At 68.4% G+C, this 110396-nt stretch carries 117 protein-coding genes and 1 pseudogene (2 of these 118 cut by a window edge); 77 read left to right on the plus strand and 41 right to left on the minus strand.

Annotation, left to right across the window (positions count from 1 at the left end; translation table 11 throughout):
• From AC5Y7V_RS02470 to AC5Y7V_RS02485, 4 genes are all read left to right on the plus strand, one after another.
• Positions 1 to 512, plus strand: the final stretch of a protein-coding gene (locus tag AC5Y7V_RS02470; protein ID WP_499878455.1) for a S1C family serine protease. The gene continues 538 nt to the left of window position 1, outside the view; only the last 512 of its 1050 coding nucleotides appear in the window; its start codon lies off the left edge, out of view; it ends in the stop codon at positions 510 to 512.
• Between the two features lie 120 nt (positions 513 to 632).
• Positions 633 to 2405, plus strand: a complete 1773-nt coding sequence (gene treS, locus AC5Y7V_RS02475; RefSeq protein ID WP_499878456.1) for a maltose alpha-D-glucosyltransferase — start codon at positions 633 to 635, stop codon at positions 2403 to 2405.
• On the plus strand, positions 2402 to 3745 hold the full coding sequence (locus tag AC5Y7V_RS02480; RefSeq protein WP_499878457.1) for a maltokinase N-terminal cap-like domain-containing protein: 1344 nt from the start codon (positions 2402 to 2404) through the stop codon (positions 3743 to 3745). Before treS ends, AC5Y7V_RS02480 begins: the two co-directional genes overlap by 4 nt.
• Positions 3746 to 3777: 32 nt before the next feature.
• Positions 3778 to 4500, plus strand: coding sequence for a YoaK family protein (locus AC5Y7V_RS02485; RefSeq protein WP_499878458.1), 723 nt, complete (start codon positions 3778 to 3780; stop codon positions 4498 to 4500).
• Between the two features lie 36 nt (positions 4501 to 4536).
• Here AC5Y7V_RS02485 and ag85C read toward each other — a convergent pair whose 3' ends face one another.
• From ag85C to AC5Y7V_RS02515, 6 genes are all read right to left on the minus strand, one after another.
• Positions 4537 to 5559, minus strand: a complete 1023-nt coding sequence (gene ag85C, locus AC5Y7V_RS02490) for a diacylglycerol acyltransferase/mycolyltransferase Ag85C (protein ID WP_499878459.1) — start codon at positions 5557 to 5559, stop codon at positions 4537 to 4539.
• Between the two features lie 211 nt (positions 5560 to 5770).
• A complete protein-coding gene (locus AC5Y7V_RS02495; RefSeq protein WP_499878460.1) occupies positions 5771 to 6598 on the minus strand; it encodes an ABC transporter permease in 828 nt (275 codons plus the stop codon).
• Positions 6588 to 7409, minus strand: a complete 822-nt coding sequence (locus tag AC5Y7V_RS02500) for an ATP-binding cassette domain-containing protein (RefSeq protein ID WP_499878461.1) — start codon at positions 7407 to 7409, stop codon at positions 6588 to 6590. Before AC5Y7V_RS02500 ends, AC5Y7V_RS02495 begins: the two co-directional genes overlap by 11 nt.
• Positions 7406 to 7867, minus strand: coding sequence for a MarR family winged helix-turn-helix transcriptional regulator (locus tag AC5Y7V_RS02505; protein WP_499878462.1), 462 nt, complete (start codon positions 7865 to 7867; stop codon positions 7406 to 7408). Before AC5Y7V_RS02505 ends, AC5Y7V_RS02500 begins: the two co-directional genes overlap by 4 nt.
• Before the next feature lie 56 nt (positions 7868 to 7923).
• Positions 7924 to 8421: a metallophosphoesterase family protein gene (locus tag AC5Y7V_RS02510; protein WP_499878463.1), complete on the minus strand. Its 498-nt coding sequence runs from the start codon at positions 8419 to 8421 to the stop codon at positions 7924 to 7926.
• Between the two features lie 14 nt (positions 8422 to 8435).
• Positions 8436 to 8615, minus strand: a complete 180-nt coding sequence (locus tag AC5Y7V_RS02515) for a hypothetical protein (RefSeq protein ID WP_499878464.1) — start codon at positions 8613 to 8615, stop codon at positions 8436 to 8438.
• A 94-nt stretch (positions 8616 to 8709) separates the two neighbouring features.
• Here AC5Y7V_RS02515 and AC5Y7V_RS02520 point away from each other — a divergent pair, with 94 nt between their 5' ends.
• Positions 8710 to 9165, plus strand: a complete 456-nt coding sequence (locus AC5Y7V_RS02520; protein WP_499878465.1) for a MaoC family dehydratase — start codon at positions 8710 to 8712, stop codon at positions 9163 to 9165.
• A 68-nt stretch (positions 9166 to 9233) separates the two neighbouring features.
• Here the strand turns inward: AC5Y7V_RS02520 and AC5Y7V_RS02525 are convergent, their stop codons facing one another.
• Complete coding sequence (locus AC5Y7V_RS02525) at positions 9234 to 10529, minus strand: acyl-CoA dehydrogenase family protein (protein WP_499878466.1); 1296 nt, start codon at positions 10527 to 10529, stop codon at positions 9234 to 9236.
• 80 nt (positions 10530 to 10609) lie between these two features.
• On the minus strand, positions 10610 to 11308 hold the full coding sequence (locus AC5Y7V_RS02530) for a GAF and ANTAR domain-containing protein (protein WP_499878467.1): 699 nt from the start codon (positions 11306 to 11308) through the stop codon (positions 10610 to 10612).
• A 122-nt stretch (positions 11309 to 11430) separates the two neighbouring features.
• Between AC5Y7V_RS02530 and AC5Y7V_RS02535 the strand changes: the two genes are divergently transcribed.
• Positions 11431 to 12036, plus strand: coding sequence for a GNAT family N-acetyltransferase (locus AC5Y7V_RS02535; protein WP_499878468.1), 606 nt, complete (start codon positions 11431 to 11433; stop codon positions 12034 to 12036).
• Between the two features lie 8 nt (positions 12037 to 12044).
• On the opposite strand, the gene AC5Y7V_RS02540 is transcribed toward AC5Y7V_RS02535, so the two are convergent.
• Positions 12045 to 12407: a DUF732 domain-containing protein gene (locus AC5Y7V_RS02540; RefSeq protein WP_499878469.1), complete on the minus strand. Its 363-nt coding sequence runs from the start codon at positions 12405 to 12407 to the stop codon at positions 12045 to 12047.
• Positions 12408 to 12526: 119 nt separating this feature from the next.
• Between AC5Y7V_RS02540 and AC5Y7V_RS02545 the strand changes: the two genes are divergently transcribed.
• The gene (locus AC5Y7V_RS02545) at positions 12527 to 12862 is read left to right on the plus strand and encodes a hypothetical protein (RefSeq protein WP_499878470.1); all 336 of its coding nucleotides are present in this window, start codon (positions 12527 to 12529) and stop codon (positions 12860 to 12862) included.
• Positions 12863 to 12904: 42 nt separating this feature from the next.
• Here the strand turns inward: AC5Y7V_RS02545 and AC5Y7V_RS02550 are convergent, their stop codons facing one another.
• Positions 12905 to 13579, minus strand: coding sequence for a TetR family transcriptional regulator (locus AC5Y7V_RS02550; protein ID WP_499878471.1), 675 nt, complete (start codon positions 13577 to 13579; stop codon positions 12905 to 12907).
• A gap of 70 nt (positions 13580 to 13649) precedes the next feature.
• Between AC5Y7V_RS02550 and AC5Y7V_RS02555 the strand changes: the two genes are divergently transcribed.
• The 4 genes from AC5Y7V_RS02555 to AC5Y7V_RS02570 are packed head-to-tail and all read left to right on the plus strand — an operon-like array spanning position 13650 to position 17505.
• Entirely contained in the window at positions 13650 to 14744 is a 1095-nt protein-coding gene (locus AC5Y7V_RS02555; RefSeq protein WP_499878472.1) for a ferredoxin reductase, read from the plus strand.
• 34 nt (positions 14745 to 14778) lie between these two features.
• Positions 14779 to 15885: a fatty acid desaturase family protein gene (locus AC5Y7V_RS02560; RefSeq protein WP_499878473.1), complete on the plus strand. Its 1107-nt coding sequence runs from the start codon at positions 14779 to 14781 to the stop codon at positions 15883 to 15885.
• Between the two features lie 55 nt (positions 15886 to 15940).
• The gene (locus AC5Y7V_RS02565; protein WP_499878474.1) at positions 15941 to 16465 is read left to right on the plus strand and encodes an SRPBCC family protein; all 525 of its coding nucleotides are present in this window, start codon (positions 15941 to 15943) and stop codon (positions 16463 to 16465) included.
• The gene (locus AC5Y7V_RS02570) at positions 16465 to 17505 is read left to right on the plus strand and encodes an LLM class flavin-dependent oxidoreductase (protein WP_499878475.1); all 1041 of its coding nucleotides are present in this window, start codon (positions 16465 to 16467) and stop codon (positions 17503 to 17505) included. Before AC5Y7V_RS02565 ends, AC5Y7V_RS02570 begins: the two co-directional genes overlap by 1 nt.
• Here the strand turns inward: AC5Y7V_RS02570 and AC5Y7V_RS02575 are convergent.
• Both AC5Y7V_RS02575 and AC5Y7V_RS02580 read right to left on the minus strand, forming a co-directional pair.
• The gene (locus AC5Y7V_RS02575; RefSeq protein ID WP_499878476.1) at positions 17502 to 18605 is read right to left on the minus strand and encodes a DUF1214 domain-containing protein; all 1104 of its coding nucleotides are present in this window, start codon (positions 18603 to 18605) and stop codon (positions 17502 to 17504) included. The two genes, AC5Y7V_RS02570 and AC5Y7V_RS02575, sit on opposite strands and share 4 nt — an antisense overlap.
• Positions 18602 to 19177 (minus strand): TetR/AcrR family transcriptional regulator, encoded by a 576-nt coding sequence (locus AC5Y7V_RS02580; RefSeq protein ID WP_499878477.1) that lies wholly within the window; start codon positions 19175 to 19177, stop codon positions 18602 to 18604. The genes AC5Y7V_RS02575 and AC5Y7V_RS02580 overlap by 4 nt, the downstream gene beginning before the upstream one ends.
• A 28-nt stretch (positions 19178 to 19205) precedes the next feature.
• Between AC5Y7V_RS02580 and AC5Y7V_RS02585 the strand changes: the two genes are divergently transcribed.
• Both AC5Y7V_RS02585 and AC5Y7V_RS02590 read left to right on the plus strand, forming a co-directional pair.
• Positions 19206 to 20450, plus strand: coding sequence for a sulfotransferase family protein (locus AC5Y7V_RS02585; RefSeq protein WP_499878478.1), 1245 nt, complete (start codon positions 19206 to 19208; stop codon positions 20448 to 20450).
• 27 nt (positions 20451 to 20477) lie between these two features.
• Positions 20478 to 21368, plus strand: a complete 891-nt coding sequence (locus tag AC5Y7V_RS02590; protein ID WP_499878479.1) for an alpha/beta fold hydrolase — start codon at positions 20478 to 20480, stop codon at positions 21366 to 21368.
• A 12-nt stretch (positions 21369 to 21380) separates the two neighbouring features.
• On the opposite strand, the gene AC5Y7V_RS02595 is transcribed toward AC5Y7V_RS02590, so the two are convergent.
• The gene (locus AC5Y7V_RS02595; RefSeq protein WP_067157920.1) at positions 21381 to 21593 is read right to left on the minus strand and encodes a TOBE domain-containing protein; all 213 of its coding nucleotides are present in this window, start codon (positions 21591 to 21593) and stop codon (positions 21381 to 21383) included.
• Between the two features lie 33 nt (positions 21594 to 21626).
• Positions 21627 to 22211, minus strand: coding sequence for a TetR/AcrR family transcriptional regulator (locus tag AC5Y7V_RS02600; protein WP_499878903.1), 585 nt, complete (start codon positions 22209 to 22211; stop codon positions 21627 to 21629).
• A gap of 152 nt (positions 22212 to 22363) precedes the next feature.
• On the opposite strand from AC5Y7V_RS02600, the gene AC5Y7V_RS02605 reads away from it, so the two are divergent.
• Positions 22364 to 23698, plus strand: coding sequence for a cytochrome P450 (locus AC5Y7V_RS02605; protein WP_499878480.1), 1335 nt, complete (start codon positions 22364 to 22366; stop codon positions 23696 to 23698).
• Between the two features lie 15 nt (positions 23699 to 23713).
• On the opposite strand, the gene msrA is transcribed toward AC5Y7V_RS02605, so the two are convergent.
• Positions 23714 to 24229, minus strand: coding sequence for a peptide-methionine (S)-S-oxide reductase MsrA (msrA, locus tag AC5Y7V_RS02610; RefSeq protein WP_499878481.1), 516 nt, complete (start codon positions 24227 to 24229; stop codon positions 23714 to 23716).
• 163 nt (positions 24230 to 24392) lie between these two features.
• Between msrA and AC5Y7V_RS02615 the strand changes: the two genes are divergently transcribed.
• The 3 genes from AC5Y7V_RS02615 to AC5Y7V_RS02625 all read left to right on the plus strand — a co-directional run bounded on the left by AC5Y7V_RS02615 (position 24393) and on the right by AC5Y7V_RS02625 (position 26660).
• A complete protein-coding gene (locus AC5Y7V_RS02615; protein ID WP_499878482.1) occupies positions 24393 to 24899 on the plus strand; it encodes a nuclear transport factor 2 family protein in 507 nt (168 codons plus the stop codon).
• Positions 24896 to 25936 (plus strand): NAD-dependent epimerase/dehydratase family protein, encoded by a 1041-nt coding sequence (locus AC5Y7V_RS02620; protein ID WP_499878483.1) that lies wholly within the window; start codon positions 24896 to 24898, stop codon positions 25934 to 25936. Before AC5Y7V_RS02615 ends, AC5Y7V_RS02620 begins: the two co-directional genes overlap by 4 nt.
• Positions 25937 to 26279: 343 nt before the next feature.
• Positions 26280 to 26660, plus strand: coding sequence for a DUF427 domain-containing protein (locus AC5Y7V_RS02625; RefSeq protein WP_499878484.1), 381 nt, complete (start codon positions 26280 to 26282; stop codon positions 26658 to 26660).
• Here AC5Y7V_RS02625 and AC5Y7V_RS02630 read toward each other — a convergent pair.
• The gene (locus AC5Y7V_RS02630) at positions 26654 to 27055 is read right to left on the minus strand and encodes a nuclear transport factor 2 family protein (protein ID WP_499878485.1); all 402 of its coding nucleotides are present in this window, start codon (positions 27053 to 27055) and stop codon (positions 26654 to 26656) included. The two genes, AC5Y7V_RS02625 and AC5Y7V_RS02630, sit on opposite strands and share 7 nt — an antisense overlap.
• Positions 27056 to 27114: 59 nt before the next feature.
• Between AC5Y7V_RS02630 and AC5Y7V_RS02635 the strand changes: the two genes are divergently transcribed.
• Together AC5Y7V_RS02635 and AC5Y7V_RS02640 are read left to right on the plus strand one after the other, a co-directional pair.
• Positions 27115 to 28026 carry a DNA-3-methyladenine glycosylase family protein gene (locus AC5Y7V_RS02635; RefSeq protein ID WP_499878486.1) on the plus strand — a complete coding sequence of 304 codons (912 nt, stop codon included), beginning with the start codon at positions 27115 to 27117 and terminating at the stop codon, positions 28024 to 28026.
• An 83-nt stretch (positions 28027 to 28109) separates the two neighbouring features.
• The gene (locus AC5Y7V_RS02640; RefSeq protein ID WP_499878487.1) at positions 28110 to 28658 is read left to right on the plus strand and encodes a Dps family protein; all 549 of its coding nucleotides are present in this window, start codon (positions 28110 to 28112) and stop codon (positions 28656 to 28658) included.
• Here the strand turns inward: AC5Y7V_RS02640 and AC5Y7V_RS02645 are convergent.
• Positions 28655 to 30067, minus strand: a complete 1413-nt coding sequence (locus tag AC5Y7V_RS02645) for a chloride channel protein (RefSeq protein WP_499878488.1) — start codon at positions 30065 to 30067, stop codon at positions 28655 to 28657. The genes AC5Y7V_RS02640 and AC5Y7V_RS02645 overlap by 4 nt on opposite strands.
• 114 nt (positions 30068 to 30181) lie before the next feature.
• Here AC5Y7V_RS02645 and AC5Y7V_RS02650 point away from each other — a divergent pair, with 114 nt between their 5' ends.
• The 7 genes from AC5Y7V_RS02650 (at position 30182) to AC5Y7V_RS02680 (ending at position 37240) form a co-directional block, all read left to right on the plus strand.
• On the plus strand, positions 30182 to 31144 hold the full coding sequence (locus AC5Y7V_RS02650) for a pirin family protein (protein WP_499878489.1): 963 nt from the start codon (positions 30182 to 30184) through the stop codon (positions 31142 to 31144).
• Between the two features lie 2 nt (positions 31145 to 31146).
• Positions 31147 to 31782: a TetR/AcrR family transcriptional regulator gene (locus AC5Y7V_RS02655; RefSeq protein ID WP_499878490.1), complete on the plus strand. Its 636-nt coding sequence runs from the start codon at positions 31147 to 31149 to the stop codon at positions 31780 to 31782.
• A 71-nt stretch (positions 31783 to 31853) separates the two neighbouring features.
• Positions 31854 to 32795 carry a class I SAM-dependent methyltransferase gene (locus AC5Y7V_RS02660; RefSeq protein WP_499878491.1) on the plus strand — a complete coding sequence of 314 codons (942 nt, stop codon included), beginning with the start codon at positions 31854 to 31856 and terminating at the stop codon, positions 32793 to 32795.
• A 19-nt stretch (positions 32796 to 32814) separates the two neighbouring features.
• Positions 32815 to 33756 (plus strand): class I SAM-dependent methyltransferase, encoded by a 942-nt coding sequence (locus AC5Y7V_RS02665; protein ID WP_499878492.1) that lies wholly within the window; start codon positions 32815 to 32817, stop codon positions 33754 to 33756.
• 168 nt (positions 33757 to 33924) lie between these two features.
• The gene (locus AC5Y7V_RS02670; RefSeq protein ID WP_499878493.1) at positions 33925 to 35355 is read left to right on the plus strand and encodes an aldehyde dehydrogenase family protein; all 1431 of its coding nucleotides are present in this window, start codon (positions 33925 to 33927) and stop codon (positions 35353 to 35355) included.
• Positions 35356 to 35406: 51 nt separating this feature from the next.
• Positions 35407 to 36267 carry an SDR family oxidoreductase gene (locus AC5Y7V_RS02675; protein ID WP_499878494.1) on the plus strand — a complete coding sequence of 287 codons (861 nt, stop codon included), beginning with the start codon at positions 35407 to 35409 and terminating at the stop codon, positions 36265 to 36267.
• A gap of 4 nt (positions 36268 to 36271) precedes the next feature.
• The gene (locus AC5Y7V_RS02680; RefSeq protein ID WP_499878495.1) at positions 36272 to 37240 is read left to right on the plus strand and encodes an NADPH:quinone oxidoreductase family protein; all 969 of its coding nucleotides are present in this window, start codon (positions 36272 to 36274) and stop codon (positions 37238 to 37240) included.
• A gap of 14 nt (positions 37241 to 37254) precedes the next feature.
• Here the strand turns inward: AC5Y7V_RS02680 and AC5Y7V_RS02685 are convergent, their stop codons facing one another.
• The 5 genes from AC5Y7V_RS02685 to AC5Y7V_RS02705 form a co-directional block, all read right to left on the minus strand.
• Positions 37255 to 38973, minus strand: coding sequence for a PE-PPE domain-containing protein (locus AC5Y7V_RS02685; protein WP_499878496.1), 1719 nt, complete (start codon positions 38971 to 38973; stop codon positions 37255 to 37257).
• 241 nt (positions 38974 to 39214) lie between these two features.
• Entirely contained in the window at positions 39215 to 40909 is a 1695-nt protein-coding gene (locus AC5Y7V_RS02690; protein WP_499878497.1) for a PE-PPE domain-containing protein, read from the minus strand.
• Between the two features lie 157 nt (positions 40910 to 41066).
• Complete coding sequence (locus AC5Y7V_RS02695; RefSeq protein WP_499878498.1) at positions 41067 to 42728, minus strand: PE family protein; 1662 nt, start codon at positions 42726 to 42728, stop codon at positions 41067 to 41069.
• A 109-nt stretch (positions 42729 to 42837) separates the two neighbouring features.
• Positions 42838 to 43668, minus strand: a complete 831-nt coding sequence (locus tag AC5Y7V_RS02700) for a tyrosine-protein phosphatase (protein ID WP_499878499.1) — start codon at positions 43666 to 43668, stop codon at positions 42838 to 42840.
• A complete protein-coding gene (locus AC5Y7V_RS02705; protein ID WP_499878904.1) occupies positions 43661 to 44881 on the minus strand; it encodes an acyl-CoA dehydrogenase family protein in 1221 nt (406 codons plus the stop codon). The genes AC5Y7V_RS02700 and AC5Y7V_RS02705 overlap by 8 nt, the downstream gene beginning before the upstream one ends.
• Positions 44882 to 44990: 109 nt before the next feature.
• On the opposite strand from AC5Y7V_RS02705, the gene AC5Y7V_RS02710 reads away from it, so the two are divergent.
• From AC5Y7V_RS02710 to AC5Y7V_RS02725, 4 genes are read left to right on the plus strand one after another with little or no spacing between them, the layout of a single operon-like run.
• Positions 44991 to 45452, plus strand: a complete 462-nt coding sequence (locus AC5Y7V_RS02710) for a nuclear transport factor 2 family protein (RefSeq protein WP_499878500.1) — start codon at positions 44991 to 44993, stop codon at positions 45450 to 45452.
• Positions 45453 to 45507: 55 nt separating this feature from the next.
• Complete coding sequence (locus AC5Y7V_RS02715; protein WP_499878501.1) at positions 45508 to 46596, plus strand: Re/Si-specific NAD(P)(+) transhydrogenase subunit alpha; 1089 nt, start codon at positions 45508 to 45510, stop codon at positions 46594 to 46596.
• Positions 46597 to 46923 carry an NAD(P) transhydrogenase subunit alpha part 2 gene (locus AC5Y7V_RS02720; RefSeq protein WP_066933457.1) on the plus strand — a complete coding sequence of 109 codons (327 nt, stop codon included), beginning with the start codon at positions 46597 to 46599 and terminating at the stop codon, positions 46921 to 46923. It abuts the gene before it with no gap.
• On the plus strand, positions 46920 to 48344 hold the full coding sequence (locus AC5Y7V_RS02725; RefSeq protein ID WP_499878502.1) for an NAD(P)(+) transhydrogenase (Re/Si-specific) subunit beta: 1425 nt from the start codon (positions 46920 to 46922) through the stop codon (positions 48342 to 48344). Before AC5Y7V_RS02720 ends, AC5Y7V_RS02725 begins: the two co-directional genes overlap by 4 nt.
• 60 nt (positions 48345 to 48404) lie before the next feature.
• Here AC5Y7V_RS02725 and AC5Y7V_RS02730 read toward each other — a convergent pair whose 3' ends face one another.
• A complete protein-coding gene (locus AC5Y7V_RS02730; protein ID WP_499878503.1) occupies positions 48405 to 48530 on the minus strand; it encodes a hypothetical protein in 126 nt (41 codons plus the stop codon).
• Between the two features lie 161 nt (positions 48531 to 48691).
• On the opposite strand from AC5Y7V_RS02730, the gene AC5Y7V_RS02735 reads away from it, so the two are divergent.
• Complete coding sequence (locus AC5Y7V_RS02735; RefSeq protein ID WP_499878504.1) at positions 48692 to 49315, plus strand: TetR/AcrR family transcriptional regulator; 624 nt, start codon at positions 48692 to 48694, stop codon at positions 49313 to 49315.
• 7 nt (positions 49316 to 49322) lie between these two features.
• On the opposite strand, the gene AC5Y7V_RS02740 is transcribed toward AC5Y7V_RS02735, so the two are convergent.
• On the minus strand, positions 49323 to 50774 hold the full coding sequence (locus AC5Y7V_RS02740; RefSeq protein WP_499878505.1) for a PE family protein: 1452 nt from the start codon (positions 50772 to 50774) through the stop codon (positions 49323 to 49325).
• Positions 50775 to 50896: 122 nt separating this feature from the next.
• A pseudogene (locus tag AC5Y7V_RS02745) lies at positions 50897 to 51811 on the minus strand (alpha/beta hydrolase); the annotation flags it as partial.
• Between the two features lie 74 nt (positions 51812 to 51885).
• Here AC5Y7V_RS02745 and AC5Y7V_RS02750 point away from each other — a divergent pair.
• From AC5Y7V_RS02750 to AC5Y7V_RS02770, 5 genes are all read left to right on the plus strand, one after another.
• Positions 51886 to 52986 carry an NAD(P)H-dependent amine dehydrogenase family protein gene (locus tag AC5Y7V_RS02750; protein WP_499878506.1) on the plus strand — a complete coding sequence of 367 codons (1101 nt, stop codon included), beginning with the start codon at positions 51886 to 51888 and terminating at the stop codon, positions 52984 to 52986.
• Positions 52987 to 53004: 18 nt separating this feature from the next.
• The gene (locus tag AC5Y7V_RS02755; protein WP_499878507.1) at positions 53005 to 53745 is read left to right on the plus strand and encodes a glucose 1-dehydrogenase; all 741 of its coding nucleotides are present in this window, start codon (positions 53005 to 53007) and stop codon (positions 53743 to 53745) included.
• 90 nt (positions 53746 to 53835) lie between these two features.
• Positions 53836 to 54174: a WhiB family transcriptional regulator gene (locus AC5Y7V_RS02760; RefSeq protein WP_499878508.1), complete on the plus strand. Its 339-nt coding sequence runs from the start codon at positions 53836 to 53838 to the stop codon at positions 54172 to 54174.
• A gap of 58 nt (positions 54175 to 54232) precedes the next feature.
• A complete protein-coding gene (locus AC5Y7V_RS02765) occupies positions 54233 to 55573 on the plus strand; it encodes an FAD-binding oxidoreductase (protein WP_499878509.1) in 1341 nt (446 codons plus the stop codon).
• 34 nt (positions 55574 to 55607) lie between these two features.
• Positions 55608 to 55958: a PNPOx family protein gene (locus tag AC5Y7V_RS02770; protein WP_499878905.1), complete on the plus strand. Its 351-nt coding sequence runs from the start codon at positions 55608 to 55610 to the stop codon at positions 55956 to 55958.
• Here AC5Y7V_RS02770 and AC5Y7V_RS02775 read toward each other — a convergent pair whose 3' ends face one another.
• From AC5Y7V_RS02775 to AC5Y7V_RS02790, 4 genes are read right to left on the minus strand one after another with little or no spacing between them, the layout of a single operon-like run.
• On the minus strand, positions 55959 to 56498 hold the full coding sequence (locus tag AC5Y7V_RS02775; RefSeq protein WP_499878510.1) for a TetR/AcrR family transcriptional regulator: 540 nt from the start codon (positions 56496 to 56498) through the stop codon (positions 55959 to 55961).
• A gap of 31 nt (positions 56499 to 56529) precedes the next feature.
• Positions 56530 to 57363, minus strand: coding sequence for a thioesterase family protein (locus AC5Y7V_RS02780; RefSeq protein WP_499878511.1), 834 nt, complete (start codon positions 57361 to 57363; stop codon positions 56530 to 56532).
• Positions 57364 to 57380: 17 nt separating this feature from the next.
• Positions 57381 to 58208, minus strand: coding sequence for an SMP-30/gluconolactonase/LRE family protein (locus AC5Y7V_RS02785; RefSeq protein WP_499878512.1), 828 nt, complete (start codon positions 58206 to 58208; stop codon positions 57381 to 57383).
• 33 nt (positions 58209 to 58241) lie between these two features.
• On the minus strand, positions 58242 to 58733 hold the full coding sequence (locus AC5Y7V_RS02790; RefSeq protein WP_499878513.1) for an SRPBCC family protein: 492 nt from the start codon (positions 58731 to 58733) through the stop codon (positions 58242 to 58244).
• Between the two features lie 97 nt (positions 58734 to 58830).
• On the opposite strand from AC5Y7V_RS02790, the gene AC5Y7V_RS02795 reads away from it, so the two are divergent.
• From AC5Y7V_RS02795 to AC5Y7V_RS02805, 3 genes are read left to right on the plus strand one after another with little or no spacing between them, the layout of a single operon-like run.
• Positions 58831 to 59715, plus strand: coding sequence for an acyl-CoA thioesterase (locus tag AC5Y7V_RS02795; protein ID WP_499878514.1), 885 nt, complete (start codon positions 58831 to 58833; stop codon positions 59713 to 59715).
• A 5-nt stretch (positions 59716 to 59720) separates the two neighbouring features.
• Complete coding sequence (locus tag AC5Y7V_RS02800) at positions 59721 to 60641, plus strand: LLM class F420-dependent oxidoreductase (protein ID WP_499878515.1); 921 nt, start codon at positions 59721 to 59723, stop codon at positions 60639 to 60641.
• Complete coding sequence (locus AC5Y7V_RS02805) at positions 60642 to 61793, plus strand: acyl-CoA dehydrogenase family protein (protein WP_499878516.1); 1152 nt, start codon at positions 60642 to 60644, stop codon at positions 61791 to 61793. It abuts the gene before it with no gap.
• Here AC5Y7V_RS02805 and AC5Y7V_RS02810 read toward each other — a convergent pair.
• Positions 61777 to 62451, minus strand: coding sequence for a DUF427 domain-containing protein (locus tag AC5Y7V_RS02810; RefSeq protein WP_499878517.1), 675 nt, complete (start codon positions 62449 to 62451; stop codon positions 61777 to 61779). The two genes, AC5Y7V_RS02805 and AC5Y7V_RS02810, sit on opposite strands and share 17 nt — an antisense overlap.
• 99 nt (positions 62452 to 62550) lie before the next feature.
• Here AC5Y7V_RS02810 and AC5Y7V_RS02815 point away from each other — a divergent pair, with 99 nt between their 5' ends.
• From AC5Y7V_RS02815 to AC5Y7V_RS02890, 16 genes are all read left to right on the plus strand, one after another.
• Positions 62551 to 63681, plus strand: coding sequence for an oxidoreductase (locus AC5Y7V_RS02815; RefSeq protein ID WP_499878518.1), 1131 nt, complete (start codon positions 62551 to 62553; stop codon positions 63679 to 63681).
• 118 nt (positions 63682 to 63799) lie between these two features.
• A complete protein-coding gene (locus AC5Y7V_RS02820; RefSeq protein ID WP_499878519.1) occupies positions 63800 to 64936 on the plus strand; it encodes a PE family protein in 1137 nt (378 codons plus the stop codon).
• A gap of 36 nt (positions 64937 to 64972) precedes the next feature.
• On the plus strand, positions 64973 to 66139 hold the full coding sequence (locus tag AC5Y7V_RS02825) for a CaiB/BaiF CoA transferase family protein (RefSeq protein WP_499878520.1): 1167 nt from the start codon (positions 64973 to 64975) through the stop codon (positions 66137 to 66139).
• 72 nt (positions 66140 to 66211) lie between these two features.
• Positions 66212 to 66763, plus strand: coding sequence for a hypothetical protein (locus tag AC5Y7V_RS02830; RefSeq protein ID WP_499878521.1), 552 nt, complete (start codon positions 66212 to 66214; stop codon positions 66761 to 66763).
• Positions 66763 to 67467 (plus strand): NIPSNAP family protein, encoded by a 705-nt coding sequence (locus AC5Y7V_RS02835; RefSeq protein ID WP_499878522.1) that lies wholly within the window; start codon positions 66763 to 66765, stop codon positions 67465 to 67467. The genes AC5Y7V_RS02830 and AC5Y7V_RS02835 overlap by 1 nt, the downstream gene beginning before the upstream one ends.
• Positions 67464 to 68672: a cytochrome P450 gene (locus tag AC5Y7V_RS02840; protein ID WP_499878523.1), complete on the plus strand. Its 1209-nt coding sequence runs from the start codon at positions 67464 to 67466 to the stop codon at positions 68670 to 68672. Before AC5Y7V_RS02835 ends, AC5Y7V_RS02840 begins: the two co-directional genes overlap by 4 nt.
• 1 nt (position 68673) lies before the next feature.
• The gene (locus AC5Y7V_RS02845) at positions 68674 to 69642 is read left to right on the plus strand and encodes a zinc-binding dehydrogenase (RefSeq protein ID WP_499878524.1); all 969 of its coding nucleotides are present in this window, start codon (positions 68674 to 68676) and stop codon (positions 69640 to 69642) included.
• The gene (locus tag AC5Y7V_RS02850) at positions 69639 to 70376 is read left to right on the plus strand and encodes an HpcH/HpaI aldolase family protein (RefSeq protein ID WP_499878525.1); all 738 of its coding nucleotides are present in this window, start codon (positions 69639 to 69641) and stop codon (positions 70374 to 70376) included. Before AC5Y7V_RS02845 ends, AC5Y7V_RS02850 begins: the two co-directional genes overlap by 4 nt.
• Complete coding sequence (locus tag AC5Y7V_RS02855; protein WP_499878526.1) at positions 70373 to 70765, plus strand: nuclear transport factor 2 family protein; 393 nt, start codon at positions 70373 to 70375, stop codon at positions 70763 to 70765. The genes AC5Y7V_RS02850 and AC5Y7V_RS02855 overlap by 4 nt, the downstream gene beginning before the upstream one ends.
• Entirely contained in the window at positions 70762 to 71490 is a 729-nt protein-coding gene (locus AC5Y7V_RS02860) for an SDR family NAD(P)-dependent oxidoreductase (RefSeq protein ID WP_499878527.1), read from the plus strand. Before AC5Y7V_RS02855 ends, AC5Y7V_RS02860 begins: the two co-directional genes overlap by 4 nt.
• Positions 71472 to 72947 carry a flavin-containing monooxygenase gene (locus AC5Y7V_RS02865; RefSeq protein WP_499878528.1) on the plus strand — a complete coding sequence of 492 codons (1476 nt, stop codon included), beginning with the start codon at positions 71472 to 71474 and terminating at the stop codon, positions 72945 to 72947. Before AC5Y7V_RS02860 ends, AC5Y7V_RS02865 begins: the two co-directional genes overlap by 19 nt.
• Positions 72944 to 73891: an alpha/beta hydrolase gene (locus tag AC5Y7V_RS02870; protein WP_499878529.1), complete on the plus strand. Its 948-nt coding sequence runs from the start codon at positions 72944 to 72946 to the stop codon at positions 73889 to 73891. The genes AC5Y7V_RS02865 and AC5Y7V_RS02870 overlap by 4 nt, the downstream gene beginning before the upstream one ends.
• 30 nt (positions 73892 to 73921) lie before the next feature.
• Complete coding sequence (locus AC5Y7V_RS02875) at positions 73922 to 75115, plus strand: enolase C-terminal domain-like protein (RefSeq protein ID WP_499878530.1); 1194 nt, start codon at positions 73922 to 73924, stop codon at positions 75113 to 75115.
• A 7-nt stretch (positions 75116 to 75122) separates the two neighbouring features.
• Positions 75123 to 76430, plus strand: coding sequence for a hydroxyacid-oxoacid transhydrogenase (locus AC5Y7V_RS02880; RefSeq protein ID WP_499878531.1), 1308 nt, complete (start codon positions 75123 to 75125; stop codon positions 76428 to 76430).
• Positions 76431 to 76433: 3 nt separating this feature from the next.
• The gene (locus AC5Y7V_RS02885) at positions 76434 to 76886 is read left to right on the plus strand and encodes an acyl-CoA thioesterase (RefSeq protein ID WP_499878532.1); all 453 of its coding nucleotides are present in this window, start codon (positions 76434 to 76436) and stop codon (positions 76884 to 76886) included.
• 29 nt (positions 76887 to 76915) lie between these two features.
• Complete coding sequence (locus tag AC5Y7V_RS02890) at positions 76916 to 77353, plus strand: SRPBCC family protein (protein WP_499878533.1); 438 nt, start codon at positions 76916 to 76918, stop codon at positions 77351 to 77353.
• 12 nt (positions 77354 to 77365) lie between these two features.
• Here AC5Y7V_RS02890 and AC5Y7V_RS02895 read toward each other — a convergent pair whose 3' ends face one another.
• Positions 77366 to 78058 carry a GntR family transcriptional regulator gene (locus AC5Y7V_RS02895; protein ID WP_499878534.1) on the minus strand — a complete coding sequence of 231 codons (693 nt, stop codon included), beginning with the start codon at positions 78056 to 78058 and terminating at the stop codon, positions 77366 to 77368.
• A 138-nt stretch (positions 78059 to 78196) separates the two neighbouring features.
• Between AC5Y7V_RS02895 and fadD5 the strand changes: the two genes are divergently transcribed.
• The 14 genes from fadD5 to AC5Y7V_RS02965 all read left to right on the plus strand — a co-directional run bounded on the left by fadD5 (position 78197) and on the right by AC5Y7V_RS02965 (position 93709).
• Entirely contained in the window at positions 78197 to 79837 is a 1641-nt protein-coding gene (gene fadD5, locus AC5Y7V_RS02900) for a fatty-acid--CoA ligase FadD5 (protein ID WP_499878535.1), read from the plus strand.
• A gap of 248 nt (positions 79838 to 80085) precedes the next feature.
• Positions 80086 to 80892, plus strand: a complete 807-nt coding sequence (locus AC5Y7V_RS02905; RefSeq protein ID WP_499878536.1) for an MlaE family ABC transporter permease — start codon at positions 80086 to 80088, stop codon at positions 80890 to 80892.
• A gap of 1 nt (position 80893) precedes the next feature.
• Positions 80894 to 81763 carry an MlaE family ABC transporter permease gene (locus tag AC5Y7V_RS02910; RefSeq protein ID WP_499878537.1) on the plus strand — a complete coding sequence of 290 codons (870 nt, stop codon included), beginning with the start codon at positions 80894 to 80896 and terminating at the stop codon, positions 81761 to 81763.
• A 2-nt stretch (positions 81764 to 81765) separates the two neighbouring features.
• Positions 81766 to 83097, plus strand: coding sequence for an MCE family protein (locus AC5Y7V_RS02915; RefSeq protein ID WP_499878538.1), 1332 nt, complete (start codon positions 81766 to 81768; stop codon positions 83095 to 83097).
• Positions 83094 to 84134: a virulence factor Mce family protein gene (locus AC5Y7V_RS02920; RefSeq protein ID WP_499878539.1), complete on the plus strand. Its 1041-nt coding sequence runs from the start codon at positions 83094 to 83096 to the stop codon at positions 84132 to 84134. The genes AC5Y7V_RS02915 and AC5Y7V_RS02920 overlap by 4 nt, the downstream gene beginning before the upstream one ends.
• A complete protein-coding gene (locus AC5Y7V_RS02925; protein ID WP_499878540.1) occupies positions 84131 to 85720 on the plus strand; it encodes a virulence factor Mce family protein in 1590 nt (529 codons plus the stop codon). The genes AC5Y7V_RS02920 and AC5Y7V_RS02925 overlap by 4 nt, the downstream gene beginning before the upstream one ends.
• Positions 85717 to 87327, plus strand: coding sequence for a virulence factor Mce family protein (locus AC5Y7V_RS02930; protein WP_499878541.1), 1611 nt, complete (start codon positions 85717 to 85719; stop codon positions 87325 to 87327). The genes AC5Y7V_RS02925 and AC5Y7V_RS02930 overlap by 4 nt, the downstream gene beginning before the upstream one ends.
• Positions 87324 to 88493, plus strand: a complete 1170-nt coding sequence (locus AC5Y7V_RS02935; RefSeq protein WP_499878542.1) for a virulence factor Mce family protein — start codon at positions 87324 to 87326, stop codon at positions 88491 to 88493. Before AC5Y7V_RS02930 ends, AC5Y7V_RS02935 begins: the two co-directional genes overlap by 4 nt.
• A complete protein-coding gene (locus AC5Y7V_RS02940) occupies positions 88487 to 90037 on the plus strand; it encodes a virulence factor Mce family protein (protein WP_499878543.1) in 1551 nt (516 codons plus the stop codon). The genes AC5Y7V_RS02935 and AC5Y7V_RS02940 overlap by 7 nt, the downstream gene beginning before the upstream one ends.
• Positions 90007 to 90801 (plus strand): Rv1363c family protein, encoded by a 795-nt coding sequence (locus tag AC5Y7V_RS02945; protein WP_499878544.1) that lies wholly within the window; start codon positions 90007 to 90009, stop codon positions 90799 to 90801. Before AC5Y7V_RS02940 ends, AC5Y7V_RS02945 begins: the two co-directional genes overlap by 31 nt.
• A complete protein-coding gene (locus tag AC5Y7V_RS02950; RefSeq protein ID WP_499878545.1) occupies positions 90798 to 91772 on the plus strand; it encodes an RDD family protein in 975 nt (324 codons plus the stop codon). The genes AC5Y7V_RS02945 and AC5Y7V_RS02950 overlap by 4 nt, the downstream gene beginning before the upstream one ends.
• Positions 91769 to 92323, plus strand: a complete 555-nt coding sequence (locus AC5Y7V_RS02955; protein WP_499878546.1) for an Rv1363c family protein — start codon at positions 91769 to 91771, stop codon at positions 92321 to 92323. Before AC5Y7V_RS02950 ends, AC5Y7V_RS02955 begins: the two co-directional genes overlap by 4 nt.
• Positions 92290 to 93006: an Mce protein gene (locus AC5Y7V_RS02960; RefSeq protein ID WP_499878547.1), complete on the plus strand. Its 717-nt coding sequence runs from the start codon at positions 92290 to 92292 to the stop codon at positions 93004 to 93006. The genes AC5Y7V_RS02955 and AC5Y7V_RS02960 overlap by 34 nt, the downstream gene beginning before the upstream one ends.
• Before the next feature lie 19 nt (positions 93007 to 93025).
• On the plus strand, positions 93026 to 93709 hold the full coding sequence (locus tag AC5Y7V_RS02965) for a YoaK family protein (protein ID WP_499878548.1): 684 nt from the start codon (positions 93026 to 93028) through the stop codon (positions 93707 to 93709).
• A 53-nt stretch (positions 93710 to 93762) separates the two neighbouring features.
• Here the strand turns inward: AC5Y7V_RS02965 and AC5Y7V_RS02970 are convergent, their stop codons facing one another.
• The 4 genes from AC5Y7V_RS02970 to AC5Y7V_RS02985 all read right to left on the minus strand — a co-directional run bounded on the left by AC5Y7V_RS02970 (position 93763) and on the right by AC5Y7V_RS02985 (position 98011).
• A complete protein-coding gene (locus AC5Y7V_RS02970) occupies positions 93763 to 94872 on the minus strand; it encodes a phosphodiester glycosidase family protein (RefSeq protein ID WP_499878906.1) in 1110 nt (369 codons plus the stop codon).
• A gap of 79 nt (positions 94873 to 94951) precedes the next feature.
• Positions 94952 to 96367: a YhgE/Pip domain-containing protein gene (locus AC5Y7V_RS02975; RefSeq protein ID WP_499878549.1), complete on the minus strand. Its 1416-nt coding sequence runs from the start codon at positions 96365 to 96367 to the stop codon at positions 94952 to 94954.
• Positions 96368 to 96403: 36 nt separating this feature from the next.
• A complete protein-coding gene (locus AC5Y7V_RS02980; protein WP_499878550.1) occupies positions 96404 to 97129 on the minus strand; it encodes a pirin family protein in 726 nt (241 codons plus the stop codon).
• A gap of 69 nt (positions 97130 to 97198) precedes the next feature.
• Positions 97199 to 98011: a MarR family transcriptional regulator gene (locus tag AC5Y7V_RS02985; RefSeq protein WP_499878907.1), complete on the minus strand. Its 813-nt coding sequence runs from the start codon at positions 98009 to 98011 to the stop codon at positions 97199 to 97201.
• 105 nt (positions 98012 to 98116) lie between these two features.
• Here AC5Y7V_RS02985 and AC5Y7V_RS02990 point away from each other — a divergent pair, with 105 nt between their 5' ends.
• Positions 98117 to 99256, plus strand: a complete 1140-nt coding sequence (locus tag AC5Y7V_RS02990; RefSeq protein ID WP_499878551.1) for an NAD(P)H-dependent amine dehydrogenase family protein — start codon at positions 98117 to 98119, stop codon at positions 99254 to 99256.
• Here the strand turns inward: AC5Y7V_RS02990 and AC5Y7V_RS02995 are convergent.
• Positions 99227 to 100150 (minus strand): DMT family transporter, encoded by a 924-nt coding sequence (locus AC5Y7V_RS02995; RefSeq protein ID WP_499878908.1) that lies wholly within the window; start codon positions 100148 to 100150, stop codon positions 99227 to 99229. The two genes, AC5Y7V_RS02990 and AC5Y7V_RS02995, sit on opposite strands and share 30 nt — an antisense overlap.
• 172 nt (positions 100151 to 100322) lie before the next feature.
• On the opposite strand from AC5Y7V_RS02995, the gene AC5Y7V_RS03000 reads away from it, so the two are divergent.
• Positions 100323 to 101174, plus strand: coding sequence for a LysR family transcriptional regulator (locus tag AC5Y7V_RS03000; protein ID WP_499878552.1), 852 nt, complete (start codon positions 100323 to 100325; stop codon positions 101172 to 101174).
• Positions 101175 to 101183: 9 nt separating this feature from the next.
• On the opposite strand, the gene AC5Y7V_RS03005 is transcribed toward AC5Y7V_RS03000, so the two are convergent.
• Both AC5Y7V_RS03005 and AC5Y7V_RS03010 read right to left on the minus strand, forming a co-directional pair.
• Positions 101184 to 102584, minus strand: coding sequence for an alpha/beta hydrolase domain-containing protein (locus AC5Y7V_RS03005; protein ID WP_499878553.1), 1401 nt, complete (start codon positions 102582 to 102584; stop codon positions 101184 to 101186).
• A 2-nt stretch (positions 102585 to 102586) separates the two neighbouring features.
• Positions 102587 to 103693, minus strand: coding sequence for a sigma-70 family RNA polymerase sigma factor (locus AC5Y7V_RS03010; RefSeq protein ID WP_499878554.1), 1107 nt, complete (start codon positions 103691 to 103693; stop codon positions 102587 to 102589).
• On the opposite strand from AC5Y7V_RS03010, the gene AC5Y7V_RS03015 reads away from it, so the two are divergent.
• Genes AC5Y7V_RS03015 through AC5Y7V_RS03030 form a run of 4 tightly spaced genes read left to right on the plus strand, consistent with a single transcriptional unit; the run spans position 103641 to position 107876 of the window.
• Entirely contained in the window at positions 103641 to 104480 is an 840-nt protein-coding gene (locus tag AC5Y7V_RS03015; RefSeq protein WP_499878909.1) for an alpha/beta hydrolase, read from the plus strand. The genes AC5Y7V_RS03010 and AC5Y7V_RS03015 overlap by 53 nt on opposite strands.
• A gap of 35 nt (positions 104481 to 104515) precedes the next feature.
• The gene (locus AC5Y7V_RS03020) at positions 104516 to 105265 is read left to right on the plus strand and encodes a DUF2786 domain-containing protein (RefSeq protein ID WP_499878555.1); all 750 of its coding nucleotides are present in this window, start codon (positions 104516 to 104518) and stop codon (positions 105263 to 105265) included.
• A complete protein-coding gene (locus AC5Y7V_RS03025) occupies positions 105262 to 105762 on the plus strand; it encodes a TIGR04338 family metallohydrolase (protein WP_499878556.1) in 501 nt (166 codons plus the stop codon). Before AC5Y7V_RS03020 ends, AC5Y7V_RS03025 begins: the two co-directional genes overlap by 4 nt.
• Positions 105759 to 107876: a beta-glucosidase gene (locus AC5Y7V_RS03030; protein ID WP_499878557.1), complete on the plus strand. Its 2118-nt coding sequence runs from the start codon at positions 105759 to 105761 to the stop codon at positions 107874 to 107876. The genes AC5Y7V_RS03025 and AC5Y7V_RS03030 overlap by 4 nt, the downstream gene beginning before the upstream one ends.
• Before the next feature lie 16 nt (positions 107877 to 107892).
• Here the strand turns inward: AC5Y7V_RS03030 and mymT are convergent, their stop codons facing one another.
• A complete protein-coding gene (gene mymT, locus AC5Y7V_RS03035) occupies positions 107893 to 108039 on the minus strand; it encodes a copper-binding metallothionein MymT (RefSeq protein WP_081665563.1) in 147 nt (48 codons plus the stop codon).
• An 87-nt stretch (positions 108040 to 108126) separates the two neighbouring features.
• Here mymT and AC5Y7V_RS03040 point away from each other — a divergent pair, with 87 nt between their 5' ends.
• On the plus strand, positions 108127 to 108786 hold the full coding sequence (locus AC5Y7V_RS03040; protein ID WP_499878558.1) for an O-methyltransferase: 660 nt from the start codon (positions 108127 to 108129) through the stop codon (positions 108784 to 108786).
• A 4-nt stretch (positions 108787 to 108790) separates the two neighbouring features.
• On the opposite strand, the gene AC5Y7V_RS03045 is transcribed toward AC5Y7V_RS03040, so the two are convergent.
• Positions 108791 to 109774 (minus strand): nitronate monooxygenase, encoded by a 984-nt coding sequence (locus AC5Y7V_RS03045; RefSeq protein WP_499878559.1) that lies wholly within the window; start codon positions 109772 to 109774, stop codon positions 108791 to 108793.
• Between the two features lie 115 nt (positions 109775 to 109889).
• Between AC5Y7V_RS03045 and AC5Y7V_RS03050 the strand changes: the two genes are divergently transcribed.
• Positions 109890 to 110330 carry an SPW repeat protein gene (locus AC5Y7V_RS03050; RefSeq protein ID WP_499878560.1) on the plus strand — a complete coding sequence of 147 codons (441 nt, stop codon included), beginning with the start codon at positions 109890 to 109892 and terminating at the stop codon, positions 110328 to 110330.
• Here the strand turns inward: AC5Y7V_RS03050 and ilvD are convergent.
• Positions 110327 to 110396, minus strand: the end of a protein-coding gene (gene ilvD / locus AC5Y7V_RS03055) for a dihydroxy-acid dehydratase (RefSeq protein ID WP_499878561.1). 1622 nt of this gene lie beyond the right edge of the window; the window shows 70 of its 1692 coding nt (coding positions 1623-1692); its start codon lies beyond the right edge, outside the window — the gene reads right to left on this strand; its stop codon occupies positions 110327 to 110329. The two genes, AC5Y7V_RS03050 and ilvD, sit on opposite strands and share 4 nt — an antisense overlap.

A 110396-nucleotide genomic window follows, 5' to 3' on the forward strand; every position in this document is an offset into this window, starting at 1 on the left:
CCCTGACCGGCGCGGAGGAGAACCTCGGCGGGCTGATCCAGGCCGACGCCGCGATCAGGCCCGGCGACTCGGGCGGCCCGATGGTGAACGAGGCCGGCCAGGTGATCGGGATGAACACCGCCGCCACCGACAGCTACAAGATGTCCGGCGGTCAAGGTTTCGCCATTCCGATCGGCACGGCGATGGGGGTCGCCGGACAGATCCGCTCCGGCGCCGCGTCGAACACGGTGCACATCGGCCCAACGGCCTTCCTGGGCCTCGGCGTGACGGACAACGGCGGCAACGGCGCCCGGGTCGAACGCGTCGTGGGCAGCGGTCCCGCGGCGGCGGCCGGAATCTCGGCCGGCGACGTCATCACCGGGGTCGACAACACCCCGATCACCGGTGCCACGTCGATGACGGACGTGCTCGTCCCGCATCACCCCGGCGACACCATCACCCTGCACTGGCGCGCCAAAGGTGACGGAGATCGCAGCGGACCCGTGACGCTGGCGGACGGGCCGCCGGCCTGATGCCGCGCGGATAATGCCCGCCTCCGCCCGGATTCGCTTGCGGCACATCGCGATTGGCCGTCCAGCCGCGTCCGTGATTCCGGATGCGCCCGGTCGGGTACCCGTGGCATCGTGGAATTGATGAACGACGCAAGAGACGCAGTCGAACACGATCCCGCGGGGGGCAGTCACGTCGAGGGCGGCGTGGTCGAGCATCCGAACGCCGAGGATTTCGACAATGCGGCCGCGCTGCCGGCCGACCCGACCTGGTTCAAGCACGCGGTCTTCTACGAGGTGCTGGTCCGGGCGTTCTTCGACGCCAACGCCGACGGGTCCGGTGACCTGCGGGGGCTGATGGAGCGCCTGGACTACCTGCAGTGGCTCGGCATCGACTGCATCTGGCTGCCCCCTTTTTACGACTCGCCGCTGCGTGACGGCGGCTACGACATCAGGGACTTCTACAAGGTCCTGCCCGAGTTCGGGACGGTCGACGACTTCGTGGCGTTGCTGGACGCCGCCCACGAGCGGGGAATCCGGGTGATCACCGACCTGGTGATGAACCACACGTCCGAGTCACACCCGTGGTTTCAGGAGTCGCGGCACGACCCCGACGGGCCATACGGCGACTACTACGTGTGGAGCGACACCAGCGAGAAGTACACCGACGCCCGCATCATCTTCGTCGACACCGAGGAATCGAACTGGACCTTCGACCCGGTCCGCCGCCAGTTCTACTGGCACCGGTTCTTCTCCCACCAGCCCGACCTGAACTACGAGAACCCTGCCGTGCAGGAGGCGATGATCGACGTCATGCGCTTCTGGCTGGGGCTGGGGATCGACGGGTTTCGCCTGGACGCGGTGCCCTACCTGTTCGAGCGCGAGGGCACCAACTGCGAGAACCTGCCCGAGACGCACGCGTTCCTCAGGCGGGTCCGCAAGGTCGTCGACGACGAGTTCCCCGGCCGGGTGCTGCTGGCCGAGGCCAACCAGTGGCCGGGCGATGTCGTGGAGTACTTCGGGGACCCCAGCACCGGCGGCGACGAGTGCCACATGGCGTTCCATTTCCCACTGATGCCGCGCATCTTCATGGCGGTGCGCCGGGAATCGCGCTTCCCGATCTCCGAGATCCTCGCGCAGACGCCGTCCATCCCGGACATGGCGCAATGGGGGATCTTCCTGCGCAACCACGACGAGCTGACGCTGGAGATGGTCACCGACGAAGAGCGCGACTACATGTACGCGGAGTACGCCAAGGATCCGCGGATGAAGGCGAACGTCGGGATCCGCCGGCGCCTGGCACCGCTGCTGGAGAACGACCGCAACCAGATCGAGCTGTTCACCGCGCTGCTGATGTCGCTGCCCGGCTCGCCGGTCCTCTACTACGGCGACGAGATCGGCATGGGCGACGTGATCTGGTTGGGGGACCGCGACGGGGTGCGCACCCCGATGCAGTGGACTCCGGACCGCAATGCCGGCTTCTCCAAGGCCAACCCCGGCCGGCTGTACCTGCCACCGAGCCAGGACTCGGTGTACGGGTACCAGGCCGTCAACGTGGAGGCGCAACGCGACACCTCGACGTCCCTGCTCAACTTCACCCGGGTGATGCTGGCGGTGCGGGGCCGGCACAAAGCATTTGCGATCGGAAGATTCGAGGAACTGGGCGGGTCGAACCCGTCGGTCCTGGCGTTCGTGCGGCACTCGGCGGACGACGGGGACACCGTGCTGTGCGTCAACAACCTGTCGCGGTTCCCCCAGCCGATTGAGCTGAACCTCCAGCAATGGAGCGGCTGCACACCGGTGGAGCTGACCGGCCACGTGGAGTTTCCGCGCATCGGTCACCTGCCCTACCTGCTGACACTGCCGGGTCACGGGTTCTACTGGTTCCAGTTGACCGGATGTGAGGAGAATTCATGACCGCCCCAGGCAAGCTGCCCTGGTCTGAGTGGCTTCCGCAGCAGCGGTGGTACGCGGGGCGCAACCGCGAGTTGTCGAGCGCGGAGCCGGGCGTCGTCGTGCAGCTGCGCGAGGACCTCGACCTGGTCCTCGTCGATGCCCGCTACACCGACGGCTCGTCGGAGCGCTACCAGGTGATCGTCCGGTGGGACTCGGCGCCGGTGTCTGAGTACAGCACAGTCGCCACCATCGGGGCCGCCGACGACCGGACCGGGTTCGACGCGCTGTACGACGCCGACGCGCCGCGGTTTCTGCTCTCACTCATCGACGCGGGCGCCGCGCGCGGCTCGTCCGGCGACGAGGTGACGTTTGGCAAGGAGCCCGACGTCGAGCTGCCGTTGGACGCGTCGCCGCACGTCTCCGACGCCGAGCAGAGCAACACCAGCGTGATCTTCGATCGAGACGCCATGTTCAAGGTCTTTCGGCGGGTCAGCAGCGGCATCAACCCCGACATCGAACTGAACCGGGCGCTCGCCCGCGCCGGCAACCCGCACGTGGCGCGGTTGCTCGGCACCTACGAGTTGGTCCCGCCGGGTGGTGGTGACCCGTGGCCGCTGGGCATGGTGACCGAATTCGCGTCCAACGCGGCCGAGGGCTGGGCCATGGCCACCGCCAGCGTGCGCGACCTGTTCGCGGAGGGCGACCTGTACGCGTACGAGGTCGGCGGTGACTTCGCCGCCGAATCCAGCCGGCTGGGCGAGGCCGTCGCGTCCGTGCACGCCACCCTGGCGGAGTGCCTTGGCACGGCCGACGCCACGTTCCCGGTCGAGACCGTGCTGGCCCGGCTGTCGTCGACCGTCGGCAAGGTTCCGGAGCTCGAGGATTACGCGGCGACCATCGAGGAGCGCTTCCAAAAGCTCGCGGGCGAGACGATCACCATGCAGCGGGTGCACGGCGACCTGCACCTGGGACAGGTGCTGCGGACGCCGGAGAGCTGGCTGCTGATCGACTTCGAAGGCGAACCGGGGCAGCCGCTCGACGAGCGGCGCGCGCCGGATTCGCCGTTGCGCGACGTGGCCGGCGTGCTGCGCTCGTTCGAGTACGCGGCCTACGGGCCGCTGATCGACCAGGGCGCCGACAAGCAGCTGGCCGCCCGCGCCCGCGAATGGGTCGAGCGCAACTGCGCCGCGTTCTGCGACGGCTACGCCTCGGTTTCCGGCACCGACCCGCGCGATTCGCCGCAGCTGCTGGCCGCCTACGAGCTCGACAAGGCGGTCTACGAGGCCGGTTACGAGGCGCGACACCGGCCGAGCTGGCTGCCGATCCCGCTGCGATCCATCGCCCGGCTGACGGCCGCCTAGTGCGGCTGCGCCGACGGGCCGTGTCTGAAAGCATGTCCCGCGTGGGGAGAGAGACCTTCAACAGCGAGGCGAGGTTGTCGTGGGTGCTGGCCGGGCTGGCCGGCGTGCTGGGAGCGACGGCATTCACCCACTCGGCCGGGTACTTCGTCACCTTCATGACCGGCAACGCCCAGCGCGGCGCGCTGGGCTTTTTCCGCGGCGACATCGTGCTGTCGGTGTCGGCGGCGCTGCTGATCGTGTGCTTCGTCGCCGGCGTGGTGATCGCATCGGTGTGCCGCAGGCATTTCTGGGTCGCGCATCCGCACGGCCCCACCGTGCTCACCACCTTCAGCCTGCTGGCCGCCACCGTGGTGGACGTGCTCGACGAGGGGTGGGAAGAAAACCTCCTCGATTTTGCGCCAATCATGTTGGTCGCCTTCGCCATTGGCGCGTTGAACACGTCGTTCGTCAAGGACGGCGAGGTGTCCGTGCCGCTGAGCTACGTGACCGGCACGCTGGTCAAGATGGGCCAGGGCATCGAACGCCACATCGCCGGCGGCACCGCGGCGGACTGGCTCGGCTACTTCCTGCTGTTCAGCAGCTTCGTCTTAGGCGCGGTGGTGGGCGGCTGCATCAGCCTGGTCGTCAACGGCACCTGGATGCTGGTGGTCGCCACGTCCGTGTGCGCGTTGACGACCGGGTACACGTACTTCCACTCCGACCGCCGCGCGCTGCTGGACGACAAGTCGGACAAAAAGCATGGGCAGCAGCGCTGACCGGTGCGCTGCTGCCCATGCCGTCTTTGGAGGGGCTCAGGCGGCTGGTTGCGCCGGCTGAGCAGTGGTGTTGATGCCGTTGAGCACCTGGATGATGTCGGGCTTCATGGCAAGCAGCTGCTGGTTCCAGTACGGCCACGAGTGGGTCCCATTGGCCGGGAAGTTGAACACCCCGTTGCGTCCGCCAGCGGCCACGTAGTTGTTCTGGAAGGTCTGGTTGGTGCGCAGCGTGAGGCCTTCCAGGAACTTCGCCGGCATGTTGTCGCCGCCGAGGTCGCTGGGGGCGCCGTTACCGCAGTAGACCCAGACCCGCGTGTTGTTGGCGACCAGCCGAGGAATCTGGACCATCGGGTCGTTGCGCTTCCACGCCGGGTCGCTGGACGGACCCCACATGCTGTTGGCGTTGTAGCCACCGGAGTCGTTCATCGCCAAACCGATCAGGGTCGGCCACCAGCCCTCGGACGGGTTGAGGAAGCCGGATAGCGAAGCTGCATAGGGGAATTGCTGCGGGTAGTAGGCGGCCATGATCAGCGAGGAACCACCCGACATCGACAGGCCGACCGCGGCGTTGCCGAACGGCGACACCTGCTTGTTGGCCTGCAGCCAGCCGGGCATTTCCTGGGTCAGGAATGTCTCCCACTTGTAGGTGTAGTTCTGTCCATTGCCGGACGACGGCTGATACCAGTTGCTGTAGAAGCTGGATTGGCCGCCGACGGGCATGATCACCGACAGGCCGGACTGGTAGAACTCCTCAAAGGCCGGGGTGTTGATGTCCCAGCCGTTGTAATCGTCCTGTGCCCGCAGGCCGTCGAGCAAGTAGACCGAGTGCTGTCCACCGGGCTGGAACTGCACCTTGATGTTGCGGCCCATCGACGGCGATGGCACCTCAAGGTATTCCACCGGGAGTCCCGGTTTCGAGAACGCCGCCGCGGTAGCCGCACCGCCGACGGCGCCGACCAGACCCGAGAGCAGGGCAGCCCCCACAGCCGCGATGGCCAGCCGGCGAGGCATCCTCGCTGCCGCGCCACGCACCTTCCGCACCTCTTCGAAGAACGACATAGCTCTCTACCCATCCCAACTTTCATCGCTTGTTCGATGCCGCACGACTACGGTCGAATCTGTTCGCCTGCGCAGTGAAACACAGGGGGAGGGCGTAATTGGGCTGTCACGGCCGAGGCGGGAGATCGCGGTTGGCTAACGATTGGGAGTCGGCCAGAAATCGTCACATTCGTGTCACGAATGGCTCACGCAACTATTGCGATTCAACGGCCTACGCGACGAGTCGGCGCAAAAGTGTTGAAGCCGTGGCGATTCCGATCAAGGCGGACACCGCCAGCACGATGAAGTCGGCCGGGTTGAAGGGGGTGCCGATCAACAGCGCCCGCAGCGCGTCGACCTCGTAACTGAGCGGGTTGACCTTGCTCAGCGCGTGCAGCCACGTGGGCATCACGTCGACGGGGTAGAGCGCGTTGGACGCGAAGAACAGCGGCATCGTGATGGCCTGGCCGATTCCCATCAGGCGATCGCGGCTGAGAACCAGGCCGGCCAGCGTCATCGACAGGCAGGCGAAGAAGGCCGCGCCGAGCATGACGACGGCCATCGCCGCCAGGATCCGCAGCGGGTTGACGGTCAGACCGACGTTCATCACATACGCCAACGCCATCACGCCGACGACCTGGGCGACCGACCGCACGCCGGCCGCGAACGCCTTGCCGGTGATCAGCGCCGACGCCGGGGCGGGCGTCACCATCAGCTTGGCCAGCACGCCGGCGTCGCGGTCCCAAATGATCTGTATGCCATAGAAGATCGAGATGAACAGCGCCGACTGCGCGATGATGCCGGGCGCCAGAAAGGCCAAATAGGAGACCGGCCCGGTGTGGATGACGTGCAACTTGGAAAACGTCGTGCCGAAGATCAGCAGCCACAGCGCGGGTTGCACCATCCGGGTGACGAGCTCGGTCCGGTCGTGCCGCAGCTTCTGCAGTTCGACGATCGCGAACGCGCCGACCCGCGCCAGCGTTGCCTGAATCCGTTGCCACCCGCGCGGGGCGCGAACCAGGGTGGCCGCCGGGGAGTCGGGGGCGATGTCAACTGGCACGGCTGGCAACCTTTCTGCTGGAACGGATCTCGCGGAACGAGCCCGGCGATTCCGCCTGGCCGGACAAGTCCTCGGCCGCGTAGTGGCGGAACACGTCCTCGAGCGTCGCGCCGGGCGACACGGTCGATTTGAGCTTGGCGGGCGTGCCCACGGCCCGCAATTGACCGCGATTCATCAGCGCGACCCGATCACACAACGCGTCGGCCTCTTCCATGTAGTGGGTGGTGAGCAGCACCGTCATGCCGAACTGGGCCTGCATGCTCCGCACCTGCTGCCAGACACCGTCCCGGGCGATCGGGTCCAGCCCGACCGTCGGCTCGTCCAGCACCAGCAGCGACGGGCGGTTCACCAGCGCCTGCGCCACTTCCAGGCGGCGCACCATGCCGCCGGAGTAGGCGCCCGCCCGCCGGTCGGCCACGTCGAGCAGCTCCATGGCGCCCAGCGCCTGTTCCACCCGCTCGGCCCGGTGGGCGCGCGGCACCCCGTAGAGCCGCGCGAACCACTGCACGTTCTGGCGCCCGGTCAGCGCGGGTTCGACGGAAAGTTGTTGCGGCACATAGCCGATGTTGCTGCGGATGTCGATGGTCTGTTCGCGGGCGTCCATGCCGAAAATGCGCAACTCGCCGCGCTGCACCGGCGTCAACGTTGTCAGCATGCGGACCAGCGTCGTCTTTCCGGCGCCGTTGGGCCCCAGCAGGCCCATGGTCTCGCCCGGTCGCACCTGCAAGGTCACGTCGTTGACCGCGGTGAACTGGCCATAGCGGTAGGTCAGGTTCCGGCAGTCGATCGCCATCGGCAGTCGTTCGCTCATGATCGCCGCTCCTGCAGTCGTCGTGTCATCGTGTCAAGGACCTCCAATCCCTTTGTCAGGGACTCGATTTGTTCGTCATCAAGTTCGTGTAGTGCCTCGGAAACCAGCGACCGGCGCGCGGCCCGAGACGCATCGACGAGTTGCTGGGTGGGCTCGGCGAGTCGCAGCTGGCCGACCCGGCGGTCCGACTCGCCGACGGTCCGGATCAGCAGGCCGTTGCGGGCCAGCTTGGAGACCAGGGTGGATGCGGTGTTGGGCACCAGTCCGAGCTCCGCGGCCGCGGCGCTGACCGAGATCCCCGGTCGCCGTCCGACCAGCCACAACAGCTCCGCCTGGGCCTCGGACAGCCGCGCCGAGTCGAGCCCCTGACCGGCCGTCCGGCGCAGTTGCCGGCGAAACCTGCCGACGACGCCGAACAGCTCGGCGACCACATCGGTGCTGGACTTCACTGCGGTCATATAGCTCTGTTTACGAGCTAAATGTGGGTGCGAGCTGTGTGGGGGCTAGCTCCCAGCTACTTTTCGAGAAGATGCAGGACCACGTCGGTCAACTCACCGTTGTCGACGCCGGCGGTCACGTAGCTGCAGAACGGTTGGCGGCGGCGATCCGTCGGCGATCCCGGGTTGAGCAGCCGCAATCCGGTCTCCGTCGTCGTGTCCCACGGAATGTGGCTGTGGCCGAACACCAGCACGTCGGAGTCCGGGTAGAGCCGCGACATGCGCGCGTCGCGGCCGGCCGTGGCGCCGGTCTCGTGGACCACGGTCAGGCGCAGCCCGTCCAGCGTGGCGTCGGCGCGTTCGGGCAGCCGTGCCCGCAACGCCGGCCCGTCGTTGTTTCCCCAACACGCGATCAGCCGCGCGGCCCGGGTCTCCAGCGCGTCGAGCAAGTCGGTCGACACCCAGTCGCCGGCATGCACAACGACATCGGCCCGCGCGACCTCGTCCCATACCCGTGCGGGCAGGTCGCGGGCGCGCCGCGGGACGTGGGTGTCGGCGATCAGCAGCAGCCTCACGCCGCCATCTTGCGCTACCGCCGGCCGTCCTGACTGCGCGCCTCGGCGCCCGTCTCGCCCGCGTCGAAGGTGTCGTCGGAACCCGCCGCCCCCACGTACGACCCGTCGTCGTCGCCTTCGGCGGCCCGCGATCGAGCCTCGTGCACTTCGGGTTCTACGTCTTCCTCGGCTCTGTGGCCCTTGTTTTCCGGCATGGGATGCGGGTTTCCCACGCAGCGTCGCGCGAAACGGCCATGAGCGGCTCGGATAGGGTGCAGGCGGGCATCGTCAGCATCCCGAGGAGAACCAATGCGCACCTTCGATTCAGTGGCCGACCTCGCCGCCGCGGCGGGCGAGACCATCGGGCAGAGCGACTGGGTGACCATCACCCAGGAAGACGTCAACCTGTTCGCCGACGCGACCGGCGATCACCAGTGGATCCACGTCGACCCGGAGCGGGCGGCGGCCGGCCCGTTCGGCAAGACCATCGCCCACGGTTTCATGACCCTTTCGCTGCTGCCGCGGCTGCAGCACGAGATGTACACCGTGAAGGGGATCAAGCTCGCGATCAACTACGGGCTCAACAAGGTTCGCTTCCCCGCCCCGGTGCCGGTCGGCTCGCGGGTTCGCGCCCAGAGCTCGTTGGTCAGCGTCGACGACCTCGGTGACGGCGCCGCGCAGGCCACCGTGTCGACCACCGTCGAGATCGAGGGTTCCCCCAAGCCGGCGTGCGTGGCCGAAAGCATCGTTCGCTACATCTCCTGAAAGTTGGCGAGCAGACGCAGAATCGCATCAGAACCGGCGGGCGAGTGCGATTCCGCGTCTGCTCGCGGTTAGAACTCGGCGATCGAATGTTCCAGGCGCTCGGCAAGTCTGGCCTCCGCCTCGGCCCGCCGGGTCGGTATGTGCGCGGACGGGAAAGGCGTTGTCACCGGCTGGTATTCGCGCAGCGTCCGTCGAGCCACCGTCATCTTGTGCAGCTCGGTGGCGCCGTCGGCGATGCCCAGCGACTCGGCCGCCACCATCATCTTGACGAACGGCATCTCGTCGGACACGCCGAGCGCGCCGTGCAGATGCATCGCCCGTTGCGCGACGTCGTGCAGCACCTGCGGCATGGCGACCTTCACCGCCGCGATGTCGCGGCGCACCTTCTGATAGTCGTGGTGCTTGTCGATCAACCACGCCGTCCGCAGCACCAGGAGCCGGAACTGCTCGATCTGGATCCAGCTGTCGGCGATCTTCTCCTGGGTCATCTGGAAGTCGGACAGATGGCCATGCCGGGTCTTGCGTGACACCGCCCGCTCACACATCATGTCGAATGCCTTGCGCGCCAACGCGATCGTGCGCATCGCATGGTGGATGCGCCCCCCGCCCAGTCGGGTCTGCGCGATCATGAACGCCTGACCCTCGCCGCCCAGCACGTGATCGGCCGGGACCCGCACGTCGTTGTAGCGGACGTAGCCATGCGAGCCGTGCTTGCCCGACTCGCCTCCGACCCCGACGTTGCGGATGATCTCGATGCCCGGCGTCTCGCCCGGAACGATGAACAGCGACATCTTGTCGTACGTGCGAGCGTCGGGCTTGGTGACCGCCATGACGATGAAAAACGACGCGTGCCGGGCGTTGCTGGAAAACCACTTCTCGCCGTTGATCACCCAGTCGTCACCGTCTCGGGTCGCGCCCGTCACGAACATCCCGGGATCCGAACCGCCCTGCGGTTCGGTCATCGAATAGCACGAGGTGATCTCGCCGTCGAGCAGCGGCTGCAGGTAGCGGGCCTTCTGTTCATCGGTGCCGAACAGCGCGAGTATCTCCGCGTTGCCCGAATCGGGCGCCTGGCAGCCGAAGACAGAAGGTGCCCACCGGGAGCGTCCGAGGATCTCGTTGAGTAGCGCCAGCTTGACCTGACCGAAGCCCTGACCGCCGAGCTCGTGCCGCAGATGCGCGGCCCACAAACCCTGGTCCTTCACCTGCTGCTGCAGCGGCCGCAGGATCGCCATCATCTCGGCGTTCTTCTTGTCATACGGGTCGAGCGCGACCAGATCGAGCGGTTCCAGCTCCTCGACCATGAACTTTTCGACCCAGTCCAGCTTCGCCTGGTACTCGGGGTCAGTTTCGAAGTCCCACACCGTGGCCAACCGTTCCCCGGCGCAGCGCCGCGCCGGACTCGTTGATAAGCCACCCCATCCTAGATCGCCGCGGCGGGGGGTCAGGTGTCGCGGCGGGTCTCGATCACGCGCTGGGCGATGTCGACGAGCTTCACCTGGCTCTCTTGCGACAGGGCTCGCAGCATCTCGAACGCCCGAACTTCGTCCACGCCATAACGTTCCATGATGATGCCCTTGGCCTGGCCGATGCGGTCCCGGCTCGACAGCGCCGATTCCATCTGCTCACCGTGGCGCCCGGCAATGATCGCGGCGGCCGCGTGCGCGGCGAATACGGACCCGATGGTCTCGGCTTCGGTGTCCCACACGCCGGCCCGGTAGCTGAACAAGTTCAGCGCGCCGGCCGTGCGGTCGGCGGTGTACAGCTTGAACGACAGGCTGCTCAGCACGCCCAGCCGCACCGCCGCCGGCGCGTACCGGGGCCAGCGCGGCTCGTTGCGGAGGTCGTCGGTCCGCACCACCGTTTGCTTGAGAGCGGCGTCGGCGCAGGGCCCTTCGCCGAAATCGTGTTGCAGCTTGTCGAGCTGTCCGGCCACGTCGGCTGTGTCGGCCAGCGACTCGAAGTCGCCTCCCCGTTTCACGAGCAGCACGCCCGCGACGTCGGCGCCCGGTACGAGCTGGACAGCCGCGGAGGTCACGTCGGCGAGCACCCGCTCCAGTGCGCGGGGTGCGGAAATCTCACGGGCGAGTTCGGCCATCCGTACAGCCAGCCCATGGTTGGGGGTTGTGCTTGAAAAGTCCATAGTGGTCGGTTCGCATGCGACGGGCGTTCCCCGTTCAGCGGCATTTCCGCAACCCCACGGGTACCCGCCGTCGTCCGAAATTACCCGGGCTGCTTTCGCCGCGGGCCACTAACGTGACGTAGGTGGTCTCCCAAGCGCGCCCGGCGCGCAAAGCCGACATCCGCGAGCTCTCACGCACCCTGGCCCGGGCGTTCTACGACGATCCGGTCACCACCTGGATGCTGCCCGACGACAACGCGCGGCCGGCGCAGCTGATCCGGCTGTTCGCGACGATGACGCGCCGCCACCACCTGGCCGGCGGCGGCGTCGAGGTCGCCTGCGACGGGCCGGGCATCGGTGGCGCGGCCCTTTGGGATCCACCGAATCGGTGGCGGCATTCACGCCGGGAAGAGCTGGCGATGATGCCGAACTTCATCCGGGTGTTCGGCCTGCATTCGGCGCGGGCGCGCACGGTGCAGGACTTCATGAAGACCGAACACCCCGAAGAACCGCACTGGTATCTGGCCGTGCTCGGGAGCGACCCGGCGGTCCGCGGCCAGGGCTTCGGCCAGGCCCTGATGCGGTCGCGGCTGGATCGCTGCGATGCCGAGTATTGCCCGGCGTATCTCGAGTCGAGCAAGCCCGAAAACGTGCCGTATTACGAGCGTTTCGGGTTCACCGTCACCCGCGAGATCACGTTGCCCGATGGCGGCCCGACGCTGTGGGCGATGTGGCGGGACCCGCGGTAGGGCGGTCGCTAGGAAATCGGCACGTTGGTCGGCCCGGTGGCCATGTATTGGTACTGCGGGCAGTACGCGGCGATGGCCGACGAGGTGAAGAACGCGCTGTCGGCGTTGGACCAATTGGTATAACCGGCGACGCCGGCAACGACGTCGTTGAGCGGTACGCCCGGGTTGGCGGCGAACTGGTCGCACACGAAGGCCTTGGCCACGTACATCGCATTGTCGACGGTGCCGTACTGGATGCCGTTGCCGTCGAGGGCCTGGAGGAAGGAGTCGTCGGCGACGTCCGCCCGCGCCGTCGGCGCCGATCCGACCCCGCCGATCAGCGACCCGGCGGCCAGGATGGCGGCCGCGACTGGTGATGCGCGGAAGAACATGTGTCGAGACTCTCTCGCTCTGTGAAGTTTCCCGGAAGATCGCAGCGTATGCGGCAAGGGGGTGGGTCACATGGGAATTGCGAAAGTTTAATCGCCGGGGCCCGGGGCAACCGATCTGCATGGCTAACGACAACGGCGACTTCCCGGCGGAAGGCGGCCCGGGCGACACCCTCAACCCCAGCGAAAGCACCGACTCCGATGAGCTGCGCAACGACGACGGCGACATCGTGGTCGACCCACCCGAGGGCTGGAGCGAAGCCGACCGGTTCGGGATGACGGCGCGCGAGGAGCGACAGGGCGAGTCCCTCGACGACCGGCTGGCCGAGGAGGAGCCGGAGGTATCCGATCAGACGCTGCCGGAGGCGGCCGACGACGGCCCCCGGCGCGCCCACCGCGGCCAGATCGACGGCGCGCCCGAGGATGGCGATTCGCTCTACGAGGTCGTCGACGAGTAGCCCGGAATTAGTGCTCGGTTGTTCACTCCGGCGACGAAGTACTTACGGAGCGCTCCGCCAGCCGGCGATGCCGATGGTGATCATCCGCAGCTGTTTAATGGCGTGCCGTCGGATGTCCTCCAGGGCCTCGGTGGTCTGGGCGTCCTCGATCGCCTCGGCGATGACGATCATCGAGTTCACGAACAAGGTCGCCAGGACGTTGAGGTCCTCGGTGCTCCACTCGTTGAGCCGGTTGAAGCGGGCCAGGTCGGTGGCCAGTTCGGAGGTGATCAGCCGCAGCTCGGTGCGGATGGCGTAGCGCAGCACGGTGACCCCGCCCGAGCGCTCCCGATAGATGAACCGCCAGTGCTCGCGGCGATCGGTGATGCTGGCGATGACGGTCTCGACCGACGACTCGATCACCCGGTTCGGATCCAGCCGGCCGGTCCGCGCACCGCGCAAGGTGTCGCGCAGGGTGCGAAACGATTCGTCGATCAGCACGAGCCCGAGGGCCTCCATCGACTCGAAGTGACGGTAGAAGGCCGCGGGCACGATCCCGACCTCGCGGGTCACCTCGCGCAGGCTCAGGCTGGAAAAGCTGCGGTCCTGCAGCAGCTTGAGGGCCGCGGCAATGATGGCGCGGCGCGTGGCCTCCTTGCGCTCCTCGCGCGACGGGTTCTCGCGCGAGCGCTCTCGGCCCGACCGATGCGGGCGTGAGCTAGGAGTACGGCTGTTCACTGTGTGAACCCTACCACAAACCAGCACTAAACCCTTGACTACCTGCGGGGCACCGGCGCACAGTGTACATATGTTCACTCAGACTTCGACCCGGAACCTTGCGCAATCCCTGCGCAAGCGCGTCCTGGGCTCAGACCTGTTAAACCTCCTCACCGGTCCGCACGGAGTGGACCGCTACACCGAGCTGGTGGCGCCGACCTGGACGCTCGGCGAGGCCCGCGCCAAGGTCATCGACGTGCGCCGCACAACGCCGCGCAGCGTCACCCTCACGCTCGCCCCCAACGACGCCTTCCTGTCCGCGCACACCCTCAAGGCCGGCCAGTACGTCAACCTCACCGTCGACATCGACGGTCGCCGACACACCCGCTGCTACTCACCGGCCAACGCCGAGGGCAGCGCGAACCTCGAGCTGACGATCGGTCACCACGACGGCGGGCTGGTGTCGGGCTATCTGTACGAGCGGGCCCGCCGCGGCATGGTCGTCGGCCTGTCCGGGATCGGCGGCGACTTCGTGCTACCCGCGGCGCGCCCCCGGCGGATCCTGTTCGTCTCCGGCGGCAGCGGCATCACACCGGTGATGGCGATGCTGCGCACGCTGATCGCCGAGGGTCATCGGGGCGAGGTCGCGTTTGTGCACTACGCCCGCACCCCCGCCGACGCGTGCTACCGCGAGGAACTCGCCGCCCATAACGACCGGCCCGGCGTCCGCGTCCTGCACGGCTACACCCGCTCGGAGGCCGGCGACCTTGACGGCCGCTTCGGACCGGAGCACCTGGCCGCCGCGATGCCCCACCCGGATGCCGTGTTCGTCTGCGGACCAACGACTTTGGTCGAGGCCGTGCGCGAACACTGCGACAACGTGGCCACCGAGAGCTTCGTACCGCCGGTCCTCGACGCACCGGCGAACCCGTCGGGCGGGCGAATTACCTTCGCGGACAGCGGCATCGACGTCGTCGACGACGGTCGCTCGCTACTCGAGCAGGCCGAATCGGCCGGGCTGACGCCGCAGAACGGCTGCCGGATGGGCATTTGCCACACCTGCACCCGGCGCAAGACCGCCGGAACCGTGCGCAACCTGGTCACCGGCGCGGTGTCGACCCAGCCCGACGAGAACGTGCAGATCTGCGTGTCCGTCCCGGTCGGCGACGTCGGCCTGTCGCTCTAGCTTTCGAACATCAACGAACTTGAAAGGAGAAGCCATGACACACAACACGATCACCCTGACACCCGAGCAGGCCGAGGCGTTCGGCCGCGAACTCGATGCCATCAAGGAACGCGTGATGGCGGACCTGGGCGAGGAGGACGCCGACTATATCCGGCGCGTCATCAAGACCCAGCGCGCGCTGGAGGTCGGCGGGCGAGCGCTGTTGTTCCTCCCGCCGGCGTGGCCGCTGGGCACCGTGCTGCTGGGCGTGTCGAAAATCCTGGACAACATGGAGATCGGCCACAACATCATGCACGGCCAGTACGACTGGATGCGCGACCCGGCGATCTCGGGCCGCACGTTCGAGTGGGACACGGCCTGCCCCGCCGATCAATGGCGGCACTCGCACAACTACATGCACCACACCCACACCAACATCGTGGGGATGGACCGCGACATCGGCTACGGCATCCTGCGGATGAGCGAAGACCAGCGCTGGCACCCCTACTATCTGGGCAACCCGGTCTACGCGTTCCTGCTGATGGTGCTGTTCCAGTACGGCGTCGCGCTGCACGAGCTGGAAACCGAGCGCATCCGCTCCGGCGAGATCCGGCTGCGCGACAAGCGTGAGGTGCTGCGGGAGATCTGGAAGAAGACCCGGCGCCAGACGCTCAAGGACTACGTCGCCTTCCCGCTGCTGGCCGGGCCGTTCGCGCCGTTCGTCTTCGCGGGCAACCTCTCCGCCAACCTGATGCGCAACGTGTGGTCGTACATGATCATCTTCTGCGGCCACTTCCCGGACGGCACCCAGGAATTCACCGTCGAGGAGACCAAGGACGAATCCCGCGGCATGTGGTACTTCCGCCAGGTGCTGGGGTCGGCAAACCTGACCGGGGGCAAGCTCTTTCACCTGCTGTCCGGCAACCTGTCGCACCAGATCGAGCACCACCTGTTCCCGGACATGCCGGCGCGCCGGTACGCCGACATCGCGCCCGAGGTGCAGGAGATCTGCCAGCGCTACGGCATCCCCTACAACCGCGGGCCGCTGATGCGCCAGTTCGGCACCGTCGTCCGCAAGATCGTCAAGCTGACCCTCCCGGACTCCCTGCTGCCGAAACCCGGTGGCAACCGGCCCGCCGATCGGCTTCCGGTCGCCGCATAACGTGTGAGTCCCGCTTCGGTCCCGAGGCATTGCCTCGGGACCGTTCGGGGGGACAATGAGGTGCGTGGAATGGACCGGCGCGCGCTACGCGGATACCCCGACGGTGGAGGTGTCGGCGTGGATCGACGCCCGCCCCGAGCGGGTCTGGGATCTGGTCTCCGACATCGAGCTGATGCCGACGTTCAGCAACGAGCTGAAAGCGGTGGAATGGGCCGACGGCTCGGACCGGCCCCGCGTCGGCGCCCGCTTTGTCGGGCATAACGAACATGACGCGTTCGGCCAGTGGACCAGCACCTCGCAGATCGTCGCCTGCGATGCGCCGCGCGAATTCGCTTGGGCGGTCGGCGAACCCGACCACCCCTCGGCGACCTGGCGGTTCCGCCTGACGCCGCGTGACGGCGGCACCCTGCTGAGCTTCTGGATGCAGATGGGGCCGGGACGGTCGGGTCTGTCGGTGGCCATCGACTCGATGCCGGACAAAGAAGAAAAGATCGTGTTCGTGCGGATGCGGGAGTTCGAGGCGGCGATCGGCAAGACGCTCGCCGCGATCAAGAGGCTGGCCGAACGCGGAGTGCGCTGATGCGCACCGCGACGACGGTCGAATTGTCCAGCGCCGCACGCGGAGTCGCCGAATTCGCCGTCGAGGCGGAAAAGCTGGGTCTCGACGTTTGCTGGGTGGCCGAGGCCTGGGGCTCCGACGCGCCCTCGGCCCTGGGCTACCTCGCGGCGCGGACCGAGAAGATGCTGCTCGGCTCCGGCATCCTGCAGATCGGCACCCGGTCGCCCGTCCTGGTAGCCCAGACCGCGATCACGCTGTCGAACCTGTCGGGCGGGCGGTTCCTGCTCGGGCTGGGGGCGTCGGGTCCGCAGGTGATCGAGGGCCTGCACGGCGTGCCGTTCGGCCGCCCGCTGGCCCGGATGGCCGAGACGGTAGACATCGTGCGGCAGGTGTTCGCGGGCGGCAAAATCTCGCACTCCGGCAAGGAATTTCAGATTCCCCGAGCAGGGGGTGAGGCCGTGCCCATGCGATTGTCGACCCGGGCCGAACACGCCATTCCGATCTACCTCGCGGCGCTTTCGCCGGCCATGCTGCGGTTGACCGGGCGCATCGCCGACGGGTGGCTGGGCACCAGCTTCGTTCCGGAGGGCGCGGGCGAGGCGTACTTCGCCCACCTCGACGAGGGGCTGGCGGCCGCCGGGCGCGCCCGCTCCGACATCGACATCTGCCAGGGCGCCGAGGTCGCCTTCGCCGCCGACGAGGACGAGCTAGGGGGCATGGTCGCGGGCCGCAAGAAGGAGCTCGCCTTCAGCCTCGGCGGCATGGGGTCGTCGAGCACGAACTTCTACAACCAGGCATACAGCCGGCAAGGCTGGGCCGAGGCCGCGGCCGAGGTCCGCGAGCGCTGGCAGCGGGGCGACCGCGACGGGGCCGCCGGGGTGGTGACCGACGAGATGGTGCTGGCCACCACGCTGATCGGCACCGAGGAGATGGTGCGGGCACGGCTCGCGGTCTGGCGCGACGCCGGCGTCGACACGGTTCGGCTGTATCCGGCGGGGGACACGATGGACGACAGGCTGGCGACCCTGGGGCGGGCCATCGAGCTCGTCCGAGCGACCTAATTCACCTGCGTCGGCGCGTCGGCGACCTTCACCAGCTTCACCTCGGGTCGTTCCGGCACCCCGTCGGCCAGGAACCACCGGAACGCGAGGTTGCCGCGCGGATAGTCCAGGGTGGTCAGTGAATTCGGATGGGTCGTCATGCCCCGGGACAGCACGATCGTCACCGACCCGTCACCGTTGGGCACGGCGCTGCTGCCGTTGACGGAGCACCTGGCGTCGGCCGCGCCGTAGGTGGCCATGAACTGGTTCCACACCACCATGTTCCAGAACCGGCAGGCCGGCGGTCGGTGCGTGATGACCAGCGCCTCGTCGTCGTCGAGCACGAAACTGCCGTAGGAATAGCACGCATCGCGCGCCGACCAGCCGAAGTTGGCGTCGGGAACCTGGTAGGGGTCGGCGAATTCGTTTGCCGCATGGGCCGTCTCGTGCCCGAGCGCGTGCTCGTCGTCCGCCCTGGTGCCGACAGCCAGCGGCACGATGGCGAACATCGTGCGCAGCCACGTCGCCGCCGCCCGCAGGCTCGCGGCGGTCTCGGCATCGCCGTGCCGGATCGGGGCCGGCTCGTCGAGCGCCTCGATGTTCCAGACGACCGGGCGCCCCGTCAGCGGGTCGGCCTGGTAGTCGCGGGTCATCAGCACGGCCGCGTCCGGTGTCGGGGGGAATTCGAAGCTGAAGTTGCCGTCGGCGTCGACGTCGAGGTCGCTGTCGCGGACGATCGCGACGACGCGGTCCGACCACGCGCCGGGCGAGGGTTCGTTGTAGGCCGTGACCGAAAAGTACACGCTGTCACCGCGATTGCCGCTGATGCGGTAGCGCCGCTTCGGGTCCACCGGGCACAGGAAGTAGTAAGCGTCGGTGTTGTCGCCGCCCCACCGGCGGTCGCGCCGGAACGGTGTGTTCACCGCGACGAACTGCGGGCGGCCGGGCTCGGGGAACAGGTAGGCGTCCAGGGCCACGCCCAGTGTGGCGGCGAGCATGCGGTAACCGTCGGCGACGTGGCGATCGTCGGTGACGGCGCGCTCGCCCTCGAGGAAGCCGCGGTCGAGCTCGCCGAGGGTGGCGAGCAGCTCCTGCCACGCGGCCGTCGAGTCGTGCGTCATGCGCTGATTCCCTTCAATAGCAAGGAGGTGGTGCGATCGACCCACGCGTCGTCCAGTTCCTTGGCGCGGGTGAGCAGCGCGACCAGCGTGAGACCCGCGACGGCCTCGGCCAGTTCGGCGGCGCTGACGTCGGCACGCACGTCGCCCCTCATGGCCGCCGCCTGCAGCCACTCGGCGAGGCCGCCGGCGATGACGTCGGCGAACCGCTCCAGCAGCGCCGAATGCAGGGTCGGGTCCGCGGCCATCTCGCCGACCAGGCCCGGCAGTGCCGCCCGCGCGGCCGGCGTCGTCAGGAAAGCCATTGTGCGGCAGACCATTTCGCGCAGGTCATCGGGCGGCGATCCGGTGTCGGGAATTGCCGTCGCGGCGCCGATCGGGAACACCGCCTCGTGCACGAGGTGTGCCTTGCTCGGCCAGCGCCGGTAGATCGCGGGCTTGCTGGTGCCGGCCCGCTCCGCGATGGCGGAGACCAGCAGGCCTGGATAACCGGTTTCCGCGAGAAGTTCGACCGTCGCGCGCAGCACGGCGGCGTCGATACGCGGGTCACGGGGCCGGCCGAAATCTACAACCATTACGAAACTCAGAGTAACATAAGTCGCCGTGACCGATGTCGTTCGCTCCGTTCCCCTCGACGACCTGGCGCTGCCCCGATTCGGCGCCGAGGCTCAGCAAATCCTCGACATGATGGCCACGATGGCCGCGGACTGTCCGCTCGATGCCGACGTCCTGCACTCGCGCGCCAGCGCCGACACCGGCCTGGACGATTTCGGCGCCGACGACTACCGAGAACGACTCGACGTCTACCTCGCCGACCTGCGCGACATCGACGGGCTGCATCCCGCCGGAGCGGTCAACTTCTTCGCTCAGCTGGTGCAGCTGCTGAAGAACCGGCTGCTGCTCACCGACCTACTGCGCCGTCATCCCGAGATCGACGACATCGAGCTGCAGCCGCCGATCGTGATCGCCGGCCTGCCCCGCACCGGCACCACCCACCTGCACAACCTGCTGGCGTCGGCGCCCACCTTCCGCACCATGCCGTACTGGGAAAGCGTCGAACCGTTCCCGCTGCCGGCCGAGGCGGGGATCGAGCCGGATCCACGTCGTACCCGGATGGACGTCGGGGTCGCGGTCATCAACACCGTGATGCCGTATTTCCCGCTGATGCACGAGATGACGACGGACCACGTGCACGAGGAAATCCAATTGCTCGCCAACGACTTCTCGACGATGCTCTTCGAGACCCTCGCCGAGGCCCCCCGCTGGCGGCGCTACTACCAGGCGCACGATCAGACGCCGCACTACCGGTACCTGGCCCGGCAGCTCAAGGTCATGCAGTTCCTGCGCGGCGGGCGGCGCTGGCTGCTCAAGTCGCCGCAGCACCTCGAGCAGGTGCCGGTGTTGGATCGGGTCTTTCCCGGCAGCGTCGTGGTGTTCACCCATCGCGATCCGGTCCCGGTGGCGCTGTCGATGATCGCGATGATCACCTATTCCGCGCGCATGCACCGCTCGCCGGTGCCGGTGCGAGAGATCGCGGAGCAGTGGGTGGACCGCCTGGACGACATGCTTACCGCGCTGGTCCGCGACCGCGACACCATCGGTCCGGACCGCTCGGTCGACATCCGCTTCGACGATTTCATGGCCGACGAGCTCGGTGTGGCGGAGCGGGTGTACGCGCTGGCCGGCGAGCCGCTCCCCGACGAGGCGCGCGCGGCGCTCGACGGCTACCTGGCGGGACATCAGCGCGGCCGGCTGGGGAACGTCGAGACGTCGTACGAGATGTTCGGGTTGACGGAGGACGCCCTGCGGGAGCGCTTCGCGCCATACGTCGACCGGTTCCTGACCTGAGGCGGCGGTCGACTACGTTCTGAATTCATGGTCGCTATGCCCGCGCTGGACGGTGTCGAACACAGGTACGTCGAACTCGGGGATGGCGTGACGATCCACGTCGCCGACGCGGGCCCGGCGAACGGGCCCGCGGTGATGCTGGTGCACGGCTTCCCCCAAAACTGGTGGGAATGGCACGAATTGATTCCCCCGCTGGCCGCCGACGGCTACCGGGTGCTGTGTCCCGACCTGCGGGGCGCGGGCTGGAGTTCGGCGCCGCGCTCCGACTACCGCAAGAACGACATGGCCGACGACCTGGCCGCGGTGCTGGACCGGTTGGGGGTCGCCACCGTGACGCTGGTCGGCCACGACTGGGGTGGGCCGATCTCGTTCATCATGATGCTGCGCCACCCGGAGAAGGTCACCGGGTATTTCGGCATGAACACCGCGGCGCCGTGGTTCAAGAAGGATCTCAAGCTCGCCCGCAATCTGTGGCGGTTCTGGTACCAGATCCCGATCATGCTGCCGGTGATCGGCCCGCGCGTGATCGCCGACCCCAAGGCCCGGTTCTACCGGTTCCTGGCGTCATGGGTCGGCGGGGGCTACTTGGTCCCCGAGGACGCCGTGCGCTTCTACATCGATTGCATGCGCCTACCCGGGCACGCGGTGGCCGGCTCGCGGTGGTATCGCACCTTCCAGAGCACCGAGGTGTGGCGCTGGATGCGCGGCGAGTACGACGACGCCCGCGTCGAGGTGCCGGTGCGCTGGCTCAGCGGGACCAAGGATCCGGTGCTGACACCGGATCTGCTGGACGGATACGCCGACCACATAACCGATTTCAAGGTCGAGCTGGTCGACGGCGTCGGCCACTGGATCGTCGAGCAGCGACCGGAGTTGGTGCTCGACCGGCTGCGCGCGTTCCTTCGCGGCGAAACCTAAACCGCCGCGGCGCTACTCGACGCCGATGGTGACTTCCGTGGACTTGATGAACACGGTCGCGGGCTGGCCGACCGCCAGGCCCAGGTCGACCGCCGCGTCCTTGGTGACCGACGACGTGACGATCTGGTCGCCGCCGTCGAGCTTGACCTTCACGATCGCCATCACGGCGCCGAGGTCGACCTCGGTGATCGTTCCCTTGAGTTGGTTGCGGGTCGATAGCCGCATCGCAGTCCTCCGTCTGTGGGTCTGCGATCGAGCCTAGTGTCGGGGCCCGAGCAGGGCTATGGACGCGTCGACCGCCGGTTCGACGATCCCGCGCACCGGTTTGCCATCCTCGACGGCCAGCGCGGTCAGCTCGCGCAGGCCGCCCAACAGGATCACGGCCAAGGGCGCGGTCAACGGCGGCAGCTCCGCGCGCCGGAATCCCGGGCTCGCGCTGAGGTCGATCAGCAGGCTGGACAACAGCTGCACGCCGCGGCGCTGCACCGGGCGAGCGACCGCACCCAGGGACGGAAGCTCGCGAATCAAGCTCAAGGTGATGGCGGGGCGGGACTCCATGTGTCCGACGTAGGCCTCGACGGCCTGCCGAATCTGGCGGTGCCAGTCGGCCTCGGGGTCCACGGCCGAGGCGATGTTCTCGCCGAGCTTCTCGATGTCGGCCCGCAGCAATTCCAGGAAGCAGTCCTCTTTGCTCGCGAACTGGTCGTAGAAGGTGCGCTTGGACGTGCGGGCGTGGCGCACGATGTCGGCGACCGTGCTGGTCCGGTAGCCGCGCTCCCCGATCGCGGTGGCGAGGCCGTCGAGCAGCCGGAGCCGAAAGGGATCCGATGAAGGGTCGGCCACGACCGCGTCGTCAACCGCTGATGTCACGGGCGCCCCCCCTTCGGTGAATCCCTTGTCAGGCTTGGTACCACAGAGTACCGTATCCGGAAAGGTTTTGGTACACCGCGGTACCGCCCCCGGATCCGGGGGCAGATATGGGGAGCAGCAACGCCATGAGCGACGTCGTCACCGCCCCGCCGGGGGCCCCGGCAGTCAAGCTGCCGCCCTCGGCCCGGATTCCGAAGCTGTTGTGCGGCATCGCCTTCGCCACTTCGCGCCGCGGGATGGTCAAGCGCCTGACGCGCCGCCATGGCGACGTGTTCACGCTCAACATCCCGATCTACGGTCGCGTCGTGATGGTCGGCGACCCGCAGCTGGCCAAGCAAATCTTTACGACCGGCCCCGAGGAGCTCGGCAACATCCAGCCCAACCTGAGCCGCCTGTTCGGCACCGGCTCCGTGTTCGCGCTCGACGGGGACGATCACCGTCGGCGGCGGCGCCTGTTGGCGCCGCCCTTCCACGGCAAGAGCATGAAGAACTACGAGGCGATCATCGAGGAGGAGACGCTGCGCGAGACGGCCAAATGGCCGGAAGGACAGCCGTTCCCGACGCTGCCGTCGATGATGCACATCACGCTCAACGCGATCCTGCGCGCGGTGTTCGGCGCCGATGGCGCCGAGCTCGACGAGCTGCGCCGGCTCATTCCGCCGTGGGTCACCCTCGGTTCGCGGCTGGCCGCGCTGCCGAAACCCGAACGGACATACGGCCGGTTCAGCCCGTGGGGCCGGCTGGCCGAATGGCGGCGCCAATATGACATCGTCATCGACAAGCTGATCGACGACGAGCGGGCGGATCCGAACTTCGCCGAACGCACCGACGTGCTCGCGCTGATGCTGCGCAGCACCTACGAGGACGGCTCGGCCATGTCGCGCAAGGACATCGGTGACGAGCTGCTCACCTTGCTGGCCGCCGGCCACGAGACCACCGCATCCACCCTCGGCTGGGCGTTCGAGCGGCTGACCCGGCACCCCGAGGTGCTGTCCGCCCTGGTCGACGAGGCCGACAACGGCGACCCGGATTGCAATGAGCTGCGCCAGGCGACGATCCTGGAGGTGCAGCGGGCCAGGACCGTCATCGATTTCGCGGCGCGCCGCGTCTATCCGCCAACCTTCCAGCTCGGTGAATGGGTCCTCTCCCAAGGGGATTCGATCATCGTCAGCATCGCGCAGATTCACGACAATCCGGAGGTCTATCCCGACCCGGAGCGCTTCGATCCGCAGCGTTACATCGGGGGCAAGCCGTCCACGTTCGCGTGGATTCCGTTCGGCGGCGGAACCCGCCGCTGTGTGGGGGCGGCGTTCGCCAACATGGAGATGGACGTGGTGCTGCGAACCGTGCTGCGCAACTTCACGATTGAGACCACGACGGCGCCGGGCGAGCGCTGGCACTCCCGCGGTGTCGCCTACACCCCGAAGGACGGCGGGCGCATCGTGGTCCACCGGCGCTAGCCGCAGAGGTCTGAATCAGCTGCCGGCGGCGGCGCGACGCGGCAGCTTCCAGCCGGGACGCACGAAGTGGCAGGTGTACCCGGTGGGGTAGCGCTCCAGGTAGTCCTGATGCTCGGGCTCGGCCTCCCAGAAATCGCCGGCGGGGCTGACCTCGGTCACGACCTTGCCCGGCCACAGGCCCGACGCGTCGACATCGGCGATGGTGTCGAGCGCGATCCGCTTCTGTTCGTCGTCGACGTAGAAGATGGCCGAGCGGTAGCTGGTCCCCATGTCGTTGCCCTGACGGTTCTTGGTCGTCGGATCGTGGATCTGGAAGAAGAACTCCAGCAGCGCGCGATAATCCGTGACCGCCGGGTCATAGACGATTTCGATGGCCTCGGCGTGCGTGCCGTGATTGCGGTAGGTCGCGTTCGGGACGTCGCCGCCGGTGTAGCCGACCCGGGTCGAGATGACGCCGGGTTGCTTGCGGATCAGGTCCTGCATGCCCCAGAAGCAGCCCCCGGCGAGGATCGCCTTTTGAGGATCTGTCATGTTTGCCCCTCCTTGCCGTCCGCCGCCCGCGGTCGCGTGCAACCCGAAGCGCTCCTCCGATTATTCCGCATAGCCGCCGCTGCCCGCCGAACGCGAGCTGTTGGCACCTAGCGGCAGCGAACAATGCTCGACAAACGTCAATAGAACGTGTTCTAGTTTTGGCATGACTACCCCCACGTTCTCGCACAGCGAACTCGCCGCCGCGTTCGAGAAATTCGAGGCAACGGTCGCCCGGGCTGCCGAGACCCGGGACTGGGACGCCTGGGTCGAGCAGTACACGCCGGACGTCGAGTACATCGAGCACGCGGCGGGCACCATGCGCGGCCGCGACGAGGTGCGCGAGTGGATCAAGCAGACGATGACGACCTTCCCCGGCAGCCACATGGTCGCGTTCCCCACGCTGTGGTCGGTCATCGACGAGCCCACCGGGCGGGTCATCCTCGAGCTGGACAACCCGATGCGCGACCCCGGCGACGGCAGCGTCATCAGCGCCACCAACATCACGATCATCACCTACGCCGGCGACGGCCTGTGGAGTCGTGAGGAAGACATCTACAACCCGCTGCGCTTCCTGCGAGCGGGGCTGAAGTGGTGCCGCAAGGCGCAGGCGCTGGGCACCCTCGACGACGACGCGGCGCGCTGGATGCAACAGAACGGCGGTCAACAGTGAGCGCGAAACCCAAGCTGGTCATCGGGGCCAACGGCTTTCTGGGTTCGCATGTGACCCGCCAGCTCGTCGCCGACAGCGCCGAAGTGCGGGTCATGGTGCGCCCGAACGCGAACACCCGCAGCATCGACGACCTCGAGGTCACCCGATTCCTGGGCGACGTCTTCGACACCGACACGGTGCGCGCGGCGATGGACGGCGTCGACGACGTCTACTACTGCGTCGTCGACACCCGCGCCTGGTTGCGCGACCCGTCGCCGTTGTTTCGCACCAACGTGGAAGGCCTGCGCAACGTCCTCGACGTCGCCGTCAAAGAACCCGGCCTGCACAGGTTCGTCTTCACCAGCACCTACGCGACGGTGGGCCGGCGACACGGGCACGTAGCGACCGAAGAGGACGTCATCGAGCCCCGCGGCCTGACCCCCTATGTTCAATCCCGGGTCCAGGCCGAAGATTTGGTGATGCGCTACGTCGCCGACGCCGGGCTGCCCGCGATCGCGATGTGCGTCTCGACGACGTACGGCAGCGGCGACTGGGGAGGCACGCCGCACGGCGCCTTCATCGCGGGCGCGGTGTTCGGCAAGCTGCCCTTCCTGATGAACGGCATCGAGCTGGAGGTCGTCGGCGTCGACGACGCCGCCCGGGCCATGATCCTGGCCGCGGAGCGTGGCCGCATCGGGGAGCGATACCTGGTGTCCGAGCGGATGTTCGCGCTGAACGATGTGGTGCGAATCGCGGCCGACGAGGCCGGCGTGGCGGCGCCGCGACGCGCGATCTCGGTGCCGGTGCTCTATGCCCTGGCCGCGTTCGGCACGCTGCGGGCGCGACTCACCGGCAAGGACTCCGAACTCAGCCTCAAGTCGGTGCGGATGATGCGCGCCGAAGCGCCCGTCGACAGCGGCAAGGCGAGGCGGGAGTTGGGTTGGCAGCCGCGCCCGGTGGAGGAATCGATCCGCGAGGCGGCCCGGTTCTGGGCCGCCATGAAGGGCGCGGCCGGTCGAGCCAAGGCGAAGGACAGCACGGCCGCGCAGGCCGAATAGTCTCGCCCGCGCTCGGTTTCAGTTGGCCGGGCCTCGACGGCAACGTCGTGACGATCGCGTCACCGGCCGTCGCGGACGAGGCGAGATGCAGCGGATGCAGCGGCAGGTCACTCGTCCGCGTCAACGCGGCCTGGTGTTGCAGGATGATGCCTTCGCGCAGCGCCCACGGGCTCACCTGCACGGTCGGGATCTGCAGGTAGCGCAGCGTCTCGAGGGCCACGTCGAGCACTCCGAGTTTCATAGCGAGCGCATACCCCCGGGTGTTCGACCTAAGCAAAGCCGCGGGAAGTCTTGGACCCGGCTTGGTGTTGCAACATGCATTCGTGCGTCTGAGGAGGAACCCATGACCCACCCGGAAATCAAAGAACCGAGCGCCGGGCATCCGATCACCATTGAGCCGACGAGGGGCCGGGTGCAGGTCCGCGTCAACGGCGAGCTGGTCGCGGACACCACCGCGGCGCTGGAGCTGCGCGAGGCGACTTTGCCTGCGGTGCAATATATTCCGATGGGCGACGTGGTCGCCGACCGGCTCACCCGCACCGACACCAGCACCCACTGCCCGTTCAAGGGCGACGCCAGCTACTACAGCGTGACCACCTCGGCCGGGGAAACCGTCGACGACGTGATCTGGACGTACGAGCAGCCCTACCCCGCCGTCGCGGCGATCGCGGGGCACGTCGCCTTTTACCCGAACAAGGCCGAGATCAGCGTCTCGGCTCAGTAGGGAGTCCAGCCCGGGAGCGCGGCCTCGTGCGCCCGGGTGTCGCTGTAGAGGCGCATCGAGACAATCAGTCCCTCGCGGGTGTCGAAGATGCACACGAATGGGCTGTCATATGCGACCCCGCCGACAGTGGTGCCGCTGGCGTGGGCCTCCACGACGACCGTGTCTCCTTCGTTGACACAACGCACCAAGTCGATGGTGAGCTCAAGGTCTTGTTTGCGCCGCTCCGTCGCCCGCCGGAACGTCTGCTTGTCGCACGCCGTGCGCGTGGCGAGGGTCCAGTAGCTGAAGTCGTCGCTGAGCAGCGCGAAGCCCTCATCGAGGTCCCCGCCCTCGGTCGTGCTCTGCAGGAACATCCAGGCCAGTTCGCCCTGCGGGTCGTCGAACGGCGTCGCCACATCGCAATATTGTCTTGGGACACAGTTACCGGTCAATCAGGGCGGTCCGGAGGATCTCGGTGAACAGCGCGCGCACGGTCACATTCCCCGGGGCGGCAAGCTTCGGGCACACCCTGGCGCCCCTGCGCCGCGGCCCGCGCGACCCGTGCTTCCGGCTGCCCGGCGACGGCACCATCTGGCGAACCAGCCTGCTGGCCAGCGGGCCCGTCACGGCGCGGATCAGTCGCGCCGCCGCCAACGCGGCCCATTGCGTGGCCTGGGGCGGCGGTGCGCAGGAATTCCTCGACACGCTGCCGGCGATGCTGGGTGCCGACGACGACGCCTCGGACTTCGAGCCGCGCGACCCCGTCGTCGCCGCCGCCCACCAACGCGTGCCGCACCTGCGGCTGGGCCGCACCGGACGAGTGCTGGAGGCCCTGATCCCGGCGATCATCGAGCAGCGGGTGCCCGGCGCCGACGCATTCCGCTCCTGGCGCGTCCTGGTGTCCAAGCACGGAACCCCGGCGCCCGGGCCGGCGCCGGCCGGGATGCGGGTGCCGCCCTCGGCCGAGGCGTGGCGACACATCCCGTCGTGGGAGTTTCATCGCGCCAACGTCGACCCGAGGCGGGCGCAGACCGTGGTGAGTTGTGCGCGACGGGCGGCCTCGCTGGAGCGGCTGGTGTCGCGCCCGGCGGAGCAGGCCCGCCGGGCCTTGACGTCGCTACCGGGAGTCGGCGAGTGGACCGCGGCCGAAACCGCGCAGCGCGCGTTCGGTGACGCCGACGCCGTGTCGGTGGGCGACTATCACATCCCGAAGATGATCGGCTGGACGCTGCTGGGCCGCCCCGTCGACGACGCCGTGATGCTCGAGCTGCTCGAACCGATGCGCCCACACCGCCACCGAGTGGTGCGGCTGCTCGAGGCCAGCGGGCTGGCATACGAGCCGCGGCGCGGCGCCAGGCTACCGGTGCAGCAAATCCACACGCTCTGACCCGCGGTGTTTTCCGGGTGGGCCATCGGGTACTCAGCAGGACAAGTACGCGAACCGCAGGGAAGGAAGCTAGGGAAAAAGCAATGACTCAGTTCACTATTCCGGGATTGACCGACAAGCAGGCGGCGCGACTGACCGAACTGCTGCAAAAGCAACTGAGCACCTACAACGATATGCATCTCACGTTGAAGCACATCCACTGGAACGTGGTGGGCCCGAACTTCATTGGCGTGCACGAGATGATCGATCCCCAGGTGGACGCGGTGCGCAACTACGCCGATGACGTCGCCGAACGCATTGCGGCGCTTGGGGCTTCGCCGCAGGGCACGCCGGGCGCGATCATCAGGGATCGCTCGTGGGACGACTATTCCGTCGGCCGCGACACGGTCCAGGCGCATCTGGCGGCCCTGGACCTGGTCTACAACGGCGTCATCGAGGACATCCGCCAATCGATCGACGAGACGGACGAACTCGACCCGGTGACCCAGGACCTGTTGATCGGGCAGGCGGGACAACTCGAGAAGTTCCAATGGTTTGTCCGGGCGCATCTGGAAAGCGCGGGCGGCGCGCTTGCCCACGAGGGCACCAGCACCGAAAAGGACGCCGCGAGCACCGCGCGACGTGAGTCCTAGCTATCCGGCCGTGCGCGTTCGGCCTCGGCCGTTTCCCGGTTCAGCCGCTGCGCCTCGTAGATCGTGACGTTGCTGCGCGACAGCACCATGGCCGCTATCCCGACGGCGAGGATCGCGCCGGGCACCACCGAAAACGAGCCGGTCATCTCCGCGACCATGAGCATGATGGCCAGCGGCGCGCGCGCCACGCTGCCGAAGCACGCCATCATGCCGACCACGACGAAGATGCCCGGCTGGTGCGGCACCCCGGGCAGGCCGGACAGCTCGCCCAGCCGCCAGACCGCGGCCCCCACGAAGGCGCCGATCACGATCCCCGGCCCGAACAGCCCGCCGGATCCGCCGGTGCCGATCGATAGCGATGTGGCGACGATCTTGGCGATCGGCAGGACGACGACGACCCACAACGGGATCGCCATCAGCGACGTGCGGTCGGCCGCCAGCTGGGCCCAGCCGTAGCCGCTGCTCAGGACCTGCGGGAGCGCCAGTCCCAGCAGCCCCACGAGCAGGCCGCCCAGCGCCGGCTTGAGCACGGCCCCGCCGGGCAGCCGGTGGGCGAGGCGCACGGTGGTGTGGAAGGTCCGGGCATACAGGTAGCCGACCGCCGCCGCGACGAGGCCGATGACCACGAACCACAGCAGCGGCCAGGCCTTCTCGAAGCGATACTCGGCGTCGATGTAGCCGAACAGCGGGTCGAAGCCGAGGAAGGCCCCGAGCACCGCGTAGGCCGTGCCCGAGGTGATGAAGCCGGGCAGCAGGTAGCGGTACTCGAAGTCGTCGCGGTAGGGAATCGACGCGGCCAGCACCGCCCCACCGAGGGGCGCGGCGAAGATCGCGCCGATGCCCGCGCCGATGCCCAACGCCACCGCCGTCCGGCCGTCCTCGTCGGAGAGGTTCAGCCGCCGGGTGAGCAGCGAGGAGAAGCCGGCCGAGATTTGCGCGGTCGGGCCCTCGCGCCCGGCCGAACCGCCCGAGCCGATGGTCAGCGCGCTCGCCGCCATCTTCACCAGCACCGCACGGAAGCGGATGGCGCGGGGATCGCCGTGGACGGCCTCGATGGCTTCGTCCGTGCCGTGCCCGGTGGCCTCCGGGGCCAGCTTCGCCACGATCAATGCGGACAGCAGCGCGCCGCCCGTCGTCACCAACGGGATCGCCCACGGCCGGCTGAAGCCCGTCGACCCGTGGGCGCCGCCCTCCCCGGCGGGCGTCGGGATGTGATAGCCGGCCAGGTAGCCGAGCAGAAACTCGGCGGTGTACTTCAGTGCGAAGTAGAAGACGACGGCCCCCAGGCCCGCGATGACGCCGATGATGACGCCCAGCAGCAGCCACTTTTGCAGGTAGCCCGACTTGCGGATCGAGGCCCCGAAGCGCCCGCCGGCGGTGCGGGCGGGGGCCTCCGCCGGTTCGCTCACGCCGCGCGCCTGACCCCGAGCATCACGTCATCTTATGCAGCGCCGCCGCCGCACGCCGGGGAATAACCGGACCAGAGTCCAGTTATATGGGTATCCGTTACCGAGGAGGTAAAAGTGCCCGCTATAACCGCAAATACATTGACGCTGCCGCGCGTGGGCGCCGCAGGTCCCGCCGAGTCCGAACGACCGGTCCGGTCGATCACCAAGGGCCCGCGCGGCTACGAGGGCGAGGGTTTCCCGGTGGTCCGGGCGTTCGCCGGGATCGACGCCGCCGCGCTGGATCCCTTCGTGCACATGGACCAGATGGGCGAGGTGAATTACCAGCCGGGCGAACCGAGGGGGACCGATTGGCATCCGCATCGCGGGTTCGAAACGGTCACCTACATGATCGACGGGAAGTTCGCGCACCAGGATTCGCACGGCGGCGGCGGCCTGATCACCGACGGCGCGACACAGTGGATGACGGCGGGTTCGGGCATCCTGCACATCGAGACGCCGCCCGCCGAGTTGGTCGAGAGCGGCGGCGTCTTCCACGGCGTGCAGCTGTGGGTGAATTTGCCCAAGCGGGACAAATTCGCGGCGCCGCGGTATCAGGCCATCGAGGGCGGCGACGCGGGCTTGGTCGCGTCGGACGACGGCGGTGCCCTGGTGCGCATCATCGCCGGCGAGATCGACGGTAACCGCGGCCCCGGGATCACCCACACGCCGATCACGCTGGCCCACGCGACGATCGAAGGCGGCGCCCGGCTCAACATTCCGTGGCGGCGCGATTTCAACGCACTGGTCTACGTGCTGTCCGGCAGCGGATACGTCGGTCCGGTGCGGCACCCGATCCGCTCGGGGCAATTGGCCGTGCTCGGGCCGGGCGACCGGATCACCGTGGGGGCCGACCGGCAGCCGATCGATGTGTTGTTGCTGGGCGGTCAGCCGATTCGTGAGCCGGTATTCCACTATGGGCCTTTCGTGATGAACACCCGCGCCGAATTGGTCCAGGCGCTGCAGGACTACCAGGCCGGAAAATTCGGCAGCATTCCGCCAAATGCTTTAATGCCACACCGCGGCGGTGGCACACTCTAGAAATGCCGCAAACGGCGAGTCGCCGGCCGGGACGTCCGCCCGCCGCAAAGGCGGACGAGACGCGCCAGCGGATCATGCAGGCGGCTCGCCTGGTGTTCGCCGAGCGGGGTTACGACGGCGCGACGTTCCAGGCGATCGCCGCGCGCGCCGACCTGACCCGACCGGCGATCAACCATTACTTTTCCACCAAACGGGTCCTGTACCGGGAGGTGCTGAAACAGACGAACGCGCTCGTCATCGGGGCCGGCATTCGACAGGCGGAGAGCGAGACCACGCTCACCGGCCGCCTCACGGCGTTCATCACCGCCGCGGTGCGGGCAAACTCCGACAACCCCGCCGTCTCGGCGTTTATGATCGCCGCGGTGCTGGAGTCGCAACGGCATCCGGAATTAAGCGGAGCCGAAATTGATTCGGTCAAAATTAGCCGCGAATTTCTGACGTCGGCGGTCAACGATGCAATCGAACGCCGGGAGGTCGCCCCGGATATCGACGCGTCCGCATTGGTCGAGACGCTAATCGTCGTGCTCTGCGGGGTCGGGTTTTACGCCGGCTACATCCGCAGCTATGAGGAGATCCTGGCGATCAGTGACGTGCTGCGCCGGCTGCTGGAAGGCGCGCTCTGGCGTCCGGAGAGCTGACCGGCCGGGCGCAGTGAAATTGCGCACAAAGCGTATAGGCTAACTAACTTATTCGGTAGCATGGGCCCGTCATGACTGATGTGGACGCCTCCCTACCGCCTTCCCTTCGGACCGACGGCGACAGCTGGGCGATTACCGAACTCGTCGGCGCCACGGCGCTGGGTGTTGCGGCGGCGCGCGCCGCGGAAACCGCCGGACCGGAACCGCTGATCCGTGACGAGTTTGCCCGCCTTTTGGTGTCGTCGGCCGGTACCGCGTGGGAACGGCTGGCCGACGCCGAGCTGGCCTGGCTCGACGGGGATCCGCAGGGACAACGCGCGCATCGGCTCGGCATCGACTACCAGGCGGTGCGCACCCACTTCTTCGACGACTACTTCGGCGAGGCCGTCAGCGCCGGGATTCGGCAGGTCGTGATCCTGGCCGCCGGGCTGGACTCGCGGGCCTACCGGTTGAACTGGCCGGCCGGCACGGTGGTGTACGAGATCGACCAGCCCAAGGTGCTGGAGTACAAGACCCGGACCCTGGAGGAGCACGGCGCGGTTCCGACCGCCACTCGGCGGCCCGTTCCGGTGGATCTGCGTGACGATTGGCCCGCGGCCCTGACCGCCGCCGGCTTCGAGCGCACCCAACCGACCGCGTGGCTCGCCGAGGGGTTGCTGCCGTATTTGCCCAGCGACGCCCAGGACCGGCTGTTCGAAACGTTCACTTCGCTCAGCGCGCCGGGCAGCCGGGTCGCCATCGAGGCGTTCGGCATGAACAAGCGCAGCAATTCGCAGCGCTGGCGGCGGATGCGGGAGCGGCTCGGTCTGGACGTCAACGTGCAGGCCCTGACCTACCACGAGCCCGATCGCACCGACGCCGTTGCCTGGCTGGCCGACCACGGTTGGCAGGTGGACGCCGTGAACAACCGCGACGAGATGGCCCGATTGGGCCGCCCCATTCCCGACGACCTGGCCGACGAGGCCGTGAGCAGCACGCTGCTGCGCGCGCGTCTCGGCGGGTTGAACAGCTGATTAAGGAGCAAGCAACGCTATGAGCTCACTGCGCACCCACGACGACACCTGGGACATCAAGACCAGCGTCGGCAGCACCGCGGTCATGGTGGCCGCGGCCCGCGCCGTCGAGACCGAACGGCCCGACCCGCTGATCCGTGACCCGTACGCCCGGCTGCTGGTCAGCAACGCCGGCGCCGGCGTCTTGTGGGAGGCCATGCTGGACCCGGAGATTGCGGCCAAGGTCGAGGCCCTCGACGAGGATTCCGCGGCCCACCTGCACCACATGCGCGGTTACCAGGCCGTGCGCACGCACTTCTTCGACACCTTCTTCACCGACGCCGTCGCCGCCGGGATCCGCCAGATCGTCATCCTGGCGTCGGGGCTGGACTCGCGCGCCTACCGGCTGGACTGGCCGGCCGGCACCACGGTGTACGAGCTCGACCAGCCCGAGGTTCTGGCCTACAAATCCACCACGCTGGCCGAGAACGGCGTGAGCCCCTCCGCGGATCGCCGCGAGGTGGCCATCGACCTGCGCCAGGACTGGCCGGCGGCATTGCGCGCCGCGGGCTTCGACCCGACGCAGCGCACCGCGTGGCTGGCGGAGGGGTTGCTGATGTACCTGCCCGCCGAGGCCCAGGACCGGCTTTTCACCCTGATCGGCGAGCTGAGCCCGGCCGGCAGCCGGGTTTCGGCCGAAACCGCACCCAACCACGCCGAAGAGCGGCGGCAGCTGATGCGGGAACGCTTCAGGAGGGTGGCCGACGAGATCGGCCTGGAGGAGACCGTCGACGTCGGGGAGCTGATGTACCGCGACGACAACCGCGCGGACGTCGCGCAGTGGCTCAACGAACACGGCTGGCGCGCCACGGCGGAGCACTCGATCGACGCGATGCGCCGGCTCGGCCGCTTGGTCGAGAACGTGCCGATGGCCGACGACAACGACGCGTTCTCCGACTTCGTCGTCGCGGAACGTTTGTAGACGCGCTTCCGCACGAGCGGCCGTTCACGAACACCTTCGTGACGGCAACCGAACCCTGAGCTAGGGCGGATCCTTCCTCACGCTCTCCCAACCGGATGGTTAGGATCGCGGTTATCACCGATGAGCGGCCACCCGCACCGTAGCGGGCGACTCTGCTCGGGAAGGACAATGATGACCACCGAATCGGTTGCACAGAAGGCCCCGGAATCCACGAACGGCGCGCCAGCTCAGACGGTCGACATCGCCGGCACGGTGGCCCGGCTCCGCAAGACATTCGCCTCCGGGCGCACCCGCGACATCGAGTGGCGCAGGCAGCAGTTGCTGCAACTGCAAAAGTTGATGGAGGAGAACGAGGAGGCGATCAGCGCCGCTCTCGCCGCGGATCTGGACCGCAACAAGTTCGAGTCGTTCATCGCGGACATCGCCACGACCGCCGGTGAAGCGAAGTTCGCGGCCAAACACCTGCGGAAGTGGACGCGGCGCCGTTACCAACGGCTGGAGCTGCCGCAGCGGCCCGGGCGCGGCTGGATCGAGTACGAGCCCTACGGCACCGTGCTGATCATCGGCGCCTGGAATTACCCGTTCTACCTGACGCTGGGTCCGGCGGTCGGGGCGATCGCCGCCGGGAACGCCGTCATCCTCAAGCCGTCGGAAATCGCGGCCGCGTCGTCGAAATTGATGGCCGAGCTGGTGCCGCGCTATCTCGACAGCGACGCGATCGCGGTCGTGGAGGGCGACGGCGCGGTGAGCCAGGAACTCATCGCGCAGGGCCTGGACCGCCTGATGTTCACCGGCGGCACCGAGATCGGCCGCAAGGTGTACGAGGGCGCGGCGCCGCACCTGACCCCCTGCACGCTCGAGCTCGGCGGCAAGAGCCCGGTGATCGTGGCCGCCGACGCCGACGTGGACGTCGCGGCCAAGCGCATCGCGTGGATCAAGCTGCTCAACGGCGGGCAGACGTGTGTCGCGCCCGACTACGTGCTGGCCGACGCGAAGATCCGCGACGAGCTCGTCGACAAGATCGGCGCGGCCATCACCAAGATGCGCTCCAAGGAGAAGCACGGAATTCGCATCGTCAACCAGCGCCAGTTCGACCGGATCAGCGGTTACCTTTCGGACGGGGACGGCAAGGTCACCGTCGGCGGCGGCTGCGACGCGTCGACCCTGCGCATCCAGCCGACGGTCGTCGTGGATCCCGACCCGGACGGCCCGCTGATGCAGAACGAGATCTTCGGGCCGATCCTGCCGGTGATCACGGTCCAGTCTCTCGACGACGCAATACGTTTCGTCAACTCGCGGCCAAAGCCGTTGTCCGCGTACCTGTTCACCAAGGCGCGCGAGGTCCGGGAGCGGGTCATCAAGGAGGTGCCCGCCGGCGGCATGCTGGTCAACCACCTGGCGTTCCAGGTGTCGACGGCCAAGCTGCCGTTCGGCGGCGTCGGCGCCTCCGGGATGGGCGCCTACCACGGACGGTACGGGTTCGAGGAGTTCAGCCACCGCAAGTCGGTGCTGACCAAGCCGACCCGGCCCGACCTTTCCAGCTTCATCTACCCGCCGTACACGGAGCGGGCCTTCAAGATGGCCCGCAGGATGTTCTGATCATTCGAATCACTTGCTAGGCAGTACTTTTCACACTTAGAGAGGAACCTTATGCCCGGAGTGCAGGATCGCGTCATCGTCGTCACGGGAGCCGGTGGAGGGTTGGGGCGCGAATACGCCCTGACCCTGGCCAAGGAGGGCGCCAGCGTCATCGTCAATGACCTCGGTGGAGCCCGCGACGGCACCGGCGCCGGCCACAACATGGCCGACGAGGTGGTCAAGGAGATCAAGGACGCGGGCGGCCGGGCGGCGGCCAACTACGACAGCGTCGCCGAGCCCGAGGGCGCCGAGAACATCATCAAGACCGCGCTGGACGAGTTCGGCGCCGTCCACGGTGTGGTGAGCAACGCCGGGATCCTGCGCGACGGCACGTTCCACAAGATGACATTCGAGAACTGGGACGCCGTGCTCAAAGTGCACCTCTACGGCGGCTACAACGTCATTCGCGCCGCCTGGCCGCATTTCCGCGAGCAGAGCTACGGCCGCGTCGTCGTCGCCACCTCCACCAGCGGGCTGTTCGGCAACTTCGGCCAGACCAACTACGGGGCGGCCAAGCTCGGCCTGGTCGGCATGATCAACACGCTGGCCCAGGAAGGCGCCAAGTACAACATCCACGCCAACGCGCTCGCCCCGATCGCGGCCACCAGGATGACCCAGGACATCCTGCCGCCCGAGGTGTTCGAGAAGCTCACGCCGGATTTCGTCGCGCCGGTGATGGCCTACCTGTGCACCGAGGAATGCGCCGACAACGGTTCGGTTTTCATTGTCGGTGGCGGCAAGGTGCAGCGTGCCGCGCTGTTCCAGAACGACGGCGTCACCTTCGACCAGCCGCCGTCGGTGCAGGACGTCGCCGCGCACTGGACCGAGATCACGGACCTGTCCGCAGCGCAAAAGGCCGGATTCAAGCTCTAAGGCCATGAAAGCCTGTGTGGTGCAAGAGCTGTCCGGTCCGGACGGCATGGTCTTCACCGATATCGATGACGTCAGCGCCGACGGCAACCATGTCGTCATCGACGTCCGGGCCGCCGGGGTGTGCTTTCCGGACTTGTTGCTGACCAAGGGCGAGTACCAGCTGAAGCTGCCCCCGCCGTTCGTCCCGGGCATGGAGGCCGCCGGCGTGGTCAGTTCGGCGCCGGAGGGCTCGGGGTTCCGGGTGGGCGAGCGGGTCTCGGCCTTCGGCATCCTGGGTTCCTACGCGGAGCAGGTGGCCGTTCCGGTGCCTAACGTGATGCGCAGCCCCGCGGAACTCGATGACGCCGAAGCGGTTTCGCTGCTGGTGAACTACAACACCATGTACTTCGCGCTGTCGCGGCGCGCCGCGATGCGGCCCGGCGACACGGTCCTGGTGCTGGGTTCCGCCGGCGGAGTGGGCACGGCGGCCATCCAAGTGGCGCGGGCGATGGGAGCGAAAAAGGTGCTGGCCGTGGTGCATCGGGAGGCCGCGGCCGACTACGTCGCGTCGCTGGGCGCCGACCTGGTGGTGCCCCTGGCCGACGGCTGGGCCGACCAGGTGCGTGACTACACCCAGGGCCGCGGGGTCGACATCGTCGTCGATCCCATCGGCGGCCCGGCGTTCGACGACGCGATCCGGGTCCTGGCGATCGACGGCAAGCTGCTGGTGATCGGCTTCGCCGCCGGCGGCATTCCGACGGTGAAGGTCAACAGGTTGCTGCTGCGCAACGTCAGCGTGGTGGGCGTCGCGTGGGGAGAGTACCTCAACAGGGTCCCCGGTTCGGCCGGCCTGTTCGCCTGGGGGCTGAACCAATTGGTCTTTCTCGGACTGAAACCCCCTCCGCCGCAGCGATTTCCGCTGTCGGAGGGGCCGGCCGCGCTGCAGTGCCTGGCCGACGGGGGCGTGCTCGGCAAGCTGGTGCTCGAGCCCTAGGGCGCCAACGTCGATCAGATGGGGGCGGGGTTCGGCGCTCCGGTCAAGATCGTGAGCAGTGCCTTCTGAATGGTCAGGAATTCGAAACCGCCCGCGAGCGTGGTCAACCCGACGCTGGCGGCGATCGGATCACCGAACGCGTCCATCAGTCCCTGAACCGGGTCGCCGTTGACCGCCTCGATGATGCCGTTCAGGAACAAGTTGGCGTCATACGACGGGAGGGTGACCGCCAGGGCCGTCGCGATGTCGGCCGTCGGGAGCAGGGTCCCGTAGGCGGTCGAGACGTCGGTCGTCAGGGTGCCGACGATGTTGGTGTTCGCCGACTCGATGCCCTGGAGGACGCCGGTGATGCTCGTCGGCATCGACGCCGAGCTGGGCAGCGCGATCGTGGCAAGGCCCGATGATCCGGCCCCTGGAAGCGAATTCGCCAGGGCCGATAGGTCATTGGTGAAGGCGCCGATTCCCTGCTGGGTGCCGCTCAGCAGGAGGGGTCCCAGGGCCGTGGTGGCGCTGAGCGGCGGCAGGAATCCGAACGGCGTCGGCACATTGGCCGGGCTCGTCGACCAACCCACGTTCGGGTCGCCGTAGCCCCAGTTGATGAGGGCCCTCAGGTCCGGTTGCACGAGGTCCGCGAGCGGGTTGCCGATGATCGGGAACGCCCGCAGCGGCTCCAGCAGCGGCAGGTTGGCGGTGGGAATCATGTAGTAGTCGGTCAGCCCGTTCGTGGGATCGAGAGCGTGCGAACCGGGCAACAGCTGCGCGGTGGCAAGCTGTGAGGGCGTCAGAAACAGATACGACCCGTGCACGTAAGAGATGCCCAACAGCGCGTTGAGGTCGGCGAGGAAGTCGATCGGGTAGCGCGGGAAGTCCGCGAAGCCGTCGTATTCGAGCGTCCAGATGGTGGTCGGGAAATCGTTGCTGGGCGTCGAGGCGCCGAACGTGATCCCCACGCTCGGAATGCTCAGACCGGGGAAGCGCGAAAGCAGGCCTCCGTTGGGGTTGGCCGGGTCACCGACGAGCGTGAAGAAGGCGTTCGACGAGTTGTAGCCCTCCGCAAGGAGTTTCGGCATTTCCATCGAGGCGATGATCGCGCTCTGCGAAACCCCGAAAACGGAGACGACCTTTGCGCTGGGGGCCGGGCCGAGCACCGAGGTGATCGCGATGTCCAGCGCCCCGACGCCGCGGGCGAGTGAGATGTCCAGCGTCAGGTCTTTGGTGCCGAAGATCGGGTACAGACCCTCCGCGGTCACCACGGCCGTGAGGACATTCGTGGGTAACGTGTGGAAGTTCGTCAAGTAGAGGTTGTAGGCCTGGTTCATGAAGTCCGGCGGCGGTATCGCGAAGCCGCTGCCCGACATGATCAGAATGGCGTCGACCGTGGGGTCCGCCGCCTGGGTTGCCGCAGTGAGCGCCGGCACCGTGGCTCCGCCGGCGATGCCGAGCGTGCCGGCGAGCTGGGCTTCGGCTTGCGCGTAGGCGTTGGCCGCGGCGCCCAAAGCGGCAACGAACTGATCGTGGAAGGCGGTCGCCTGGCGGAGCAGCGCCTGGTAATCCTGCCCGTATGCGCCGAAAAACCGCGCCGCGATGGTTGACACTTCGTCTTCGGCCGCCGCCGCCAGGCTTGTGGTGGGCCCGGCGGCGGCCGCCTTGGCCTCGTTGATCGCCGAACCGATTGCGGAAGCGTCCGCTGCTGCCGTCGCCATGATCTGGGGATGCGTGATCAAGCTCGTCATCGGCTTCTCTTTCTAGGCGCAGTCGTATTTGGTGCCGACGACGTCGCCAAGCCGATGACCGGCCACTTCGCTGGACCGGCACGCAGCTAGCTTAGGAGCGCTCGCGTGCGCATGTCGAGGTCTTGGGCCGTTTCTGGACCTAGTCCAGGGATAGGCGATGTGAGTCTATTCTGTTCGAGGTCAAGCTAATTGGTGCTACTTGACCTGAGAAAGCTTCTGCTGCGGCGTTATCAGCCTTCGATCACTGAGGGCCGGGGTTCGGTACCCCGGTGAAGATCGTCTGGCCCGCGTTCACGAAGTTAATGAGCTCGAAACCGCCTGCGAGCGTGACCAATCCGACGTCGGCGGCGATCGGCCGGCCGAACGCGTTGATCAGACCGCCGACAGGATCGCCGTTGATGGCTTGCGTGATGCCGTCGAGGAAGATGTTGACGTCGTACGACGGGAGGGTCACGGCGATAGCCGTCGCGATGTCCGCGGTCGGGAGCAGCGTCGCGTAGGCGGTCGAGAAATCGCCCGTCAGCGTGCCGACGATGTTAGTGTTCGCCGACTCGATGGCCTGGATGACGCCCGTCGGGGTGGTCGGAAGCGACGCGGACGGTGGCGACGCCAGCTGGGCGAAGCCCGTTGACGCAGCTCCCGGAAGGGCACTGGCCAGGCTCGACAGGTCGTGGGTGAAGGCGCTGACTCCCTGTGCGGTGGCGCCGGGCAGGAGGGCCCCGAGTTCCGTCGTGGCGCTGAGCGGCGGCAGGAACCCGAACGGGGTCTGGATATCGGCCGGGCTGGTCGACCAGCCGAAGTTCGGGTCGCCGTAGCCCCAGTTGACGAGGAGCTTCAGGTCCGGCTGGATCAGGTCCGCGAGCGGGTTGCCGATGACCGGGAGCAGCCGCAGCGGCGTCAGCAGCGGCAGGTTCTCCGTGGGGATCATGTTGTACGTGGTCATGGACGGGTTCCCGGACTGACCCAGCGTCACGGCGGTATTGAGCGTCGCCTGCGACAGGTGTGGGTAGGTCCCGTGTATGAAGACGATGCCGGCAAGGGCGTTGAGGTCCGAGAAAATATCGATCGGATAGCGCGGGAAATCAGCGAAGCCGTCGTATTCGAGCGACCAAATGGTGGTTGGGAAGTCATTGCTCGGCGTCGACACTCCGAAGGTGACACCCAGGCTGGGGAAGCTCAGGCCGGGGAAACGCGCGAGCAGGCCGCCATTGGGATTAGCCGGATCGCCGAGCAAGGTGAAGAAGGCGTTCGACGAGTTGTAGCCCTGGGCGAGCAGGTTCGGCATTTCCATCGAGGCGATGATCGAGCTCTGCGAATAGCCCAGAACGGAAACGACTTTTGCGCTGGGCGCGGCGCCGAGCACACCGGTGATCGCGTTGTTCAGCGACGTGACCCCGCGGGCCAGGGAGATGTCCAGGGTCAGGTCTTTGACACCGGTGAAGGGATACAACCCTTCGGCCGTGGTCACGGGGATCGTGAGAGCACTGGTGAAATTCTTCAGGTACGTGGCGCTGACCGCCGCGACGTAGCCCGGTGGAGGATTAGCGGTGCCGCTGCCGGTCATGACCAGAATGGCATCCACGGCCGGGTCCGCCGCCTGCGTCACCGCGGCGAATGGCACGCCGCCCGTGCCGTTAAGGCCAAGCGTCGCGGCGATCTGGGCTTCGGCCTGGGCGTAAGTGTTTCCGGCTCCGGCCAGCGCCGCTACGAACTGCCCGTGGAACGCGGACGCCTGCTGCAGCAGCGCCTGGTACTCCTGGCCGAACGAGCCGAAGAACTGCGCGGTGATGGCCGACACTTCGTCTTCGGCCGCCGCGGCCAGACTCGTGGTGGGGCCCGCGGCGGCGGCCTTGGCCTCTTCGATCGCCGAACCAATCGCAGAAGCATCCGCTGCGGCAGTCGTCAAGATCTGGGGCTGCGTGATCAAGCTCGTCATCGGCTCTTCCCTTCCGGACACGAGAGTCCCGACGACGCGGCTAACCCGATGACCAGGCGCATCGCTGGAACCGGCACCCAGCTAGCTTAGGAGCGCCGACGTCTTCTTGTTGGCATTTCGCGCAGCCGGATTAGCGTTTCGAGAACAACGGGGCGCGTTAGGGAATGAGGCTCTGGATGTCCTTGACGTTGCTCGAGAGCGCCGAAACGATGGTCAGGAATTCGACCCCGCCCGCTACCGTCCCCAGCCCGACGTCGGCCGCGATCGGATAGCCGATCGCATTGACCAGGTTGCCCTGCCCCAGCTGGCTCAGGAAGAGCTCGGTGTCGTAGAAGGGCAGCTCGGTGGCCAGGGAGTAGCCGATGTCGGCCGTCGGAAGCGCGACCGCGTAATCGGTCGACACGATCTTGTTGACGGTGTCGAAGACCCGTTGCGGTGACGGGAAATTGGCCAGCGTCGTCGTCGGGTCCGGCGGCGACGTCGGCAGGGTGAACTGCGGCACCGTGGGGGGCTGCGACGCGATCTGCTGCAGGTCGACCGAGAAGTCGTGGATTCCCTGCTGGGTGCCGGTCGCCAGCGCGTTGAACACGGTGGCGGGGTTGGCATCCGGGAACAGGCCGAACGGCGTCGGCAGGTCGGCGGGGGTCGTCGAGTAGCCGAGGGTGGGATCGGGACCGTAGCCCAGATTGACCAATACCTTCATGTCCGGCTGGATCAGATCGACCAGCGGCTTTCCGATGACTGGTATGGCATCCAGCGGCTTCAGCAGCGGCAGGTCCGCCGTGGGAATCATGTAATAGGTGGTGTTTCCGGCGTAGCCCGGGGACGTCGGCAATTGGATCGCGTTGTTGACCTGGGTCGTCGACAGATCCAGATATGTGGTGTGGACGAAGACGATTCCCGCGACCGCGTTCAGGTCGGAAACGATGTTGATCGGATACCGCGGGAAGTCGGCGAACCCGTCGTACTCCAGCGTGTAGTTGGCCACGTGGTAGGGCGTGTTGGCGTTCATCGCGGGATAGAAGTCCAGACCCAGGGCGGGCAGCGAGAGATTCGGGAACCGCGACAGCATGCCGCCGTTGGGGTTGACCTCGTTGCCGGTCAGCACGAAGTTGAGCATGTTGACGGGCGGGGGGTTCGCACCGAACAGGGATGTTCCGTTGGCGAGATTCTGCATCTCCAGCGAGGAGATGATGGCGCTCTGCGAAATGCCGAAAACCGTTACCGATTGCCCCTGATTGTGGATGGTGTTGTACAGCGTGTTGTCGAGAATCGTCACGCCCTCGACCACCGACTGATTCAGCGGCAGGCTTTTGACACCGGTGAGCGGGTACAACTGCTCCGGCGTGTACAGCGCTTCCAGGGTGGTCAGCGAGCGGACGTAAAGGTTGTTGGCCTTGGTGACGAACGACGGCGACGGGATGGGGACCCCGGTGCCGCCGATGAATATCGACACCAGGTTTGCCGGGAACGGGGGGATCGTGGCGGCGGGCACTGGTGCCGCCGGCGCGGCCGCGCCCAGCCCCAGGGTGCCGGCGATGGCGGCCTCGGTCTCGGCATAGGCGAACCCGGCCGAGGCCAGCGTCTGCTGGAACTGACTGTGGTAGGCCTCCAACCGCGCGACGACGGCCTGATATTCCTGGCCGAACGTGCCGAACACATCGGCGATGGCCGCCGACACCTCGTCGCCGGCCGCCGCCGCCAGACCCGACGTCGGGGCCGCCGCCGCTGCCGTCGCGGCGCTGAATGCCGAACCGATTCCCTCGATTTCCGCCGCGACCGACGCCATCATCTGCGGCTCGGCGATCACATACGTCATGGGCCCCATCCTTTCCGGGCAAAGGCGTGACTCGACCGCTGCAGGCGGACCCCGTCAGCCTAGGGCGATCTGCCGATCCTGTCCGGCGATTGCGCCGACGGCGCGCGGCTCAGCCGAGCAGTTGGGTGCGCAGCCGATCCACGTCGGCCTCGGTGATGCCCGCGTCGCTCAGATAGCCGCCGAGCGAACCGAATTCGGCGTCGATCGTTTGGCGGGCGGCGGCCAGGTATTCGGGACGCACACCGAGGACGCCGTCGGACAGCCGGGCTTCGGTGAAGGTCACCACCTCCGGCGTTAGTTCGGTGTCTCCCCGCTGCTGGATCATTTCGTAGATATGCGTCCGGAGCTCGGGCACGGCGTCGTTGCTGCGCAAGAAGTCGGCGACGATGGCGTCGCGGTCGACGCCGACCGCCTCCAGCACGGTCGCGATGACGAAGCCGGTGCGGTCCTTGCCCGCGAAACAATGTGTGAGCACCGGGCGCCCGGCGGCCAGCAGGGTGACAACGCGGCGCAGCGCGCGCTGCGCCCCGTTGCGCGTCGGGAATTGGCGGTACTCGTCGGTCATGAAGCGGACGGCGGTCTCGTTCACCGATTCCTCGGAGCCGTCGGATTCACCCCGCAACAGCCGCTGGAACGCCTCCTCGTGCGGCGCGGCGGCCTCGCCATCGTCGTCGGGTTGGTCGGAGAGGTCGGGGACCGGCAACAGGTGGATCTCGATGGCGTCGGGCACCAGCCCGGGGCCGCGCCGGGCCACCTCGCGCGCCGCGCGCAGGTCGGCCACGTCGGTGATGCCCAGCCGGCGCAGCGTCGCCCGGCCGTCGTCGTCGAGGCGGCTCAGCTCGCCGGACCGGAACATCCGCCCGGGCCGCAGCGCGTCGACACCGTCGGCGACATCACGAAAGTTCCACGCGCCGGACAGTTCTCGCACGGCTTCAGCCATGCCGGGTTACCGCCGCGGCGAGCGCGGATTGCTCCCCGCCGAGCTCGTAGCGCGCGATGGTCCGCATGTGCACCTCGTCGGGTCCGTCGAAAAGGCGCATCGCGCGATGCCAGCCGTACGACCGGGCCAGCACGGTGTCCTCGCTGACGCCGGCGGCGCCGTGCACCTGGATGGCGCGGTCGATGACGTTGCACGCCACCTGCGGGGCGACCGCCTTGATCTGCGAGACCAGCAGATGGGCGGCTTTGTTGCCGTGCTGATCGATGGTCCACGCCGCCTTCTCGCACAGCAGCCGGGCCTGGTCGATCTCGTTGCGGGACTTGGCAATTGCCTCCCGCACCACGCCCTGCTCGGCCAGCGGACGGCCGAACGCCACCCGGTTGCGAGCGCGGTCGGCCATCAGGGCCAGCGCGCGTTCGGCGCCGCCGAGCGCGCGCATGCAGTGGTGGATGCGGCCCGGCCCCAGCCGCGCCTGGGCGATCGCGAAGCCGGTGCCCTCCTCGCCGAGCAGGTTGGTGACCGGCACCCGGACGTTGTCGTAGATGATCTCGCAGTGCCCGGGCTGGTCCTGGTAACCGAAGACCGTCGTCGAGCGGACGACCGTCACGCCCGGCGTATCGATCGGCACCAGCACCATCGACTGCTGTTGGTGGCTGGCCGCGTCGGGGTTGGTGCGGCCCATCACGATGAGGATCTTGCAGCGCGGGTCGGCCGCCCCGGACGTCCACCACTTGCGGCCGTTGATGACGTAGTCGCCGCCGTCACGCTCGATGGACGTTTCGATGTTGCGGGCGTCGCTGCTGGCGACGGCGGGCTCGGTCATCGAAAAGGCGCTGCGGATCTCCCCGGCCAGCAAGGGCTCCAGCCACTGCTTGCGCTGCTCCTCGGTGGCGAACAGGTGCAGCGTCTCCATGTTGCCGGTGTCGGGCGCCGCGCAGTTGAGCGCCTCGGGCGCGATCTCCAGGCTCCAGCCGGTCAGCTCGGCCAGCGGGGCGTATTCGAGGTTGGTCAGGCCCGACTCGGCCGGCAGGAACAGGTTCCACAGGCCCTGCTGTTTGGCCTTGTTTTTCAGTTCCTCGATGACCGGCGGAACGGTGTGGTCATTCGGGCCGGCCTCGTGACGGTATTTGTCGTATTCGGCCTCGGCCGGGAAGACGTACTCGATCATGAAGTCGGACAATCGCTTGTGGTAGTCGCTGGCTTTGGCCGACATCGCGAAGTCCATGACCGTCACGATAACTTCCAGCGCGAGCAGACGCAGAATCGCACGCCGCAGTGAGAATTCGTGCGATTCTGTGTCTGCTCGCGGTAGACATGGCGCCATGACCGAATCCCGCCCCCCGTTCCCGCCGTTCACCCTCGAGACGGCGCTGCAGAAGGTCCAGGCCGCCGAGGACGCCTGGAACACCCGCGACCCCGAGCGCGTCAGCCTCGCGTACACGCCCGACTCGCACTGGCGCAATCGCGGCGAACACATCGTGGGCCGCGACCAGATAGTCGCGTTCTTGACCCGCAAGTGGCAGCGCGAACTCGACTACTCGCTGCGCAAGAGCCTGTGGGACTTCCACGACAACCGCATCGCGGTGCGGTTCCAGTACGAGTGCCACGACGACGCCGGCCAGTGGTACCGCAGCTACGGAAACGAGCTGTGGGAGTTCAGCGAGTCGGGACTGATGGGCCGCCGCGAGGCCAGCATCAACGACGTGCCGATCGAGGAGTCGGAGCGCCGCTACTTCGGACCCCGCCCCGCATCGGAACACGGCCAAGATATCCCGCTCTGGTGACAGGTTAGGGTGTCTGCGGCAAGCCAAAGACATAAGGAAAGTAGATGTACGCGCCATGACAGATGCGCAGACGACGGTGGGGGTGGTCGCCGAGTCCGGGGCCGACGAGCGACGCGTCGCGCTGGTCCCGAAGGCGGTCGCGTCGCTGGTCAACAGCGGTTTGGCGGTGGTGGTCGAGGCCGGTGCGGGCGAAGGCGCGCTGCTGCCCGACGCGCTGTACACCGAGGTGGGGGCCAGCATCGGGGACGCCTGGGCGGCCGACGTGGTCGTCAAGGTCGCGCCGCCGACCGCCGACGAGGTCGGCCGGTTGCACAGCGGCCAGACGCTGATCGGTTTTCTGGCGCCGCGCAACGCCGACAACGCGATCGGCGCGCTGAAGCGGGCCGGGGTGCAGGCGTTCGCGCTGGAGGCGATCCCCCGCATCTCGCGTGCCCAGGCGATGGACGCCCTGTCGTCGCAGGCCAACGTGGCCGGGTACAAGGCCGTCCTGCTGGCGGCCTCCGAATCGACCCGGTTCTTCCCGATGCTCACCACCGCGGCGGGAACCGTGAAGCCCGCCACCGTGCTGGTGCTCGGCGTCGGGGTGGCCGGGCTGCAGGCGCTGGCGACGGCCAAGCGGTTGGGCGCCCGCACCACCGGCTACGACGTCCGCCCGGAGGTGGCCGACCAGGTCCGTTCGGTCGGGGCGCAGTGGCTGGACGTCGGCATCGACGCGGCGGGTGAGGGTGGCTACGCCCGCGAGCTGACCGACGAAGAGCGCGCCCAGCAACAGAAGGCGCTGGAAGACGCGATCGCCGGATTCGACGTCGTGATCACCACCGCGCTGGTGCCGGGCCGCCCGGCGCCGCGGCTGGTCACCGCGGCGGCGGTGGAGGCGATGAAACCCGGCAGCGTGATCATCGACCTCGCCGGTGAGACCGGCGGCAACTGCGAACTGACCGAGCCGGGCCGCATCGTCGTCAAGCACGACGTCACCATCGCCTCGCCGCTGAACCTGCCCGCGACCATGCCGGAGCACGCGAGCGAGCTGTACAGCAAGAACATCACGGCGCTGCTGGAGCTGCTCATCAAGGACGGGAAGCTGGCGCCGGACTTCGACGACGAGGTCATCGCGGACTCGTGTGTTACCCGCGGGGAGGATTAGATGTACGACGAGCTGTTGGCCAACCTGGCGATCCTGGTGCTGTCCGGGTTCGTCGGGTTCGCGGTGATCTCCAAGGTGCCCAACACGCTGCACACGCCGCTGATGTCGGGCACCAACGCCATCCACGGGATCGTGGTGCTCGGCGCGCTGGTGGTGTTCGGGGAGGTCGAGCACCCGTCGCTCGCGGTGCAGATCATCCTGTTCGTCGCGGTGGTGTTCGGCACGCTCAACGTCATCGGCGGCTTCATCGTCACCGACCGGATGCTGGGCATGTTCAAGGGCAAGAAGAAGCCGGTGCCCGCCAAAGTTGACGAGGTCGCCAAATGAACTACCTGGTCACCGTCCTCTACATCATCTCGTTCTCGCTGTTCATCTATGGTCTGATGGGCCTGACCGGGCCCAAGACCGCCGTGCGCGGCAACCTGATCGCCGCGGTGGGCATGGCCCTGGCCGTGACGGCCACGCTCATCAAGATCCGGCACACCGACCAGTGGGTGCTGATCATCCTCGGGCTGGTCGTGGGCGTCGTGCTCGGCGTCCCGCCGGCCCGCTACACGAAGATGACCGCCATGCCGCAGCTCGTGGCGTTCTTCAACGGCGTCGGCGGTGGCACCGTCGCGCTCATCGCGCTGTCGGAATTCATTGAAACTAAGGGCTTTTCGGCCTTCCAGCACGGCGAGTCGCCGACCGTGCACATCGTGGTCGCGTCGTTGTTCGCCGCGATCATCGGGTCGATCTCGTTCTGGGGTTCGATCATCGCCTTCGGCAAGCTGCAGGAGATCATCTCCGGATCGCCGATCGGCTTCGGGAGGGCGCAGCAACCGATCAACCTGCTGCTGCTGGCCGGCGCGGTGGCCGCCGCGGTGGTCATCGGCCTGGGCGCGCATCCGGGCACGGGTGGAGTGGCGCTGTGGTGGATGATCGGCCTGCTGGCCGCCGCCGGCGTGCTCGGCCTGATGGTGGTGTTGCCGATCGGCGGCGCCGACATGCCGGTGGTCATCTCCCTGCTGAACGCCATGACGGGGCTGTCGGCCGCCGCGGCCGGTCTGGCGCTGAACAACACCGCGATGATCGTGGCCGGCATGATCGTCGGCGCCTCCGGCTCGATCCTGACCAACCTGATGGCCAAGGCCATGAACCGCTCGATTCCCGCGATCGTCGCGGGCGGTTTCGGCGGCGGCGGGGTGGCGCCCAGCGCCGACGGCGGCGGCGACAAGCACGTCAAGGCGACGTCGGCCGCCGACGCGGCCATCCAGATGGCCTACGCCAACCAGGTGATAGTGGTGCCGGGCTACGGCCTGGCCGTCGCACAGGCCCAGCACGCCGTCAAGGACATGGCCTCGCTGCTCGAGGACAAGGGTGTCGCGGTGAAGTACGCGATCCATCCCGTTGCCGGCCGCATGCCCGGGCACATGAACGTGCTGCTGGCCGAGGCCGAGGTGGACTACGACGCGATGAAGGACATGGACGACATCAACGACGAGTTCGCGCGCACCGACGTCGCGATCGTCATCGGCGCCAACGACGTCACCAACCCGGCGGCCCGCAACGAGCAGTCCAGCCCGATCTACGGCATGCCGATCCTCAACGTGGACAAGGCGAAGTCGGTGATCGTGCTGAAGCGGTCGATGAACTCCGGGTTCGCGGGCATCGACAACCCGTTGTTCTACGCCGACGGGACCACGATGCTGTTCGGGGACGCGAAGAAGTCGGTGACGGAGGTCGCCGAGGAACTGAAAGCGCTGTAGCCGCCGTGGTGATCGCAAGCGCAGCGGAGCTGGGCGCAGCGGGTCACCACGAGAGGTTTCCTAGACGGGCGGGTAGGCCTGAGGCGGGTATCCGTTGCCGTCGACGACGCCGCGCAGACCCCACGGGACGTACTTGAAGAAGAACTCGATCTCATCGCTTGCGTCATAGTCCGGACTCGGATCCATGTCCCCACCTCTCGACTCGCGACAGTTCGACACACCATCGTAGTCGCAGAGGCGCCGCTGCGACAGGCGGCGGTGCCCTTAAACTGTCCAACCAGTTGATTGGTACTTTGCCTTATCCGGGCCCGTGCGTGGGGCGCCGGCAGTGACGATAGAGAGTACGCATGCCATCCGAGAACGGGCCTACCCGCCGCGAGGAGTTGCTGGCCGTTGCCACCAAGCTGTTCGCCGCGCGCGGCTACCACGGCACCCGGATGGACGACGTCGCCGACGTGATCGGGCTGAACAAGGCGACCGTCTACCACTACTACGCCAGCAAGTCGCTGATTCTCTTCGACATCTACCGCCAGGCCGCCGAGGGCACGCTGGCTGCCGTGCACGACGATCCGTCGTGGACGGCCCGCGAGGCGCTCTACCAGTACACGGTGCGCCTGCTGACGGGGATCGCGGCCAATCCGGAGCGGGCGGCCGTGTACTTCCAGGAGCAGCCGTACATCACCGAGTGGTTCACCTCCGAGCAGGTCGCCGAGGTCCGCGAGAAGGAGGCCCAGGTCTACGAACACGTGCACGGGCTCATCGACCGCGGGATCGCCAGCGGCGAGTTCTACCAATGCGACTCGCACGTGGTGGCGCTGGGCTACATCGGGATGACGCTGGGCAGCTACCGCTGGCTGCGGCCGAGCGGGCGGCGCAGCGCCAAGGAGATCGCCGCCGAGTTCAGCACGGCGCTGCTGCGGGGTTTGATTCGCGACGAGTCGATCCGGCAGCATTCTCCGCTCGGCCCGTAGCGGCGCGTCAGCCGAAGTTAGGCGGCGGGATCAGGTGCAGCACGTTGCCGGTCGCCCCGCTCAGCAGGGACAGCAGGGTCGTGCTGGACTGGCCGAACGAAACGTTCAGGCCCGGGTTGATGGACGGCACCCACGGGTAGGTGTCCGGGAAGTACGACGGCGACAGCAGTCCGGCCTCCACGCCGATCTCGACCGCCGCGCCATAGGGACCCTGCACGGCGCCCAGGGCGAGGTCGGGGATGACCGTGAACGGGTTCGGTAGGTCGAACAGTCCGGCCGGGGTCGGGATGTTTGCGTAGTTGGCGCCCGGCCCGTAGTCGCCGTAGCCCAAATCGACGAGCACCCGGAGATCCGGCTGGAAGATGTCGGCGATCGGCGGGCCGGCGTAGGGGATGGCGCGGATCGGCTCCAGCAGCGGCAGGTTCTGCGTCATGAACATGTAGTACTTCGTGCTGCCGGTGTAGTCGGGCGACGTGGGCAGCTGCACGGCGGTGCCCACCTGGGTGGCCGTCAAGTCCGGATACGAGCTGTGGACGAAGAAATAGCCCATGAGCGCATTTAGGTCGGAGACGAGGTTGAGCGGGTACTGGGGCAGGTCGGCGATGCCGTCGTATTGGTAGGTGTAAATCGAGGTCGGGTACGGCGAATTCGGCGGAGTCGCGCCGTTGAACGCCACGTCCAGGAATGGGATGTAGAAGCCGGGGAAGCGCTCGAGGATGCCGCCGACGGGGTTGTTGGGGTCGCCGATCAGCACGAAAGACAAGTGGCCCTGATAGGGCGAGCCCGCCGCCATGAGGGCGTTTATCTCGTTGGTGGCGATCGTCGCGCTCTGCGAGTAGCCGAAAACCACGGCGTTGTTTAACGGCTGACCGTTGAGGGTCGAGTTGATCGCGTTGTTCAGCAACGTGACGCCCTTGGCGACCGACTGGCCGAAGGTCATGCTGCCCAGGTTCGGCGTCACCGGCCAGAACTGCTCGGGCGTGAAAAGCCCTTGCGGGATGGCTGTCGGGTAAAGCGGCTTGATGTACGCGTTGAAGACGCTGGTCACGTATTTGGGGTCGGGTTGTGGGTTATTCGTGCCGCCCATGATCAACGCGAACAGCGGGTCTCCGGGGGAAGCCAGCTGCACCACCGACAGCGGGGTGGCACCCGTGGAGCCGCCGGAGAGCACGGCCGCGTTGGTCGTCTCGGCTTGCGCGTAGGCGGCGGCCGCCGCCGCCAAGGCCTGGGTGAATTGGCTGTGAAAACCCGCGGCCTGCCCGAGCAGCGCCTGATATTCCCGGCCATAGGCGCCGAATAGGTTCGCGATCGCCGCCGACACCTCGTCCTCGGCGGCAGCGAGCAAACCGGTTGTCCGTGCCGCGGCATTCGTGCCGGCCGCGTTGATGGCCGAACCGATGTTGTGCACATCGGCGGCCGTCGAAGCCAGGGTCTCAGGGGCAGTAATTAGATCCGACATCTCCCCGTCCTTTCCCGACGGACGCCATCCCGGCCCAATGGGAGTTATCCGCGACCGTGGGTATTAGGTATTGACCGAGGGTAGATCTGTCCCGTCGGTAAGTTTGGCGTTTCGCGCAAGTTCTAAGCGTTCACACGTTTCAGGTGCCGGTCGAGAAAGGCGAGTTGGTCGGCTACGACGCGCTCGAACGCGTCGCCGACATAGATATCGAAATGCCCCTCGGGATACATGCGGACCTCGCCGCGCGGGGCCTTCGCCGCGTAGCGCAGCGTCGGCACCGGCGGAGCCACCGAGTCGGCCTCGCAAACGCAGAACAGGATCGGGCAGGCGACCTTCGCGGCCAACCGCCCCGGGCGGTAGGTGATGACCTTCAAGGCGAGCCGGGCGGCGACCTCGTTGGGCACCGTCTGGCCCGCGGGGACGAGCCGCGTGTAGCCGGGGTACACGTCGGGCGCGTTCATCAGCGCGACCTCGCCCGGCTTGCCCGCCGCGGGAATCGTGACCGGCGACCTGCCGAGCCGGGCCGCGACGAGGTCGCGCGCGGCCATCAAGCCGACACGGCCGAAGATCACCGGGCTGAGCGTGCGCGCGGATGCGACGCCGTCGGTGAAGGGGCACTGGGCCACGGCGGCCTTGATGCCCGGCACCCGGGCCGCCGTCGCGATCACGTGTCCGCCGCCAAAAGACGTGCCCCACACGCCGATTCGATCGTGATCGACGCCATCCAGGGTGCGGGCGTGGGCGACCGCGGCCGCCCAGTCCGCGAGCTGCATGCCGATGTCGAGCAGCTGCCGCGGCTGGCCTTCGCTGTCGCCGAAGTTGCGGTAGTCGAACACCAGGCAGGCGTAGCCGGCGGCGCTGAATCGTTCGGCGTAGGCATCCAGTCGCATGGTGCGCACCGCCCCCAGCCCGTGCGCCATCACCAGCACCGGCGCGGGGCCACCGCGCTCCGGCCGGTACAGCCATGCGCTGATCCGGTCGGCACCGGATCTGAATCGGACGTCCTCGCGTTGCGTCATCGGCGTTTCCATTCTGCCCGGCCGGTAGGCGTCGCAGAAGTTGTGGACTACTGTCTAGAAACGTTTCGAGCGTTCGAGGGACGGAGACTCTCATGGCCATCCGCGTCGCACACGTCGGCACCGGAAATGTCGGAGGGCTGGCCCTGGCCCACCTGATCACCGATCCCCGATTCGAACTGACGGGCGTGTGCGTCTCCACGCCGGAGAAGGTAGGCAAGGACGCCGGACAACTGTGCGGCGTGGGTCTCGACGCCGATACCGTGACCGGCGTCTCCGCCGTTTCGGACCTCGACGACATCCTGGCCGCCAAGCCCGAGTGCGTCGTCTACTGCGCCATGGGCGATACGCGGCTGCCCGACGCGATGGCGGACGTGATGCGCATCCTGGCCGCCGGCATCAACGTCGTCGGGTCGTCACCCGGATTGCTGCAGTACCCCTGGGGCGTCATGCCCGACAAATACATCGCCCGCGTGGAAGATGCTGCCCGGCAAGGGAATTCGAGCATCTTCATCAGCGGCGTGGATCCGGGGTTCGCCAACGACCTGATCCCGTTCGCGCTGGCCGGAACCTGTCAGCGCATCGAGCAGGTGCGCTGCATGGAGATTCACGACTACGCGAGCTACAACGGCGTCGAGGTGATGAGCTACATGGGGTTCGCCCAGCCCCTCGATTACGTCCCGATGCTGCTGCAGCCGGGCGTGCTGAGCATCGCGTGGGGGACGGCGATCCGGCAGCTGGCGGCCGGGCTCGGCATCGAGGTCGACGAGATCACCGAGTCCTACCAGCGCGAGCCGGCACCCGAGGACTTCGACATCGCGATCGGCCACGTGGCCAAGGGCACGCTGGCCGTCCTGCAGTTCGAGATCCGCGGCATGGTCAAGGGCCACCCCGCGATCGTCATCGAGCACGTCACCCGGCTGCGGCCCGACCTGCGGCCCGACCTGCCGCAGCCCGCTTCGGGCGACGGCTCGTATCGGGTCGAGATCACCGGCGAGCCGTCCTACGCGGTGGACATCATTCCCAGCAGCCGCAAGGGCGACCACAACCACGCCGCGATCGCCGGAGCCGCCGGTCGCATCGTCAACGCGATCCCGGCGGTGATCGCCGCGCCGCCGGGGATCAGGACGACCCTGGACCTGCCGCTGGTCACCGGTAAGGGCCTTTACGCGCCAAAAGACTTGGTAGCTCAGTAGATTCGAAAGGACTGGTTAATGGGACGGGTTGACGGCAAGGTTGCGCTGATCAGTGGCGCCGCCGGCGGCATGGGCGCCGAAGATGCGCGGTTGCTGGTCGAGGAGGGCGCCAAGGTCGTTATCGGCGACATCCTCGACGACCAGGGCAAGGCGCTGGCCGACGACATCGGCGACTCCGCGCGCTACGTGCACCTCGACGTCACCCAGCCCGACCAGTGGGACGCCGCCGTCGCGACCGCCGTCGGTGAATTCGGCAAGCTCAACGTGCTCGTCAACAACGCCGGCACGGTGGCGCTGGGACCGTTGAAGGACTTCAGACTCGACAAGTGGCAGAAGGTGATCGACGTCAACCTGACCGGCACCTTCCTGGGCATGCGGGCGGTCGTCGAGCCGATGACCGCGGCCGGGGGCGGCTCCATCATCAACGTCTCCTCGATCGAGGGCCTGCGTGGCGCGCCGATGGTGCACCCGTACGTGGCGTCCAAGTGGGGCGTGCGCGGGCTGGCCAAGTCGGCGGCGCTGGAGTTGGCGCCGTTGAACATCCGGGTGAATTCGATCCACCCGGGTTTCATCCGCACCCCGATGACCGCGCACCTGCCCGAAGACATGGTCACCATCCCGCTCGGCCGGCCGGGCGAAGTCCGCGAGGTCGCGACCTTCGTGCTGTTCCTGGCGAGCGACGAGTCCTCTTACTCGACCGGCAGCGAATTCGTCATGGACGGTGGGCTGATCACCGACGTGAACCACAAAGAGTTCTGAGGTTCGGCCCGGCACTCCGGTGGTTCCCCGCTATTCGACTCATGTCGTTTAAGCGACGCGGCGCGGGGAAATCATGCAAGACCCACGTCAGTGGGGGTCTTGGACCGGAAGAAGGGGACGAGGTTGCGTGGCGTGGCCCGCGGCGCGGACGCGGAGGAACCGGACAGGTGGGCGGCGAGAGCCCTGTGCATCGACGCCGATCCCGACGGGCTCTTTGTCACGGGTGCCGCCCAGCGCAAGGCGGCGGTGTTCTGCCGCCGCTGCCCGGTCTTGCGGGAGTGTGCCGCCGAGGCGTTGGACAACAAAGTGGAATTCGGTGTCTGGGGCGGCATGACGGAGCGCCAACGCCGAGCCCTGCTCCATCAGCACCCAGAAGTGGTCTCCTGGTCGAACTTCCTGAGCGAGCAGACCGGCCGCCGCGTCGGCTGACTCGCGCCGAGCCGGGGGTCTTGGCCGGGCACGGGGCGGCGGTGCTATAACCGCGAGCATGCTGCGCCGCTTGTCTGACGTCGTTGGATCCGCCCACGTCGTCACCGACGCCGACGTGCTGGCCGGCCGCAGCGTCGATCACACCGGGCGCTATCGGGGGCGCGCCAGCGCGCTGGTGCGGCCGGGGTCGGCCGAGGAGGTCGCCGAGGCGCTGCGGGTGTGCCGCGACGCGGGGGCGCACGTGACGGTGCAGGGCGGACGGACCTCGCTGGTGGCCGGGACCGTCCCCGAGCACGACGACGTGCTGCTGTCGACCGAACGGCTTTGCGCGCTCGGCGACGTGGACACCGTCGAGCGCCGCGTCTCGGCCGGCGCCGGAGCCGCACTGGCCGTCGTGCAAAACGCCGCTGCGGCAGCGGGTTTGGTGTTCGGCGTGGATCTGGCCGCCCGCGACACCGCCACCGTCGGCGGCATGGCCTCGACGAACGCCGGGGGCCTGCGCACCGTGCGCTACGGCAACATGGGCGAGCAGGTGGTCGGCCTGCAGGTGGCGCTGCCCGACGGCTCGCTGCTGCGCCGCCACAGCGAGGTGCGCCGCGACAACACGGGCTACGACCTCCCGGCGCTGTTCGTCGGCGCCGAGGGCACCCTCGGCGTGATCACCGCGCTGGACCTGCGGTTGCACCCCACGCCGTCGCATCGGGTGACGGCGGTCTGCGGGTTCTCCGAACTGGAGACGCTGGTCGATGCCGGCCGCACGTTTCGCGACGTGGACGGGATCGCGGCTTTGGAGCTGATCGACGGCCGGGCCGCGGCGCTGACGGGCGAACACCTCGGGGTCGGCGCGCCCGTGCAGGGCGACTGGCTGCTGCTGGTCGAGCTGGCCGCCGACCACGACCAGACGGACCGGCTCGCCGCCTTGTTGGACGAGGTGCGGCTGTGTGGTGAGCCCGCGGTCGGCGTGGATGCCGCTGCGCAGCAGCGGTTGTGGCGCGTGCGGGAATCGCTCGCCGACGTGCTCGGCGTTTACGGGCCGCCGCTGAAATTCGACGTGTCCCTGCCGCTGTCGGCCGTTGGTGAATTCGCCAGGGAGGCTGTCGAATTGGTGGGCGTGCACGCGCCTGACGCGCTGCCCCTTCTGTTCGGTCACGTCGGCGAGGGCAACCTGCACCTCAACGTGCTGCGTTGCCCGCCCGAGCGCGAGCGGGCGCTGTATGCGCCGATGATGGATCTCATCGCGCGGTGTGGCGGGAATGTCAGTTCCGAGCACGGCGTCGGCAGCCGCAAACGCCCGTACCTGGGCATGTCGCGGGAGCCCGCCGACATCGCCGCGATGCGGGCGGTCAAGGCCGCCCTGGACCCGACCGGCTACCTGAACGCCGCCGTGCTGTTCGACTGAGCCTTATCAGGCCGTCTGACATAGGCTGGCGTTCATCGCATCCGGAATTTTCGACACGCCCATCGCCGGAATCATCAACAATGTCTTCGTCGGCTTGATCGACGCCCCCGTCGTCGGGCCACTGGTACGGCGCGGGTTGATCAACATTCGCTACGTCGGCAGGCGTTCGGGTAAGACGATCCAGACCCCGGTCGGGTACCGCCGCTCCGGCGACGGCATCGTCATCAACGTCATGTCGCCCGATAGCAAGACATGGTGGCGAAACTTCCTCGGCGAGGGCGGGCCGATCACACTGCTCAATTTCGGCGGCGCCGACCGCACCGGACACGCGCTGGCCAGCCGTGACGAGAAGGGCCGCGTCAAGGTCGTGGTGCGGCTCGACTGATCAGGAGCCGCCCTTGATCCCGACGGCGTGGCGCAGCTGCTCCAGGAACTGGTCGGCGTCGTCGCTTCTGACGATGTAGTGCGAGATCGCGATCCGGATGACCGTCGCGGCCCGCACCGCGGCGTTGGGGCCGGACAGATGCCGTTGCAGACCGTCGCGCATCTGCGGGATGACGCCGCCAAACTCGGCGATGGTGTGCTCGGGCTCGACGTCGACCATGCGCACCCCGGAGTACGAGTGCTGGTATTCGACGATGAACCGCAGGACGGCGTCGAGCTTGTCGGCGCCCTTTAGTCCGGCGGTGGCCTTGACCAGACCGCTCTCGAATTCCTGCCGCTCGTACTGAGAAAACGCCGACAGCAGCTCCTCTTTCGAGGCGAACCAGCGGTACAGCGTGGGACGCGAGACTCCCGCCTGGGCGGCCACCTCGGACAGGCTGAGCTTGGTCTTGCCGTTGCGGCCGAGCACCTCGGCGGTGGCGTCGAGGATGCGCTGACGTGTCGAGGTGTCGATCTCCGCCGCTGGGGCCGGCTGGCTCATAACTGAAACTTTACGAAGTATCGCGAGCGTGTCACGTTCTTTTCGCTTCCCGGCCAGGGCGCCCTCGCACCAGCACGCATTGTTGAATGGCGCCGACCGCGCCCCCCTCGTCGAAAAGTGTGCCGATCGTCGTGCCGATGCCGTCCGGCCCGTAGCTCGTCTCCGCGCGAATGCCGATCCAGTCGCCGTCGGGGATCCGGAACACGTGCACCGCCAGGTCGGTGTTGAGGAACGTCCACTTGGTGATGTCCAGCTTGCTGCCGATGCCGTTGGCGCAGTCGGCCACCGCGAACAGCCGCTCCAGCGGGGTCATGGCCTCGCCCTTGACGAGGTCGACGGTCGGCTTGATCCAGGATTCGCCCGGACCCTCGCTGAGCGGCTCGGTCAGCCACAGCCAGTCCAGGCTGTGCACGTAGTTGCGATCCCAGTCCCGGGCCCGGAGGTTGCGGTCGCGGGCCTCGGCCCGCGGCCGGGGCAGCGGAAACGCGCCGTGAGCCACCGCGTGGGTGTCTTGGTGCTGCAACCGCCACCCGCTTGCGCGCGCCACCGGCCGGGGTTCGCCATCGGGCCCCGGCGCCAGCATCTCGGCGGTGACGAGTTCGATCTGTTTGCCGCCCCGCTGCACTTGCGAGCTCACCCAAAGGTCGCCCTCGGCGGGCACCCCACCCAGCAGGTCGATGACAACCCGGCCGAGCCGGGTGTCGTCGCGCCGCCCACACCGTTCCAGCGCCCGGACCAACAGCGCCGAGACCGGACCGCCGTGCTGGATGGCGGCCGACCAGGTGCCGCGCGCCAGGTCGGTTGCCGCGAACTTCTCGCCCCGCGGGTCGGCGTCGTCGATCAGCTCGTAGTAGGAGTCGGTCATCCTCTGCCTTCCGGGTGTCAGGGTAGGCCCGCGCCGGGAATGTCAACGGTCACCGCGTCCAGCTGCGAGAGCCGGGTGCCGATCAGTCGCTGGGGATAAGCGTCGGTACTCGACAGCAGAAACAGCGTACGGCGCGCTGGACCGCCGAACGCGCACGCGATCGCCACCCGCTCGCCCATGTCGATGCGGTCGGTCACGGCGCCGCCCTCGGTGATCCGCTCGAACTGGTGCGCCAGCGTCATGGCGGCCCACACGGCGCCCTCGGCGTCGAGCGCGATGCCGTCCGGCGGCCCGTCCAGGCCGTCGGCGAAGACCCGGCGGCCGCTGAGCCCGCCGTCGTCGCCGATGGTGAACGCGGTCAGGCGGCGGCCCGTCGATTCGGCGACGATCAACGTCTTTCGGTCCGGCGTGATCACCATGCCGTTGGGAAAGTCGAGGTCCTCGGCGACAACAGTGGCCCTGGCGGGTCCGTCGTCGGCGTCGAGGCGGATGATCGCGCCGCCGGAAAACGCCTGGCAGCCGATGTAGGCGCGACCGGCGTCGTCGACGACCATGTCGCCCAGGTTGACCGGCGTCAGGGCGGCCAGGTCGGCGACGGCCTCGACCGTTTCGCCGTCGTAGCGCAGCACCTGCCGGTCCTCGGTCGAGGCGATCAGCAGGGACCCGTCGGGGCGAAACCCGAGGCCGGACGGGCAGCGCCCGGGCAGGGCCAGCGTGGTCAGCGAGCCCCGCATGTCCACGGTGTGCACGGCTTCGCCCAGCATGTCGGAGAACCAGAGCAGCCCTTCGAACCAGCGCGGGCCCTCACCGAAGCAGAACCCCTTGGCCAGGGGCTCGGGGATCATCGGTTCGGGCCTTTACAAAACACCGCCAAAGTGTCACGCACTGCCTGCGTCGGTGTCAATCTCGCCCAGCTCACGCGCGACGGCCGCGTGGTAGGCGTCGATCCGGGCCGGATTGGCCTGCTGGAATAGCGCGTCGGGCAGCGGCGCGTGCTTGAAGGCCTCGATCGTCATCGTCCGGGAGAACAGGGTGACGTCTCGGCCGGGCCGGGTGAACCGGTAGGTGACGGTGATCCGGCCCTCCATCCCGCCGTTTCCCTCGCGGTCGTGGCCGAGGCGACCCACCGAATTGAACACGAACAGCGTCGGCCGATCGGCGATGGCCAGCTGCCAACTGAAGACGCGCTCCCCGTCGGGCCCGGCCTCCTCCCAGGTGTCACCGACCTTCAAGGGAAGCTCCGGCAACTTGCCGATGTGCGCGCTGCCGGGATAGGTCTTGGTCCAATTGGCCGGGTTGGTGACGAAGTCGTACACATCCTCGGCGGAATGGGTGAAGGCGGTCTCCGAAGTGCTCGTCACGATGCCCAATTGTCTTGCCTCCCTGGATGTTGTTAGCCAAGCTTTACAAATCTTACTCAAAGTGTCACGCTGGGCCCTGGGCTGCTAGCGCGGAGGTGGAGCGGATTTGACGAAGGCTTCTGAGGACCAGATCGAGTGGACGGTGCAGGGCCTGCTCGACCTGTTCGACGTGCGGGCCGACGGGCAGGACCGGTTCACCGGCGACACCGGCATTGCGGTCGGCGACGAACGGCAGGTGGTGGAGGGCACCCAGGTGCTGGCCCAGGCGATTGTCGCGGTGGCCAAACGATTCCCGGACAAGTCGGTGCGCTCGGCGCACGCCGTGTTCTCCCGCGCTGTGACCGTCGGCCCGCCGATCGAACTCGTCCTCGACGTCGTCGCCGAGGGCCGGTCCACGGCGACCGCGGTCGTGGCCGTGCACCAGAACGGCCGGCGCTGCCTGAGCATCACCGTGCTGGCCGACGTCCCGACGGGCGACGTCATCCGCCATCACCTGCCGCGCCCCGACGTGGCGGCACCGGCCGACGCCAACCATTCGCCGATGCCGATGGTCGGGCGCGAACTGCGCCTGGTCGACGTCGTCGACGTCAACAGCCCCGACGAGGTCGGGCCGCCCGAGCTGTACGCGTGGCTGCACTATGACCCGATCCCGACCCGCGACGACCTCGCCAAGGCGCTCGTCGCGTACTTCACCGGGCATCTGGGGATCTCCACGACCATGCGGGCCCACCCGGGCATCGGCACCAGCCAGGCGCACCTGACGGTGTCCACCGCGCCGATGAGCATCTCGGTCGCGTTCCACGAACCCGTCCGCTGGGACGGGTGGCTGCTCTACACCCACGAGAGCACCCAGGTTGGCGCGGGGATGTCCTACGTGCGCGGCACGGTCCACTCGCAAGAGGGCGAGCTGCTGGCCTCCTTCGCCCAGGAGGCGCTGATCCGTCCGCTGCGCACCAGCGACACGGCGATCGATTCCCGCGCACGATTCTGACCGCCATGCGCTTCACCATCACCCACCCGATGCACAGCCATCCGTACAACCCGGAGCTGGTCAGCGGCGAAGGCATCGGGAAGGTGGCCGCGGCCACCGAAGCCGCCGGCATCCATGGGTTCGGCTTCACCGACCACCCGGCGCCGTCGCAGCGCTGGCTGGAGGCGGGCGGGCATGACGCCGTAGATCCCTTTGTCGCTTTGGGTTTCGCGGCGGCCAGGACGACGACGCTGCGCCTGATCCCCAACATCGTGGTGCTGCCGTACCGAAACCCGTTCGTGGTGGCCAAGTCCGGCGCCACGCTGGACCTGCTCTCGGGTGGCCGGTTCACGCTCGCGGTCGGGGTGGGTTATCTCAAGCGGGAGTTCGCGGCGCTGGGCGTGACTTACGACGAGCGGCTCGAACTCTTCGAGGAAGCCCTGCAGGTGATCCGCGCGGTGTGGACCAGCGACGACATTTCATTCGAGGGCAAGCATTTCAGCGCGAAGGGCATCACCGCGCACCCTAGGCCGCTCAGTCAGCCGCATCCGCCGATCTGGATCGGTGGCAACACCACGTCCGCTCGCCAGCGAGTGGCGCAGTACGGCGACGGCTGGTGTCCGTTTCCCGCCCCGCCGCAGCTGGCGAAGACTTCCGGCACCGCGGTCATCGACTCCGTCGAGCGTCTCACCGAGGGCATCGACGACCTGCGGCGCCGCTGTGACGCGGTGGGCAGGGACTGGTCGGCGATCGACATCACCTTCACCAACTTCGAGGGCGGCAGCCCCGCGACCGACGACTTCAACGCCGACGCATACTTGGGCGGCCTGGAAAAGCTTGCGGCAGTGGGAGTTACGTGGGTCAGCGTCCACCTACCGGGCGACAGCATGGCGCATGCGCTCGAGACCCTCGACCGGTTTCGCACGCTCGTCAGCGACGCGATGTAGATGGACTTCTCAGCCGTCGACCTGAGCGCCGAGGACCAGGAATTCCTTGAGGAAACCCGGGCCTTCATCGCCAAGCACGTCACCGACGACGTGCTGCGCCGACAGCGCGAGTTCGGTGAAAACTTCGACGAGCAAGTGCATCTGGCGCTCGGCGAGGCCGGCTACCTGGCGTCGGATTGGCGGCTGGAATCCGAGGGCGGGTTCAGCCCGGTCCGTCGGCGCATCTTTCACCTCGAGATCGCCCGGGCCCACACGCCCTGGTACCACTGGGGAACCACGTCCGTCGTCGCGCGGCTGGTGCAGCGGTTCGGCGCGGCGGAGCTTGCCGACAAGGTCCTGCCCGGCGTGCTGTCCGGCGAGATCCGGTTGTGCCTGGGGTACACCGAACCCGAGGGCGGCTCGGACGTCGCCACCTGCAAGACCCGCGCGGTCCGCGACGGGGACGCGTGGATCATCAACGGCTCCAAGATGTTCACCTCGAACGCGCAGAACGCACGCTATGTCTTCCTGCTCACCAACACCGACCCGCAGGGCCCGAAACACAAGAACCTGACCATGTTTTTGGTGCCGCTCGATACGCCGGGCATCGAGATCCAGCCCATCCGCACCCTGGACGGCGACCGCACCAACATCGTCTTCTACAGCGACGTGCGCGTCGACGACCTCCAGCGCATCGGTGAGGTCAACGACGGCTGGACGGTGATGCGCTCGGCGCTGGACTCCGAGCACGGCATCGTGGACCGGGACGACCATGGCCTGCGATACGTCGCGGCGATGTCGGCGCACGGTGACATCATGGCCGAAGTGGTCGACACCGTCGCGGCGCTCGTTGCGCGGGTGGACGACGGCTCGGTGAAGTACCGGCTCGGGCGGGCCGTTGCGCGGATGGAGGCGGCGCTTTCCACGCCCGGGATGTTCGGGCGCGTGGCGATCGCGCAGGCGATGCGCGACATTTCCCCGGACCTGATGAACATCCTGGGGACGGCCTCCGCGCTGCCCGCCGACGCACAGGGCTCCGCGAGCGTCGGTGCGGCGGAACACCTTTATCGGCTTGCGTTACCGCTCGGCATCTACGGCGGCACCTTGGAGGTGTTCCGCAACATGATCGCCCAGCACGAGCTCGGGCTGGGGCGCCCTAGCTACGGCGGCTGAGTGGCAGCCCGGCGACGACCTCCACACGCGCGGCGTCGAAGCTGAAAAAGCCTTTAATGGGCAGGCTTTCGGGCGGCGGGTCCTCGTAACTCCACGCGACGTCGTCGACCGGGCCCACGGACCAGTACGTCGCGTAGCCCTTGTAGTTGCAGTAGCTCGACGTCTCGGATCGCCGCAGCAGATCGGTGCGCACGTGAGCGGGCGCGACGTAAAGGCGCGGCTCGAGCGCGGTCTCGAACAGGATCACCGTGTCGTCGGTGTCCACCAACGTGGTGCCGTCGACGCTGACGCGCAGGCGCCGCTTGGTCGGCCGGCAGTCGACCCGGTGATACGGATTCGGCGGGTAGTGCACCAGCTCGCGCCCCTCCTCCAGCCACGTGTCGACGGCGTCCCAGGGCACCTGGACGAAACCCGGGGCTTCCGGCTCCGGCTCGTTCGGGAGGTCGCCGACCGCGTCGGCCGGAAACGCATAACTGAGCGGGCGGCCCTGCCGGTGCACCAGCACCGCCCGCTCGGTGTCGATCACGGGGCGGCCGCCCAGCAGCGCCTGAACCCGCCGCGGATGCGGCTCGACGTAGACCACGCCGGCGGGTATCTGGGGAGCGAACCGCCCGGCCGGATCAGCGGACAGCGGTCCCCGTCCTGCTACCAAACTCATTGGCCAAAGCTTATCGGCAGGGCCGGTCGGGCCGTTCGGAACATTTCCGGAGGGCGCACTGTTGTGTCGCCCGTGACGAACCAGGAAGTAGACGGCCGGATGACTGCCGAGAGCACGCCGCCGCATGAGTCCCTGTTCCTTCCGGCAACGATCGGGCGCGCGGACCTGAAAAACCGCGTCGCCCTGGCGCCGATGACCCGCGTCAGCGCTACCGCTGAGGGACTGGCCACCGAGCGGATGGTTTCGTACTACGGCGTGTACGCCGACGGTGGATTCGGCCTGCTCATCACCGAAGGCATCTACATGGACGAGCGGGCCAGCCAGGGTTATCTGTTCCAGCCCGGCATCGCCACGCCGGCTCAGGCCAAGGCCTGGCAGCCCGTGGTCGAGCGGGTGCACGCGGCCGGCGCGAAAATCTTTGCCCAGTTGATGCACGCCGGCAGCCAATCGCAGGGCAACGTTTACACATCCTCGACCGTCGGCCCGTCCGCGGTGCGTCCGAAGGGTGCACAAGCTGCCATGTATCGCGGATCGGGCCCGTACCCGATGCCCGAAGCCATGTCCGCCGAGCAGGTTCGCGAGGTGCGCCGGGCCTTCGTGAGGGCTGCGCGCCTGGCCCGCGATGCCGGCTTCGACGGTGTCGAACTCCACGGGGCGAACGGGTATCTGCTCGACGAGTTCCTCACCGACTACTTGAACACTCGCAGCGACGAGTACGGGGGAAGTGTCGCCAATCGCGTTCGCCTGGCCGCAGAGATCAGCAGCGACGTCGCGGCTGCGGTGGGATCGGAGATCACCACCGGAATCCGCATCTCCCAAGGGAAAGTGTCCGACCATCAGCACCGGTGGGCCGGTGCCGAACAGGACGCCGCGGTCATTTTCGAGGCGTTGGCCGACACGGGCATCGACTACATCCACACGACCGAGTACCGCGCGCTGGCACCGGCTTTCGATGCGGGCCCGAAGACGTTGGCCGAACTGGCCAAACAGCACAGCGGCCTGCCCGTCCTCGTCAACGGACACCTTGACGATCCCCGCGATGCGGCCGCCGTCATCGAATCCGGGATCGGCGACGTGATTACTCTGGCTAAACCAGCGTTGGCCAACCGCAATTGGCCGCACCTGGTTCGCACGGGTCAAGCGCTCGCTGGCGACATTCCCGCCGATCTGTTTGGTCCCGTCGCCGACATCAAGGACTGGGAACTGCTCTCCCCGGGCAGCACCATCTGACCCTGGCGCCGGGCTGCGGAAACTCATTGCGTCCCAACCGGCGTCCGCGTTGGCGGAAAGCCCAAATATCGGGCTGGAACCTGCGTACGCTGGACCGACGCCCCGGTAGGAGGAAGCGATGTCGTACCTCGCGGTGGTTCCCGACTTCGTGGCGCTGGCGGCATCGGATCTATCGGATATCGGCGCGGGGCTGGTCGCGGCGAATGCGGCGGCGACGGCCCCGATCACCGCGCTGGCACCGGCCGCCGGTGACGAGGTATCCGCGGCCATCACTACGTTCTTTGCCGGCCAGGCGCGGGCCTTCCAGGCGCTCAGCGGCCAGGCGGCGGCGTTTCATGCCCAGTTCGTCCAGGCGTTGAACGGCGCGGCCGCGGCGTATGCGGCCGCCGAGGCGGCCAACGTGCCGTCGTTGCAGACCGTGGAGCAAGACATCTTGGCGGTGATCAACACACCCACCAATCTGTTTTTTGGGCGCCCGCTGATCGGCGACGGCGCCAACGGGACGGCGGCCAACCCCAACGGCGCGCCCGGCGGGTTTTTGATCGGCAACGGCGGCAACGGCTTTTCGCAAACGGGCAACCCCGGGGTGGCCGGCGGCGCCGGTGGAGCCGCGGGGTTGGTCGGCAACGGCGGTCTCGGGGGCGCCGGTGGGGCCGGCGCGGCGGGCGGGGCGGGCGGCACCGGTGGCTACATCTACGGCAACGGCGGGGCGGGCGGCACCGGTGGGGTGGCGTTGCGGGACGGCGGCCTGAACGCCTTTACCGGCGGCACCGGCGGAGTCGGCGGCGCCGCGGGTTTGTGGGGCGCCGGCGGGAGCGGCGGGCAGGGCGGTGGCGTCGGACCCAACAGCGCGACGGTGTCCCCCGGCCAGAGCACTCCGATTGTGCTGAACGGCGGCACTGGCGGCGACGGCGGGCGTGGCGGGTGGATTCACGGCCTAGGCGGAGCCGGTGGGCAGGGGGCGACCGGCAGCAGCGTAGGCACGGTGAACCTCACCGTCGGTGCGGGCAGCTTCACGATGGTGAACGACACGCCCGGAGGAGCTATCGTCGCCTACCTCCCCGCTCCCGGCGGCAACATCAACAGCATCAGTCCAGCGAGTTCGTCGTTCATGACTGGCGGCGGCACGGCCCAAGTGACCGTCACGCTCCTAAGCGGCAACAGCGGCGTCCTGCAGTTCTTCCAACCCCAATCGCCGGCTGTCGCCGGTGCCACCGGCCGGGCCGGCCTTCCCGGGCCCAACGGGTTCCTGTAACGCTCAAACCGGTTCGACGCGATTAGGGTGCAAGCCATGGCCGGACCGGTAGAAGGCATCAGGGTCGTCGAACTCGGGGTCTGGGTGGCCGGACCGGCCGCCGGCGGGATCCTGGCCGACTGGGGCGCGGACGTGATCAAGATCGAACCCCCGACGGGCGACCCGGGGCGCCTGTTCGGCCGGATGCTGGGCTGCGACCTCGGCGTCAACCCGCCGTTCGAGATGGACAACCGGTCCAAGCGCAGCATCGTCTTGGACCTCAACACCGAGGCGGGCCGCGACACCGCTTTCGAATTGCTTTCCGGCGCAGACGTTTTCTTGACCAACGTGCGCCCCGCCGCGCTGCAGCGACTCGGGCTCGACTTCGAATCGGTGTCGGCGCGCAACCCACGCCTGGTCTACGGCCTGATCACCGGGTACGGCGAGACCGGGCCCGACGCCGACCGCGCCGCCTACGACGTCGCCGCATTCTGGTCCCGCGCCGGCCTGGCCCACCTGCTCACCCGGCCCGGGGATACGCCCCCCTTCCAGCGCGGCGGCATGGGCGACCACTCGGCCGGGATGACCCTGGCCGCCGCCGTGTGCGCGGCGCTGCTCGCCCGCGAACGCACCGGCGCGGGCCAACTGGTCAGCACCTCGCTGTACCGCCAGGGCGCCTACACCGTGAGCTTCGACCTCAACACCTACCTGCTGACCGGGCAGCCGATCGCCGTCGGCCAGCGCGAGTCGATGGGCAACCCGTGCATGAACAACTACGCCGCGGCCGACGGGCGGCGGTTCTGGATCGTCGGGCTGGAGGCCGAGCGCCACTGGCCCCCGCTGTGCCGCGCCGTCGGCCGCCCCGAATGGTGCGACGACCCCCGCTACGCCGACGCCCGGTCCCGCGCCGCCAACGCGGTCCAGCTCATCGCCGAGCTGGACAAGATCTTCGCGACCCGCCCGCTCGACGAATGGGCGCAGGCCTTCGCCGGCGAACCCGAACTCTTCTGGGCGCCGATCAACGCGCTCGAGGACGTCGTGGCCGACGAGCAGTTCCACGCCGCGGGCGGCCTGGTGGACGTCCCGGACGGACAGGCCGGCGTCATGATGGTGGCCACGCCGGCGGACTTCCACGGCACGCCGTGGGCGCCGCGCTCCGTGGCCCCCGAATTGGGCCAGCACACCGACGAGATTCTCGCCGAACTCAAGGCGCGGCGGGGCTAGCCACCTTTACAAATATCCGTCGAAGTGTCACGCTGTCCGATGACAGTCAGCCCATCGGTGAGGAACGGATTGATGGTCACTCCAACCTTCGACGTCGGCCACAGCCGCCGGGTCAGCGCCGCGCGAGCGACCCGCGCGGACGGCGAGTGCCTGCGATATCGGCTGGACGTCGTGGCGGCCAGCGCCGCCGACGTCGTGCAATCGGCAGGGGGTTGGCTCTACGACCGGGTGATGGCCGGCTGGGAAGTGACCGCGCTGCTGCCGCACGGCCGCGAATCCCGCTCGCTGCGGATCCTCGGCGTGCAGGCATTCGACGCCGCGGCGCGTCCGGACCCGACGGCGTCGTGGAGCCAGAGCCTGGCCGTCAGCGCCGAGGCGTTCGCCGCCGACCCGCTCGTGCGGGAAAAGGTGCTCGAGTCGCTGGGCGACCGGTTGACCGAGGTCGCGCTGTGGGGAGACGGGTGGCCGCTGGGCGTCGACCGCGCGATGACCCGGACGCAACACGTGCTCAGCGCGGCGGCGCGCCGATTCAAGGGCTACGCGCTTGCGGCGGCGGGATTGCCCTGCGAGTCAGTCGATCCCACCGAGACGCTGCTGTGCGACATGGCCACCCGGCTCGACTGATGAAGAAGTACTACGGCCACACACTGCTCTACCTGCACGAGACGATCGCCCTGGGATCGGGGCGAAGCGACGCCTTCACCGAAATGTTCACCGGCACCTACCAGCCGATGATGGACGAGCTCGGCGCCCGGCTGTTCGCAATCTGGGAGACCACCCCGTACAACGGCCACTGGCCACAGGCGACGATCATCTGGGAGATCGACGGGTTCGCCGACTACGCCCGGATCGGTACCGCCCAGGCGCGAGGCGGCAGCCATGAGGTCGCGGCCGGCAAGTGGTCGGAGTTCCTGGCCGGCATCGGCGCCTCGGGCGAGGGGCGGATCATGTACCCCGGGCCGAGCAACAAAACCCTGGCACAGCTGCGTGAGGCGAATTTCGTTGCGCCGCTGGTCATTCAGGAGATAATGCACACCAAACCGGGGCGTCAGGACGACTACATCCGCGAGCTGGAACGGCTCTACGTCCCCTGGTCGGAGCGCACCGGCAAGCGGTGGCTGGGTTCGTTCACCACGACCTTCCGCTACAACGAGGTCATCCACTATTGGGCGCTGGACGGCGGCTGGGAATGCTTCGCCAACCACTACCCGTCGTTCAAGGAGAGCCCACCCGCCGAGCTCGTCACCTGGATGACCGTGGCGCCGGCCCTGCGAGACGGCTGGGAGGACTCGATTCTGCAAGCCCTACCCCCGTCGCCACTGCAGTGAGCTTTTCGTACGACCCGTTCGACGCGGAAGTCATGGCAAACCCGTTGCCGTACTACCGGATTCTGCGTGACGAGCACCCGGTCTACTACATGCCACAGTGGGACACCTACGCGCTCTCCCGCTTCGACGACATCTGGCGGGTGCTCGAGGTCAACGACGGGACATTCGTCGCGACGGAAGGAACGTTGCCCCCGGCGTCGGTGCTCGCTCAGCACAACGACGGGCCGCTCGACGATCCGCCGCTGCACCCGCTGCCCTTTCACGCCGTCTTCGACACCGATCTGTACGCCGAGATCCGGCGTGCGCATTCGGCGCCGTTGCGTCCGAGGTCGGTCGCCGGAATGGAAGCCCGGATCCGCACGCTGGCCAACGAACGCCTCGACGAGCTGCTGCCGCGGGGCTCCTTCGACCTGACCCAGGAGTACGGCGGCATCGTCGCCGCATCGATGGTGTGCGGATTGCTGGGCCTGCCAGACGATCTCGCCCCGCAAGTGCTGGCCGCGGTGAACGCCGGCAGCCTGGCCGAGCCCGGCGAGGGCGTCGACACCGCGCAAGCCCGCCCCAACTACCTCGAGTACCTCACACCGGTGGTCGAGGGCCGCCGGGCCGGGTCCGGGGACGCACTTCCGGTTGTCGACGGCCTGCTGGGCTACCGATTGCCCGACGGCAGCGCCCTGTCCGACGTCGAGGCCGCCACCCAGATGCTGTGTATTTTCATCGGCGGGACGGAGACGGTGCCCAAGATCGTCGCCCACGGGCTATGGGAGCTCGGCCAGCGGCCCGACCAGATGGCGGCGGTGCGCGCCGACCTCGACGCCAACGTTCCGGTCGCGCGCGAGGAGATGATCCGCTATTGCGCGCCGGCGCAGTGGTTCGCCCGAACGGCGCGCAAGCCGTTCACCATTCACGACCAGACCCTGCGGCCCGGCCAGCGCGTCATCACGCTGCTGGCGTCGGCCAACCGGGACGAACGCGAGTACGAACGCCCCGACGAGTTCGTCTGGAACCGCCCGATCCGCCGCTCGCTGGCCTTCGGCCGGGGCCAGCACTTCTGCATCGGCTACCACCTGGCCCGGCTGGAAATCGCTGTGCTGCTGACCGAATGGCTGCGCCGGGTGCCGGAATTCGCGATCCGGGGCGACGCCGCCACCCGGCTGCCGTCCAGCTTCCAGTGGGGATGGAACAAGATCCCGGTGGAGGTCTGACGTGTGGTCCTACCGGATCATCGCCCCATACCAGTTCGAGCGAACGACGATCCCCGACAAGACGCCCGAGCAGCTGGCCGACGGCCAAGTCCTGCTGCGGTTTTCGGCTGCCGGCGTCTGCGGTAGCGACCTGCCGGCCTTCCGCGGCACCAGGGGCCGGCTACCCGGTGACGACGGGTGCAGCGCCGCCGAAAAGGACGGGTTCCCGATCCACGAGGTGGCCGGCGAGGTGATCGCCAGCCGCCACCCCGATCACCGGGCCGGCGATCGCGTGGTGGGCTGGGCATCCGGGTTCGACGGCCTGATGGAACGCGTGATCAGCGACGGCAACATGCTGGCGCCGTACGACCCGGCACTGAGCCCGGCGGAGGCGATCGGCCTGCAACCGCTGGCGTGCGTCCTCTACGCCTGCGAACAGCTGCCCGACCTGACCGGCCGGCACGTCGCGATCATCGGGCAGGGCTCGATCGGCCTGCTGTTCTCCTACGTCGCCAAGGCCGCGGGCGCCCGGCGCGTCACCGGGATCGATCCGGTCGACCGCGCCAGCCACGCAACGGCATTCGGTGTCGACGACCCGGTGCGCGCCACCAGCGACCGCTGGGTGAGCCAACTGGCCCCCGCCGACCGGGCCGACGTCGTCATCGAGGCCGTCGGCCACCAGGTGGCCACCCTGGGGCACGCCATCGAGGCCACCGCCCCCGGCGGCACCGTCTTCTATTTCGGCGTGGCCGACGACGAGGCCTACCCGATCAGCATGCGCCTGATGCTGCGCAACAACCTGACGCTGAAATCCGGTGTGACGCTCGACCGGAGGCGGGTTTTGGACGTCGCCGCCAAGTTCGCCGACGAGCATCCCGAGCTGCTCGGCGCCTATCTCACCCACACCTTCGGCGTGGACGACGTGCAGGGCGCGTTCGAGCTGGCCTGCCGGCCCGCGCCCGAGCGCATCAAGATCGCGATCGCCGAATGAGCGTCTTCGGCGGCGACCGCACCCCCATCTGGGGCGGCTGGATCACGGGACCCACGCTGCTGGGCCCCGAGGAATTCGCCCGGGCCGGTTACGACTACGTCGGTTTCGACGCCCAGCACGGCTACATCGACGACGCCGACATCGCCGGCATCCTGCGGCGCCTCGAGCACGTGCCGATCGCCACGGCGGTGCGGCTGCCGAACGCCGACGCCGCGCCGATAGGGCGGGTGGCCGACGCCGGCGCCGACGCCGTGATCATCGCGATGATCGAGTCCGCCGACCAGGCCGCCGCCGCGGTGGCCGCCACCCGCTACCCGCCGGCGGGCGTCCGCAGCTTCGGCCCGCTACGCGCCAGCCTGGGCCATGACACCGCCGCGCTGGAATCCCGGGTGAGCGTCTTCGCGATGATCGAGACCGCGGCGGCGCTGTCGGGCCTCGACGAGATCTGCGCCGTCGACGGCCTGGCCGGCCTGTACATCGGGCCCGCCGACCTGGCCCTCTCGCTGGGCGTGGAAGTCGTTGGCGCGACCAAACATCCGGAGGTGCTCGACGCGGTCGGCCGGATCCAGCGCGCCGCCAGCCACGCGGGCCTGATCACCGGCATCCACGCGGGGGACGGCAAGACGGGCCGCGCCATGGCGGGGCTGGGCATCCGGATGATCACCCTGGCCGCCGAGTCGCAGGCCCTGCGGCGCGGAGCGGCCGAACACCTACGCGAGGCTCGCGAACAGTGACGGAGACCGCAATACGCGAACTCATTGCCGCCTACGCGCTGGCGCTGGACGTCGGCAATGGGGATGAGTGCGTGCAACTCTTCACCGCGGATGCCCAATTCCTGGTCTATGGAAAGTCTTTCGACGGGCATGACGCGATCCGCAAAATGTTTCAGGACGCGCCGCGCGGGCTGCATCTGACCGGTGTCTCGCACATCGAGATTCACGAAAACACTGCCACTGCCCGGTCGCAGGTGCTGTTCGTCCGAGCGGGTGACTTGCACCTGCGGCCGGCCCTCTACGACGACGAGCTGGTTCGCGTGGACGGCCGCTGGCGCTTTTCGCGCCGGCGGTGCCAGTTCGTCACCAGCCGCGGCCTGTCCGACAGTCCCGAGGTGGCGTCATCGTGAGTCAACGCGTCGCACTCGTGACCGGCGCCGCCGGCGGGCAGGGCTGGGCCATGGCCAAGCGGCTGCGCGCGGGCGGCCATGCGGTGGCCGCGTGCGACCGGCGCGCCGACGAACTGGCCGCTGCAGTCGACGAATTGGGCGATGACGGGATCATCGGGATCCCGCTCGACGTCGCCTCGCAGGCGCAGTGGGAGGCGGCCGTTGACACGGTCGTGCAGCGTTTTGGCTCCCTGACCGCGCTGGTCAACAACGCCGGCGCGCTGCACCGCGCCTCGCTGGCCGACGAGACGCCCGAGGGCTTCGAAAGCGCCTGGCGGGTCAACTGTTTCGGCGCCTTCCTCGGCATCCAGGCGGCGCTGCCGCAGCTGCGCGCCGCCGGCAACGCCGCGGTCGTCAACATCTGCAGTACCGGGGCGATCCGGCCTTTCCCGCGACACAGTGCCTACGGTTCGTCCAAGTGGGCGCTGCGCGGGCTGACCCAGAACGCCGCCGCCGAGCTGGCCCCGTTCGGGATCCGGGTCAACGCGGTGTTTCCCGGACCGATCGCCACCCCGATGCTCGACGACGCCACCCAGCTGCGGCTGGCCGCGTCGTCGGCGTTCGGGCGGATCGGTCAACCGGCCGAAATCGCCGACGCGGTGGCGTTTCTGGTCTCCGAGGAGGCGTCGTTCATCACCGGCGCCGAACTGGTGGTCGACGGTGGGCAATGCCTGCAGATCCGATGAGCCTGTCGGTCGGCATCATCGGTGCCGGGCCCGGGGGCATGGCGCTGGGAATCCTGTTGGCCCAGGCCGGCTTCCACGACTTCACCATCTTCGACCGCGAGGACGACGTCGGCGGCACCTGGCTGATCAACACCTATCCGGGGCTGGCGTGTGACGTCAAGTCGCACCTCTACTCGTACTCGTTCGACCTGAACTCGGGCTGGTCGCGGCTGTGGCCCGCGCAACCCGAGATCCTGGAGTACTTCCAGCGGTGCGCCGACAAGTACGGCCTGCGCCCGCACCTGAGGTTGCGCACCGAAATCGTCTCGGCGCGTTGGGAGGAAGACGCCGGGCGGTGGTGCCTGACGACGGCGACCGGCCAGACGCACCACTTCGACGTCGTGGTGTCCGCGGTGGGACTGTTCACCCGCCCCCTGCTCCCGGACCTGGTGGAAGAGGAGCCGTTCACCGGCACGCTGATGCACACCGCGCGGTGGGACCATTCGGTCTCGCTCGAGGGAACCCGGGTCGCCGTGCTGGGCACCGGATCGACCGCCTCCCAACTGGTGCCGGAGCTGGCGAAGGTTGCCAAGAAGGTGTATTCGGTGCAGCGGTCACCGACCTGGATCCTGCCCAAGCCCGACCGGCCCTACACCGAGCGGGAACGCTGGCTTTTCGCGCACATACCGTTCGCCAAGAAGCTGTACCGCACGCGGCTGTGGCTGCGCAGCGAATCCAACATCTCGGTGATCGAGCACGGCAGCGAAAAAACCGAGGAGTTCAAGACGGTCGCGCTGGGCATGCTCGAAAAGACGGTCGCCGACGAGGAATTGCGCCGCAAGCTGACCCCGGACCATCCGATGGGCTGCAAGCGGCTGGTGTTCTCCTCGGACTACCTGCCCGCGTTGGTCCGCCCCAACGTCGAGGTGCTGGACAGCCCAGCGCGCTGCCTGCGCGCGCGCAGCCTGGTCACCGAGGACGGCACCGAACGTGACGTCGACGTCGTGGTGTGCGCGACGGGCTACGCCGCGGCCGATTACCTGGCCGAGCTGGACGTGTCCGGCGAGGGCGGGACGACGCTGCGGGAGGTGTGGCGCGACGGGGCCCACGCGTATTTCGGCATGGCCGTTCCGGGATTCCCGAACTTCTTCATGCTGTACGGGCCGAACACGAACGTCGGCTCGAACAGCGTGATCTTCATGCTCGAGGCCCAGGCCCGCTACATCGTGCGGGCGCTCAAACACATGCGGCGCCGGGGCAAGACGTACGTCGCCGTGCGGCCCGCCGCGCTGGCGGAGTTCGTCGCCAAGGTCGACCGGTGGATGGTCGGCACGGTGTGGACCACCCAGTGCAGCAACTACTTCCGCGCCCCCAACGGGCGAGTGGTGACGCAGTGGCCGCGCAGCGCGCGTAGCTTCTGGGGAATGACGCGCAGATTCAGGCCCGCCGACTTCACCTTCCAGGCCCCGGCCGGATGACCGAACCCGCCGAGTTGGACGGCTTCACTCGGCTCGATCCCGCGCTGCAGGCCGTCGCGACCACGCGAACCGACTTTTCGGAGGAGTCGATCGGGCTCATTCGCGAACCGTTCAACCAGCGCCGCCGGGACGCCGCCGCACGCACCGACCCGCGGGGCGTCCGGATCGTCGACGACACGGTGGCGACCGAATCCGGTGGCGTGCCGGTGCGCATCTACCGTGGCGGCGAGGAGAATCCGGCGCCGGCGATGATCTACTGCCACGCCGGTGGTTTCGCGCTGGGCAACCTGGACACCGATCACCGGCAGTGCGTCGAGCTGGCGAGCCGCGGCCGCTGCACGGTGGTGTCGGTCGACTACCGGCTGGCGCCGGAGCACCCCTACCCGGCCGCGCTCGACGACGCGATCGCGGTGCTGCGCTGGGTGACGGCCGCCGCGGGCGAGCTGGGCGTCGACCCGGCGCGCCTGGCCGTCGGGGGCAGCAGCGCCGGCGCCGCCCTGGCGGCGTGCCTGGCGCACGGCGCCGCCGACGGGTCGCTGCCCGCGGTCGCGTTCCAGCTGCTGCACCAGCCGGTGCTGGACGACCGGGAAACCGCGTCCAAGGCTGAGTTCGGCACCAGCCCGGCCTTCGACGGCGAGGCGGCGGAGCTGATGTGGCGCCACTACCTGGGTCCCCACGCGAGACTCCCGGGCTCTGTGCCGGCCCGGCGAGTCCAATTGGGCGGTCTGCCAACGGCTTTGATCACCTGTGCGGAGATCGACCCGTTTCGCGACGAAGCGGTCGACTACGCGGTGGCGCTGCTGCGCGCCGGGGTCTCCGCCGAGCTGCACGTGTTTCCCCGGGCCTGCCACGGGTTCGATTCGCTGCTGCCGGACTGGTCGGACTCCGAGCGGTTGTTCGCCCTGCAGGGCCACGCCCTGGCGAGGACCTTCGGCTCTACTTGACCGACCGATCCGCCGGAACAATGTGCTGCCATGAAGATCGTCGGCCTTCAGGTCATCCCGTTCGAGGCGGTCGTCGACCGAATCTCGTTCGGCCAGTTGACCACCGACTACCGGGTGATCCAGACGGTGACCAAGGTGCTCACCGACGAGGGGGCCGAGGGCTACTACTTCGGCGGTCATTTCCACGGGGATCAGGATGGCCTGCTGCCCGGGGACCAGGCGCTGATCGCCCAATTCCTGAGTCCCCTGCTCGCCGGCCAGGACCCGTTCGACCGGGCGGAAATCTGGCGTCAGCTATGGGCCGCCAAGCTTCCCGAAAACGTCTGCAGTGTCATCGATCTGGCCCTGTGGGATCTGGCGGGCCGGGTGGCCGGGCTGCCGGTGCGCAAGCTGCTCGGCGGCGCCCGCGACCGGGTCAAGGCCTATGCGAGCAGCTTCAACAACCTGGGTTCGCCCGAGCAGTACGCCGCTCACGCCGCGGAATGCCGCCGCCAGGGCTACCGCGCCTACAAGATCCACCCCTACCACTACTGGAACCCGGCGACGGGGGAGTTCGCGCTGCCCCGGCCGTCGTACGTGGACTGGGACATCCGGGTGTGCCGCGAGGTTCGCGCGGCCGTGGGCGACGAGATGGTGTTGATGTTCGACCCGTGGGGGACCTATCACACCTACGACGACGCGCTGCGCGTCGGCCGGGAGCTCGAACGGCTGGGCTTCTACTGGTATGAGCATCCGATGCCCGAGTACCGGGTCGAGTCCTACGCCAAGCTGGCCGGCGCGCTCGACATCCCCATCTGCTCACCCGAGATCGCGGAGGGCGGCATCTATACCCGGGCGGACTGGATCCTGCGCAACGCGTCCGACATCAGCCGCATCGACGTGCTGCGCGGCGGCATCACCGGCGTCATGAAGCTGGCCGGGATGTGCGAGGCCGTCGGCATGCGCTGCGAGTTGCACATGAGCGGCTTCGGCAACCTGGCGGTCCTCGGCGCCACGAGCGAAGACGTCTGCGAATACTACGAGCGCGGCCTGCTCGGGCCCGGCGCCCGCTACGACGCCGCCCCGCCCTACCTCGAGGCAGCCTGCGATCCACTCGGCCCGGACGGATTCGTCGACCTGCCGGCGGGCCCCGGGCTCGGCTACCAAATTCGGTGGGACTACATCGAAAGCCACCGGCTCCCCGACTCGACGGCTGAACCGGTCGCGCCGCTGCATCCGAGATAATGACGGGATGGCGTGCTGCGATGTCCCGATTCCCGCGGAGGACTGCGACGGGGCCTTCACCGTCGACGCGTCACGGGTGACCTTCGGGCGCGGCTGCCTCGCGGAGGTGGGCGATCGGGCGCGCGCTCTCGGGCTGCGGCGGGTGGCGTTGTTCACCGACACGGTCGTCGCCGCGCTGCCGGTCTTCGCGAAAACGCGCGACTCGCTCGTCGCCGCCGGCGTCGACGTCGTCGCCTACACCGACGTCCACGTCGAGCCCACCGACGCGTCGTTTCGGGACGCGGCGCGCTTCGCGCAGGAGTGCGACGCCGACGGCTACGTGTCGCTGGGTGGCGGCTCCGTGCTCGACACCTGCAAGGCCGCGAACCTGTACGCCACCCATCCCGCCGACTTCCTCGCCTACGTCAACGCCCCGATCGGCGAGGGCAAAGCAGTGCCCGGCCCACTCAGGCCGCACATCGCCTGCCCCACCACGGCGGGCACCGGCAGCGAGGTGACCGGCATCGCGATCTTCGACCTGGTGTCGCTGAAGGCCAAGACGGGCATCGCTTCGCACGCGCTGCGCCCCACCGAGGCCCTCGTCGACCCCGACTGCACCGCCAGCCTGCCGCCCGAGGTGGTCGCCTCGGCGGGCCTCGACGTGCTGTCCCACGCGCTGGAGTCCTACACGGCGCGGCCCTACCTGCGGCGGCGCGCGCCCGAGCGACCGAGCCAGCGGCCGATGAGCCAGGGCGCCAATCCGTGGAGCGACCTGGGCTGCCGCGAGGCGCTGCGCCTGCTGGGGCAGTTCCTGGAGCGCGCGACCAACGACGCCTCCGACCGCGAGGCCCGCGAGCAAATGATGTGGGCCGCAACGCTTGCGGGCATCGCGTTCGGCAACGCGGGCGTGCACGCGCCGCACGGCATGGCCTACGCGGTGGCGGGGCTGGTGCGCGACTTTCGGCCCGGGGGCTACCCGGCCGACGAGCCGCTGGTGCCGCACGGCATGGCCGTCATCCTCAACGCGCCGTCGTCGTTCCGCTTCACCGCGGCGGCGAATCCGGAGCGGCACCTGGAGGGGGCGCGGCTGCTCGGCGCCGACACGCGGGGCGCCGGCATCGAGGACGCGGGCGAGGTGCTCGCCGGCGAGCTCATCCGGATTATGCGGGCGGTGGGCATGCCGAACGGCCTGGGCGGCGTGGGCTACACCGACGACGACGCGGCGGCCCTGACCGAGGGCGCCTACCCCCAGCAGCGCCTGTTGCAGAACGCCCCGCGAGAGATGACCAAACCGGTTCTGGCGGACCTGTTTCGGCAGGCCATGCGGTACTGGTAGACCATGAGTTCAACGCCTTCGGACGACCTGACCAGCGCCGACTTCCCCGTGCTGTGGCCGGTGGGAACCCGGTGGGCCGACAACGACATGTTCGGCCACCTCAACAACGCGGTCTATTACCAGCTGTTCGACACCGCGATCAACGCCTGGATCAACACCAGCGTCGGGATCGACCCGCTCGCCACGCCCGCGCTGGGTATCGTCGCCGAGTCGGGCTGCCGCTACTTCTCCGAGTTGCATTTCCCGGAGGGCCTCACGGTGGGCCTCGCCGTGACGCGCCTCGGCCGCAGCAGCGTCACCTACCGGCTCGGCGTGTTCCGGTTGGGCGAAGGACCGCAGCCGATCACCGCGCTGGGCCACTGGGTGCACGTCTACGTCGACCGGACCAGCCGCAAACCGGTGCCGATCCCCGACGCCATCCGCGCGCTGCTGTCGACGGCCCGCGTGGATCAATAGCGCGGCCGGTCGCCCGATATGCTTGCGCCATGCCAGTTTTGAGCAAGACCGTCGAGGTCAGCGCCAACGCCGCGTCGATCATGGGCATCGTCGCCGATTTCGAGCGCTACCCAGAATGGAACCAGGAGATCAAGGGCCTGTGGGTGCTCGCCCGCTACGACGACGGGCGGCCCAGCCAGGTGCGGCTCGACGCCGATTACCAAGGCATGCAGGCCACCTTCATCCAGGCGATCTATTACCCGGGGGAGAACCAGATCCAGACGGTCCTGCAGCAGGGCGACCTGTTCACCAAGCAGGAGCAGCTGTTCAGTGCGGTGGACACCGGCATGTCGAGCCTGCTGACGGTGGACATGGACGTCGAGACGTCGATGCCGATTCCCGCGCCGATGGTGAAGTCGCTGGCCGGCAACGTGCTCGATCATCTCGCCGAAAACCTCAAGCAGCGCGCCGAGCAGCTGGCCGGCTGAGCGGGGCGCGGTTCAGTCGAAGACGCCGGCCCGGTTCAGCATCACGGTCAGCCGGGCCGCCGCGTCGGTGAACTGCCAGACCGTGTGCTCGACCACGGCGTGCGCGTCGCGCCGGCGCAGCGCCGCGATCAGCTCCCGGTGGTGGGCGACGGTGGCCGCGCCCCATTCGGGGTCCGCCGCGTACACCTCGGCCGGCATGTAGCGCGCGGCGTTCAGCAGGAACCACGCCAATTTGATCCGGCCGGCGGCCTGGTTGAAGACGCGGTGAAACGCGTGCTCGATGCCGGCGATGGTCGACGGCTCGCTGGATCCGACGGCCGTCTCGAGCGCGTTGTTGATGCGGTCCAGCTCGTCGATCTCGTCGTCGGTGACGTTGTCGGTGGCGGCGGCGGCCAGCTCCTTGGCGATCGTCGCCTGCAGCCAGAAGATGTCCTGGATGTCCTGCCGGCTCAGCGGCAGCACGACGTGGCCGCGGTGCGGCTCCAGCTGCACCATGCCCTCACCGCGCAGCTTCAGCAGGGCCTCGCGCACCGGCGTGACGCTGACCCCGAGTTCGGCGGCGGTCTCGTCGAGGCGGATGAACGTTCCCGGCCGCAGCGCCCCCGACATGATGGCCGCCCGCAGGTGACCCGCGACCTCGTCGGACAACTGCGCCCGGCGCAGTGGCCGGCGGGTCCTCGGCTGCGTCGATATCGGTGCGTTCACGCGAGCTGCCAGGGGTTTCGCCGAATTGGCGGGTCTTGTCTTTGCGGCACTAAAGCCATAATGTGACCCACACAACACCATGTTTTATCAAATATCAACCCGACGCAAGCGGTGCGCGAGGTGAAGGGGAGACAACAGTTGACCGCGCAATTGGCCAGCCAGCTGGCCCAAGCCACCGAGCAGCCGTACCTGGCCCGGCGGCAGAACTGGGTCAACCAACTCGAGCGGCACGCGATGATGCAACCCGCCGCGACGGCGCTGCGGTTCCTGGGCAACACGGTCACCTGGGAGGGCCTGCACAGCCGGGTCACGGCGCTGGCTGACGCGTTGAGTCGCCGGGGCGTCGGCTTCGGCGATCGGGTCATGATCCTGATGCTCAACCGCACCGAGTTCGTCGAGGCGGTGCTGGCCGTCAACGCGCTGGGCGCCATCGCGGTCCCGCTCAACTTCCGGCTCACCTCGGCCGAGATCGTCTTCCTGGTCGAGGACTGCGAGGCGCGGGTGCTGATCACCGAAGCGGTGCTCGCCCCGGTGGCCACCGGGGTGCGCGACATCCAGCCGATGCTGGACACCATCGTCGTCGCCGGAGCCGCGACCGACGAAGGCGTGTTCGGCTACGAAGACCTCATCAACGAGCCCGGCGATGGCCGGGACATCCCGGACATCCCGAACGATTCGCCGGCGCTGATCATGTACACCTCGGGCACCACCGGGCGGCCCAAGGGCGCGGTGCTGACCCACGCCAACCTGACCGGCCAGACGATGACCGGGCTGTACACCATGGGCGCCGACATTAATAACGACGTCGGTTTCGTCGGTGTCCCGTTCTTTCACATCGCCGGCATCGGGAACATGCTGACGTCGATGTTGCTCGGCATCCCGACCGTGATCTACCCGCTGGGCGCCTTCGACCCCGGCCAGCTGCTCGACGTGCTGGCGGCGGAGAAGGTCACCGGCCTCTTTCTGGTTCCGGCGCAGTGGCAGGCGGTGTGCGCCGAACAGCAGGCGCGGCCCCGCGATCTGAGGTTGCGGGTGATGTCATGGGGGGCCGCCCCGGCGACGGACGCGTTGCTGCGGGAGATGTCCGAAACCTTCCCCGGCACCCAGATCCTCGCCGCCTTCGGCCAGACCGAGATGTCGCCGGTCACCTGCATGCTGCTGGGCGACGACGCGATCCGGAAGCGCGGCTCGGTGGGCAAGGTGATCCCGACGGTCGCCGCGCGCGTCGTCGACGAAAACATGAACGACGTCCCCGTCGGCGAGGTGGGCGAGATCGTCTACCGCGCACCGACGTTGATGAGCGGCTACTGGAACAACCCCCAGGCCACCGCGGAGGCCTTCGCCGGTGGCTGGTTCCATTCCGGGGACCTGGTCCGGATGGACGAGGACGGCTACGTCTGGGTGGTCGACCGCAAGAAGGACATGATCATCTCCGGCGGCGAGAACATCTACTGCGCCGAGGTCGAGAACGTTCTGGCCGGCCATCCCCAGATCGTCGAGGTCGCCGTCATCGGCCGGGTCCACGAGAAGTGGGGCGAGGTGCCGATCGCGGTCGCGGCGGTCGCCGGCGAGGAGTTGCGGCTGGAGGACCTGCTCGAGTTCCTCGCCGAGCGGCTCGCGCGGTACAAGCATCCGAAGGCGCTCGAGATCGTCGAGGCACTGCCCCGCAATCCGGCCGGGAAGGTGCTCAAGACCGAGCTACGGGTTCGCTACGGGGCCGTCAATAAAACTGAAAGCGGTTCCGCGGCAATGGATTTGACCACTCAAGGGGAAGGTTGACGGAAACTGTAACGTTTGCCCGCTGTTGACGAAGGGTTAATTGTGCGGATGCAGTTCACACGCTCACGGCCATCGGGTACATTCCTGTGGTCTCCGTTACTACTTGCGGGTAGGGAGCCGATGGTCACAGACACATGGTCGGGGAGGGGTGGGGGTTCCCCCGACCGCGGGACGGAGAGGGGGCGACGCGTGCGACTCGTTTCGCTGCGGACCCCCGGGGCACACGATGTCGAGGTGAGGGGGAACCGGTGACTTCGACGACGGATCGTCCACACCTGGTCGGCTACCTGCGCGACCAGTTGGAGACGCCGCTGACGCTCATCGGTGGGTTCTTCCGGATGTGCGTTCTCACCGGTAAGGCGCTGTTGCGCTGGCCCTTCCAATGGCGCGAATTCGTCCTGCAGTGCTGGTTCATCATGCGGGTGGCGTTCCTGCCCACCATCTTTGTCTCGATCCCGCTGACCGTGCTGCTGATCTTCACCCTCAACGTGCTGCTCGCCCAGTTCGGCGCCGCGGACCTGTCCGGAGCCGGCGCCGCCATCGGCGCGGTCACCCAGCTCGGCCCGCTGACCACGGTGCTCGTGGTGGCCGGCGCCGGGTCCACCGCCATCTGCGCGGACCTCGGTGCCCGCACCATCCGCGAGGAGATCGACGCGATGGAGGTGCTCGGCATCGACCCGATCCACCGGCTGGTGGTGCCCCGGGTGATCGCCGCGACCCTGGTCGCCACGCTGCTCAACGGCCTGGTGATCACCGTGGGCCTGGTGGGCGGCTACCTGTTCGGGGTGTACCTGCAGAACGTGTCGGGCGGGGCCTATCTCGCCACTTTGACCACCATCACCGGCCTGCCCGAGGTGGTCATCGCGACGGTCAAGGCCGCGATGTTCGGGCTCATCGCCGGCCTGGTCGGCTGCTTCCGCGGCCTTACCGTGCGCGGCGGCTCCAAGGGCCTGGGCACCGCCGTCAACGAAACCGTGGTGCTCTGCGTGGTCGCGCTGTACGCGGTCAACGTGGTGCTGACGACCATCGGTGTGCGATTCGGAACGGGGCGCTGACATGTCGATCGGGACCGTGACGCGGGGCGTCCATCCCCGGTTCGTCGAGAATCTCAGCCGCTACGGCGGCGCGCTGGGCCGCGGCCTCGACGACGCCGGGCAGATGGCCTGGTTCGGCGCGGTGGCCCTTGGGCACATCCCGCACGCGCTGCGCAACTACCGCAAGGAGACGCTGCGACTCATCGCCCAGATCGGCATGGGCACCGGCGCGATGGCCGTCGTGGGCGGCACCGTCGCGATCGTCGGCTTCGTGACCCTGTCCGGTAGCTCGCTCGTCGCCATCCAGGGGTTCGCCTCGCTGGGCAACATCGGCGTCGAGGCGTTCACCGGCTTCTTCGCCGCGCTGATCAACGTGCGCATCGCCGCGCCCGTCGTCACCGGCATCTCGATGGCCGCCACCGTCGGCGCGGGCGCCACCGCGGAGCTGGGCGCCATGCGCATCAGCGAGGAGATCGACGCCCTCGAGGTGATGGGCATCAAGTCGATCTCGTTCCTGGCGACCACGCGGATCATGGCCGGGCTGGTGGTGATCATCCCGCTCTACGCGCTGGCGATGATCATGTCGTTCCTGTCCCCGCAGATCACCACGACGGTGCTGTACGGGCAGTCGCAGGGCACCTACGAGCACTACTTCCGGACGTTCCTGCGCCCCGACGACGTGTTCTGGTCGTTCGTGGAGGCCATCCTCATCACGGCCGTCGTGATGATCACCCACTGCTTCTACGGCTACAACGCCGGCGGCGGGCCCGTGGGCGTCGGCGAGGCCGTCGGCCGGTCGATGCGCTTCTCGCTGGTGTCGGTGCAGGTTGTGGTTCTGGCCGCCGCGTTGGCGCTCTACGGCGTCAACCCCAACTTCGCGTTAACGGTGTAGCCATGACGTCACCCGCCGGAAAGATCAACGCGCCCCGCAACCCGCCGTACAAGCTGGCCGGGATCGCGCTGATCGTCGCCGCGGCCGTGGCACTTGTCTTGGTGTACGGGCAGTTCCGGGGGGACTTCACCAAAAAGGAACACCTGACGATGGTGGCCAACCGGGCCGGCCTGGTCATGGATCCCGGCTCCAAGGTCACCTACAACGGAGTGGAGATCGGCCGGGTGGCCAAGATCTCCGAGATCGTCAAGGACGGCAAGCCGGCGGCCAAGTTCAGCCTCGACGTGTACCCGAGATACCTGAACCTGATCCCGGCCAACGTCACTGCCGACATCAAGGCCACCACGGTGTTCGGCGGTAAGTACGTGTCGCTGACGACACCGAAAAACCCGTCGGCGCAACGCATCTCACCGCAGACCGTGATCGACGCCAGGTCGGTGACGACGGAGATCAACACGCTGTTCCAGACCATCACCGAGATCGCGCAGCAGGTCGACCCGGTGAAGCTGAACCTGACGCTGAGCGCCGCGGCCCAATCGCTGGCCGGGCTCGGCGACCGGTTCGGGCAGTCGATCGTCAACGCCAACGCGGTCCTCGACGACGTAAACCCGCAGCAGCCCCAGGTTCGTCACGACATCCAGGCGCTGGCGGCTCTGGGCGACACCTACGCGAACGCCGCGCCGGATCTCATCGACTTCCTCAACAACGCGGTCGTCACCTCGCGCACGATCAACGCGCAGCAGAAAGACCTGGACCAGGCGTTGTTGTCGGCGGCCGGCTTCGGCAACACCGGCGCCGACATCTTCGAGAAGGGCGGGCCGTACCTGGCGCGCGGCGCCGCCGACCTGGTGCCGTCGGCCCAGCTGCTGGACACCTACAGTCCCGAGATCTTCTGCACCCTCCGCAACTATCACGACGTCGCACCCAAGGTCGCTTCATTCACCGGCGGCGGCAACGGCTATTCGCTGAATGACGAAGCCAAGCTGCTATCGGGGTTGGGGCTTACGCTGAACCCCACCTCGTTGGCGACCACCCTTGTGCTCGGGGTGGCCACGATGGGAGTCGGAAACCTGGCCGCGCTGGCCGGGCTGGCCGGCGGGGCGCCCAATCCCTACATCTATCCGGAAAACCTGCCGCGGGTGAACGCTCGCGGCGGACCGGGGGGCGCGCCGGGTTGCTGGCAGCACATCACCCACGACCTGTGGCCCGCCCCCGAGCTGGTGATGGATACCGGCAACAGCCTCGCCCCGTACAACCACCTCGAAGTCGGTTCGCCCTACGCGATCGAATACGTGTGGGGCCGTCAGGTAGGGGATAACACGATCAACCCATGAAAATCACCGGTACCCTCGTGCGACTCGGCATCTTCTCGCTGGTGCTGCTGCTGTTCACTGTGATGATCGTCGTGGTGTTCGGCCAGATGCGCTTCGACCGCACCACCGGGTACTCGGCCGAATTCACCAACGTCAGCGGGCTGCGGCAGGGCCAATTCGTCCGGGCCTCGGGGGTGGAGATCGGCAAGGTCGACTCGGTCGAGCTGGTCGATGGCGGCCGGCGGGCCCGGGTGAACTTCAACGTCGACCGCTCGATCCCGCTGTATCAGTCGACCACCGCCCAGATCCGCTACCTCGACCTGATCGGCAACCGGTACCTCGAGCTCAAACGCGGCGAGGGCGAGGGCGCCGACAAGGTGCTGCCGCCGGGCGGCTTCATCCCCGCTTCGCGGACCACGCCGGCGCTTGACCTCGACGCGCTCATCGGTGGATTCAAGCCGCTGTTCCGGGCACTGGACCCGCAGAAGGTCAACACCATCGCCACCGCGCTGGTCACCGTGTTTCAGGGGCAGGGCGGCACCATCAACGACATCCTGGATCAGACCGCGCAGCTGACCAATCAGCTCGGCGAGCGCGACCAGGCGATCGGCGAGGTGATCAAGAACCTCAACATCGTGCTGGACACCACGGTTCGGCATCGCCAGCAATTCGATCAGACCGTCAACAACCTGGAGGTGCTGATCACCGGGCTGAAGGGCCACTCCGACCAGCTGGCCGGCGGGACCGCGCACATCAGCAACGCCGCGGGCACGGTCGCCGACCTGCTGGCCGAGGACCGCGGGCTGCTGCACAGCACCATCAACTACCTCGACGCCGTCCAGCAGCCGCTCATCGATCAGCGTGAGCAGCTGAACGACTTCATCCACCGGGTCCCGACGGCGTTGAACATGATCGGGCGCACCATCGGTTCCTACGGCGACTTCGTCAACTTCTACGCGTGCGACATCAGCCTCAAGCTCAATGGGCTGCAGAGCGGTGGCCCAGTCCGCACGGTCCGGCTCTTCTCGCAGCCGACGGGTAGGTGCACGCCCCAATGAGAACCCTGGAACCCCCCAACCGGATGCGCATCGGCCTGATGGGCATCATCGTGACGCTCCTGGTCATCGGCGTCGGTCAAAGCTTCACGAGCGTGCCCATGCTGATGGCCAAGCCCCACTACTACGGTCAGTTCACCGACACCGGCGGCCTGAGCACCGGCGACAAGGTGCGCATCGCCGGCCTCGACGTCGGGAAGGTGGAAAGCCTCAAGATCGACGCCGACCACATCCTGGTCAAGTTCAACATCGGCACCGCAAGCATCGGCACCGAGAGCCGGCTGGCCATCAAGACCGACACCATCCTCGGCAAGAAGGTCCTCGAGATCGAGAACCGGGGCAACCACCGGCTGCGGCCCGGAGACGCGTTGCCGATCGGCCAGAGCACCACGCCATATCAGATCTACGACGCGTTCTTCGACGTGACCAAGGCCGCCCAGGGTTGGGACATCGACACGGTCAAGCAGTCACTTCATGTGCTCTCGGAGACGATCGATCAGACCTACCCGCACCTGAGCTCCGCGCTCGACGGCGTGGCCAGGTTCTCCGACACGATCGGCAAGCGCGACGAGGAGGTCAAACACCTTCTCGCGCAGGCCAATCAGGTGGCCGGCATCCTCGGTGACCGCAGCGACCAGATCGACCGGCTGCTGGTCAACGCGAAGGTGTTGCTGGCCGCCTTCAACGAGCGCGGCCAGGCCATCAACGCGCTGCTGAGCAACATCTCGGCCTTCTCCGAACAGATCAAGGGCTTCATCAACGACAACCCCAACCTGAACCACGTGCTCGAACAGCTGCGCACGGTCAGCGACATCCTGGTCGAGCGCAAGGACGATCTCGCCACCGGTTTCACCGAGGTCGGCAAGTTCCTCCCGTCGTTGAACGAGGCCATCGCGTCGGGACCGTACTTCAAAGTGGTCCTGCACAACCTGGCGCTGCCGCAGATTCTCCAGCCATGGGTGGACGCGGCCTTCAAGAAGCGCGGAATCGACCCGGAGAACTTCTGGCGCAGCGCGGGCCTGCCGGAATTCCGGTGGCCCGACCCGAACGGCACCCGGTTGCCCAACGGCGCGCCGCCGCCGGCGCCGCCGGTGCTGGAGGGCACGCCGGATCATCCCGGGCCGGCCGTGCCGCCGGGGTCGCCGTGCTCGTACACGCCGGCCAATCCGGGTGGCAACGTCACCGTCGGCGACGAGGGACTGCCGCGGCCGTGGAATCCGCTGCCCTGCGCGGGCGCGAGCGTCGGCCCGTTCGGCGGCCCCGGTTTCCCCGCCCCCGTCGACGTCGCGACGTCGCCGCCGAACCCCGACGGTCTGCCGCCCACCCCGGGCATCAACATCGCGGGCCGGCCGGGTGACCCGCCCCCGAACGTTCCGGGCACGCCGGTGCCGCTGCCGACGCAAGCGCCGCCGGGCGCGCGCACCGAGAACCTGGGACCGGCCGGCCCGACGCCGCCCCCGTCGACGTTCGCGCCGGGCCTGCCGCCGGGTCCGCCGGCGCCGCCCGGGCCGGGCAACCAGCTGCCGGCGCCGTTCATCAACCCCGGCGGCACGGGAGGTAGCGGCATCACTGGAGGTAGCCAGAATTGAGCACCATCTTTGATGTCCGCAACATCCGGCTGCCGAGGCTCTCCCGGACGACGGTGATCATCGGCTCGCTGGTGATCGTGCTGGCCCTGGTGCTCGGGTACGCCGGATGGCGGCTCTACGAGAAGCTGACCAACAACACCGTCGTCGCCTACTTCCCGGCCGCGAACGCGCTCTACCCGGGCGACAAGGTGCAGATCATGGGGCTGCGGGTGGGTGCGATCGACAAGATCGAGCCGGCCGGCGACAAGATGAAGGTCACCTTCCACTACGAGAACAAGTACAAGGTGCCGGCCAGTGCGTCGGCGGTGATCCTCAACCCCACGCTGGTCGCCTCGCGCGCGATCCAGCTGGAGCCGCCCTACAAGGGCGGTCCGGTGCTCGCCGACAACGCGGTGATCCCCGAGGACCGCACCCAGGTGCCGGTGGAGTGGGACACCCTGCGCAACAGCATCACCAACATCATCTCCAAGCTCGGTCCCACGCAAGAGCAGCCGAAGGGCCCGTTCGGTGAGGTCATCGAGTCCTACGCGAACGGGCTGGCCGGCAAGGGCAAGCAGATCAACAACACGCTGAACAGCCTGTCGCAGGCGCTGACCGCGCTCAATGAGGGGCGCGGCGACTTCTTCGCGGTGGTGCGCAGCCTGGCGCTGTTCGTCAACGCGCTGCACGCCGACGATCAGCAGTTCGTCGCGCTGAACCAGAACCTGGCGGACGTCACCGGCCGGCTCGCGAGCTCCGACGGCGCGCTGGCCGATGCGGTACAGCAGTTCGACAGCCTGCTCAAGACCGTGCGGCCCTGGCTCGACCAGAACCGTGAGGTGCTGACCCACGACGTCAACAACCTGGCGACCGCGACGAACGCGCTGCTGCAACCCGATTCGCTCAACGGGATAGAAACCGCGCTGCACGTGCTGCCGACGGCCGCGGCGAACATCAACCAGATCTACCACCCGACGCACGGTTCTGTTGTCGCCATCCCGGCCATCACCTTCGCCAACCCGATGCAGTTCATCTGCAGCTCGATTCAGGCCGGCAGCCGGCTGGGATACCAGGAGTCCGCCGAACTCTGCGCGCAATACCTGTCGCCGATCCTCGACGCGATCAAGTTCAACTACCTGCCCTTCGGCTTGAACACGGGCAACACCGCCGAGACGCTGCCCAAGGACGTCGCCTACTCCGAGCCGCGGCTGCAGCCGCCGCCGGGCTACAAGGACACCACCGTCCCGGGGATCTGGGTGCCGGATGGGCCGTTGTCGCACCGCAACACCCAGCACGGCTGGATCGTCGCGCCGGGCATGCAGGGGCAGCAGGTGGGGCCGATCACGGCGGGCCTGATGACGCCCGATTCGTTGGCCGAGCTGATGGGCGGCCCCAACATCGAGCCGGTGCAATCGAACCTGCAGACCCCGCCGGGGCCGCCGAACGCCTACGACCAAAACCCGATCCTGCCGCCGATCGGTCTGAATGCCCCAGTGCCGATCCAGCCGCCACCGCCGGGGCCGGACGTGGCCCCGGGACCGGTCGCCCCGACGCCCGCGCCGGTGGACGCGCCGGCGCCCAACGCGGGCGGGCCGCCGGTTCCGGCTAACTTCGGGGGTGGCCAGTGACTGCGACGCGGGTGATCCGCCTGATTCGCCATCGGGCCTGGCAGGCGCTGGTATTCCTGGTGGCCGCGCTGGTACTGAGCTCGTGCGGCTGGCGCGGGATCTCCAACGTGGAGATCCCCGGCGGGCCGGGCAGCGGCAGCGGGTCCTACACGGTCTACGTGCAGATGCCGGACACGCTGGCGATCAACGGCAATAGCAAGGTGATGGTCGCCGACGTGTTCGTCGGCTCGATCAGGTCCATCAACCTCAAGAACTGGGTGGCCACCCTGACGCTCGGCATCGACAAGAACGTCAAGCTGCCGAAGAACGCCACCGCCAAAATCGGCCAGACTTCGCTGCTGGGTTCACAGCACGTGGAACTGGCCGCCCCGCCCAACCCGTCGCCGGAACTGCTCAAGGACGGCGACACCATTCCGCTGAAGAATTCGACGGCGTTTCCCACCACCGAGCAGACGCTGGCCAGCCTGTCGCTGATCCTGCGCGGTGGCGGCATCCCGAACCTGGAGGTGCTGCAGAACGAGGTCTTCAACATCTTCAACGGGCGGGGGAACCAGATCCGGGCCTTCCTGGGCAAGCTGGACACCTTCGTCACCCAGGTCAACCAGCAGCGCGATGACATCACCCACGCCATCGACTCCACCAACCGGCTGTTGATGTACGTCGGTGGCCGGGCGGACGTGCTGGATCGGGCGTTGACCGACATCCCGCCGCTGATCAAGCATTTCGCCGACACCAAGCAGTTGCTGATCAACGCCGTCGACTCGGTTGGACGGCTCAGCCAGGCCGCCGACCAGTACCTGTCGGAGGCGCGCGGGCCCCTGCACCAGGACCTGCAGTACCTGCAATGCCCGCTGAGAGAGCTCGGCCGAGCCTCGCCGTACCTGATCGGCGCGCTGAAGTTGATCCTCACGCAGCCCTACAACATCGACACCATTCCGAAGTTGATGCGCGGCGACTACCAGAACGTGTCGCTGACACTCGACGTGACCTACAGCTCGATCGACAACGCGTTCCTCACCGGTACCGGATTGTCGGGTGCGTTGCGGGCGCTCGAGCAGTCGTACGGGCGCGACCCGGAGACGATGATCCCCGATGTCCGCTACACGCCGAACCCCAACAACGCGCCCGGCGGACCGCTGGTGGAGAGGGCGGACAAGCAATGCTGACCCCCTTCATCAGGCGCCAGCTGATCGCCTTCGGGATCCTGACGGTGGTCTCGATCCTGGTGCTGGGTATCTACTACCTGCAGCTCCCGAGCCTGGTGGGCATCGGGAGGTACACGCTCAAGGCGGACCTGCCCGCGTCGGGCGGGCTGTATCCCACGGCCAACGTGACCTATCGCGGCATCACCATCGGCAAGGTCACCGACGTCGAGCCGACCGAATCGGGCGCCAAGGCGACGATGAGCATCGACAGCCGCTACAAGATCCCGGTCGACGCGGTCGCCAATGTGCACTCGGTGTCGGCGGTCGGTGAGCAGTATCTCGACCTGGAGTCGACCGGCAACCCGGGCAAGGACTTCGCCGAGGGCCAGACGATCACCAAGGGCACGGTTCCGGCCGAGATCGGGCCGGCGCTGGACACCGCCAACCGGGGCCTCGCCGTGCTGCCCAAGGACAAGATCGGCCAGCTGCTCGACGAGACGGCGCAATCCGTCGGCGGGTTGGGGCCCGCCCTGCAGCGGTTGGTGGACTCCACGCAGGCGATCGTCGGTGACTTCAAGACGAACATCACCAACGTCAACGACATCATCCAGAACTCCGGGCCGATCCTGGACAGCCAGGTCAATTCCAATGCCGCGATCGAGCGCTGGGCGCGCAACCTGAACGACCTGTCCGCGCAGGCCGCGCGCGAGGACAGTCATGTGCGCAGCGTGCTGCGCCAGGCGGCGCCGACCGCCGATCAGGTCAATGAGGTGTTCAGCGACGTCCGCGACTCGTTGCCGCAGACGCTGGCCAACCTCGAGGTCGTGTTCGACCTGCTCAAGCGCTACCACACCGGCGTGGAGCAGGTGCTGGTGTTCTTGCCGCAGGGTGCCTCGATCGCGGAAACGGTCGCCGCGCCGTTCCCGAACCAGGCCGCACTCGACATCGCGCCGTCGATCAACCAGCCGCCGCCGTGCCTGACCGGTTTCCTCCCGGCGTCGGAGTGGCGATCCCCGGCGGACACCAACCTGGTGCCTTTGCCGTCGGGCACGTACTGCAAGATCCCGATGGACCAACCGGCCAACAGCGTGCGCGGATCGCGCAACATCCCGTGTACCGACGTCCCCGGCAAGCGGGCGGCGACGCCGCGGGAGTGCCGCGACCCCAGGCCCTACGTCCCGGCGGGTACCAACCCCTGGTACGGCGACCCGAACCAGATCCTGACCTGCCCGGCGCCCGCGGCGCGCTGCGATCAATCGGTGCGGCCGGGCATGGTGATCCCGGCGCCGACGGTCGACACCGGCCTGAACCCGGCGCCCTCGGACCGGGTCGCGGGCACGCCGCCGCCGACCAGCGACCCATTGTCGCGGCCGGGCAACGGCACGGTGCAGTGCAACGGCCAGCAGCCCAACCCGTGTGTCTACACTCCGAGCGGGCCCCCCGTTGCCATGTACAGTCCGCAGAGCGGTGAGCTGGTGGGGCCCGATGGGGTGAAATACTCCGTCGAGAACTCGACCAAAACAGGAGACGACGGATGGAAGGAGATGCTGGCGCCGGCCGGCTGAACCCCCAACCCATGCCGAGGTTTCGTCGACTGCGCAGGCCCTCCCAGAGATCGAGTCCGAAGAGCCATCAGGAGCCGGCGGCTGCTGACGACGAGACCACCACGCAGCTGACGGACGAGGAATCGCCCGAAACCGAAGCCGAAGCCGAGGCGACCGGCCCCGCGGCACCCGAGTCTGAGCCCGAACCCGAGGCAGAGCCCGAGGCCGAGGCCGTCGCTGAAACGGAAGCCGAAACCGAGGCCGTCGCCCCGGACGCCGAGCGCCGTCCCTCGCGCCTTGGCCGCGGGTGGCTGTCCGGCATCGCCGCCGCGCTCGTGCTGCTCGCCGCCGGCGTCGGGGCCGGTGGCTACTTCGCGCTGCGCTATCACCACGAGAGCCAGGTCATCGCGCGCAACGACGCCGCCGCGCTCAAGGCGGCGGTGGATTGTGTGTCGGCGACCCAGGCGCCCGACACCACCGCCATGGCCCAGAGTGAGCAGAAGATCATCGAGTGCGGCACCGACGCGTTCCGCTCCCAGGCGCTGCTGTACACCAACATGATCGTGCAGGCCTATCAGGCCGCGAACATCCACGTTCAGGTCGCCGACGTGCGGGCCGCGGTGGAGCGCAACAACGACGACGGTTCGATCGACGTGCTCGTCGCGATGCGCGTCAAGGTGGCCAGCGATCAGTCGCAAAAGGAAACCGGGTACCGCCTGCGGGTGAAGATGGCCTTCGCCGAGGGGCAGTACCGGATATCCAAGCTCGACCAGGTGACGAAGTGACGGTGGTGGTCGAAAAGACCCCGACCACCGCGGCCCTACCGGAGTCACCGCGGGATGCCTTGGCCCCCTGGCACGTTCGTGCGGCCGCGGTCGCCGTCGACGCCCTACCGTGCATCGCCGTGGCGGTGACCGCGGCATTGGTGGCCTGGACCGTGGATCAGCATCCGGTTTGGTGGTGGGTCTGCGTCTCGGTCGCCGGGCTGGCCATCCTGCTGATGTTGGTCAACCGGTTGCTGCTGCCGACCGTCATGGGCTGGAGCCTGGGACGCGGGCTGTTCGGAGTCGAGGTGGTGCGCCGTGACGGCGCGGCCATCGGGCCGTGGGGATTGCTGCTGCGCGAGCTGGCGCACCTGCTTGACACGGTGTCGGTGGTGGGATGGCTTTGGCCGCTGTGGGATTCGCGCCGCCGCACCTTCGCCGACATGTTGCTGGGCACCGAGGTGCGTCGGGTCGAATCCGATGAGGAGCTGCCCGACTTGCGGCGCTGGACCGCGGTGGCGGTCCTGACCGCGGCGCTGTTGTGTGTCAGCGGCGCCGCCGTGAGTTACCTGGTGGTGTACTCCCGCGACCGGGCGAGCGATCAAACCAGGGCCGAGATCGCAACGCAGGGGCCCAAGATCGTGGCGCAGATGTTGACGTACGACCCGAAGTCGTTGCGCGACGACTTCGCTCGAGCCCGGTCGCTGGCGACCGACAAGTACCGGGGTCAGCTGGCGGCGCAGCAGGACGTGGTCCAGAAGGGCAATCCCGTCATCAACGAGTACTGGTCGTCCGACGGGTCGGTCCAATCCGCCACGCCGGACCGCGCGACGATGCTGCTATTCCTGCAGGGCAGGAGGGGCGTGGGGCCCGACGAACGCCCGATCAGCGCAACCGTTCGGGTGGAATTCGCCAAAGGCGCGGACCAACATTGGCGCGTCGACGACCTCACCGTACTGACCAGGCCGAAACCGCCCGGGAACGGAAAATGAGCCCCCGCCGCAGGTTTGAGCCCGGCGAGGAATCGCTGCTGATCGCGCGTCCGGTGCCGCCAGGGCGGCCCTGGTGGCAGCCGGCGGCCGGCGCGGTCGCCGCGGTGCTGATGGTCGCGGCGATCGCGGCGTGCACCCTGATGCTGATCGCGCATCAGTCACGCGTGCGCGCTGCCGCCAAGGAGCGCGAGGTGCTCAGCTATGTGTCGGGATTCATGGTGCAGTTCACCTCCATCGACCCCTTTCACGCCAACGACTACGTGACGCGGGTAATGGCCCAAGCCACCGGTGATTTCGCCAAGCAGTACCACGAAAAGGCGAACGAGATCCTGCTTCAGGTGGCCCGCGCCGAGCCCGCGACCGGCGCCGTCCTCGGCGCGGGCCTGGAGCGGTGGAACGACGACGGCACCGCCACCGTGATGGTGGCCACCGACGTGACCTCCAAGTCGCCGGATGAAAAGCAGGTATTCGACAACACCAACCGTTGGATGGCAACCGTCACGCAGGAAGGGAATCAGTGGAAGATCAGCAACCTGATACAGGTGATCTGACCGCCGACGTGGCAACGACGGAAGATGCCACGGACGGGGACGTCGAAGCGGCCGAAGCCGCCGACACCGCCGAAGCGGTCGAGGGCGACGAAACCGCCGATGCCACAACCGAATCCGCCGGTGACGGCGCGACGGAAGCCAAAACAAAGCGCCCCCGACGCAAGATCCTGGCCGGCAAGCGGCTGGCCATCGCCGTCGTGGTGGCCGCCGCGCTGTTCGTCGGCTCCGCCGCGTTCGCGGGTGCGGCGGTGCAGCCGTACCTGACCGACCGCGCCGCGGCCGCAACGAAATTGAAGGTGGCGCGCACCGCGGCCAACGCGATCACCGCGCTGTGGACCTATACCCCGGAGAACATGGACGGCCTCGCCGATCGCGCGGCGGTCTACCTCAGCGGCGACTTCGAGGCCCAGTACCGCAAGTTCGTCGACGCGATCGTGGGGCCGAACAAGCAGGCCAAGGTGACCAACACCACCGAGGTGACCGGCGCGGCGGTCGAGTCGCTGGACGACCCGAACGCCGTCGTCATCGTGTACACCAACACCACGTCCACCAGCCCGCTGACCAAGAACATCCCGTCGCTGAAGTACTTGTCCTACCGGTTGTTCATGAAGCGCGCAGGCGGCCACTGGCTGGTGACGAGGATGACGACCATCACCTCGCTGGACCTGACGCCGCACGTATAGCGCGGATCCCCACTCACCCATGCCCGTTGCGTCGCCGGTCTCCGATCGCTCGACCGTCGCGGCGCTGCTGTTGCTGACCTTCGCCACCGGCCTCGCGGACGCGATCAGCATCCTGGTCCTCGGTCACGTCTTTGTGGCGAACATGACCGGCAACGTGATCTTCCTCGGCTTCTGGCTGGCCCCGAGAACCAGCATCGACCTGACGGCGGTCGTGGTGGCGTTGCCCACCTTTGTCTGCACCACGATCGTCAGCGGCCGGCTGGCAAGGCATTTCGACCGACGGACCCGGTCCTGGATCAGCACGGTGCTGGCAACCGAAATCGTGTTGCTGGTGGCCCTGTCGATTCTGGCCGGCGCCGGCGTGCTGCACTACCACGACAACACCAAGCTGATCATGATCGGCCTGCTGGCGGTGACCTTCGGTCTGCAGCACTCGAGCGCGCGCCAGTTCGGCATCCAGGAACTCTCCACCACCGTGCTCACGTCGACCATCGTCAGCCTCGGCCTGGACAGCCATCTGGCCGGCGGCACGGGCGAACGCGAAAAGCTGCGGTTCAGTGTCGTTTTCACGATGTGTGCGGGAGCCCTGGTGGGCGCGACGATGTCGCGATTCGTCGTCGCCCCGGTGTTCGCCGTCACGGCGGCGGTGGTGGCGGCCAGCCTGCTGATGTTCCGCTTCGGCCCGAAGGCCACCGACGGTTAGCGGCGATCGCGAGGGCGGCGAAGCCGGGCGAGGCGGGTCGCTGCCATCAAAGGCTAGTTGAAGGCCAGCCAGCTGGGCAGGGCGCGCTCGTGGGAGTCGCAGAGCACCTCCCGGGTGTCGCACGATCCCCTCGGGGAGCCGGCGCCGGCCCACATCCCGCCGGTGTCACGGCGCAGCACGATCGCCGACGAGCCGCCGCCGTCCAGCAGGACGGCGGTGTCGCTGCCCAGGCCGCGGAACAGGTCCTGGATGTTGTCCGGCGTGTAGCTGCCGCCCTCGAAGATGTACATCTCGTCCCGCTGCTTCACGTAGGCCAGGGCCGTTCGCGCCGCGCTGGGCCCGCCGTCGTTGAGCTGCCCCGTCTTGCCGGGAGACAGCAGGCCGATTCCCGACACCGCGACGAACCGCTCGTTGCGGTTCAGCAGGTCGGCGACCACCGGGGTGGCGACGTCGTAGTCCTGAGGGTTCTTGGCGCGCAACACATATGGCGCGCCGCCCGCCGGCAGGATCATCGTCGAAAGCGCGCTCCAGCTCTCACCCCCGCCGGACAGGCCCTGCTTGCCCGGGTACGCGACGGTGCCGGTGACCGCCTGGTTCGCCCGGCCCTGGCCGTGCGTGTTGTCGACGAACGCGCCCAGCGGTGAGCTGCAGCCGGTCTGGCGCCAGGACCCGCCCTTCTGAGGGCGGATGTCAAAGAAGTTGGCGTTGATCGCGATCGTCGGCTGCCCCATCCGCTGCCACGCCTGCAGGGGCGCGTACACCTCCGAGGCCTGCCACAGCCCCTCGCCGGTGCGCGCACCGGGATTGTTCTCGCAGCGCGCCTGGTCGCCCTGGTGGCTGTCCACCAGCAGGTGCGGCGCGAGCCGGCCCGAGGCGTTCTTGATGACCATCAGGTGCCCGCCGTTGTTCATCTCGTACCAGCTGCCGCCGGCGTTGAGCATCGGCGTGGGGTGGCCGGGCCCGAAGTTGTAGACCAGGTACGAGCCCTTGGTGGTCTCGATGGCGCCGGCGAGCAGGTCGCGGCCGTCAGCCGCGCGGGCGACGGGCTGGCCCGTGGTGCTGGCCAGCACCGCGCACGCGACCACGGCGGTGCAGCAGGCCGCCAGCCGGCGCAAGCTGGCGAGGGGCGTCAGCACGATGGACCTTTCGGCACTGATGGCTATGCAACATCAATAGCATCAGTCACACCAGTCACACTGTCAATTTCGATAACGAACGCGTGACGCTTGGGACGCACTCGAATTACGCTTGCTCGCTTGGGCTTTCGATTTCGGCGGCGGGCTCCTCGGCCGTGGTCTCGGCGGGCTCCGGGTCGGGGCTCTCGCGCTTGTTCACGCGCGCCCGGTACTGCGCCTGGTGTTCGGCCGCGATGGCCATCTCGACCGCCCCCTGGATCCGGTGGAAGCCCTTGCGGTCGTAGAGGTGCGTGACGATCCCGCCCAGCAGCAGGCCGATGACCAGGCCGATGCCCGTCAACCACAACGCCTGGGACAGACCGGCATCCGCGCGCCCGTTGAGATACACCAGCGACCGGACGCCGAGGAAGACCTGGTGCATCGGCTCGAACTCGGCCAGCCAGCGGAAGAACGGCGGCGTGGCCTCCAGTGGGACGGTGGCGCCCGCCGACGGCAACCCCAGGATCACGAAGATCAGCATGCTGACCAGCAGGCCCATCGAACCCAGCACCGAGAGTATGGAACTCGACGTGATGCCCACCGCGACGATCGCGAACACCCCGTACGCCCACAGTTGCCAGCCGAGCGGGATAGGCATGCCCAGCCCGTGCGCGATGGCCAGGTATGCCCCGGACGTCAGCAGCGCCAGCAAGGTCATGATGGCCCACTTGAGCTGCAGCGTCTGGAATCGCGAGATCTTGACCTGCTCGGCGAAGCGATATACCGGGCCCCATTCCGCCGGCACATACCCGAGCAGCGCGTCTACCAGCGTGCTGACCACGACGCTGCCGGTGAAGCCGGCCAGCAGCAGCAAGAGCGCGAAATAGAACGCCGACAGCCCATTGCCGGTGCCGTTGGGCAGCGCGTTGTAGACGCCGGCCTTGACGTCGATCGGGCTGGCGAGGCCCAGCGCCGAGGCGCCGGTCAGCGGCGCGCCCCCGGTCTCGGCCGCGACGTCGGCCGTAAGTCGTTGGCCCACTTTGCCGTTGGCCACGGCCATCGCCTGCGTCAGTGTCTGCCCGGCGATGCTGGCGCCGAGGGTGCCCGCGCGCGGGTTGGTGGAGATGGTGACCGAGGGCCGCGTCACCCGGCCCGGCGCGACCGCGGCGACCCCGAACTCATGAAGATTGGACGAGAAAGTCGGCGGAATGACCAGCTCCCCGTAGACGTGGGCGGTGTCCAGCAGCCGCTGCGCCTCGTCGTGGGAAACCACCCGGACGTCGAACTTGTTCTTGTCCAACCCCGCAACCAGCCCGTCGGTGATCTGCGCGCCGACCGGCCCGGCGTCCTCGTTCACCACGGCGATCGGGAAGTGGCGCAGGTTGGTCATCGGGTTCAGGATGCCCCCGAGGTAAAGCGCGCACAGCGCCGACATCAGCGCCAGCGTGACGACGACGGGTAGCGCCCAGAACCGCACCGTCCGAACTGCCTTGATGTTCCGCTTGGGGTTGGGCGCCGCGTGCCGCGGCTGCGATTGAGACATGCGGGCTCCTGTCTGTCGTGCCCACTCTATGTCTTCTCAGCCGCCCAACTGTGCACGCATCTCCCAGATCAGCAGTTCCGACGGCTCGCTCGCCGTCACCCGCGGGCCGCCGGCGTCGGTGAATCGGACCGCGTCGCCGCGTTCGAGCTCGCCGATTTCGGTGGCGTTGACCCGGCCGCGCGCGACGAATAGATGCAGGTAGGGCGCCCGCGGCAGGCTCACCGAGGCACCCGGTTCCAGCCGCGTGGCATGCAGCGCGGCGTTGCGGTTGTGCAACGTGATGGCCGCCTCATTGCCGGGGATGCCTGAGGCGATGGTCACAAGTCCGGTGCCCAACAGCCCCGAGTCGATCTCGTGCTGCTGGTAGCTCGGGTCGATGCCGGGCTCGTCGGGAACCACCCACATCTGCACGAAATGCACTGGCTCGGTGCGGGAATCGTTCTTCTCCGAGTGCAGGATGCCGCGGCCCGCCGACATGCGTTGGGCCAGACCGGGATAGATGATCCCCTGGTTACCCGCGGAATCCCGGTGGGTCAGCTCGCCGCTCAGCACCCACGTCACGATCTCCATGTCCCGGTGCGGGTGGGTGTCGAATCCCGTTCCCGGCTCGACGATGTCGTCGTTGTTCACCAGCAGCAGGCCGTGGTGCGTGTTGTCGGGATCGTAGTGGTCGCCGAACGAGAACGAATGCCGCGAGTTCAGCCAGGGTGTCGCGGTGACGGCCCGGTCGGCCGCGCGCCGGATCTCCGTGGTGGCGGGCATGGGGTCCAGCCTAGCCAGGCGACGATGCGGTCCGCTTTTGCGGACCGTTGAGGAGGCTGGCAATTCAACCTAGGCCAACATTTCCTGCGCGCGCCGCAGCTCGGCGTCGAGCGCCTCCAGCGTCAACCCGGCCGGGCGCCCCAAGTGGATCTCGATCTGGTACTCCGGCTGGCCGCCCCGGCCGAAGATCGGCAGCACGACGAATTCCGTTGACGCCAAATCGGTTTCGAGCGTATCGATGACGGATCGCAGCGTCACCATGGTCATCAGCGTGGTCAGCTGCCTCGCCACCTGCGCGGTCGGCTCCAGCGACGCCAGCACGTCGGCCAGCCGGCGGTGTAGCGACCGGTGGGTGTCGTCGAACCGCCACGCGCCGTAGCCGCGGGCGCGGATGTCGGCCAGCACCCGGCGGTGCTGGGCGACCTCGGCCCGCGTCAGCCGGGGCGTGACGCGGTGCAGCCAGGCGTCGACGAAAACGTCGTCGCGCCAGGCCATGGCGACCAGCCCGAAGGGCGGGTCGATGGGGAAGCGTTGCCCGACGGCGTGTTCGCCGTCGGTGCCGTGGCCGACCGCGTCGACGGTGGTGAGGTGGCGCTCGCCGATCCTCGACAGCGAGCAGCCCGCGCCGAGCGCGTCGTGCAGGAAGCGCAGCGCGTCGCGCCCCCGGTCCAGCAGGGGGAATTGCGTGCGCAGTCCGTGCACCAGGCCGAACAGGCCGCTGCCCAGCACGTAGCGGCGGTCCTGGTGCCGCGCCACCCAGCCGCGCCGCTCCAGCTCGGCGAGCACCAGGGCGCAGGTCGAGGTGCTGATCCGGCAGGCCTTCGCAAGCTCGGCCGACGTGCGCCCGCTCGGTGAATCCGCCAGGGCGCCAAGCACATCCATCACGCGGGCGGTGGGCGGTGACTTGGCGGTTGACGCACCCACGCGCTCCTCCATACGATCCGTCCGAAATCTAATGATAAGTGTCCTAATAATAGGAGATACGTGGTGTTGAAGGTGGGGGTTTGGGGGCCGGGTTCGATGGGCGTCATCGCCCTGCGCGGGGTGATCGACCACCCGGAGCTGGAGCTGGTCGACGTCGTCGTGCACAGCGACGTCAAGGCGGGTCGCGACGCCGGCGAACTGTGCGGCGCCGCGCCCGTGGGGGTGGTCGCCACCCGGGACCCGGCACCGATGCTGGCCGGTGCCGCCGACGCCGTGGTGTACGCGGCCGGTGCCAACCTGCGGCCGCTGGAGGCCGTCGAGGACATGGCGTCGATCCTGCGGGCCGGGAAGAACGTGGTGTCGTGTTCGGTGGTGCCGCTGGCCTATCCGGACGGCGTGGACCGTGCGTTCACCGATCCGTTGCGGCGCGCCGCGCTCGACGGCGGCGTGTCGTTCTTTACCACCGGGATCGACACCGGCTTCGCCAACGACGTTCTGCCGCTGGCGCTTTCGGGGGTATCGCGGGTGATCGAGTCGGTGCGGGTGACCGAGATGTTCAACTACGCCACCTACCCGGACCGGGCGGCGGTCTACGAGATCCTCGGGTTCGGCAAGCCGCCGGAGTACCAGGCCCTGGCGGCGACACCGGGGGTCTTCACGTTCGGCTGGGGCCCGGTGCTGCACCAGCTGGCCGCGGGGCTCGGCGTCAAGATCGACCGCGTCGAGGAGAACAACGAACGCGTCGCCGCGACCGAGTCGTTCGACACGCCCACCGGCCACATCGCGGCCGGCACCATCGCGGCGATGCGCTCCACGCTGACCGGCTACGTCGGGGAGAAGGCGACGTTCGTCGTCGATCACGTGACGCGAATGCGCGACGACGTCGCCCCGGACTGGCCGCAGCCGCACATCCGCATCGCGCCGAAGGACCTCGGCTACGGGGCGGCGTCCGGCCGCGGCCTCTACCGCGTCGAAATCGAGGGGTCCCCGGCCATGCGCTGCGAATTCGAGATGGCCGAGGACCGCGACCACGACCTCGGCGCTCGTGTCGCCGGCGCGTCGCGGATGGTCAACGCCATCCCGGCGGTGTGCGCGGCGCGGCCGGGCCTGCTGTCCGCGCTGGATCTGCCGCTGATCACCGGCGCCGGCCTGGTCCGCCCGGCGCCGGGCCCGTCACCCGACAGCCGCCTCTTTCAGCTCTGACCGCACGGGTTCGGGATCGGGGCGTTGCGGCGCCTCGCGGGGCGGCCGTGACGTGCCGCTGTTGAGCCAGCACGCGACGCCCCCGGCGAGCAGGCCGACCGCGACGCCGACGTCCGGGCGCTGGCCGAGCATCAGCCAGGACAGCACCGCGGCGACCGCGGGGATGACGGCGAACAGCATCGCCACCGCCGCCGCCCCGTGCAGGCTGATGGCCCGCAGGTAGATGCTGACCGCCAGCGTGGCGTTGAGCAGCACCATGCCGGTGACCGCGACGGCGGCCTGGCCCGCGTCGTGCACCGCGAAGGGCGTCAGCAGCGCCAGCGCCGTCGCGGGAATCAGCGCCACGGCGTTCTGCACCGCGCTCATCGCGCGGAAGTCGACGCCGCCGCAATACCGTTGCTGGTACACGCCGCCGGCCGAAAGGCCAAGCAGCGCAACCACCAGCAGCGCGATGACCGGGTCGACGCCGTGCGTGCTGAGCAACCTCTTGGCGCACGCGGCGAGCACCGCGACGACACCGAGGGCCAGGGCGAGCACCCGTCGCGAGCCGAGCCGTTCGCGCAGGAACATCGCGGCCAGGATCGTCGTGGTGACCGGGTTCATCGCGACGACCACCGCGCAGAGCACCGCCGGCGCGCCGAGCAGCAGCGCCTCGTAGAGGCAGCAGAACTGCACGGCCTGGATGAGCAGACCCGCGACGACGACGTGCCCGAACTGCGCTCCCCGCGGCCACGCCGTCCTGGCCAGCGCGGCCCAGGACGCGAGAATGATTGCGGCCAGGCCGAATCGCAGCACCAGGACGGCCATCGGGGTCATCGCTCCCACCGCGAGCGCGCCGATGGGGTAGCCGATCGCGTAGGTGAGGGTGACCGCCGAGGCGGTGGTCAACGGCATGCGCGGCAGGTCCATGCCCCCATGGTCGTCGACGCCGACCCATGCCGTCCAACGATTATTAGCGATCGGAATCGATCACTAATGCTTATCGGAGGTGGTTAAGGGATACCGATTTCCAGCGGATAACCGCGATTGATTGATCATCTTTACTGATCGGACTAGCATTCGCCGCATGGCTCAGGTCCTCGATATCGCACCGCTGCGCAGCCTCGTCGCGGTCGCCGACTGTGGCGGATTTCACCGGGCCGCCGCCGCGCTGCACCTGAGTCAGTCCGCCGTCAGCCAGCATCTGCGCAAGGTGGAGACCGTGGTGGGCGGGCCGGTGGTCGAACGCTCCGGCCGGGGTGTCTTGTTCACCGAAGTCGGACAGAAGGTGCTGGGGCACGCCCGCGCGATCCTAGCCGCGCACGACGCGGCGCTGGACGACCTCGGGGCCACCGAACACCGGTTGCTGACGGTCGGGGCCACCGAGCATGGCGCGGACGTGATGCTGCCCGCCCTCACCAGCGTCCTGCGCGAGCGGCTTCCCGACCGGCGGCCGCGGTTCCGGCTCGACCGCAACGTCTCGCTGGCGGACGCCCTCGACCGGGGGTTGCTGGACCTGGCGATCATGCTCGACGGGTCGGGCCTGGATCGCGCCAATGCGTCGGGCGTCGTACAGCTGAGGTGGGTTTCGGCGCGCACGTTCGTCGCCCGCCGGGGTGACCCGCTGCCGTTGGTGATCTTCGCCGAGCCGTGCACGTTGCGCGAGCCGGCCTTCTCGATCCTCGAAAAACACGGCGTGCCTTACGAGATCGCCGCCGAATGCGGTGACCTGTCGGGACTTTACGCGGCGGTGCGCTCGGGCCTCGGGTTGGCGTTGCTGCCGATGATCGGCAAGCTCCCCGACGGCCTATGCCCGGCCGAGGGCCTGCCGCCGGCCAACTGCGCCACGGTTCTGGTGCGCGGCCGCGCCGGCATAGACCCGGACCTGCTCGGCGCCGCCGACGCCGCGGTTCGCGACGTGCTGTCCGCCGAAAACTGAACGCGCCCTTCAGTTCCGGGGGTACATCGCGGCGGCGAGCTCGAGAATCTCGGTGCGGTCGGCCGGCAGGATGAACCCGGAGCCGATCGCCGCGTCGAGCGCCGCGGTGAAGCCGTCGAGGTACTGCTCGGTGCCGCCCGGGTAGAGCCGGTCCATCGTCGCGGCGTCGAACGGTTCGCCGGAGCCGAAGATCGCCGCCATGATGCTGTCGGCCTCGGCGATGCCGGACGTCCGGGCGATCGGGACGTCGACCCACGGGGTCCGCACGCCGCCCCGGGCCAGGCCGTGGTGATCGAGAACGGGCCGGGGCAGCTCGCCGTGGTGGACCTCGATCTGTGGGGCCGTCGGCGCCGGTTCGCCGGTGCGGACCCAGGTGTGCAGCGCGGCGAGCGCCGCCTGCACCACGTAATGGTGCTGCGGCGCGAAGTTGATGTAGTGCTCCAGCTGCTGGCCCATCAGCGTGTTCGTCGGCGCGTAGGCGGCCACGATGGCATCGAGCGGCGCGGAGCCGTCGTCGATCGGCGCCACCTGGATGGTGTAGTTGTCGGCGTGTGCGGCGCCGGCGATCTCCCAGACCCGCAGCCGGTGGCCTTCGGGCTGCCTCGCGAAGTAATAGCCTTCCCGCGGGCCGCCGAACAGGTCGGTCTCGGTGATGATCGTGATGAGCGGGACGCGCAGGTCGGCGCGGAACGTGACAGCGTCGGGCACGTCGAGTTGTGATTCGTCGAAGACCGAAACGCCGTCCAGCGGCGCGGCCGACCCGAACCGGGAATGCACCAGGAAGCCGTCGTAGCTTTGGGCGAGCGGATCGACGGCGTTGACGTAGGTCGTGAGGAACATGGCCGATTGCGACTCGCCCACCGCGACCACGTGGCGCACCGGCAGATCGCCGAGTAGGCCGTTGCGGACGAGTTCGCCCGTCTGGGAAAAGATGTCGTAGGAGTACTCGTCGCCCGGGTGGCCCAGCGCGGCGTAGCGCGCCGGGTCCTGGCTCTTCAGCGACATGTCGAAGCCCAGCAGGTTCTCGCCGCCGCCGTCGACCCCCACCTTTTGGGCCGAGACCGCGACATAGGCGTATCCCGCGCGAAGGATTTCGCGATGGGCCATCATCCACACGGCTGGTGCGTCGATGCCGCCGCTCACGTTGAGCCACTCCACCAGCACCGTCCCGTTGAACCGGGTCGGGTCGGTCGGGGTCAGCGCCACCAGCCGCGTGGTGTATTCGGCGGTGCCACTGGACGTTACGTCCCACCCGCCGTCGGGACCCAGCGGGGTGGTGGGCGCGTAGGACGTGGCGGTTCCTGAGACGAAGAACTCCTCGGCGACATAGCCCAACTCGGCGATGTCGAAGCCGCCCAACAACAGCAGCGGCTGCCCGGGCGCGGGTGTGACGAGCGGGGGATTCGCCATCGTCACACGGTAGCGGGCAACCCGAATTTCTCGAAGAGGGCGCCGTCGAGGAACGCCACCACCCGCGACACCCGGCCGTCGCTGATGTCGAGGACGTGCAGTTGGAACGGCACGTGCACGTCACCCGCGCGCATGTACATGGCCGCCCCGGGTTGGCCGTTGGCGACGATGGGGAGCAGGCGCATGTCGCCGGGATGTTCGGCCGGGCACTGCTGGTGGATGAGCGTGATGATGTCCCGCGGGCCGCGGTACCAGCCGGTGTACGGGGGCATCTCCCAGATCGCCTCGGCGGTGAACAGCTCGACCAGCCGGTCGATGTCGTAGGCCTCGAACGCCGCGATGTAGCGGTCCAGCAGGTCCTGGGCCTCGGCCGAATCGGGCGGCGTCAACCGGTCGGTGGAGCTGGGCGCGACGGTCTCGAGCTGGGCACGGGCCCGCTGCAGCAGGCTGTTGACGGCGGTGGTTGTGGTACCGACCGCCTCGGCCACCTCGGCGGCCTTCCACTGCAGCACGTCGCGCAGCAGCAGCACCGCCCGTTGGCGGGGTGAAAGATGTTGCAGCGCAGCGACGAACGCCAATCGCACCGACTCGCGCGACCCGACGATGACCGACGGGTCCGCCGGGTCGTCCGTCAGCTCCGGCAGCGGCTCCAGCCACGGCACCTCCTGGCGCTCCACCAGCTCCGCGGTCGGGTCCGAGCTGGGCGCCCCCAGCCCCGTCGGCAACGGCCGGCGCTGCCGGCCCTCCAGCGCGGTCAGGCAGGTGTTGGTGGCGATGCGATGCAGCCAGGTCCGCATCGACGACTTGCCCTCGAAACGGTCGTAGGCCTTCCAGGCCCGCAGCAGCGTCTCCTGCACCAGATCCTCGGCGTCGTGCAGCGACCCGGTCATCCGGTAGCAGTGCGCGAGCAGTTCGCGACGGTACGGCTCGGCGTCGGTCGAGAAGTCCCCGCCGGCCCCGGGGCCGCCCTGAGAGTTTTCGGTGAGCACCTTCACACTGAACGAGCCTACGCAGTGGCTCCGACACCGGCGCGCGGCCCGAGCCACTACGCTTCTCCTGATGACTACGCGCACTGAACGGACCTTCGACGGCCTCGGCGGCGTGCGCATCGTCTACGACGTCTGGACGCCGGAGGCCGCGCCCCGGGCAGTCGTCGTGCTGTCCCATGGCCTCGGCGAATACGCCCGCCGCTACGACCACGTCGCGCAGTGCTTCGGCGCCGCCGGGCTGGTCACCTACGCCCTGGACCACCGCGGCCACGGCCGCTCCGGCGGCAAGCGGATGCTGGTGCGGGACATTTCCGAGTACACGACCGATTTCGACACCCTGGTCGGCATCGCCACGCGCGAGCATCCCGGCCTCAAGTGCATCGTCCTCGGTCACAGCATGGGCGGCGGGATCGTGTTCGCCTACGGCGTCGAACGCCCGGACAACTACGACCTGATGGTGCTCTCGGCCCCGGCGGTGGCGGCCCAGGAGCTGGTGTCCCCGTTGATGATCCTGGCCGCCAAGGTGCTCGGTGTCGTCGTGCCCGGCCTGCCCGTCCAGGAACTCGACGTCGACGCCATCTCGCGGGATCCCGCGGTGGTGGCGGCCTACAACTCCGATCCGCTGGTGTATCACGGCAAGGTCCCGGCCGGCGTCGGGCGCGCGCTGCTGGAGGTCGGTCAGACCATGCCGCAGCGCGCACCGGCGTTGACGGCGCCGCTGCTGGTGGTGCACGGCTCCGACGACCGGCTGATCCCCGTCGACGGCAGCCGCCGCCTGGTCGAATGCGTGGGCTCCGCCGACGTCGAGCTGAAGGTCTACCCCGGGCTATACCACGAGGTCTTCAACGAGCCGGAGCGCGAGCAGGTGCTCGGCGACGTGGTCTCCTGGATCACCGCCCGGCTGTAGGCGACGTGTCGTCTGGCTGCGCTAGTTTGGCGCCTATGACGGACGACAAGATGCTGGCCCGCATCGCCGCGCTGCTGCGTCAGGCCGAGGGGACCGACAACGCGCACGAGGCGGACGCCTTCCTGAGCGCCGCGCAACGGCTGGCGACGGCGGCTGCCATCGACCTGGCAGTGGCGCGCTCGCACGCCGCCAAGCGCTCGCCGGCGCAGGCCCCGACGCAGCGGACCATCACGATCGGCGCGGCCGGCACCCGCGGGCTGCGGACCTACGTGCAGCTTTTCGTGGTGATCGCCCTGGCCAACGACGTGCGCTGCGACGTGGCGTCGAACTCCACGTTCGTCTACGCCTACGGGTTCGCCGAGGACATCGACGCGACCCACGCCCTCTACGCCAGCCTGGTCGTCCAGATGGTGCGGGCGTCGGACGCCTACCTGGCCTCCGGCGCGCACCGCCCCACGCCGACGATCACCGCCCGCCTCAACTTTCAGCTCGCGTTCGGGGCGCGCGTCGGTCAGCGCCTCGCCGAGGCCCGCGAGGAGGCCACGCGCGAGGCCACCAGGGACCGCCGCCGCCCGCCCGGCACCGCGATCGCGTTGCGCGACAAGGAACTCGAGCTGCGCGACTTCTACCGCGGCGCGTCGAAGGCCCGCGGCACCTATCAGGTCAGCCGCGCGACCGCGGGGTACTCGTCGGCGGCGCGCCGGGCGGGGGACCGGGCCGGTCGGCGGGCGCGGCTCGGGAACAGCCCCGAACTGCCCGGCGCCCGGAGCGCATTGCGCCAGTGACAACGGCCCGCGACTCGCAGCGCGCCAAGGTTTATGCGGCCGAGGACTTCGTCCGCACGCTGTTCGACCGCGCCGCCGAGCACGGGTCGCCCTCCGTCGAGTTCTTCGGCACCAAGCTGACGCTGCCGCCCGAGGGGAGATTCGGGTCGGTCGCCTCCGTCCAGCGCTACGTCGACGAGGTGCTCGCGCTGCCGTCGGTGCGGCGACGCTGGCCCGGCGTGTCGCCGCTGCGGGTGCGCGCGCGGCGGGCCGCCACCGCGGCGCACTACGAAAACCGTGGCGGTGCGGGCACTATCGCGGTTCCCGACCGCGACACCGCCGACTGGGCGCTGCGCGAGCTGGTCGTCCTGCACGAGGTTGCGCACCATCTGTGCCGGGCCGAGCCGGCGCACGGCCCGGAGTTCGTCGCGACCATCTGCGAGCTGGCCGAACTGGTGATGGGACCCGAACTGGGTCACGTGCTGCGGGTCGTCTACGCGAAAGAGGGTGTGCGATGAGCGATCCCGACGTTCACGCGCGCGAGGTCGAGGCCCAGATGACCGACGACGAGCGGTTCTCGCTGATCGTCGGGGTGATGGGCGCGGGCGAGCTGTGGCCGCTGCGCGACGAACGCATCCCGCCGGGCGTCCCGATGAGCGCCGGGTACGCGCCCGGGGTTCCGCGGCTCGGCGTCCCCGCGCTGCTGATGAGCGACGCCGGCCTCGGCGTCACCAACCCCGGCTACCGTCCGGGCGACACCGCCACCGCGCTGCCGGCCGGCCTGGCCCTGGCCGCGGGCTTCGACCCCGCCCTGGCCCGCGCCGCCGGCGAGGTGATCGGCCGGGAGGCGCGCAGCCGCGGGTTCAACGTGCAGCTGGCGGGCGCGATGAACCTGGCGCGCGACCCGCGCAACGGCCGCAACTTCGAATACCTTTCCGAGGACCCGCTTTTGACGGGGACACTCGCGGCCGAGTCGGTCAACGGGATCCAGGAGCAGGGCGTCATTTCGACGGTCAAGCACTACTCGCTGAACTGCAACGAGACCAACCGGCACTGGCTGAACGCGGTGATCGATCCCGCCGCGCATCGCGAATCCGACCTGCTGGCCTTCGAGATCGCCATCGAGCGCTCCTCGCCCGGGGCAGTGATGGCGGCCTACAACAAGGTCAACGGCGACTACGCCGCCGCCAACGACGCCCTGATCAAACAGGTGTTGAAAGGCGCCTGGGAATACCGCGGTTGGGTCATGTCCGACTGGGGCGGGACGCCCAGCTGGGAATGCGCGCTGGCCGGCCTCGACCAGGAGTGCGGCGCGCAGATCGACGCGCTGCTGTGGCAAGCGGAGGCGTTCGGGGCGGGCCTGCGGGCCGCCCACGCCGACGGTAGGCTGCCCGCCGAGCGCCTGTCGGACATGGTCCGGCGGATCCTGCGGTCGATGTTCGCGGTCGGAATCGAGCGGCGCGAAGCCGCGCCCGAACCGGATATGAACGCGCACAACGACATCGCGTTGCGAATCGCGCGGCAGGGGATAGTGCTGCTGGCCAACGGCGGGGTCCTGCCCATCGCCCCCGAGTCGACCGCGCGCATCGCCGTCATCGGCGGATACGCGCAGCTGGGCGTCGCGGCCGGCTACGGTTCGAGCGCCGTCGTGCCGCCGGGCGGCTACGCCGGCGTGATCCCGATCGGCGGCCCGGGCCTGGAGGCCGGGTTACGCAACCTGTACCTGCTGCCGTCGAGCCCGCTGAACGAGCTGCGCGGCCAACTTCCCCGCACGCAGATCGATTTCGATCCCGGCCTCACACCGGCGGAGGCGGCGCGGGCGGCGCGGCGGGCCGACATCGCGATCGTCTTCGCCGTCCGTGCCGAAGGCGAGGGCTTCGACGGCGCCGACCTCTCGCTGCCGTGGGGCCAGGACGCGCTGATCGCCGCGGTGTCGGCCGCCAACCCCAACACCGTCGTGGTACTTCAGACCGGCAACCCGGTCGCCATGCCGTGGCGGGACTCGGTGAACGCCATCGTGCAGGCCTGGTATCCGGGCCAGGCCGGCGGCCGGGCGATCGCGGAAATCCTTGCCGGGCAGGTGAATCCGTCGGGTCGGCTGCCGATCACCTTCCCGGTGGACCTGGGCCAGACGCCGCGGCCGGAGCTGCCCCACCCGGACGCGCCGTGGGGGACGCCGACGACGCTCGACTACTTCGAAGGGGCCGACGTGGGCTACCGCTGGTTCGCCAGGAACCGCCTGGCACCGATGTTCGCGTTCGGACATGGCCTGTCCTACACCAGCTTTGAATACCGGGACATTGCGGTCACCGGCGGAGACAGCGTCACCGCGAGTTTCACAGCGGCCAACGTCGGCGACCGCGCCGGGGCCGACGTCCCGCAGCTCTACCTGACCGCGGCCCCCGGCGAGCGATGCCTGCGGCTGCTGGGATTCCAGCGCCTGGAGCTCGAGCCCGGCGAAAGCCGCCGGGTGACCGTCGAGGCCGACCCGCGCCTACTCGCCCGTTACGACGGCGCCGCGCAAACCTGGCGCGTCGAACCCGGCGTCCACGCGGTGGCGGTCGGTGCCTCGGCCGCGGACCTCCGGCTGGAGGCCCGGGTCGAGTTGGCCGGTCGCGCGTTCGGGCGCTGATAGCGGGGGCTGGGGGCTACTCCACCGGCCTCAGCTCGTCCCCGCAGGTGCAGCGGTACGGCTCACCCGCGCCGGAGCAGTGGCAGGGAACCTCGATGCGAACGCGACATCCGCAGCCCTCGTGACCACAGCTCAGCAACGTTCCCGCGTCGTACTCGGCCATCTTCGATCACCCTCCTGTGTTTCGTGGACACCGTCACTGTATACCCCCTATGGGTATCCGGTAAATACCTCGGCCTAGCGTGGCGTCATGACCGAAAAACCGACCCCGCAGGACGTCGACGCATTCTTGGACAACACCGTGGTCGGCGAGGACCCGGCCCTGGCCGCGGCCCTCGCGGCCAGCGACGCGGCCGGGTTACCCCGGATCGCCGTGTCGGCGCAGCAGGGCAAGTTTCTGTGCCTGCTGGTGGGTGCCGTCCAGGCGCGGCGCGTCCTCGAGATCGGCACACTGGGCGGCTTCAGCACCATCTGGCTGGCGCGCGGCGCCGGCCCGCAGGGGCGGGTGGTGACGCTGGAATACGAGCCCAGGCACGCCGAGGTCGCGCGCGCCAACCTGCAGCGCGCCGGGGTGGCCGACCGCGTGGAGGTGATCGTGGGCGCCGCGCTCGACACGTTGCCGACGCTGACCGGCGGCCCCTTCGACCTGGTGTTCATCGACGCCGACAAGGAGAACTACGCTGCGTATCTCGAGTGGGCGGTCCGGCTGGCCCGCCCGGGCTCGGTCATCGTCCTGGACAACGTCATTCGCGAGGGCCGCATCCTGGATCCCGAGTGCGACGACGAGCGGGTGCGGGCGACGCGCCGGACGCTGCAGCTGATGGGCGAGCACCCGCGGCTGGACACCGCGGTGATCCAGACGGTCGGGGCCAAGCACTGGGACGGCTTCGCGATGGCTGTGGTGCGCTAGCCCGTCACCGCGGGGTGAGGTCGTCGACCGCCTGTGCGGCGGAGGTGAGTTCGCCGATGCGCAAGGCGGTTTCGCCGGCGTACAGGGCGGCGCCGTCCAGCCACGAATCGGGCACGCCGGCCACCGGGACCAGCGGGGTGAAGAACGGCCGGCCCGGCGACTGCAGCCGCATCAGCGCGCCCGCGTCGAAATAGCCGAGCACCGACAGCGGGCGGCTGGCCGCGTTGAGGGCCGCGGGCAGGGCCTTGGCCTTCCCGTCCGCCCCGCACCAGCGGCGGGTCGCCGCGTTGGGCACGACACGGTGGCGCAGCGGCCAGCTCAGGCCGAACAGGTCTGTCTCGATGGTCTTGTCCGCGTTGATGACTCGTCGCTGGTATTCGCGGCTCGCGTTAGCCTCGTGCGTCAACAGGAACCGGGTGCCGGCGACGACACCTACCGCCCCGGCGTCCAGCGCGGCGCGCGTGTCGGCGGCGGTGGCGATGCCGCCGGCCAGGAACACCGGGCGCTGCCCGGCCGCCGTCAGGGCCCGGGGCAGGAAATCCAACGCGGGCATGGTTCCGACGAGGTGGCCGCCGGCCTCGCGTCCCTGGGCGATCAAACCGTCTGCGCCGCAGGCGATCGCGGCCCGGGCCTGCGCCTCGGTGCCGACCATCACGAACACGAAGATGCCCGCCTCGCGCAGGTGCTCGACGAGCCCCCGCTTTTCGCCGAACGCGAGCACGACGGCGTCCACGCGGGCGTCGACGCAGACCGCGACGTGCTTGCGATGGAGGAAGGGCATCAACAGGTTTACCGCGACCGCGCGCCCGGGCGCCCGCTCGCGCACCTCATCGATCGAGGCCCGTAGCCGGCGAGCGGTGGCGATGCCCAGGGTGCCGAGGCCCCCGGCGCCGGCGACCGCGGCGACCAGCGCCGCCTGGGCTATGCCACCGCCCATTCCGGCCTGCGCCACCGGAACGTCGAGCCGTAGCCGGTCCGCGATGTCCATGTCCACGACGCTACGCGGTCTCTCGAATTGGGTGACGTCCGAGCGTAATCTTGACAGCGGATGGATGGGTGCAGCCAAGCTCAAAAGGCTTGCTGCATAACAGAAAGGTCACAAAATGAGTACGGTCCATTCATCAATCGATCACCACCCCGATTTATTGGCCCTGCGCGCGAATTACGAGCGCGTCGCCGAGTCGACGAGCGCGCATGTCACCTTCGGACTGGCCCTGCTGACCGGCCTGTATGTGGCCGCCTCACCGTGGCTGGTGGGATTCAGCGGAACGGCGTCGCTCGCCACGTCCGACCTGATCGTCGGGATCGCGGTGGCGTTCCTGGCCTACGGATTCGCGACGGCCCTGGATCGCGCCCACGGCATGACGTGGACGCTCCCTGTGCTGGGCGCGTGGCTCGTCGTCGCGCCGTGGGTGCTGCCCGGCTTCACCGCAACCGGCGGCATGATCTGGTCGAATGTCGTTGCGGGCGCGTTGCTGACCCTCCTGGGCCTGAACGCCACCTACTTCGGCATGCGCACGCGCGAGGCGGCCACGCGGGCCTAGCCGCAGATTGCGCCGCCCGACGCCGAGCCGACCAGCTTGACGTACTTGGCTAGTACGCCGGTCTTG

Source organism: Mycobacterium sp. NGS34, from assembly GCF_059812845.1.

Coding starts and splice junctions, on each gene's coding strand:
- treS (WP_499878456.1), top strand. CDS start 633: ATGAACGACGCAAGAGACGCAGTCGAACACGATCCCGCGGGGGGCAGT.
- AC5Y7V_RS02480 (WP_499878457.1), top strand. CDS start 2,402: ATGACCGCCCCAGGCAAGCTGCCCTGGTCTGAGTGGCTTCCGCAGCAG.
- AC5Y7V_RS02485 (WP_499878458.1), top strand. CDS start 3,778: ATGTCCCGCGTGGGGAGAGAGACCTTCAACAGCGAGGCGAGGTTGTCG.
- ag85C (WP_499878459.1), bottom strand. CDS start 5,559: ATGTCGTTCTTCGAAGAGGTGCGGAAGGTGCGTGGCGCGGCAGCGAGG.
- AC5Y7V_RS02500 (WP_499878461.1), bottom strand. CDS start 7,409: ATGAGCGAACGACTGCCGATGGCGATCGACTGCCGGAACCTGACCTAC.
- AC5Y7V_RS02505 (WP_499878462.1), bottom strand. CDS start 7,867: ATGACCGCAGTGAAGTCCAGCACCGATGTGGTCGCCGAGCTGTTCGGC.
- AC5Y7V_RS02515 (WP_499878464.1), bottom strand. CDS start 8,615: ATGCCGGAAAACAAGGGCCACAGAGCCGAGGAAGACGTAGAACCCGAA.
- AC5Y7V_RS02520 (WP_499878465.1), top strand. CDS start 8,710: ATGCGCACCTTCGATTCAGTGGCCGACCTCGCCGCCGCGGCGGGCGAG.
- AC5Y7V_RS02530 (WP_499878467.1), bottom strand. CDS start 11,308: ATGGACTTTTCAAGCACAACCCCCAACCATGGGCTGGCTGTACGGATG.
- AC5Y7V_RS02540 (WP_499878469.1), bottom strand. CDS start 12,407: ATGTTCTTCCGCGCATCACCAGTCGCGGCCGCCATCCTGGCCGCCGGG.
- AC5Y7V_RS02545 (WP_499878470.1), top strand. CDS start 12,527: ATGGCTAACGACAACGGCGACTTCCCGGCGGAAGGCGGCCCGGGCGAC.
- AC5Y7V_RS02555 (WP_499878472.1), top strand. CDS start 13,650: ATGTTCACTCAGACTTCGACCCGGAACCTTGCGCAATCCCTGCGCAAG.
- AC5Y7V_RS02560 (WP_499878473.1), top strand. CDS start 14,779: ATGACACACAACACGATCACCCTGACACCCGAGCAGGCCGAGGCGTTC.
- AC5Y7V_RS02565 (WP_499878474.1), top strand. CDS start 15,941: ATGAGGTGCGTGGAATGGACCGGCGCGCGCTACGCGGATACCCCGACG.
- AC5Y7V_RS02570 (WP_499878475.1), top strand. CDS start 16,465: ATGCGCACCGCGACGACGGTCGAATTGTCCAGCGCCGCACGCGGAGTC.
- AC5Y7V_RS02575 (WP_499878476.1), bottom strand. CDS start 18,605: ATGACGCACGACTCGACGGCCGCGTGGCAGGAGCTGCTCGCCACCCTC.
- AC5Y7V_RS02580 (WP_499878477.1), bottom strand. CDS start 19,177: ATGGTTGTAGATTTCGGCCGGCCCCGTGACCCGCGTATCGACGCCGCC.
- AC5Y7V_RS02590 (WP_499878479.1), top strand. CDS start 20,478: ATGGTCGCTATGCCCGCGCTGGACGGTGTCGAACACAGGTACGTCGAA.
- AC5Y7V_RS02595 (WP_067157920.1), bottom strand. CDS start 21,593: ATGCGGCTATCGACCCGCAACCAACTCAAGGGAACGATCACCGAGGTC.
- AC5Y7V_RS02605 (WP_499878480.1), top strand. CDS start 22,364: ATGAGCGACGTCGTCACCGCCCCGCCGGGGGCCCCGGCAGTCAAGCTG.
- msrA (WP_499878481.1), bottom strand. CDS start 24,229: ATGACAGATCCTCAAAAGGCGATCCTCGCCGGGGGCTGCTTCTGGGGC.
- AC5Y7V_RS02615 (WP_499878482.1), top strand. CDS start 24,393: ATGACTACCCCCACGTTCTCGCACAGCGAACTCGCCGCCGCGTTCGAG.
- AC5Y7V_RS02625 (WP_499878484.1), top strand. CDS start 26,280: ATGACCCACCCGGAAATCAAAGAACCGAGCGCCGGGCATCCGATCACC.
- AC5Y7V_RS02640 (WP_499878487.1), top strand. CDS start 28,110: ATGACTCAGTTCACTATTCCGGGATTGACCGACAAGCAGGCGGCGCGA.
- AC5Y7V_RS02655 (WP_499878490.1), top strand. CDS start 31,147: ATGCCGCAAACGGCGAGTCGCCGGCCGGGACGTCCGCCCGCCGCAAAG.
- AC5Y7V_RS02660 (WP_499878491.1), top strand. CDS start 31,854: ATGACTGATGTGGACGCCTCCCTACCGCCTTCCCTTCGGACCGACGGC.
- AC5Y7V_RS02665 (WP_499878492.1), top strand. CDS start 32,815: ATGAGCTCACTGCGCACCCACGACGACACCTGGGACATCAAGACCAGC.
- AC5Y7V_RS02670 (WP_499878493.1), top strand. CDS start 33,925: ATGATGACCACCGAATCGGTTGCACAGAAGGCCCCGGAATCCACGAAC.
- AC5Y7V_RS02675 (WP_499878494.1), top strand. CDS start 35,407: ATGCCCGGAGTGCAGGATCGCGTCATCGTCGTCACGGGAGCCGGTGGA.
- AC5Y7V_RS02680 (WP_499878495.1), top strand. CDS start 36,272: ATGAAAGCCTGTGTGGTGCAAGAGCTGTCCGGTCCGGACGGCATGGTC.
- AC5Y7V_RS02685 (WP_499878496.1), bottom strand. CDS start 38,973: ATGACGAGCTTGATCACGCATCCCCAGATCATGGCGACGGCAGCAGCG.
- AC5Y7V_RS02690 (WP_499878497.1), bottom strand. CDS start 40,909: ATGACGAGCTTGATCACGCAGCCCCAGATCTTGACGACTGCCGCAGCG.
- AC5Y7V_RS02695 (WP_499878498.1), bottom strand. CDS start 42,728: ATGACGTATGTGATCGCCGAGCCGCAGATGATGGCGTCGGTCGCGGCG.
- AC5Y7V_RS02700 (WP_499878499.1), bottom strand. CDS start 43,668: ATGGCTGAAGCCGTGCGAGAACTGTCCGGCGCGTGGAACTTTCGTGAT.
- AC5Y7V_RS02705 (WP_499878904.1), bottom strand. CDS start 44,881: ATGTCGGCCAAAGCCAGCGACTACCACAAGCGATTGTCCGACTTCATG.
- AC5Y7V_RS02710 (WP_499878500.1), top strand. CDS start 44,991: ATGACCGAATCCCGCCCCCCGTTCCCGCCGTTCACCCTCGAGACGGCG.
- AC5Y7V_RS02715 (WP_499878501.1), top strand. CDS start 45,508: ATGACAGATGCGCAGACGACGGTGGGGGTGGTCGCCGAGTCCGGGGCC.
- AC5Y7V_RS02720 (WP_066933457.1), top strand. CDS start 46,597: ATGTACGACGAGCTGTTGGCCAACCTGGCGATCCTGGTGCTGTCCGGG.
- AC5Y7V_RS02725 (WP_499878502.1), top strand. CDS start 46,920: ATGAACTACCTGGTCACCGTCCTCTACATCATCTCGTTCTCGCTGTTC.
- AC5Y7V_RS02730 (WP_499878503.1), bottom strand. CDS start 48,530: ATGGATCCGAGTCCGGACTATGACGCAAGCGATGAGATCGAGTTCTTC.
- AC5Y7V_RS02735 (WP_499878504.1), top strand. CDS start 48,692: ATGCCATCCGAGAACGGGCCTACCCGCCGCGAGGAGTTGCTGGCCGTT.
- AC5Y7V_RS02740 (WP_499878505.1), bottom strand. CDS start 50,774: ATGTCGGATCTAATTACTGCCCCTGAGACCCTGGCTTCGACGGCCGCC.
- AC5Y7V_RS02750 (WP_499878506.1), top strand. CDS start 51,886: ATGGCCATCCGCGTCGCACACGTCGGCACCGGAAATGTCGGAGGGCTG.
- AC5Y7V_RS02755 (WP_499878507.1), top strand. CDS start 53,005: ATGGGACGGGTTGACGGCAAGGTTGCGCTGATCAGTGGCGCCGCCGGC.
- AC5Y7V_RS02765 (WP_499878509.1), top strand. CDS start 54,233: ATGCTGCGCCGCTTGTCTGACGTCGTTGGATCCGCCCACGTCGTCACC.
- AC5Y7V_RS02775 (WP_499878510.1), bottom strand. CDS start 56,498: ATGAGCCAGCCGGCCCCAGCGGCGGAGATCGACACCTCGACACGTCAG.
- AC5Y7V_RS02780 (WP_499878511.1), bottom strand. CDS start 57,363: ATGACCGACTCCTACTACGAGCTGATCGACGACGCCGACCCGCGGGGC.
- AC5Y7V_RS02785 (WP_499878512.1), bottom strand. CDS start 58,208: ATGATCCCCGAGCCCCTGGCCAAGGGGTTCTGCTTCGGTGAGGGCCCG.
- AC5Y7V_RS02800 (WP_499878515.1), top strand. CDS start 59,721: ATGCGCTTCACCATCACCCACCCGATGCACAGCCATCCGTACAACCCG.
- AC5Y7V_RS02805 (WP_499878516.1), top strand. CDS start 60,642: ATGGACTTCTCAGCCGTCGACCTGAGCGCCGAGGACCAGGAATTCCTT.
- AC5Y7V_RS02810 (WP_499878517.1), bottom strand. CDS start 62,451: ATGAGTTTGGTAGCAGGACGGGGACCGCTGTCCGCTGATCCGGCCGGG.
- AC5Y7V_RS02815 (WP_499878518.1), top strand. CDS start 62,551: ATGACTGCCGAGAGCACGCCGCCGCATGAGTCCCTGTTCCTTCCGGCA.
- AC5Y7V_RS02820 (WP_499878519.1), top strand. CDS start 63,800: ATGTCGTACCTCGCGGTGGTTCCCGACTTCGTGGCGCTGGCGGCATCG.
- AC5Y7V_RS02825 (WP_499878520.1), top strand. CDS start 64,973: ATGGCCGGACCGGTAGAAGGCATCAGGGTCGTCGAACTCGGGGTCTGG.
- AC5Y7V_RS02830 (WP_499878521.1), top strand. CDS start 66,212: ATGGTCACTCCAACCTTCGACGTCGGCCACAGCCGCCGGGTCAGCGCC.
- AC5Y7V_RS02835 (WP_499878522.1), top strand. CDS start 66,763: ATGAAGAAGTACTACGGCCACACACTGCTCTACCTGCACGAGACGATC.
- AC5Y7V_RS02850 (WP_499878525.1), top strand. CDS start 69,639: ATGAGCGTCTTCGGCGGCGACCGCACCCCCATCTGGGGCGGCTGGATC.
- AC5Y7V_RS02865 (WP_499878528.1), top strand. CDS start 71,472: ATGCCTGCAGATCCGATGAGCCTGTCGGTCGGCATCATCGGTGCCGGG.
- AC5Y7V_RS02870 (WP_499878529.1), top strand. CDS start 72,944: ATGACCGAACCCGCCGAGTTGGACGGCTTCACTCGGCTCGATCCCGCG.
- AC5Y7V_RS02875 (WP_499878530.1), top strand. CDS start 73,922: ATGAAGATCGTCGGCCTTCAGGTCATCCCGTTCGAGGCGGTCGTCGAC.
- AC5Y7V_RS02880 (WP_499878531.1), top strand. CDS start 75,123: ATGGCGTGCTGCGATGTCCCGATTCCCGCGGAGGACTGCGACGGGGCC.
- AC5Y7V_RS02885 (WP_499878532.1), top strand. CDS start 76,434: ATGAGTTCAACGCCTTCGGACGACCTGACCAGCGCCGACTTCCCCGTG.
- AC5Y7V_RS02890 (WP_499878533.1), top strand. CDS start 76,916: ATGCCAGTTTTGAGCAAGACCGTCGAGGTCAGCGCCAACGCCGCGTCG.
- AC5Y7V_RS02910 (WP_499878537.1), top strand. CDS start 80,894: ATGTCGATCGGGACCGTGACGCGGGGCGTCCATCCCCGGTTCGTCGAG.
- AC5Y7V_RS02915 (WP_499878538.1), top strand. CDS start 81,766: ATGACGTCACCCGCCGGAAAGATCAACGCGCCCCGCAACCCGCCGTAC.
- AC5Y7V_RS02920 (WP_499878539.1), top strand. CDS start 83,094: ATGAAAATCACCGGTACCCTCGTGCGACTCGGCATCTTCTCGCTGGTG.
- AC5Y7V_RS02925 (WP_499878540.1), top strand. CDS start 84,131: ATGAGAACCCTGGAACCCCCCAACCGGATGCGCATCGGCCTGATGGGC.
- AC5Y7V_RS02940 (WP_499878543.1), top strand. CDS start 88,487: ATGCTGACCCCCTTCATCAGGCGCCAGCTGATCGCCTTCGGGATCCTG.
- AC5Y7V_RS02945 (WP_499878544.1), top strand. CDS start 90,007: ATGGAAGGAGATGCTGGCGCCGGCCGGCTGAACCCCCAACCCATGCCG.
- AC5Y7V_RS02955 (WP_499878546.1), top strand. CDS start 91,769: ATGAGCCCCCGCCGCAGGTTTGAGCCCGGCGAGGAATCGCTGCTGATC.
- AC5Y7V_RS02965 (WP_499878548.1), top strand. CDS start 93,026: ATGCCCGTTGCGTCGCCGGTCTCCGATCGCTCGACCGTCGCGGCGCTG.
- AC5Y7V_RS02975 (WP_499878549.1), bottom strand. CDS start 96,367: ATGTCTCAATCGCAGCCGCGGCACGCGGCGCCCAACCCCAAGCGGAAC.
- AC5Y7V_RS02980 (WP_499878550.1), bottom strand. CDS start 97,129: ATGCCCGCCACCACGGAGATCCGGCGCGCGGCCGACCGGGCCGTCACC.
- AC5Y7V_RS02985 (WP_499878907.1), bottom strand. CDS start 98,011: ATGGATGTGCTTGGCGCCCTGGCGGATTCACCGAGCGGGCGCACGTCG.
- AC5Y7V_RS02995 (WP_499878908.1), bottom strand. CDS start 100,150: ATGCCGTTGACCACCGCCTCGGCGGTCACCCTCACCTACGCGATCGGC.
- AC5Y7V_RS03000 (WP_499878552.1), top strand. CDS start 100,323: ATGGCTCAGGTCCTCGATATCGCACCGCTGCGCAGCCTCGTCGCGGTC.
- AC5Y7V_RS03005 (WP_499878553.1), bottom strand. CDS start 102,584: ATGGCGAATCCCCCGCTCGTCACACCCGCGCCCGGGCAGCCGCTGCTG.
- AC5Y7V_RS03010 (WP_499878554.1), bottom strand. CDS start 103,693: ATGCGCACGCCGCCGAGGCCGTCGAAGGTCCGTTCAGTGCGCGTAGTC.
- AC5Y7V_RS03020 (WP_499878555.1), top strand. CDS start 104,516: ATGACGGACGACAAGATGCTGGCCCGCATCGCCGCGCTGCTGCGTCAG.
- AC5Y7V_RS03030 (WP_499878557.1), top strand. CDS start 105,759: ATGAGCGATCCCGACGTTCACGCGCGCGAGGTCGAGGCCCAGATGACC.
- mymT (WP_081665563.1), bottom strand. CDS start 108,039: ATGGCCGAGTACGACGCGGGAACGTTGCTGAGCTGTGGTCACGAGGGC.
- AC5Y7V_RS03040 (WP_499878558.1), top strand. CDS start 108,127: ATGACCGAAAAACCGACCCCGCAGGACGTCGACGCATTCTTGGACAAC.
- AC5Y7V_RS03045 (WP_499878559.1), bottom strand. CDS start 109,774: ATGGACATCGCGGACCGGCTACGGCTCGACGTTCCGGTGGCGCAGGCC.
- AC5Y7V_RS03050 (WP_499878560.1), top strand. CDS start 109,890: ATGAGTACGGTCCATTCATCAATCGATCACCACCCCGATTTATTGGCC.